General features: G+C 45.7%; 106 protein-coding genes, 8 tRNA genes and 1 rRNA gene (1 of these 115 running past the window's edge). 82 read left to right on the top strand and 33 right to left on the bottom strand.

Annotated features, from left to right (window positions below; translation table 11 throughout):
• A protein-coding gene (locus tag FKN08_RS17195) for a DHH family phosphoesterase (RefSeq protein ID WP_170892582.1) crosses the window boundary here: on the top strand, window positions 1-567 show its 3' portion. The gene continues 390 nt to the left of window position 1, outside the view; the window shows 567 of its 957 coding nt (coding positions 391-957); its start codon lies beyond the left edge, outside the window; it ends in the stop codon at window positions 565-567.
• 73 nt (window positions 568-640) lie between these two features.
• Here FKN08_RS17195 and FKN08_RS17190 read toward each other — a convergent pair whose 3' ends face one another.
• The 5 genes from FKN08_RS17190 to FKN08_RS17170 all read right to left on the bottom strand — a co-directional run bounded on the left by FKN08_RS17190 (window position 641) and on the right by FKN08_RS17170 (window position 5,091).
• Window positions 641-1,786 (bottom strand): murein hydrolase activator EnvC, encoded by a 1,146-nt coding sequence (locus tag FKN08_RS17190; protein WP_170892591.1) that lies wholly within the window; start codon window positions 1,784-1,786, stop codon window positions 641-643.
• A gap of 25 nt (window positions 1,787-1,811) precedes the next feature.
• Complete coding sequence (gene cysE / locus FKN08_RS17185; RefSeq protein WP_005395410.1) at window positions 1,812-2,633, bottom strand: serine O-acetyltransferase; 822 nt, start codon at window positions 2,631-2,633, stop codon at window positions 1,812-1,814.
• A 78-nt stretch (window positions 2,634-2,711) separates the two neighbouring features.
• Window positions 2,712-3,749, bottom strand: coding sequence for an NAD(P)H-dependent glycerol-3-phosphate dehydrogenase (gene gpsA, locus FKN08_RS17180; RefSeq protein ID WP_006743122.1), 1,038 nt, complete (start codon window positions 3,747-3,749; stop codon window positions 2,712-2,714).
• Window positions 3,750-3,944: 195 nt separating this feature from the next.
• Window positions 3,945-4,409 carry a protein-export chaperone SecB gene (gene secB, locus FKN08_RS17175; RefSeq protein WP_005395400.1) on the bottom strand — a complete coding sequence of 155 codons (465 nt, stop codon included), beginning with the start codon at window positions 4,407-4,409 and terminating at the stop codon, window positions 3,945-3,947.
• Between the two features lie 247 nt (window positions 4,410-4,656).
• Window positions 4,657-5,091: a rhodanese-like domain-containing protein gene (locus FKN08_RS17170; protein WP_005395399.1), complete on the bottom strand. Its 435-nt coding sequence runs from the start codon at window positions 5,089-5,091 to the stop codon at window positions 4,657-4,659.
• A 547-nt stretch (window positions 5,092-5,638) separates the two neighbouring features.
• Here FKN08_RS17170 and gpmM point away from each other — a divergent pair.
• Window positions 5,639-7,171 (top strand): 2,3-bisphosphoglycerate-independent phosphoglycerate mutase, encoded by a 1,533-nt coding sequence (gene gpmM, locus FKN08_RS17165; protein WP_046874648.1) that lies wholly within the window; start codon window positions 5,639-5,641, stop codon window positions 7,169-7,171.
• Window positions 7,172-7,253: 82 nt separating this feature from the next.
• Here gpmM and FKN08_RS17160 read toward each other — a convergent pair whose 3' ends face one another.
• The 4 genes from FKN08_RS17160 to rsgA form a co-directional block, all read right to left on the bottom strand.
• Window positions 7,254-8,141 (bottom strand): DMT family transporter, encoded by an 888-nt coding sequence (locus tag FKN08_RS17160; protein WP_065646957.1) that lies wholly within the window; start codon window positions 8,139-8,141, stop codon window positions 7,254-7,256.
• 132 nt (window positions 8,142-8,273) lie between these two features.
• On the bottom strand, window positions 8,274-9,689 hold the full coding sequence (locus tag FKN08_RS17155) for an SLC13 family permease (protein WP_170892581.1): 1,416 nt from the start codon (window positions 9,687-9,689) through the stop codon (window positions 8,274-8,276).
• Window positions 9,690-9,856: 167 nt separating this feature from the next.
• Complete coding sequence (gene asd, locus FKN08_RS17150) at window positions 9,857-10,714, bottom strand: archaetidylserine decarboxylase (RefSeq protein WP_005395389.1); 858 nt, start codon at window positions 10,712-10,714, stop codon at window positions 9,857-9,859.
• Window positions 10,715-10,830: 116 nt separating this feature from the next.
• Entirely contained in the window at window positions 10,831-11,895 is a 1,065-nt protein-coding gene (gene rsgA, locus FKN08_RS17145; RefSeq protein ID WP_065646956.1) for a small ribosomal subunit biogenesis GTPase RsgA, read from the bottom strand.
• 127 nt (window positions 11,896-12,022) lie between these two features.
• Here rsgA and orn point away from each other — a divergent pair, with 127 nt between their 5' ends.
• From orn to FKN08_RS17100, 9 genes are all read left to right on the top strand, one after another.
• Complete coding sequence (gene orn / locus FKN08_RS17140; protein ID WP_170892580.1) at window positions 12,023-12,568, top strand: oligoribonuclease; 546 nt, start codon at window positions 12,023-12,025, stop codon at window positions 12,566-12,568.
• A gap of 156 nt (window positions 12,569-12,724) precedes the next feature.
• Window positions 12,725-12,800 (top strand) — tRNA-Gly (locus tag FKN08_RS17135).
• A 42-nt stretch (window positions 12,801-12,842) separates the two neighbouring features.
• Window positions 12,843-12,919 (top strand) — tRNA-Met (locus tag FKN08_RS17130).
• Window positions 12,920-12,949: 30 nt separating this feature from the next.
• Window positions 12,950-13,025, top strand: a tRNA-Gly gene (locus FKN08_RS17125).
• A 42-nt stretch (window positions 13,026-13,067) separates the two neighbouring features.
• Window positions 13,068-13,144: transfer RNA gene (locus FKN08_RS17120), tRNA-Met, on the top strand.
• 30 nt (window positions 13,145-13,174) lie between these two features.
• A tRNA-Gly gene (locus FKN08_RS17115) sits at window positions 13,175-13,250 on the top strand.
• Window positions 13,251-13,286: 36 nt separating this feature from the next.
• Window positions 13,287-13,362: transfer RNA gene (locus tag FKN08_RS17110), tRNA-Gly, on the top strand.
• 35 nt (window positions 13,363-13,397) lie between these two features.
• A tRNA-Gly gene (locus FKN08_RS17105) sits at window positions 13,398-13,473 on the top strand.
• Window positions 13,474-13,532: 59 nt separating this feature from the next.
• A tRNA-Met gene (locus FKN08_RS17100) sits at window positions 13,533-13,609 on the top strand.
• A gap of 619 nt (window positions 13,610-14,228) precedes the next feature.
• On the opposite strand, the gene queG is transcribed toward FKN08_RS17100, so the two are convergent.
• Complete coding sequence (gene queG, locus FKN08_RS17095) at window positions 14,229-15,356, bottom strand: tRNA epoxyqueuosine(34) reductase QueG (RefSeq protein WP_085344839.1); 1,128 nt, start codon at window positions 15,354-15,356, stop codon at window positions 14,229-14,231.
• Between the two features lie 277 nt (window positions 15,357-15,633).
• Here queG and tsaE point away from each other — a divergent pair, with 277 nt between their 5' ends.
• From tsaE to hflC, 8 genes are all read left to right on the top strand, one after another.
• On the top strand, window positions 15,634-16,098 hold the full coding sequence (gene tsaE, locus FKN08_RS17090) for a tRNA (adenosine(37)-N6)-threonylcarbamoyltransferase complex ATPase subunit type 1 TsaE (protein WP_005395381.1): 465 nt from the start codon (window positions 15,634-15,636) through the stop codon (window positions 16,096-16,098).
• Window positions 16,092-17,807: a LysM peptidoglycan-binding domain-containing protein gene (locus tag FKN08_RS17085; protein ID WP_085344841.1), complete on the top strand. Its 1,716-nt coding sequence runs from the start codon at window positions 16,092-16,094 to the stop codon at window positions 17,805-17,807. The genes tsaE and FKN08_RS17085 overlap by 7 nt, the downstream gene beginning before the upstream one ends.
• Before the next feature lie 18 nt (window positions 17,808-17,825).
• Window positions 17,826-19,838, top strand: a complete 2,013-nt coding sequence (gene mutL / locus FKN08_RS17080) for a DNA mismatch repair endonuclease MutL (RefSeq protein WP_170892579.1) — start codon at window positions 17,826-17,828, stop codon at window positions 19,836-19,838.
• Window positions 19,835-20,767, top strand: a complete 933-nt coding sequence (miaA, locus tag FKN08_RS17075; RefSeq protein WP_005381378.1) for a tRNA (adenosine(37)-N6)-dimethylallyltransferase MiaA — start codon at window positions 19,835-19,837, stop codon at window positions 20,765-20,767. The genes mutL and miaA overlap by 4 nt, the downstream gene beginning before the upstream one ends.
• A 193-nt stretch (window positions 20,768-20,960) precedes the next feature.
• Window positions 20,961-21,224 (top strand): RNA chaperone Hfq, encoded by a 264-nt coding sequence (gene hfq / locus FKN08_RS17070; protein WP_005381379.1) that lies wholly within the window; start codon window positions 20,961-20,963, stop codon window positions 21,222-21,224.
• Between the two features lie 38 nt (window positions 21,225-21,262).
• Window positions 21,263-22,552 (top strand): ribosome rescue GTPase HflX, encoded by a 1,290-nt coding sequence (gene hflX / locus FKN08_RS17065; protein WP_005381380.1) that lies wholly within the window; start codon window positions 21,263-21,265, stop codon window positions 22,550-22,552.
• A 45-nt stretch (window positions 22,553-22,597) separates the two neighbouring features.
• The gene (gene hflK / locus FKN08_RS17060) at window positions 22,598-23,800 is read left to right on the top strand and encodes an FtsH protease activity modulator HflK (RefSeq protein WP_047010425.1); all 1,203 of its coding nucleotides are present in this window, start codon (window positions 22,598-22,600) and stop codon (window positions 23,798-23,800) included.
• Window positions 23,801-23,802: 2 nt separating this feature from the next.
• On the top strand, window positions 23,803-24,783 hold the full coding sequence (hflC, locus tag FKN08_RS17055; RefSeq protein ID WP_005395373.1) for a protease modulator HflC: 981 nt from the start codon (window positions 23,803-23,805) through the stop codon (window positions 24,781-24,783).
• Window positions 24,784-24,845: 62 nt separating this feature from the next.
• Here the strand turns inward: hflC and FKN08_RS17050 are convergent, their stop codons facing one another.
• On the bottom strand, window positions 24,846-25,031 hold the full coding sequence (locus FKN08_RS17050; RefSeq protein ID WP_005381383.1) for a DUF2065 domain-containing protein: 186 nt from the start codon (window positions 25,029-25,031) through the stop codon (window positions 24,846-24,848).
• 172 nt (window positions 25,032-25,203) lie between these two features.
• On the opposite strand from FKN08_RS17050, the gene FKN08_RS17045 reads away from it, so the two are divergent.
• Window positions 25,204-26,520, top strand: coding sequence for an adenylosuccinate synthase (locus FKN08_RS17045; protein ID WP_047010424.1), 1,317 nt, complete (start codon window positions 25,204-25,206; stop codon window positions 26,518-26,520).
• A 219-nt stretch (window positions 26,521-26,739) separates the two neighbouring features.
• Entirely contained in the window at window positions 26,740-27,375 is a 636-nt protein-coding gene (locus FKN08_RS17040) for a tetratricopeptide repeat protein (protein WP_005387944.1), read from the top strand.
• Between the two features lie 83 nt (window positions 27,376-27,458).
• On the opposite strand, the gene hmpA is transcribed toward FKN08_RS17040, so the two are convergent.
• Window positions 27,459-28,643 (bottom strand): NO-inducible flavohemoprotein, encoded by a 1,185-nt coding sequence (gene hmpA, locus FKN08_RS17035; RefSeq protein ID WP_047010423.1) that lies wholly within the window; start codon window positions 28,641-28,643, stop codon window positions 27,459-27,461.
• Window positions 28,644-28,800: 157 nt separating this feature from the next.
• Here hmpA and nsrR point away from each other — a divergent pair, with 157 nt between their 5' ends.
• The 5 genes from nsrR to trpS all read left to right on the top strand — a co-directional run bounded on the left by nsrR (window position 28,801) and on the right by trpS (window position 34,581).
• Window positions 28,801-29,226 carry a nitric oxide-sensing transcriptional repressor NsrR gene (gene nsrR, locus FKN08_RS17030; RefSeq protein WP_005387939.1) on the top strand — a complete coding sequence of 142 codons (426 nt, stop codon included), beginning with the start codon at window positions 28,801-28,803 and terminating at the stop codon, window positions 29,224-29,226.
• A 115-nt stretch (window positions 29,227-29,341) separates the two neighbouring features.
• Complete coding sequence (rnr, locus tag FKN08_RS17025; protein ID WP_047010422.1) at window positions 29,342-31,846, top strand: ribonuclease R; 2,505 nt, start codon at window positions 29,342-29,344, stop codon at window positions 31,844-31,846.
• Window positions 31,847-31,916: 70 nt separating this feature from the next.
• Window positions 31,917-32,663, top strand: a complete 747-nt coding sequence (gene rlmB, locus FKN08_RS17020) for a 23S rRNA (guanosine(2251)-2'-O)-methyltransferase RlmB (protein ID WP_005395369.1) — start codon at window positions 31,917-31,919, stop codon at window positions 32,661-32,663.
• Between the two features lie 99 nt (window positions 32,664-32,762).
• Complete coding sequence (locus tag FKN08_RS17015; protein WP_047010421.1) at window positions 32,763-33,449, top strand: phosphoglycolate phosphatase; 687 nt, start codon at window positions 32,763-32,765, stop codon at window positions 33,447-33,449.
• Window positions 33,450-33,564: 115 nt separating this feature from the next.
• Window positions 33,565-34,581 carry a tryptophan--tRNA ligase gene (trpS, locus tag FKN08_RS17010; RefSeq protein ID WP_005395367.1) on the top strand — a complete coding sequence of 339 codons (1,017 nt, stop codon included), beginning with the start codon at window positions 33,565-33,567 and terminating at the stop codon, window positions 34,579-34,581.
• Window positions 34,582-34,636: 55 nt separating this feature from the next.
• Here trpS and FKN08_RS17005 read toward each other — a convergent pair whose 3' ends face one another.
• Window positions 34,637-35,011, bottom strand: a complete 375-nt coding sequence (locus FKN08_RS17005; RefSeq protein ID WP_047010420.1) for a hypothetical protein — start codon at window positions 35,009-35,011, stop codon at window positions 34,637-34,639.
• Between the two features lie 546 nt (window positions 35,012-35,557).
• Here FKN08_RS17005 and FKN08_RS17000 point away from each other — a divergent pair.
• The 6 genes from FKN08_RS17000 (at window position 35,558) to FKN08_RS16975 (ending at window position 44,504) form a co-directional block, all read left to right on the top strand.
• Complete coding sequence (locus tag FKN08_RS17000) at window positions 35,558-38,512, top strand: ExeM/NucH family extracellular endonuclease (RefSeq protein ID WP_170892578.1); 2,955 nt, start codon at window positions 35,558-35,560, stop codon at window positions 38,510-38,512.
• A 175-nt stretch (window positions 38,513-38,687) separates the two neighbouring features.
• Window positions 38,688-39,275 carry an aminodeoxychorismate/anthranilate synthase component II gene (locus tag FKN08_RS16995; protein ID WP_005397690.1) on the top strand — a complete coding sequence of 196 codons (588 nt, stop codon included), beginning with the start codon at window positions 38,688-38,690 and terminating at the stop codon, window positions 39,273-39,275.
• 361 nt (window positions 39,276-39,636) lie between these two features.
• Entirely contained in the window at window positions 39,637-40,848 is a 1,212-nt protein-coding gene (locus tag FKN08_RS16990; RefSeq protein ID WP_170892577.1) for an aspartate aminotransferase family protein, read from the top strand.
• Between the two features lie 109 nt (window positions 40,849-40,957).
• Window positions 40,958-41,977 (top strand): arginine N-succinyltransferase, encoded by a 1,020-nt coding sequence (gene astA / locus FKN08_RS16985; RefSeq protein WP_005397686.1) that lies wholly within the window; start codon window positions 40,958-40,960, stop codon window positions 41,975-41,977.
• Window positions 41,978-42,005: 28 nt separating this feature from the next.
• Window positions 42,006-43,463 (top strand): succinylglutamate-semialdehyde dehydrogenase, encoded by a 1,458-nt coding sequence (gene astD / locus FKN08_RS16980; RefSeq protein ID WP_005397684.1) that lies wholly within the window; start codon window positions 42,006-42,008, stop codon window positions 43,461-43,463.
• A 249-nt stretch (window positions 43,464-43,712) separates the two neighbouring features.
• The gene (locus FKN08_RS16975) at window positions 43,713-44,504 is read left to right on the top strand and encodes a DUF1338 domain-containing protein (RefSeq protein WP_005397681.1); all 792 of its coding nucleotides are present in this window, start codon (window positions 43,713-43,715) and stop codon (window positions 44,502-44,504) included.
• Window positions 44,505-44,649: 145 nt separating this feature from the next.
• Here FKN08_RS16975 and crp read toward each other — a convergent pair whose 3' ends face one another.
• The 6 genes from crp to FKN08_RS16945 all read right to left on the bottom strand — a co-directional run bounded on the left by crp (window position 44,650) and on the right by FKN08_RS16945 (window position 50,262).
• The gene (gene crp, locus FKN08_RS16970) at window positions 44,650-45,282 is read right to left on the bottom strand and encodes a cAMP-activated global transcriptional regulator CRP (RefSeq protein ID WP_005381432.1); all 633 of its coding nucleotides are present in this window, start codon (window positions 45,280-45,282) and stop codon (window positions 44,650-44,652) included.
• 240 nt (window positions 45,283-45,522) lie between these two features.
• Window positions 45,523-46,392: a phosphoribulokinase gene (locus tag FKN08_RS16965; RefSeq protein WP_005397679.1), complete on the bottom strand. Its 870-nt coding sequence runs from the start codon at window positions 46,390-46,392 to the stop codon at window positions 45,523-45,525.
• 124 nt (window positions 46,393-46,516) lie between these two features.
• The gene (locus tag FKN08_RS16960) at window positions 46,517-46,729 is read right to left on the bottom strand and encodes a YheU family protein (RefSeq protein ID WP_005397677.1); all 213 of its coding nucleotides are present in this window, start codon (window positions 46,727-46,729) and stop codon (window positions 46,517-46,519) included.
• Window positions 46,730-46,762: 33 nt separating this feature from the next.
• Window positions 46,763-47,770, bottom strand: a complete 1,008-nt coding sequence (locus FKN08_RS16955; RefSeq protein WP_046874535.1) for a hydrolase — start codon at window positions 47,768-47,770, stop codon at window positions 46,763-46,765.
• A gap of 87 nt (window positions 47,771-47,857) precedes the next feature.
• Window positions 47,858-48,346, bottom strand: coding sequence for a TIGR02444 family protein (locus FKN08_RS16950; RefSeq protein WP_005397673.1), 489 nt, complete (start codon window positions 48,344-48,346; stop codon window positions 47,858-47,860).
• Complete coding sequence (locus FKN08_RS16945) at window positions 48,343-50,262, bottom strand: ABC transporter ATP-binding protein (RefSeq protein WP_170892576.1); 1,920 nt, start codon at window positions 50,260-50,262, stop codon at window positions 48,343-48,345. Before FKN08_RS16945 ends, FKN08_RS16950 begins: the two co-directional genes overlap by 4 nt.
• Window positions 50,263-50,471: 209 nt before the next feature.
• Here FKN08_RS16945 and kefG point away from each other — a divergent pair, with 209 nt between their 5' ends.
• From kefG to FKN08_RS16920, 5 genes are all read left to right on the top strand, one after another.
• Entirely contained in the window at window positions 50,472-51,065 is a 594-nt protein-coding gene (kefG, locus tag FKN08_RS16940) for a glutathione-regulated potassium-efflux system ancillary protein KefG (protein ID WP_170892575.1), read from the top strand.
• Window positions 51,049-52,845: a glutathione-regulated potassium-efflux system protein KefB gene (kefB, locus tag FKN08_RS16935; protein WP_170892574.1), complete on the top strand. Its 1,797-nt coding sequence runs from the start codon at window positions 51,049-51,051 to the stop codon at window positions 52,843-52,845. The genes kefG and kefB overlap by 17 nt, the downstream gene beginning before the upstream one ends.
• Before the next feature lie 33 nt (window positions 52,846-52,878).
• Window positions 52,879-53,079 carry a YheV family putative zinc ribbon protein gene (locus FKN08_RS16930; RefSeq protein ID WP_005381449.1) on the top strand — a complete coding sequence of 67 codons (201 nt, stop codon included), beginning with the start codon at window positions 52,879-52,881 and terminating at the stop codon, window positions 53,077-53,079.
• A 92-nt stretch (window positions 53,080-53,171) separates the two neighbouring features.
• Window positions 53,172-53,708, top strand: a complete 537-nt coding sequence (gene slyD, locus FKN08_RS16925; protein WP_005397664.1) for a peptidylprolyl isomerase — start codon at window positions 53,172-53,174, stop codon at window positions 53,706-53,708.
• 130 nt (window positions 53,709-53,838) lie between these two features.
• The gene (locus FKN08_RS16920; protein WP_170892573.1) at window positions 53,839-54,780 is read left to right on the top strand and encodes an isoaspartyl peptidase/L-asparaginase; all 942 of its coding nucleotides are present in this window, start codon (window positions 53,839-53,841) and stop codon (window positions 54,778-54,780) included.
• Window positions 54,781-54,864: 84 nt separating this feature from the next.
• Here the strand turns inward: FKN08_RS16920 and FKN08_RS16915 are convergent, their stop codons facing one another.
• Together FKN08_RS16915 and FKN08_RS16910 are read right to left on the bottom strand one after the other, a co-directional pair.
• Window positions 54,865-55,092 carry a SlyX family protein gene (locus FKN08_RS16915; RefSeq protein ID WP_170892572.1) on the bottom strand — a complete coding sequence of 76 codons (228 nt, stop codon included), beginning with the start codon at window positions 55,090-55,092 and terminating at the stop codon, window positions 54,865-54,867.
• Window positions 55,089-56,075, bottom strand: coding sequence for a PQQ-binding-like beta-propeller repeat protein (locus FKN08_RS16910; protein ID WP_170892590.1), 987 nt, complete (start codon window positions 56,073-56,075; stop codon window positions 55,089-55,091). Before FKN08_RS16910 ends, FKN08_RS16915 begins: the two co-directional genes overlap by 4 nt.
• Window positions 56,076-56,203: 128 nt before the next feature.
• Here FKN08_RS16910 and fkpA point away from each other — a divergent pair, with 128 nt between their 5' ends.
• The 12 genes from fkpA to FKN08_RS16850 all read left to right on the top strand — a co-directional run bounded on the left by fkpA (window position 56,204) and on the right by FKN08_RS16850 (window position 66,096).
• Window positions 56,204-56,986, top strand: coding sequence for an FKBP-type peptidyl-prolyl cis-trans isomerase (fkpA, locus tag FKN08_RS16905; protein WP_005397659.1), 783 nt, complete (start codon window positions 56,204-56,206; stop codon window positions 56,984-56,986).
• Between the two features lie 143 nt (window positions 56,987-57,129).
• Complete coding sequence (locus tag FKN08_RS16900) at window positions 57,130-57,852, top strand: transcriptional regulator (protein WP_031780643.1); 723 nt, start codon at window positions 57,130-57,132, stop codon at window positions 57,850-57,852.
• Window positions 57,849-58,244: a sulfurtransferase complex subunit TusD gene (tusD, locus tag FKN08_RS16895; protein WP_170892571.1), complete on the top strand. Its 396-nt coding sequence runs from the start codon at window positions 57,849-57,851 to the stop codon at window positions 58,242-58,244. The genes FKN08_RS16900 and tusD overlap by 4 nt, the downstream gene beginning before the upstream one ends.
• Complete coding sequence (gene tusC, locus FKN08_RS16890; protein ID WP_005397648.1) at window positions 58,241-58,597, top strand: sulfurtransferase complex subunit TusC; 357 nt, start codon at window positions 58,241-58,243, stop codon at window positions 58,595-58,597. The genes tusD and tusC overlap by 4 nt, the downstream gene beginning before the upstream one ends.
• A gap of 7 nt (window positions 58,598-58,604) precedes the next feature.
• The gene (tusB, locus tag FKN08_RS16885) at window positions 58,605-58,880 is read left to right on the top strand and encodes a sulfurtransferase complex subunit TusB (protein ID WP_047010412.1); all 276 of its coding nucleotides are present in this window, start codon (window positions 58,605-58,607) and stop codon (window positions 58,878-58,880) included.
• Between the two features lie 177 nt (window positions 58,881-59,057).
• On the top strand, window positions 59,058-59,432 hold the full coding sequence (gene rpsL / locus FKN08_RS16880; protein WP_004399892.1) for a 30S ribosomal protein S12: 375 nt from the start codon (window positions 59,058-59,060) through the stop codon (window positions 59,430-59,432).
• A 101-nt stretch (window positions 59,433-59,533) separates the two neighbouring features.
• Window positions 59,534-60,004 carry a 30S ribosomal protein S7 gene (gene rpsG / locus FKN08_RS16875; protein WP_005382796.1) on the top strand — a complete coding sequence of 157 codons (471 nt, stop codon included), beginning with the start codon at window positions 59,534-59,536 and terminating at the stop codon, window positions 60,002-60,004.
• A gap of 75 nt (window positions 60,005-60,079) precedes the next feature.
• Entirely contained in the window at window positions 60,080-62,179 is a 2,100-nt protein-coding gene (fusA, locus tag FKN08_RS16870) for an elongation factor G (RefSeq protein ID WP_170892570.1), read from the top strand.
• 153 nt (window positions 62,180-62,332) lie between these two features.
• Window positions 62,333-63,517, top strand: a complete 1,185-nt coding sequence (gene tuf / locus FKN08_RS16865) for an elongation factor Tu (RefSeq protein WP_012841343.1) — start codon at window positions 62,333-62,335, stop codon at window positions 63,515-63,517.
• A gap of 331 nt (window positions 63,518-63,848) precedes the next feature.
• Entirely contained in the window at window positions 63,849-64,037 is a 189-nt protein-coding gene (locus tag FKN08_RS16860) for a bacterioferritin-associated ferredoxin (protein ID WP_031780493.1), read from the top strand.
• Window positions 64,038-64,138: 101 nt separating this feature from the next.
• A complete protein-coding gene (gene bfr, locus FKN08_RS16855; RefSeq protein WP_005395745.1) occupies window positions 64,139-64,615 on the top strand; it encodes a bacterioferritin in 477 nt (158 codons plus the stop codon).
• A gap of 203 nt (window positions 64,616-64,818) precedes the next feature.
• A complete protein-coding gene (locus FKN08_RS16850; protein WP_006742766.1) occupies window positions 64,819-66,096 on the top strand; it encodes a malic enzyme-like NAD(P)-binding protein in 1,278 nt (425 codons plus the stop codon).
• A gap of 113 nt (window positions 66,097-66,209) precedes the next feature.
• Here the strand turns inward: FKN08_RS16850 and metJ are convergent, their stop codons facing one another.
• Complete coding sequence (metJ, locus tag FKN08_RS16845; RefSeq protein ID WP_005381353.1) at window positions 66,210-66,530, bottom strand: met regulon transcriptional regulator MetJ; 321 nt, start codon at window positions 66,528-66,530, stop codon at window positions 66,210-66,212.
• A 225-nt stretch (window positions 66,531-66,755) separates the two neighbouring features.
• On the opposite strand from metJ, the gene FKN08_RS16840 reads away from it, so the two are divergent.
• The 3 genes from FKN08_RS16840 (at window position 66,756) to metF (ending at window position 71,584) form a co-directional block, all read left to right on the top strand.
• The gene (locus FKN08_RS16840) at window positions 66,756-67,919 is read left to right on the top strand and encodes an O-succinylhomoserine (thiol)-lyase (RefSeq protein WP_170892569.1); all 1,164 of its coding nucleotides are present in this window, start codon (window positions 66,756-66,758) and stop codon (window positions 67,917-67,919) included.
• A 12-nt stretch (window positions 67,920-67,931) separates the two neighbouring features.
• Window positions 67,932-70,340: a bifunctional aspartate kinase/homoserine dehydrogenase II gene (locus tag FKN08_RS16835; RefSeq protein ID WP_170892568.1), complete on the top strand. Its 2,409-nt coding sequence runs from the start codon at window positions 67,932-67,934 to the stop codon at window positions 70,338-70,340.
• Between the two features lie 341 nt (window positions 70,341-70,681).
• Window positions 70,682-71,584, top strand: a complete 903-nt coding sequence (metF, locus tag FKN08_RS16830) for a methylenetetrahydrofolate reductase (RefSeq protein WP_012841345.1) — start codon at window positions 70,682-70,684, stop codon at window positions 71,582-71,584.
• 74 nt (window positions 71,585-71,658) lie between these two features.
• Here metF and FKN08_RS16825 read toward each other — a convergent pair whose 3' ends face one another.
• From FKN08_RS16825 to argE, 3 genes are all read right to left on the bottom strand, one after another.
• On the bottom strand, window positions 71,659-72,198 hold the full coding sequence (locus FKN08_RS16825) for a PadR family transcriptional regulator (protein WP_005395734.1): 540 nt from the start codon (window positions 72,196-72,198) through the stop codon (window positions 71,659-71,661).
• Between the two features lie 425 nt (window positions 72,199-72,623).
• Entirely contained in the window at window positions 72,624-75,257 is a 2,634-nt protein-coding gene (gene ppc / locus FKN08_RS16820; RefSeq protein ID WP_053807712.1) for a phosphoenolpyruvate carboxylase, read from the bottom strand.
• Between the two features lie 272 nt (window positions 75,258-75,529).
• Entirely contained in the window at window positions 75,530-76,666 is a 1,137-nt protein-coding gene (argE, locus tag FKN08_RS16815; RefSeq protein WP_170892567.1) for an acetylornithine deacetylase, read from the bottom strand.
• A gap of 144 nt (window positions 76,667-76,810) precedes the next feature.
• On the opposite strand from argE, the gene argC reads away from it, so the two are divergent.
• The 4 genes from argC to argH all read left to right on the top strand — a co-directional run bounded on the left by argC (window position 76,811) and on the right by argH (window position 82,055).
• Complete coding sequence (gene argC, locus FKN08_RS16810) at window positions 76,811-77,815, top strand: N-acetyl-gamma-glutamyl-phosphate reductase (protein ID WP_170892566.1); 1,005 nt, start codon at window positions 76,811-76,813, stop codon at window positions 77,813-77,815.
• A 21-nt stretch (window positions 77,816-77,836) separates the two neighbouring features.
• The gene (gene argB / locus FKN08_RS16805) at window positions 77,837-78,628 is read left to right on the top strand and encodes an acetylglutamate kinase (RefSeq protein WP_046874627.1); all 792 of its coding nucleotides are present in this window, start codon (window positions 77,837-77,839) and stop codon (window positions 78,626-78,628) included.
• 84 nt (window positions 78,629-78,712) lie between these two features.
• On the top strand, window positions 78,713-79,927 hold the full coding sequence (locus tag FKN08_RS16800) for an argininosuccinate synthase (protein WP_017821738.1): 1,215 nt from the start codon (window positions 78,713-78,715) through the stop codon (window positions 79,925-79,927).
• A 253-nt stretch (window positions 79,928-80,180) separates the two neighbouring features.
• A complete protein-coding gene (gene argH / locus FKN08_RS16795; RefSeq protein ID WP_170892565.1) occupies window positions 80,181-82,055 on the top strand; it encodes an argininosuccinate lyase in 1,875 nt (624 codons plus the stop codon).
• A 206-nt stretch (window positions 82,056-82,261) separates the two neighbouring features.
• Here the strand turns inward: argH and FKN08_RS16790 are convergent, their stop codons facing one another.
• From FKN08_RS16790 to FKN08_RS16780, 3 genes are all read right to left on the bottom strand, one after another.
• Window positions 82,262-82,531 (bottom strand): DUF3624 domain-containing protein, encoded by a 270-nt coding sequence (locus FKN08_RS16790; RefSeq protein WP_012841349.1) that lies wholly within the window; start codon window positions 82,529-82,531, stop codon window positions 82,262-82,264.
• Between the two features lie 390 nt (window positions 82,532-82,921).
• Entirely contained in the window at window positions 82,922-84,394 is a 1,473-nt protein-coding gene (locus tag FKN08_RS16785; protein ID WP_170892564.1) for a dihydrolipoyl dehydrogenase, read from the bottom strand.
• 192 nt (window positions 84,395-84,586) lie between these two features.
• Entirely contained in the window at window positions 84,587-85,315 is a 729-nt protein-coding gene (locus tag FKN08_RS16780) for a redoxin family protein (protein ID WP_005395721.1), read from the bottom strand.
• 170 nt (window positions 85,316-85,485) lie between these two features.
• Here FKN08_RS16780 and oxyR point away from each other — a divergent pair, with 170 nt between their 5' ends.
• Window positions 85,486-86,397 carry a DNA-binding transcriptional regulator OxyR gene (gene oxyR, locus FKN08_RS16775; RefSeq protein ID WP_005395720.1) on the top strand — a complete coding sequence of 304 codons (912 nt, stop codon included), beginning with the start codon at window positions 85,486-85,488 and terminating at the stop codon, window positions 86,395-86,397.
• Between the two features lie 51 nt (window positions 86,398-86,448).
• On the opposite strand, the gene FKN08_RS16770 is transcribed toward oxyR, so the two are convergent.
• Window positions 86,449-89,010, bottom strand: coding sequence for a PBP1A family penicillin-binding protein (locus tag FKN08_RS16770; protein ID WP_074191325.1), 2,562 nt, complete (start codon window positions 89,008-89,010; stop codon window positions 86,449-86,451).
• Window positions 89,011-89,153: 143 nt separating this feature from the next.
• Between FKN08_RS16770 and pilM the strand changes: the two genes are divergently transcribed.
• The 14 genes from pilM (at window position 89,154) to rplI (ending at window position 100,346) form a co-directional block, all read left to right on the top strand.
• Window positions 89,154-90,170 carry a type IV pilus assembly protein PilM gene (gene pilM / locus FKN08_RS16765; protein WP_139059626.1) on the top strand — a complete coding sequence of 339 codons (1,017 nt, stop codon included), beginning with the start codon at window positions 89,154-89,156 and terminating at the stop codon, window positions 90,168-90,170.
• Window positions 90,154-90,729 carry a PilN domain-containing protein gene (locus FKN08_RS16760; RefSeq protein ID WP_005395717.1) on the top strand — a complete coding sequence of 192 codons (576 nt, stop codon included), beginning with the start codon at window positions 90,154-90,156 and terminating at the stop codon, window positions 90,727-90,729. The genes pilM and FKN08_RS16760 overlap by 17 nt, the downstream gene beginning before the upstream one ends.
• The gene (gene pilO / locus FKN08_RS16755; protein WP_012841351.1) at window positions 90,722-91,315 is read left to right on the top strand and encodes a type 4a pilus biogenesis protein PilO; all 594 of its coding nucleotides are present in this window, start codon (window positions 90,722-90,724) and stop codon (window positions 91,313-91,315) included. The genes FKN08_RS16760 and pilO overlap by 8 nt, the downstream gene beginning before the upstream one ends.
• Window positions 91,305-91,820, top strand: coding sequence for a pilus assembly protein PilP (locus FKN08_RS16750; RefSeq protein WP_170892563.1), 516 nt, complete (start codon window positions 91,305-91,307; stop codon window positions 91,818-91,820). Before pilO ends, FKN08_RS16750 begins: the two co-directional genes overlap by 11 nt.
• A gap of 31 nt (window positions 91,821-91,851) precedes the next feature.
• Window positions 91,852-93,594: a type IV pilus secretin PilQ family protein gene (locus FKN08_RS16745; protein WP_170892562.1), complete on the top strand. Its 1,743-nt coding sequence runs from the start codon at window positions 91,852-91,854 to the stop codon at window positions 93,592-93,594.
• A 187-nt stretch (window positions 93,595-93,781) separates the two neighbouring features.
• Complete coding sequence (aroK, locus tag FKN08_RS16740) at window positions 93,782-94,300, top strand: shikimate kinase AroK (RefSeq protein ID WP_005381319.1); 519 nt, start codon at window positions 93,782-93,784, stop codon at window positions 94,298-94,300.
• A 32-nt stretch (window positions 94,301-94,332) separates the two neighbouring features.
• Window positions 94,333-95,433 carry a 3-dehydroquinate synthase gene (gene aroB, locus FKN08_RS16735; RefSeq protein WP_170892561.1) on the top strand — a complete coding sequence of 367 codons (1,101 nt, stop codon included), beginning with the start codon at window positions 94,333-94,335 and terminating at the stop codon, window positions 95,431-95,433.
• 52 nt (window positions 95,434-95,485) lie between these two features.
• A complete protein-coding gene (locus FKN08_RS16730; protein WP_170892560.1) occupies window positions 95,486-97,000 on the top strand; it encodes an AAA family ATPase in 1,515 nt (504 codons plus the stop codon).
• A gap of 69 nt (window positions 97,001-97,069) precedes the next feature.
• Window positions 97,070-97,909, top strand: a complete 840-nt coding sequence (locus FKN08_RS16725) for a Dam family site-specific DNA-(adenine-N6)-methyltransferase (protein WP_047009939.1) — start codon at window positions 97,070-97,072, stop codon at window positions 97,907-97,909.
• Between the two features lie 92 nt (window positions 97,910-98,001).
• Window positions 98,002-98,673 (top strand): ribulose-phosphate 3-epimerase, encoded by a 672-nt coding sequence (rpe, locus tag FKN08_RS16720; RefSeq protein WP_005395709.1) that lies wholly within the window; start codon window positions 98,002-98,004, stop codon window positions 98,671-98,673.
• 242 nt (window positions 98,674-98,915) lie between these two features.
• On the top strand, window positions 98,916-99,305 hold the full coding sequence (gene rpsF, locus FKN08_RS16715; RefSeq protein ID WP_005381299.1) for a 30S ribosomal protein S6: 390 nt from the start codon (window positions 98,916-98,918) through the stop codon (window positions 99,303-99,305).
• Window positions 99,306-99,313: 8 nt separating this feature from the next.
• Window positions 99,314-99,616 carry a primosomal replication protein N gene (priB, locus tag FKN08_RS16710; RefSeq protein ID WP_005381298.1) on the top strand — a complete coding sequence of 101 codons (303 nt, stop codon included), beginning with the start codon at window positions 99,314-99,316 and terminating at the stop codon, window positions 99,614-99,616.
• A gap of 16 nt (window positions 99,617-99,632) precedes the next feature.
• Window positions 99,633-99,860 (top strand): 30S ribosomal protein S18, encoded by a 228-nt coding sequence (gene rpsR, locus FKN08_RS16705; RefSeq protein ID WP_000090472.1) that lies wholly within the window; start codon window positions 99,633-99,635, stop codon window positions 99,858-99,860.
• Window positions 99,861-99,893: 33 nt separating this feature from the next.
• Window positions 99,894-100,346: a 50S ribosomal protein L9 gene (gene rplI / locus FKN08_RS16700; protein WP_005381278.1), complete on the top strand. Its 453-nt coding sequence runs from the start codon at window positions 99,894-99,896 to the stop codon at window positions 100,344-100,346.
• An 80-nt stretch (window positions 100,347-100,426) separates the two neighbouring features.
• Here the strand turns inward: rplI and FKN08_RS16695 are convergent, their stop codons facing one another.
• The gene (locus FKN08_RS16695) at window positions 100,427-101,191 is read right to left on the bottom strand and encodes a DUF481 domain-containing protein (protein ID WP_006743223.1); all 765 of its coding nucleotides are present in this window, start codon (window positions 101,189-101,191) and stop codon (window positions 100,427-100,429) included.
• 221 nt (window positions 101,192-101,412) lie between these two features.
• Between FKN08_RS16695 and FKN08_RS16690 the strand changes: the two genes are divergently transcribed.
• Window positions 101,413-102,813, top strand: coding sequence for a replicative DNA helicase (locus FKN08_RS16690; protein WP_005395704.1), 1,401 nt, complete (start codon window positions 101,413-101,415; stop codon window positions 102,811-102,813).
• A 13-nt stretch (window positions 102,814-102,826) separates the two neighbouring features.
• Window positions 102,827-103,903, top strand: a complete 1,077-nt coding sequence (gene alr / locus FKN08_RS16685; RefSeq protein ID WP_041853013.1) for an alanine racemase — start codon at window positions 102,827-102,829, stop codon at window positions 103,901-103,903.
• Between the two features lie 38 nt (window positions 103,904-103,941).
• On the opposite strand, the gene FKN08_RS16680 is transcribed toward alr, so the two are convergent.
• Complete coding sequence (locus tag FKN08_RS16680; RefSeq protein ID WP_170892559.1) at window positions 103,942-104,361, bottom strand: secondary thiamine-phosphate synthase enzyme YjbQ; 420 nt, start codon at window positions 104,359-104,361, stop codon at window positions 103,942-103,944.
• A gap of 306 nt (window positions 104,362-104,667) precedes the next feature.
• Here FKN08_RS16680 and pgi point away from each other — a divergent pair, with 306 nt between their 5' ends.
• Window positions 104,668-106,320 (top strand): glucose-6-phosphate isomerase, encoded by a 1,653-nt coding sequence (pgi, locus tag FKN08_RS16675; protein WP_053807699.1) that lies wholly within the window; start codon window positions 104,668-104,670, stop codon window positions 106,318-106,320.
• Window positions 106,321-106,419: 99 nt separating this feature from the next.
• Here the strand turns inward: pgi and FKN08_RS16670 are convergent, their stop codons facing one another.
• Window positions 106,420-106,881, bottom strand: a complete 462-nt coding sequence (locus FKN08_RS16670) for a chemotaxis protein CheX (RefSeq protein ID WP_005381269.1) — start codon at window positions 106,879-106,881, stop codon at window positions 106,420-106,422.
• 9 nt (window positions 106,882-106,890) lie between these two features.
• A complete protein-coding gene (zur, locus tag FKN08_RS16665; protein WP_005381268.1) occupies window positions 106,891-107,355 on the bottom strand; it encodes a zinc uptake transcriptional repressor Zur in 465 nt (154 codons plus the stop codon).
• A 321-nt stretch (window positions 107,356-107,676) separates the two neighbouring features.
• Between zur and dusA the strand changes: the two genes are divergently transcribed.
• The 8 genes from dusA to FKN08_RS16625 form a co-directional block, all read left to right on the top strand.
• A complete protein-coding gene (gene dusA / locus FKN08_RS16660) occupies window positions 107,677-108,657 on the top strand; it encodes a tRNA dihydrouridine(20/20a) synthase DusA (RefSeq protein ID WP_053807698.1) in 981 nt (326 codons plus the stop codon).
• Between the two features lie 164 nt (window positions 108,658-108,821).
• Window positions 108,822-109,037: an envelope stress response protein PspG gene (pspG, locus tag FKN08_RS16655; RefSeq protein ID WP_005381266.1), complete on the top strand. Its 216-nt coding sequence runs from the start codon at window positions 108,822-108,824 to the stop codon at window positions 109,035-109,037.
• Window positions 109,038-109,135: 98 nt separating this feature from the next.
• On the top strand, window positions 109,136-109,795 hold the full coding sequence (locus tag FKN08_RS16650; protein WP_170892558.1) for a TIGR04219 family outer membrane beta-barrel protein: 660 nt from the start codon (window positions 109,136-109,138) through the stop codon (window positions 109,793-109,795).
• A gap of 157 nt (window positions 109,796-109,952) precedes the next feature.
• Window positions 109,953-110,183 (top strand): hypothetical protein, encoded by a 231-nt coding sequence (locus FKN08_RS16645; protein WP_005381264.1) that lies wholly within the window; start codon window positions 109,953-109,955, stop codon window positions 110,181-110,183.
• A 117-nt stretch (window positions 110,184-110,300) separates the two neighbouring features.
• Window positions 110,301-112,172, top strand: a complete 1,872-nt coding sequence (locus FKN08_RS16640; RefSeq protein WP_005381262.1) for an assimilatory sulfite reductase (NADPH) flavoprotein subunit — start codon at window positions 110,301-110,303, stop codon at window positions 112,170-112,172.
• Window positions 112,172-113,908, top strand: coding sequence for an assimilatory sulfite reductase (NADPH) hemoprotein subunit (cysI, locus tag FKN08_RS16635; RefSeq protein WP_170892557.1), 1,737 nt, complete (start codon window positions 112,172-112,174; stop codon window positions 113,906-113,908). The genes FKN08_RS16640 and cysI overlap by 1 nt, the downstream gene beginning before the upstream one ends.
• Window positions 113,901-114,680 carry a phosphoadenylyl-sulfate reductase gene (locus tag FKN08_RS16630; RefSeq protein ID WP_170892556.1) on the top strand — a complete coding sequence of 260 codons (780 nt, stop codon included), beginning with the start codon at window positions 113,901-113,903 and terminating at the stop codon, window positions 114,678-114,680. Before cysI ends, FKN08_RS16630 begins: the two co-directional genes overlap by 8 nt.
• 576 nt (window positions 114,681-115,256) lie before the next feature.
• Window positions 115,257-115,343: ribosomal RNA gene (locus tag FKN08_RS16625) — 16S ribosomal RNA — on the top strand; the annotation flags it as partial.

Below are 115,343 nucleotides of genomic sequence, written 5' to 3'. Positions count from 1 at the left end.
GCGAAAGCAGATGAATTGGCTGACAAGGCAGGCTTGTCACACGATCAGAAAGCGCAGCTTAAAGAGCTGGGCACTTTGATTAATTACAACGGTTACGGTTCGAAAGTGGATGACTTACATTTCCATCCAGCGGATTTATACCAAGCCTTGCTGAAGTACACGTCGCCATTTGATGTAATTGAAGATAAAACTTCGCCTTACTACCAACTGCAGTCTGCTTACCAACAAGATATGGATGCCGCTCTGGCAGTACCTGCCACGCATGAGAGCGGTAAGCTAAAGCTGTTCGAGCTACCAAACACGGCCGCATCACGTCGAATCAGCGGTGTGTATGGCAACTGGCTGGCAAATCAAAACCCAGATTCTGCTCATGCAGTACTCACCGAAAATGCAGATGGCACTTACACGGTCTCTCTACGTGCCCCGTTGAACAACAAACAAGGCGCCGTTGCCGTGTGTGGACAGTTTCCAACTGGTGGCGGCCGAGAAGCGGCGGCAGGCATCAACGCATTAAACAAAGATGATGTAAGTGCTTTTATTGATGCGGTAGAAACGTACTACGCATAGCATTTGCCAAAATATGAATGCAAAAAAGGAGCCGAGTGGCTCCTTTTTTATTATAAGTCGATGAGTCAGATAATCAGCGCTTCAACCAAGATTTCGGGTTTTGCGCTTCACTGTTGCGGCGAATTTCGAAGTAGAGTGATGCGCGATCTTGCCCGCCAGTATCACCCGCAAGAGCGATCACTTCGCCAGCGGTCACTCGATCGCCTTCTTTTTTCGTCAACGCTTGGTTGTAGCCGTAGAGCGTCATGTCGCCTTTGCCGTGGTCAAGCAACACCACTAAGCCATACCCGCGTAAATACTCCGCAAATACGACAGTGCCCGGGTAAACGGCTTTCACTTGTTGACCATAATTGGCCGCAAGCACCATTCCCTTCCAGTTTACTTGCCCGGTTTGGCGAGTACCGAAGTTGTGTAATACACGACCTTTGAGTGGCCATGGCAGTTTACCGCGCTGTTTGCCCAGTCCGTCCATTGGCACAGCATTACGCTTAGCCGCTTTGGCGATCTCGGCTTTTAGGCGTGTTTCGTTGCGCTGCAGTTCAGCAAGGTAGCGTTTATCGTTCTTGATACTGCTCTGAATTTTATTCAGGGTTTGTTTACGTTTGGATTGTGTACTTGCCAGCGCTGTACGTTTCTCAGATTGCTGTTTGAGTAACGTCTCGATTTGCTCTTTTTCTAGCTCAAGCTGGTTTTTGTTGTGTGCCAATTCTTGAGTGGTTTTGGTGATTGCATCAATCACTTCAGTACGCGCTTTGGCTAAGTGCTGGAAGTATTGACTCATGCGGTCTTCTTCCACACCTTGATTCAACAAGTGTCCATTGGCTTTTGCTCGTTCGGTCACGTAATACGTTTGCAGCAACTGTTTGAGCTCTTCCTCTTGCTCTTGGCGCTGCGCTTCTTGCAAGGCAATTTTATCTTCTAGCTTGTCTATGTTTTTGTCTGCTTGTGCGAGCTCAGATTTGGTTTGTCTTATTTCGCGTTCAAGTTTAGAAATGCCAAGTTCTTGCTCTTTGAGCGATTTTTGTAGCTCATTGAGTTGCTTTTCTTGGGAAGAGAGAGATTTGCGTTGACGGCTTATCTCACTTGATACGCCTTTGAGCTCTTGTTGACTAGCGGCAGAAGAGGCGAGGGGATATGTGGCAGATAAAGCACAAGTTAATAAAATAGCCGAGCGTAGAACAGGGTGATTTTGTTTTCGCACTTGAGATTTACCTACCACGTTGTTGTCAAAGGTTTGTTGACGATTAAATACCATCTCCATGGATAAAGCTTTGTGATTTACCATTAAAGCCTTGATCCATATCGAGAGAAGGTTTGTCCGTTTTTGGACGACCGACGATTTTCGCAGGAACCCCCGCCACAGTTGTGTGTGGTGGCACTGCTTGCAATACCACAGAGCAAGAGCCGATTTTCGCGCCTTCGCCGACTTCGATATTGCCAAGAATTTTTGCACCTGCACCAATCATCACACCTTCACGGATTTTCGGGTGACGATCGCCGCACTCTTTACCCGTACCGCCTAAGGTAACGTCTTGTAGAATTGAGACGTCATTATCGATAACCGCAGTTTCACCGATGACGATCCCCGTTGCGTGGTCGAGCATGATGCCGCTACCAATGCGTGCTGCCGGGTGAATGTCTACCTGACACGCAACCGAAATTTGGTTTTGCAGGTAGGTTGCCAGTGCATGGCGCCCTTGTTTCCATAGCCAGTTTGCCACGCGGTAGCCTTGCAGAGCGTGGTAGCCCTTTAAGTACAGCAGCGGCATAGAGTACATCGAAACTGCAGGGTCGCGATTAACCGTGGCACAAATGTCACAAGCGGCACAATCGGTAATGGTTGGGTCGGCAGAGAACGCTTCTTCTACCACTTCACGTACTGCCATTGCTGGCATCGATGCCGTGTTTAACTTGTTTGCCAAAATGTAGCTGAGCGCGGCACAGAAACTTTCATGCTTGATGATGGTGGCATGGTAAAAGCTGGCCAGCATTGGCTCTTGCTCTGACATTTCGCGGGCTTCTGAGACAATTCTGTTCCAGACTTTTTGTTTTTCGCAGTGTTTCATTCTCAATATCCTGAGTGGTTCTTCCGTGACCCGACAACTTCTATTCTTCTCAGATGAGGTGCGAAGGGGCGTAGAGTGCTACTTTCCTTCGGCTTTTTTGTCACGAGCAAGTAAATCTTGCGCTGCCAGGCGTGCATCCTTCCCTTGATACAATACTTGATAAATTTGATCAACAATTGGCATCTCAACACCCATGCGTTGAGAGAGCATCCATACTTCTTTCGTGTTGCGGTAGCCTTCTACGACTTGGCCAATTTCTTCTTGTGCCGTGTCGACGTCTTTACCTTGACCTAGCGCTAAACCAAAGCGGCGGTTACGTGATTGGTTGTCGGTACACGTTAGGACAAGGTCGCCTAAACCAGCCATACCCATGAAGGTTTCTGGTTTTGCACCCAGCGCGGCACCAAGACGGCTCATTTCGGCCAAACCACGAGTAATCAATGCAGTACGCGCGTTGGCTCCAAAACCGATACCGTCAGACATACCCGCACCAATTGCGATAACGTTTTTCACCGCACCGCCCAATTGCATGCCGATAAAGTCACTATTGGCGTACACGCGGAAGGTTTTGCTGCAGTGGATTTTTTCTTGTAGGTCAGCGACAAATTCAGCATCTGGAGAAGCAACTGAAATTGCAGTAGGCATGCCCATCGCGAGCTCTTTGGCGAACGTTGGGCCAGACAATACAGCCAGTGAGTAGTTTTCACCGATAATGTCATAAGCGACGTCTTTCAGCAGACGACCCGTTTCTGGCTCAAGACCTTTGGTTGCCCAGCAGATGCGAGAGTCTTCACGTAAGAAAGGCTTACAGCTGTTCAGCACGATGCCAAAAACATGGCTTGGAACCACAACCAATAAATCTCGGCTTGCTTGTACGGCTTTTTCTAAATCCGATTCAATGATCAAGCTTTCAGGGAAATCAACACCAGGTAAGAAAGCGTGGTTCGCGCGATCCGCTTCTAAACGTGCCATGTGCTCAGGCTCGTGTCCCCAAAGGACTACGTTCGCGCCGTTACGAGCGAGTGAGATCGCCAGAGAGGTACCGTATGAACCTGCGCCAATCACCGTCATTGCGATGTCTTTACCGTAAGCATTGTTTGTATTTGCTTGTGTCATGCTACCGCCTAATTGTCTTTCTACTAGTAGAATCTAGTTCCTAATCGTCAAATTTTACGCCTTCTGGCGATTAGGAACTAGGAACTTTTGTCAGAAATAAAAAATGCACATTGCATCGGATGGTAGACGCTCTGTGCATTTTATTAGAGTCGGTGACGTCAGCACTCAGGCTATTCGTCACTTACAAAACGTGAATTACGCTTCAGCTTCGCCTTGTTGAGCTTGCTGTTGTAGGTAGTTCATGAATAGCGCGTCGAAGTTAACTGGCGCTAGGTTCAGTTGAGGGAACGTACCTTTAACCACTAGGCTTGAGATAGTTTCACGAGCGTATGGGAATAGGATGTTCGGGCAGAATGCGCCTAGGCAATGTGCAAGTTGGCCTGCTTCCATTTGCTCAGCAGTGAAGATACCACCTTGTTGAACTTCACATAGGAACGCTGTTTCTTCTTCGTTCTTCACAGTTACAGTTAGACGTAGAACCACTTCGTAAACGCCTTCACCAAGCTCACGGCTTTGAGTGTCTAGGTCTAGTTTAACGTCTGGGTTCCATTCTTTTTGGAAGATTACTGGAGAGTTTGGCGCTTCGAAAGAAACGTCTTTTAGGAAGATGCGTTGAATTGCGAAGTTTTGTTGTGCTTCTTGAGGTGCTGCTTCAGCCATTTTTTAATCCTTAAATAAATATTTGTAGAGCCTAGAAACGTCTAAACTCAGAAAACTGGTATGTCCCGAGACTAACTGAGCCAATCTACCTTGACTAGATGAAGCGTGTATTACGTGCAAAGCGTCACAACTTAATGCTTCAACTGCTTTCAATTTGCTCAGTTTATTATCCACGAAGCTTGGCAAAAACACGCTTGAATGCGTACCTTGTTTTTTGCCTCTGCCACGTTATCGAAGCTGCCGGGTATTACTTTTTACCACGTACTAAAGGCAGGTTCGCTTCGTTCCATGCAATCAAGCCGTTCTTCAGCAGGCTTACTTTTTCAAAGCCTGCTTTTACTAGTAGGTTCGCGCTTTCTTGAGCGTTTTGCCCTGTCTTGCATACCACAATGATTGGGTCTGATTTGTGGTTTTCAAGGCTACCAAAGTTACCCGCTTTGATATCTGACGGTAAAATGTGAAGTGAGTCGGTGATATGACCTTTTTTGAACTCGTCCTTTGTGCGGATATCCACTACAACGCCGTTTTCACGGTTCATAAGATGAGTCAGTTGGTTTACGTTGATTTCTTTGTATGCGGCCGTCGCTGACTTCACGATGTTCATGATAAAGGCGACAAGAAGACCTACCCAAACCAAAGATAGAATCATGTTCTGTTGGAAAAATTCAATGTACTCTTGCATGTCTTGAGCTCTTACGCTGTTGGCGGAAAAATAAAGCAGGAGTATAGCGGGGTTAAGCCTCTTAGGCGAGAGGGTTAAAATTTTCTAACGAATAATTGAGATCTCTATAAACCCTTTATGTTATTGCCATCCGTGCATTGGACTATGGTAGCTTGATTGTTTTTGCCTATTGGATTTATCGACTTAAGTGACTTTTGTTTTACCGAAAAAAGCGAACAATAGGTACTAACCAATCTTGTTCGATAATGCTTTAAATAAGTGCTGTTTCAGGTGCAAAAACAAGAATCAGAAGCGTAAGAAAACCGAACCTAGACTGGGGTGTACAAAGCGTATTAGGAATGACTATGCTTGTGGAACACGGTTGTCGGCACTGACTCGTTGTTCGCTTAACTTGTAAGATAGCAACAATAAATCGCAAACATTATTTGATCTTAACCTACAGTTTTGGTTAAAAAGTGTAGTAAAATTACGCTAGTTTTGTTTCAAGGTTAGATAGGGCAGCGAGGCCCTACGCCAAAAGTTACTTAAATTTGATGAGGTCATCACTATGTCAGCTAAGAAGCCACTGGCTCTAGTTATCCTTGACGGTTACGGTTACCGTGAAGACACAGCAAGTAACGCAATTGCGAATGCGAAAACACCAGTAATGGATGCTCTGATTGCGAATAACCCACACACTCTAATCTCTGCTTCAGGCATGGATGTTGGCCTTCCTGATGGTCAAATGGGTAACTCAGAAGTTGGTCACACTAACATTGGCGCAGGTCGCGTTGTATACCAAGATCTAACTCGTATCACTAAATCGATCGCTGACGGTGAGTTCGCTGAAACGCCAGCGCTTGTTGAAGCAGTTGATGCTGCTGTTAAAGCAGAGAAAGCGGTACACATCATGGGTCTGATGTCTCCAGGTGGCGTACACTCTCATGAAGACCATATCTACGCAGCGGTTGAAATGGCAGCGGCTCGTGGCGCTGAGAAAATCTACCTACACTGTTTCCTAGACGGTCGTGACACGCCACCACGTAGTGCTGAAAACTCGCTACAACGTTTCCAAGATCTATTCGCGAAACTAGGTAAAGGTCGTGTTGCTTCTCTAGTAGGTCGCTACTACGCTATGGACCGTGACAACAACTGGGATCGCGTTCAAGTGGCTTACGATCTTCTGACTCAAGCGAAAGCTGAGTTTACAGCAGAAACCGCCGTTGCTGGTCTAGAAGCCGCTTACGCTCGTGAAGAGAACGATGAGTTCGTGAAAGCGACAGCAATTAAAGCGGAAGGCGAAGAAGACGCAATCATGCAAGACGGTGATGCGGTTATCTTCATGAACTACCGTGCTGACCGTGCTCGTCAAATCACTCGCGCATTCGTGCCTGACTTTGATGGTTTTGAGCGTGCGGTATTCCCGGCAGTTAACTTCGTTATGTTGACTCAATACGCGGCAGATATCCCTCTAGCAATCGCATTCCCACCAGCGTCTCTAGAAAACACGTACGGTGAGTGGCTGTCTAAGCAAGGTCAAACTCAGCTACGTATCTCTGAAACAGAGAAATACGCACACGTGACTTTCTTCTTCAACGGCGGTGTTGAAAACGAATTTGAAGGCGAAGAGCGCCAGCTTGTTGCTTCTCCAAAAGTAGCCACTTACGACCTTCAGCCAGAAATGAGCTCCCCTGAGCTTACAGAGAAACTGGTTGCGGCGATCAAGTCTGGTAAGTTCGACACTATCATCTGTAACTACCCGAACGCAGATATGGTTGGTCACACTGGCGTTTACGAAGCAGCTGAGAAAGCAATCGAAGCGCTAGATGAAAGTGTTGGCAAAGTAGTTGAAGCAATCAAAGAAGTTGGCGGTCAGCTACTGATCACTGCGGACCACGGTAACGCAGAAATGATGGTTGACCCAGAAACGGGTGGTACTCACACAGCGCACACTAACCTACCGGTTCCTCTTATTTACGTAGGTGATAAAGCGGTTGAGTTCAAAGAAGGCGGCAAACTGTCTGACCTTGCACCAACCATGCTTTCTCTAGCGGGTCTAGATATCCCAGCAGAAATGACGGGTGAAGTGCTAGTTAAATAATTAACTAACTGCTCAGAATGACAAAAGCCCGAGTTTAAACTCGGGCTTTTTTGTATCTGGCAACAAGGGCTGGTCTGTAAGGTTATTGAACCAAAATGCCAGCACCAATCACAGCTAGGGCTGCGCCCAACCATGCAAATCGGTTTGGTCGGCGTTTAGTGTAAATCCAGAGTAGCGGTAGCAACATAATTGGCGTGGTTGAAGATAGCAGTGCAACCATACCTACATTTCCTTCTTGCAGTGCGTATAAGATCAGCGTCATGCCGACGGCCATCGCCAAGAAACCGTTAAGCGCAGTAATACCAAATACTCGCCAAGTAATGTGTTGTGTCGAGCGAGCGACTTTGACCCCTAGAACTAACAACATGCTGTGGGCGAAAAATGCACTGATCATTCGAATAGCAGAAGCCGCAACGGGGTCAATGCTGGTTTGCATTACTGGCTTGGCGATGATGCCGCCCAATGCTTGGCACATTGCTGCGGTTAAGCCAAGTCCAATGCCCACCCAGATGTTACCTTTAATGTCTTCCAAGACGTTATTCACTTGGCCTCTTCGACCAAAGAATATCGCCATCACTACGCCGCTAAATACCAAGGATGCGCCCAGTAGTTCTATTGTGGTCATGACTTCGCTAAATAAGAAGTAGCCCAAAATGGCAGAGAATACCGCATGGCAGGAAAACAGTAGTCCGGCTTGTCTTGGTCCCATACGATTCAAGCACGCGAACAGAGCGGTATCGCCAATAAAAATACCAATCAGTCCTGAGGCCATCATTGGCGTTACATGTCCCCAAGAAACCGTTAACCAGCCGCCAGTTATCCAGGCCATTGTTGATAAGATCACGGCCGTACAGCCCATGCGCCAGCGGCTGTAAGAAAAAGCGCCTAGGTGTTGTGCAGGAATGACAGAAATAAGGCTAGAAACTGCCCACAGAAAAGCGGCACATAAAGCAAGCCATTCGTAACCCATGATGTGTCGACGTCCTTGTAGATTTGAGGAGTCTTAATATGCACGAAATTTAATGGATGTAAAAGCTGCTCTGTGAGGGTAATAGCTGGCGAACAGCTCCATGACAACAAGCTCTGTCACGGAGCTTATCGATTAAAACAGCACCAGAACTGCGCCATACACGATAAATAGACCAATCAAACCAAGAATTAGCCCCACTTTCGCCATGTCTTTGCTCTCGATTAGGCCTGTTGAATAAGCCAAAGAGTTTGGTGGCGTGGAAACCGGTAAGATCATGCCAAGTGATGCGGAGAATGCGACGACAACCAGTAAACCTTGTAGGCCACCAACCGCAATAAGGCTTGGCATGGATGTACCAATAGCGGCAGCAATAGGCATTAATAAGTTTGCCGTTGCGGTATTAGACATAAAGTTCGCCATTAACCAACATACTACCGATAGGGCAAAGACAACGGCAAATGGTGATAGTAAGCTGTAATCAATGGCGTGTGCCAATGCTTCGGCTAAACCCGTTTTGTCTAAGGCAATACCAATTGCGATACCACCAGCAACCAGCCATAGCACGTCCCAGTTAATCAGCTTGAGTTCTTCTTTTCCCATAATGCCCGTTAAGGTGAACACCGCAAGCGGGATAATCGCAACAACATACGTGTTCATGCCGTGCACTTTTGTCGTCATCCAAAGCACAATGGTTAGTGCAAAAGTGATGTAGACGACGATCGCGCGCCAGCTCTTTTTGAACGTACCATCCAGCTTTAGTTTCATTTCTGGTTCGCTGGACGGAAACAGCTTCTGCAACAAAAACCAAGCAACAGTGAGTTGTATCAGCACAAATGGTAGGCCCATTGTCATCCAGGATAAGAAGTCTATGGCGTTTTCTCCGGTGAGGTATTGGAGCGCTATTGCGTTAGGTGGCGTACCTATCGGAGTTGCAATGCCGCCAGTATTCGCGGCAATTGGAATGCACAGCACCAGCGCTTTAATCCCTAAATCCCCTTTAGGTGCAGAAGCGACGATTGGACCGAGCAGCGCCAACATCATGACCGTCGTGGCAGTGTTGGACATGAACATTGAAAAAACGGCGGTAATGAGCATCAAACCCAGCATGATGAACTTAGGTTGTGTGCCGAATGGTTTTAGTAGTACTCGGGCGAGATTGTTGTCGAGTTCGTATTTGGAAGCCGCGATGGCGAGGGCAAACCCACCCATAAAAAGAATAATGATCGGTGAAGAGAAGGCAGAGAAAATATCGGTGTAAGCAATTAACTCTCCCAAATCATGCCCCGCTGGTGGATTGCGAAATAGATGCAAACCTTTATCCGATATCATGATCAGTTCAAGAGCGATAATAAGAATGGACGTAGCAAAAACGGGGACCGGCTCAAGAACCCAAAGTAGGGCAGCAAGAAGAAAAATAGCCAACAGGCGATGCTGAATTAAAGTGAGATCATCAATAGGAATAGCATCAATCGGCATCATCAAAACACCGAGCGAAATTAAAAAGCACACCAGCAATTTCGCCAGCGTGTTTACACTCATCTTTGGCATTGGCTGCCCCTCTAAATATTCATCCTAAGCGCAGGATAATTGATTGTGGAATGAAGGTCTTAGAGGCAGGTATGAGTTTGAGAAATAGAGGCTAAATTTTGAACGGAATTTTGCTTTTTATCAATAAAAAGAGCCCTTGAGAAAGGGCTCTCTTAACGGGGGTTTGCTTATTTTTTCAAGGCGTAAGGTGTGCCCATTACGGTTGGCTTACCGTTTTCCATACTTGCGTCAAACTCAATCGCGTCTTTGGCAAACAGGTTAATAACAGTAGAACCCAGTTTGAAGCGGCCCATCTCTTCGCCTTTTTTCAAGATCACGGCCTTGTCACCCTCAGCTGGGTAATCCCATTTGTAGACAGTATTGCCACGAGGCGGAGTGATCGTGCCAGCCCACACTTGCTCAATGCTGCCAACAATTGTCGCACCAACAAGCACTTGTGCCATTGGACCAAACTCAGTGTCAAAGATACACACCACACGCTCGTTACGTGCGAATAGATTTGGAACGTTTTCTGCCGTAAGTGGGTTTACCGAGAACAGGTCACCAGGCACGTAAATCATTTGGCGCAGTGTGCCGTCACAAGGCATGTGTACACGATGGTAATCGCGCGGAGACAGGTACAGCGTGGCAAAAGATCCATCTTTAAATTCGTTTGCTAAATTCGCGTCACCGCCCAGCAGTTCTTGCGCTGAGAAGTGATGACCTTTTGCTTGGATAAGTTGACCATCTTCAATAGGGCCAAATTGGCTAACACAAGCGTCGGCTGGGTGAGTGATGACGTTTTCGCCTTCAGAAATTGGGCGTGCGCCCTCTTTTAGCTCACGAACGAAAAACTCGTTGAACGTTTTAAAATGCTTAGGATCTGAGTGCTTCGCCTCATCCATGTTCACATTGTATTGTTTGATAAACCAACGAATAACTGCTGTTGTTAGACCGCCAGCTTTTGCTGAAGCCAGTTTACCCATTAGGCGAGTGAGGCCGTGTTGTGGGATCCAGTACTGCAGTCCAACTTTAAACTTGTCCATCTTTAATTCCGATACTTCTGTTAGATTCGCGCTTTAGGGCGCGTGATGTTACTGAAATTTAATTTGCTTGTCAGTATTAGGTGAAGACTTTTTACACAGTTACAGTCTTAACTTAATTACAGATCGGCTTTCTTATTGCGTGAATACTGACGGTTTGCTTTGTTTTCAACCATGCTTTCCAAAATGCGATGGTAGTTTTCAAAGCGAGTTTCGTTGATTTCCCCTTTCTCAACAGCTTCACGTAGAAGGCAGCCAGGGTCGTCATTGTGCTTACAATCTCTGAACTTACAACCGCCTAAGTATGGTCGGAATTCAACGAATGCTTTCGTTACTTCTTCTGCTTCCAAATGCCAAAGCCCAAATTCACGCACTCCAGGCGAGTCGATCAAGTCGCCACCCGTCGGAATATGATACAAGCGCGCTGCTGTCGTGGTGTGTTGGCCTAAACCTGAGTTCTCGGAAACTTCGCCTTCTTCAACTTCGCTCTCTAGTTCCGGCATTAACGCGTTGACTAAGCTGGATTTCCCTACGCCTGATTGACCAACAAAGATATTAATTCGGTCACGCAGCAGGGTTTCTAGTTCAGCAATGCCTTCTCCAGACTTCTTGCTGACCAGAAGCACTTTATAGCCAATGCGTTCATATTCTTTGAGCCATTCTTCATACATTACACGATCATCGGCTTCTAGAAGATCGACTTTGTTTAAGACCAGCAATGGTGCGATATTCAGTGTTTCTGATGCTACGAGGTAACGGTCAATAATATTCAGTGATAGCTCGGGCAGTACCGAGGAGACAATGACCATTTGATCAATATTGGCAGCTACGGGCTTTAGGCCATCGTAGTAATCTGGACGAGTGAGCACTGAAGAACGAGGTTCTACCGCTTCAACAACGCCAGAAATGCCAGCCATAGACTCCAAGCCTTCGCGCCATAAAACTCGATCGCCAGATACTAAAGATTCGATACCACGGCGAAGGTTACAGCGTTGAATCTCGCCTGTTTCAAGGTCTTCAATATCCGCGTGCTGGCCAAAACGAGTGATCACGAGACCTTGTTTGCTTGCGCCTAGCATGTTTTCATCCCACTGGATGGACTCTTCTTGCTTTTTTAAACGCTTTTGTTGGTTGCTGCGTACGCGTCGCACTTGACCTTTGGTTAACTTTTTCTTCTTTGCCACAATTCTGTACTTTATGTGAATTTACTCAAATGGTTGAGCCGTGATCTTGGCTCTGCGTGAGTATCGTGTTTCCCGTATTTTGAGGTATAGTACCTCTTTTATCGATAAACAAATAGGCGGCGTAACCATGTCCTTTAGCGATCAAAACCTAATTTGGGTTGATTTAGAGATGACAGGGCTTGATCCTGAAACGCACAAAATCATTGAAATTGCTTCTATTGTCACGGATAGCGAGCTAAATATTTTGGCTGAAGGTCCAGTATTAGCGATTCATCAGCCGGAAGAAGAGCTAGCAAAAATGGACGATTGGTGCACCAATACGCATACGGCAAGCGGCTTGGTGGAACGCGTTCGCAACAGTAAAATCTTAGAACAAGATGCGGTCGCACAAACCATTGAATTCTTAGAAAAATGGGTGCCGAAAGGGGCGTCGCCAATATGTGGTAACAGCATTGGGCAGGATCGTCGCTTCTTGTACAAGCACATGCCGGAATTAGAAGAGTTCTTTCATTACCGATATGTTGACGTCAGCACTCTTAAAGAATTGGCGCGTCGTTGGCAACCTGAAGTATTAAATGGGTTCACAAAACAGGGAACACATTTGGCCTTGGACGACATTCGCGAGTCGATTGCAGAACTTAAGTACTATCGTGGTACTATTTTCAAGATTTAACTGTTAAGGTTGCGATCCAAATTGTTGTAATTTATATCGCTTTTGATTGCTTTTTCATCGTTCAGTAAAAAAATAAAGTTTTTTTGAAGGAAGGACTTGCATCACAAAAAAATGCTCTTATAATTCGCAGCCCTAAACAGCGGAAACGTTGTTGATGCGACACTAGCTCAGTTGGTAGAGCGCAACCTTGCCAAGGTTGAGGTCACGAGTTCGAACCTCGTGTGTCGCTCCAGTTTTATAGTTCTCACGGTACTTAACGGTGACACAATACGGACGCGGGGTGGAGCAGCTTGGTAGCTCGTCGGGCTCATAACCCGAAGGTCGTCGGTTCAAATCCGGCCCCCGCAACCAAATTCTATCAATAGCGACTGCTGTTGATATGCGACACTAGCTCAGTTGGTAGAGCGCAACCTTGCCAAGGTTGAGGTCACGAGTTCGAACCTCGTGTGTCGCTCCAGTTTCATAGTTCTCACGGTACTTAACGGTGACACAATACGGACGCGGGGTGGAGCAGCTTGGTAGCTCGTCGGGCTCATAACCCGAAGGTCGTCGGTTCAAATCCGGCCCCCGCAACCAAATTCCATTAATAGCGACTGCTGTTAATATGCGACACTAGCTCAGTTGGTAGAGCGCAACCTTGCCAAGGTTGAGGTCACGAGTTCGAACCTCGTGTGTCGCTCCAATATATAGCCCTCATCGTGCTTAACGGTGACGAAATGCGACACTAGCTCAGTTGGTAGAGCGCAACCTTGCCAAGGTTGAGGTCACGAGTTCGAACCTCGTGTGTCGCTCCAATATATAGCCCTCATCGTGCTTAACGGTGACAAAAGCGACACTAGCTCAGTTGGTAGAGCGCAACCTTGCCAAGGTTGAGGTCACGAGTTCGAACCTCGTGTGTCGCTCCAGTTTCTTTTTTATAAATGAAAGCAAAGCCTTCATCATCAACAACGATGAAGCACTCGGACGCGGGGTGGAGCAGCTTGGTAGCTCGTCGGGCTCATAACCCGAAGGTCGTCGGTTCAAATCCGGCCCCCGCAACCAAATACAAGACGATAGATTGAATGCTTATTTATTAGCACAATCCTAAGTCGTCGACGGATGCGCCGCTTGATTCAATTCCTGCTTCTCGCAACCAATCACATCGCTCTTTTCATAATGCTGCGAAGCATGAATCCCCAAAAACTAAATTTTATCCGCATCATATGATGTCGGACGATTTCGTTTGTGTTTAAAACACGATATGAATCGGCTGGCGTACAAGCATGATGAGGTTCTGCATGTTTTATCTACTTTAATTAACAGAGTTATCCACATACGTCGTTCTGTGGATAAGTTGGTTGATAAAGTGTTTTTAGCTTGACTTTTTGCGGTGGAGAAGAAAGATCTTTTCGCTGAAGGAAAGTCGAAATAATAACAAAATATTGATTAAGTCTTTGTTGTGTAAGGGAAAAATAAGTTTTTTGTCGGATCGGATACGTTAAAATACGATCATTAACTGGTATTTTTTTGATCCTAGTCATTTCTCCAAGCTGTGTTTAACTTTTTTCTGCTAGCTTGTTTTTCTTGAATCTCAAATTTTTTTCCACATTACAAAATTGAGAACAAGGTCATGAATTGAACATGTAAAAGTGCTTTCAATCTCTTGCATATAGACTACGCACTATGCGTCTCTTGGTAGCCCCTTCTCGACGATTCTTATTAAGCGCTGCTTTTTCGTCTCTGTAGATGCTTTATTCTCAATGGGGAGTTGATTTAGTTGCTCGGCCAAAGCCCATTTTATGTGTTCATCAAGTAATTTATTTTCACCTTGTCGACTTTCTAACGCATCAATGACTCGTTGACTGTATTCTGCATTACCAAGTGCGACAGCAATATTACGCAGCCACTGTATATGACCAATGCGACGAATAGCGGAGCCTTCCATATTTTTTAGAAAAGTCGCTTCATCCCAGTTAAACATGTCAACGAGATCCGGGTTTTTGAAACTATCGCGACGATGGAAATCACTCTGCTCCGTTATGTCGGCGTAGCGATTCCATGGACAAACCAATTGGCAGTCGTCACAGCCATAAATGCGGTTACCCATTGGCTTGCGAAACTCTTCAGGGATCACGCCATCGAACTCGATGGTGAGGTAAGAGATGCAGCGTCTAGCATCGACAACTTTGTCTTCAACGATGGCTTGTGTTGGGCATGAGGTAATACATGCTTTGCATTTACCGCACTGGTCAACGCTTGGCTCGTCAACGGGAAGTGGCAAGTCGATAAGTAACTCGCCTAAAAAGAACCACGAGCCACAGTCCTGATCTAAAATCAGGGAATGTTTCCCTGTCCAGCCTAAGCCTGCTTTTTGGGCGAGTGGTCGCTCCAATATTGGTGCGGAGTCGACGAAAGGTCGGTAACCATACTGACCAACTTCTTGTTCAATAAGTTTGCCAAGTTTATTCAGTTGTTTTCTGACGAGCTTGTGATAATCACGCCCTAATGCATAGCGACTAATATAGGCATGATTTTTATTTGCTAGGTTCGAAGCGAATTGTGCTTCTGGTGGTAGGTAGTCCATCCGAACGCTGATCACACGAACGGTTCCCGGGAGTAGCTCATTGGGTCTAGCTCGCATCATACCGTGACGAGCCATCCAGTCCATTGAGCCGTGATAGCCTGCATCGAGCCATTTTTGCAGGGCGGCTTCATGCTCACTCAGATCAATGTCGCAGATCCCAACTTTTTGGAAGCCGAGCTCTTTTCCCCAAATTTTGATTTGCTGTGCGAGTTGTTCGTAGTTCATGCTAACCACCGGAATAAAGGGGGGGCGGATCTTAACGGATCTCTGGCTTTGGTGCTACCCAGTTAGGGACGTTTTTGATGCTGTGAATACTGCTTATTGAAGTCATTTGCATATATTCTAAATCTAGGTCGATACTAAGGTGATTAAGATACCGTTCCTTGGATACTTTTTTCGCACATATGACATTTGAAAGCTTGTCTCTCAAAACCAACACGGTTTACTATTCCTGTTCTTTTGATTTTTATATAGTCAACGATCATTAGTTAGAGAAGCATCAATGAGCACGAAACAATTCAATTTAAAAGATGAGCACGAAACGGTTGCACTAGGTACCGCTCTGGCTCACCTTTGTTCGCAACAAACCACAATTTATCTGCATGGTGATTTGGGTGCAGGTAAAACAACCTTTAGTCGTGGTTTTGTCCGTGCTCTTGGCCATCAAGGTAACGTGAAAAGCCCAACTTATACTCTAGTCGAACCGTATCAGTTGGATCAGTGGCAAGTGTACCATTTCGATCTTTATCGTCTTGCGGATCCTGAAGAGCTTGAGTTCATGGGGATTCGAGATTACTTCACAGATGATGCAATTTGCTTGGTTGAATGGCCTGAAAAAGGGCATGGTTTGTTGCCACAACCGGATCTTGATGTGAACATTCGCTACCAAGGTGAGCAGCGTGTAGCCGAACTAACAGCTAATAATGATTATGGTGTGCAGTTACTCAGTCGATTGGAGCTATGTTGAGTTTTTCAAATTTTAGAGTAGTGGCGACGTTTGTCGCCACTTTTCTCCTTCTCATCCCCAATTTAGCATTTGCTAACGTCGTTAAGAGTTTTCGAGTTTGGCCTTCTCCTGATGAAACGCGTGTTGTCATCGATTTAGGCTCGGAAGCTGACTATTCCTATTTCTCTTTATCCGGACCGGATCGTCTTGTCGTGGATTTAAAAAGCACGACCATGCAGGCCAAACTGCCTGTTACTGTTACGGACAGCCCGGTTTTAAAGCTAGTTCGAAAAAGCTCTCCGCCAGAGAAGGGCACCTATCGTTTGGTGTTTGAACTGAAAAAGAGCGTTCAAGCGGAATTGTTTAAATTAAGCCCAACACCTGGCGGGCAATATGGTCACCGTTTAGTGATTGACCTGCCGCACGGTAAGAAAGCATCGACTTCAGCCTCTAAACCGAGCAAGCCAGCGGCGACCAGTAAAGACATGAGTTCAGTACAACGAGCTCAAGAAGTCTTGATCGTTATCGACCCTGGTCACGGTGGTGAAGATCCTGGCTCTATTGGCCCTTCACGCCGTAAGTACGAGAAAGACGCGGTATTGAGTATCTCAAGAAAAATTGCTGCTCAGCTCGATGCTACGCCTGGGATTAAAACGCGTATGACACGTACCGGAGATTACTTTGTGAATCTAAACCGTCGTGTAGCCATTGCCCGTGAAAATGATGCGCACTTACTGATTTCCATTCACGCTGATGCGTTTACCTCACCGAAGCCTCGCGGAGGTTCGGTTTTCGTACTGAATACCCGTCGTGCAAATACTGAAATTGCTCGCTGGGTTGAGAACCATGAGAAACAATCTGAAATATTAGGTGGTTCGGGTAATGCGTTCTTCACTAAGACCAAAGATCGTAACGTGAACCAAACTTTGTTGGACTTGCAGTTTAGTCATTCACAAAAAGAAGGGTATAAGCTGGCAACAGAAATCCTTGGTGAGATGGGGCGTGTTGCGCACCTGCATAACACCAAGCCGATTAATACTAGCCTTGCTGTTTTACGCTCTCCGCAGATTCCGTCTGTATTAGTGGAAACGGGCTTTATTTCTAACCCAACAGAAGAGCGGTTGCTGTTTCAACGAGCGCACCAAGATAAGTTAGCTCAGGCGATCACCAAGGCGGTCGTTAAGTACTTAAAAGATAATCCACCAGAGGGTACGGTATTCTCGCCTTCAGCGAAGCCAATGGTGCATACCGTAAAACGTGGCGAGTCGTTATCGGTGATTGCGAATAAATATGGGCTTAGCTCTAAAGCGCTGATGTCGGCAAACAACTTGAAGTCGACTGGGTTGGCAATTGGTCAGAAGCTCAAAATCCCTTCTGCTGGCACGATTAAAGTGCCAAGTAAACCGATTACTGTTGAGACAGAAACCATTATTCACAAGGTTAAGTCAGGTGAGTTCTTAGGTAAGATCGCGAGTCACTATAAAGTGAAGGTTTCAGATATCCGCCGTGAGAACAACTTGAAGTCAGATACCTTGTGGGTAGGACAAAAGTTGAAGATAACCGTCGCTGTCAAAGATAAGCCGATCCGTAAGCACAAAGTTTCTCGAGGTGAATACCTTGGTAAAATAGCGTCCAAATACGGAGTCAGCGTTTCGAGCATTCGTAAAGCGAACAACTTACGCTCTGATCAGCTGGCGGTTGGGCAAGTTCTTATCATTCCAAACAAGTAGGTGAGCTTTTAACTCATTATGACGATTAAAATTTTGCCAGCTAGACTTGCAAACCAAATCGCCGCAGGGGAAGTGGTCGAAAGACCCGCCTCTGTGATTAAAGAACTGGTTGAAAATAGTCTTGATTCTGGCGCAACTCGAATCGATATCGATATCGAGAAAGGAGGCGCAAAGCTGATTCGTGTTCGTGATAACGGCAAAGGTATCGCGAAAGATGAACTCGGCTTAGCGCTCAGTCGTCATGCGACATCTAAGATACATACCTTAGATGATCTCGAAGCCATTATGAGTCTAGGTTTTCGCGGTGAAGCGTTAGCCAGTATTAGCTCAGTCTCGCGTTTGACGCTCACGTCGCGTCCTGCGGCACAAGAAGAAGCCTGGAGTGCCTACTCCGAAGGGCGTGATATGCAGGTGAAGCTTAAGCCAGCAGCGCACCCGATTGGCACAACTGTTGAGGTGTTGGATTTATTTTTTAATACTCCAGCGCGTCGCAAATTTCTTCGTACGGAGAAAACCGAATTTGCTCATATTGATGAGTTATTGAAACGCATTGCGTTAAGTCGCTTTGATGTCACCATTAGTGTGCGTCATAACGGCAAGATCATCCGTCAATATCGCGCGGCGAAAAATCAGCTTCAAACCGAAAAACGTATTGCAGCTATCTGCGGTAATGCGTTTGTGCGGCATATGCTTAGAATCGAGCTTGAGCATCAAGGGTTAAAGCTACATGGGTGGATTACCACACCAGAGGGAGCAAGGCAGCAAAGCGATTTACAATATTGCTATGTGAATGGCCGAATGATGCGTGACAAATTAATCAATCACGCGATTCGTCAAAGCTATGAAATGAGCTTAAAGCCAGATCAGTTCGCTGCCTATGTGCTCTTTATTGAGTTAGACCCACACCAAGTGGATGTGAATGTCCACCCTGCTAAGCATGAAGTGCGCTTTCACCAAGCTCGCTTAGTGCATGATTTCATCTATCAAGCTTTGGCGGATGCACTTGCGCAAAGCGCCGTGATTGATAAACCACAGGTTAATGAATCGGCATTTCATCGTGTCGAACCGACTGAGTCCGGAGAGGTTGAGCATTCGCCTGAGCCTGAAAAAGTGCAAAGGCCAGCATCTTCAGCAGTTCCAGAGCGTGTTTATCAAGCGATAGAAAGTGCACCGGCTTATCCTGGACGCAGTGATTATGAAGTGAAGCCTCGTAATAGCGGTCCTAGTGAAACCTCCGTGCGAGAGGCGCGCGTAGTTGAGTCATTCAAACGTAATGATTGGGTGGAATCCAAACCCGCACCAAAGCCGAATCACAATAAAGAGCGCCATGTTGAGCCAGCACCAAGCAAGCAAGAAGTGCGCGCTTATCACGAGTTGTTAAAAACGCCAGAGTTTGAGTCTCAACCCGTAACGCCGATAGAGCCCCAAAAGGCAACTTCGAATGCATCACTTCCATCGATTAATGCATTAGGCAAAGCGCTAGTGATGGTCGATGAGCAATTTGTTTTGATGAGCAGTGACAGTGGGGCGGCGTTAGTCTCGTTACCTAGAGCGGAATTTTATCGTGTAAAAGGGCAGCTCACTCCAAGCGATGGCGCGCTTAAAGCACAGCCTCTACTCGTTCCTCTATCTATTAAGTTAGAGGCCGAGTTAGTGAAGCTGGCTCAAGATTATCAACAAGATTTGGCGTTACTTGGCATTCAATTGAAAGCGAGAAATGAGCAAGCCTTAATGGTGATGGGCGTTCCCGCGCCGCTACGTCAACAAAACTTACAAAATCTAGTACCAGATCTGTTATCTTACGCGCAATCTTGTGTGAAGGAAGGTATAGCAACGGCTCAGATGCTGTCTGAGTTGATAGATTGGCTCGCATTGCAGGTCACGACAGTGAAGAGTCATTATACTTTTTCTGAAGCAATTCAAATTATTGCGGAACTTGAACAGCTAAGAGATGGTCAATTGCCATTAGAAGATACAAAATTTGTATCCGCTGTTGATTTCTCTGCCACGATAGCCAAATTAAAACCATGACAGATAAACTACCTTTGGCGCTATTTTTAATGGGGCCAACTGCATCAGGCAAAACTGAGTTGGCGATTCGTCTTCGTCAAAAGTTCCCGATTGAGATCATCAGTGTTGATTCTGCTTTGATCTATAAAGGGATGGATATCGGTACGGCGAAACCGGATGAAAAAGAGTTAAGTTTAGCGCCTCATCGCTTGATTGATATTTTGGATCCGAGCGAATCTTACTCTGTAGCCGACTTTCGTCGTGATGCATTGAAAGCGATGGATGATATTGTTGCAGAAGGAAAAATTCCACTCTTAGTGGGTGGGACAATGCTGTATTATAAGGCGCTACTTGAAGGTTTATCCCCACTTCCTGCTGCAAATCCTGAAATTCGTCAGCAAATTGAACAAGAAGCATTGACTAAAGGTTGGTCAGTGTTGCACGATGAACTCAAAGAGGTTGATCCTGTGTCAGCAGCGAGAATCCATCCCAATGATCCCCAACGTTTATCTCGGGCATTGGAAGTTTTTCGTATTTCAGGTAAAACTTTGACTGAATTGACTCAAACGAAAGGTGAAAGCCTGCCATACCGAGTCAAGCAGTTTGCAATAGCTCCCAAGGATAGGGCAGAACTTCACCGTCGAATTGAACTTCGTTTCGAAAAGATGATGGAAGCGGGCTTTGAAGAAGAAATGAAAGCGCTACATTCGCGAAAAGATCTTCACCCCGATCTTCCTTCCATACGATGCGTCGGTTACCGACAGATGTGGGAGTATTTAGATGGGGAGTGTACACGTGACGAAGCAGTATTTCGTGGCGTATGCGCGACTCGTCAATTGGCCAAGCGTCAAATCACCTGGTTACGCAGCTGGGATGACTTAACTTGGTTGGATAGCGAGAACATTGAACAGGCATTAGAAACGATGTCGGAAGCAATAGCATCTGATTGACATAGCTGTGTATAATGTGATCGTTTTTGCGTGAACGCACTCTCAAAGGATCTGTTGTTGGCGGTTTTTATACTATGCTGCTAATTACTTAGAGTGCATTTTTGATTCGTTTAGCTCAGATGCAAAAGCAGTATCTTTTGCATTGCACCACTAGCTAAATAATTACAACTACAAATTAAATAAGGAAAATAAAATGGCTAAGGGGCAATCTCTACAAGACCCATTTCTAAACGCTCTACGTCGTGAGCGTATCCCGGTATCTATCTACCTTGTGAATGGTATTAAACTACAAGGTCAGATCGAATCGTTCGATCAATTTGTGATCCTGCTGAAGAATACTGTTAACCAAATGGTGTACAAGCACGCGATCTCAACAGTTGTGCCGGCTCGTCCAGTGAGCCATCACAGCGGTGAACGTCCACAAGGTGAGCGTCCACAAGAGAAATCAGAAGATTAATTCTTCATCGAGTATTTTTAAAATAAGGAGTTGATTGCTTGTTTGACCGTTATGAATCCGGTGAGCGAGCCGTACTTGTTCATATCAACTTCACGCAAGAAGGTGAATGGGAAGATCTGGCTGAGTTCGAAATGCTGGTTTCTTCTGCTGGGGTAGAGGCGCTACAAGTGGTAACTGGTAGTCGTCAATCCCCACACCCGAAATACTATGTCGGAGAGGGTAAGGCCCAAGAGATTGCTACTGCGGTACAGTCGACAGGTGCCGAAATTGTGATTTTTAATCACGCCCTCTCTCCTGCCCAAGAACGTAACCTCGAAGCACTGTGCCAATGTCGAGTTCTCGACCGCACTGGTCTTATTCTCGATATCTTTGCTCAACGAGCTCGAACACACGAAGGTAAGCTACAGGTAGAGCTGGCCCAACTTCGTCATATCTCTACTCGTTTGATTCGTGGTTGGACGCACCTTGAAAGGCAGAAAGGGGGGATCGGTTTACGTGGCCCGGGTGAAACCCAGCTGGAAACCGACCGTCGCTTATTGCGTGACAGAATCAAAGCCATCCTGCGACGCTTAGACAAAGTAGCGAAGCAGCGTGAACAAGGGCGCCGCGCCCGAAATCGAGCTGAAATCCCAACGGTTTCACTCGTGGGTTACACCAACGCGGGTAAGTCGACACTCTTCAACCGTATTACAGAAGCTGGCGTGTATGCCGCTGATCAACTATTTGCTACTTTGGACCCGACTTTACGTAAGATAGAGTTAGCAGATGTTGGGCCTGCCATTTTGGCTGACACGGTTGGTTTTATTCGACATTTGCCTCATGACTTGGTTGCGGCCTTCAAGGCAACCTTGCAGGAAACGCAAGAAGCTGACATTTTGTTACATGTTGTTGATGCCAGTGATGAGCGTTTTCGTGAGAATATTCAAGCTGTTCATGAAGTACTAGAAGAGATCGACGCACATGAAGTGCCGACTCTGGTTGTCATGAACAAAATCGACAATCTAGATTCGCAGAAACCACGTATAGAACGAGACGAGGAAGGCGTACCTCGCGCAGTTTGGGTTTCAGCAATGGATGGGTTGGGCATTGATGTCCTGTTTGAGGCACTGACGGAACGTCTGGCGTCACAAATGGTCGAGCATCAGTTGCGAATTCCTCCACAGTATCAAGGACGATTCCGTAGTACCTTCTTCCAAATGAAGTGTATTCAACGTGAGGAATATGACCAGGATGGTAACTTGTTGATCGATATTCGAATGCAGCAAGTAGATTGGTCTAGACTTGAAAAAAGAGAAGGGGCAGTTTTGACTGGCTTTATAGTCACTTAAAGGACTGCTACAGTATAACGTCATATCAAATGATGGAGCTTTCTAATGGCGTGGAATGAGCCTGGAAATAACAACGGCAACAATGGCCGCGATAATGACCCTTGGGGTAATAATAATCGTGGTGGCCAGCGTCCTGGTGGCCGAGATCAAGGTCCGCCAGATTTAGATGAAGTGTTCAATAAACTGAGTCAAAAACTGGGTGGCAAGTTTGGTAAAAAAGGCGGCGGTGGTTCTCCAATCGGCGGTGGTGGTAGTGCAATTGGCTTTGGCGTGATTGCTCTTATTGCTGTTGCAGTTTGGTTCTTCGCTGGTTTTTACACCATCGGTGAAGCAGAGCGTGGTGTTGTGCTGCGTTTAGGTAAATACGATCGTATCGTAGACCCAGGCCTTAACTGGCGCCCTCGTTTTATTGATGAATACGAAGCGGTAAACGTACAAGCAATTCGTTCACTACGTGCATCTGGTCTAATGCTGACTAAAGATGAAAACGTTGTAACAGTTGCGATGGATGTTCAGTACCGAGTGACTGACCCGTACAAATACTTGTACCGTGTAACCAATGCGGACGATAGCTTGCGTCAAGCAACGGATTCTGCACTACGTGCGGTAATTGGTGACTCATTGATGGATAGCATTCTAACCAGTGGTCGTCAGCAAATTCGTCAAACTACGCAAGAAACACTGAACCAAATCATTGATAGCTATGATATGGGCCTGGTACTTGTTGACGTAAACTTCCAGTCTGCGCGTCCACCAGAGCAAGTGAAAGATGCGTTTGATGATGCAATCGCAGCTCGTGAGGATGAAGAGCGTTTCATCCGTGAAGCTGAAGCATACAAGAACGAAATCTTGCCGAAGGCAACGGGTCGTGCTGAACGTTTGAAGAAAGAAGCACAAGGTTACAATGAACGTGTCACTAACGAGGCTCTTGGTCAGGTAGCACAGTTCGAAAAACTACTACCAGAATACCAAGCGGCACCAGGTGTAACGCGTGACCGTCTGTACATTGACGCAATGGAAGAAGTGTACTCAAGCACTTCGAAAGTGTTGATTGACTCGGAATCAAGCGGCAATCTTCTGTACCTTCCAATCGATAAGTTGGCGGGCCAAGAAGGTCAGGCAGACACAAAACGTAAATCGAAGTCATCTTCAACCTACGATCAAATTCAACTGGAGTCTGAGCGTACACAAGAAGACACTTCGAACACGCAGTCTCGTTCAACAGGTTCACGTCAAGGGAGATACTAAGAATGCGTAAGTTAATGATCCCTGTATTGGTAATCGCATTGGCATTAATGTTGATGTCTTTGTTTGTGATTCCTGAAGGTGAGCGCGGTATCGTGGTTCGATTTGGTCGTGTTCTTAAAGACAACAACGACATCACTCGAATTTACGAGCCTGGTTTGCATTTCAAGATGCCTCTGTTTGACCGTGTGAAACAACTTGATGCACGTATCCAAACGATGGATGGCCGTGCAGACCGTTTCGTAACGTCTGAGAAAAAAGACGTTATTATTGATACCTACGTGAAGTGGCGTATTGAAGACTTTGGTCGTTACTACCTAGCGACAGGCGGTGGTAATTCGCTAACGGCGGAGGCACTACTTGAGCGTAAAGTAACAGATGTGCTTCGTTCTGAAATCGGTGCTCGTGAAATCAAACAGATTGTATCTGGTCCACGTAACGATGATGTACTACCAGAAGATGCAAGTGCAGATGTTGTCGCAACTGAAGCGGCGCGTGAAGCGCTTGAGATTGATGGTGAACGTGACCTAATTATGTCTGAAGTATTGAAAGACACGCGTGAAAGCGCGATGAAAGACTTGGGTGTTCGTGTTGTTGATTTCCGCATGAAGAAAATCAACCTGCCTGATGAAATCAGTGAGTCTATCTACCGTCGTATGCGTGCAGAGCGTGAGTCTGTAGCTCGTAAGCACCGTTCTCAAGGTCGTGAGAAAGCGGAAGTTATTCGTGCTCAAGCTGAACTAGAAGTGGCAACCATTCTAGCTGAAGCTGATAAGACTGCTCGTGTAACACGAGGTGAAGCGGATGCAGAAGCAGCGAAGATTTATGCTGAAGCATACAACAAAGACCCTGAATTCTTTAGCTTCCTACGTTCGCTACGTGCGTATGAGAAGTCCTTCAGCTCTAAGAGCGATATCCTGGTACTTGATCCGAAGAGTGAGTTCTTCCAATACATGAACCAGTCGAAGGGTGGCATGGAGAAATAATCTCAGCGTCAAATGAAACAAAAGGCTCCTTAGGGAGCCTTTTTTGTATCTGATGCGAAGTGCTAGCTCATCATTATGGCGATTACGGCTCCAGCAACTACTAGGCAGCCACCGATGCGTCGTAGCTGATTGTTGGGCTGTTCACTTAATTGAGCCACCATATTCCGCCAACCGTTTGGAGCAATGAGTGGTCCAATGCCTTCCACGATCAAGACGAGCCCAATCGCCAACCATATGGATTCAGACATACCGCTTTCCAGTCGAATAAAGAAAACTAAATACTATCAGTGATATGCTGATTTCAAAATGAGCAAAGCAGCAAGATGACATTCTGGTAGCAACTCTGTGAACAAAAAATGACTGCAAGAAGCGTGATTCGGTGCTAGAATCCATTTTTAACTAGCAATCAGACTTGGAAAGATGGGAAATAACGTAGTCGTTCTAGGCACCCAATGGGGTGACGAAGGTAAAGGTAAAATCGTAGACCTTTTAACTGAAGATGCAAAATACGTGGTACGCTACCAAGGCGGTCACAACGCAGGTCATACTCTCGTAATTGACGGTGAAAAAACCGTTCTTCACTTAATTCCATCAGGTATCCTTCGCGATAACGTAAAATGTGTTATCGGTAACGGTGTTGTACTATCACCTGAAGCTCTACTTAAAGAAATGAAACCTCTTGAAGAGCGCGGTATTCCAGTACGCGAGCGTCTTTTCATTTCTGAAGCATGTCCGCTAATTCTTCCTTACCACGTTGCAATGGACCAAGCTCGCGAAATCGCTCGCGGTAAAAAAGCTATCGGTACAACAGGTCGTGGTATCGGTCCAGCATACGAAGATAAAGTTGCTCGTCGCGGTCTACGCGTTGGCGACCTATTCGATATGGAATCGTTCGCTGAGAAGCTAAAAGAAGTCATGGAGTTCCATAACTTCCAACTCGTTAACTTCTACAAAGCTGAACCAGTAAGCTACGAAGCTGTGCTTGAAGAAGCAAAAGGCTACGCAGATCTACTTACTTCAATGGTTATCGACGTAACTGACGAACTAGACGCAGCACGTAAGCGCGGCGATAAGATCATGTTCGAAGGTGCACAAGGTACGCTACTTGATATCGACCACGGTACTTACCCATACGTAACGTCTTCTAACACGACTGCTGGTGGTGTTGCTGCAGGTTCAGGTTTTGGTCCTCGTCACATCGGTTACATCTTGGGTATCGCGAAAGCGTACTGTACTCGCGTTGGTGCAGGTCCATTCCCGACTGAACTATACGACGGTCTAGATAAGCAAGATCCAATTGGTAAGCATTTAGGTGAAGTTGGCCACGAGTTCGGTGCGACAACTGGTCGTCTACGTCGTACTGGTTGGTTCGATGCTGTTGCTATGCGTCGTGCAATCCAAATCAACTCTGTATCTGGTTTCTGTCTAACTAAACTAGACGTACTAGATGGTCTAGAAGAGCTAAAAATCTGTACTGGTTACAAGATGGAAGATGGCTCTGTGCTAGAAGTTTCTCCGATGGCTGCTGAAGCATTCGAAAAAGCGACGCCAATCTACGAAACTATGCCTGGTTGGTCTGAGAACACATTCGGTGCTAAAGCGCTAGAAGATCTACCACAAGCGGCTCTTAACTACATCAAGCGTATTGAAGAGCTAACAGGTGTGCCTGTAGATATCATTTCAACAGGTCCTGACCGTAACGAAACTATCATCAAGGTTCATCCATTCGAAGCTTAATTGATAGTCGTTAAAGATTGCAAAAGCCGACCTTCTGGTCGGCTTTTTTGTATCTGAACAAAAAACGGCAGTGATTCTCATATGGCAAATTTTTGCCGTTGAGTCTAAATCAGAGGCAAAAATTGTCTAAAGCTTAGCTGGTTTTTGCCGATAAGGTTATCAAGCAGAGGAGATCCTTCATCGATCTTTGGTTTCTTAGATACCTTAAAGAGTACGTTTATGAAGTTACGAACAGTGGCTGCTTCACTGTTATTGACCTTGGTAGCTACCACAGCGAAAGCCAATGTTGCTGATGTGGGGGCGCCAGTTCCTATCTACACCGAAGCAGAGCTGATAAAGCTTATTGAGCAAAATAAGCACTTACAACGTGTGCGCGCTGATAACTGCCAGCTGGTGGAGGATATCGTTGCTCGTGCGACTCGAATTAACTTACCCGCTTATGAATTTCTATACGGAGATATGTTGGCTTGGGGTGTGTGTGTTGAGCAAGATGTCGAACTGGGTCTTTACTACATCGAAAATGCAGCACATCAAGGATTACCTGCTGCGCTAGAGCAGATTGGTCGATACTATTCGCGTGGCACTTTAGTGCAGCAAGATAAAGAGCGAGCGATTCCTTACTTGCGAGAAGCCGCCTCAATGGGAAACCTAAATGCGCGTATTCATTTAGCCGAATTACTCCTGCGTGATTACGGCAGCCCACTTGATTACGAAGATGCGTATCGTTGGCTATATAACTCTGTCACAGCAGATAAGCGGCAGCATAAGCGCATCACTGTATTGAGAAATGGCCTCGAGCAGCGCATGCCACAAAACGTTATTGCTCGAGCTAAACGGCGAGATACCTTTTGGTAACGTCTTATCAAGGCAAACAACTTCATACAACAAAGCCCACATAATGTGGGCTTTGTTGTTTCCCGAAGAGTAATCTTGAGCGATTAAACGACTTTGTGTGGACCGAAGCATTCGTAATGGAATTGCTCTTGTGGTACGCCAAGTTCTAATAGTTGTTTCGCTACGTGCTGCATGAACCCGACAGGGCCACAGAAGTACACCTGCACGTTATCTTGCTTTAATGCGGCTTCAATTTCATACAGATTGACAAAACCCGTGAAGTGGAAGTCTTCACCTAGCTTGTCTTCTGCCGTTGGGTGGTTATACCAAACGAGCGCGTTCATGTTTTCTTTTTCTGCAACGAGCTGGTTCACGTGTTGCTTGAAAGCATGCTGTTGACCATTTTCTGTTGCATGAACCCAAGTTACAGGTGCTTGATGTGCTGAGAGACTTTCTAGCATGGACAGCGTTGGCGTAAGTCCTACACCTGCAGAAATTAGAACAACGGGTGTTTGTGGTTCGGCATCCATAAAGAAATCACCGGCAGGGGCGGCAAGCTGCACTTTTTCGCCAATGTTCAGGCTATCGTGCAGGAAGTTCGATACTTTTCCGCCTTCTTCACGTTTTACCGAGATACGGTAAGTGTTCTCTTGGACCGCAGAAGATAGGCTATATTGGCGAATTTCTTGGTTTTCTAACTGGTCACTGTTGATATAGATGCCAAGATATTGTCCCGGTTTATACGGTGCCACTTTTTGGCCATCGGTTGGCTTGAACACAAAGCTGCAAATGTGTTCGCTCTCAATCTTTTTATCGACTAATGCAAATTCGCGTAGACCGCGCCAGCCGCCTTCCAAAGCTTCATTTTGTTGGTAAATTTGTTCTTCGCGCTGAATAAATACATTCGCAAGTACGCCGTAAGCCTCAGCCCAAGCATCCAACACTTCCAGACCTGGATTAAACAACTCATCAATCGTCGCAAGTAGATGTTTACCAACGATTTGGTACTGATCTTCCGTGATCAAAAAGCTCGTGTGTTTATGCGCAATTTTTTCTACTGCGCCAAGTAGAGCTGGCAAATTTTCAATATTGGCAGCATAGGCGCAGATGGCGTTGAATAGCGCTTCACGCTGATCGCCGTTACGCTGGTTACTCATATTAAAAATATCTTTCAACTCTGGGTTATGAGTAAACATACGTTCATAAAAGTGCGCGGTCAGTTTTGGTCCCGTTTCGGCGATAAGTGGTGCGGTCGCTTTGACGATCTCGATGGTTTGATTGCTGAGCATATGGGCTTCCTACTTTAAGTTGTATTTATAATGCATGTTTAAAGTTGTATCTCAAATGTATCTTTCGATCAAGAAAAGATTTACACTTTTATCGATAGCTCAAGTTTGGCGTTTTAGTGTCACCAGCGAGTTATTGAGTCGCACTTTGGGAGAGAATATGCAGTTAACGAGCTTTACTGATTATGCGTTGAGAACCTTAATTTTCTTGGCTTCGTTGCCGGAAGATGAGTTAACTAATATCACTGAAGTGACGGATTTATTTGGTGTGTCACGTAACCATATGGTCAAAGTTATCAACCGTTTAGGGCAACTAGGTTATGTCCACACCGTGCGTGGAAAAAACGGTGGTATTCGGCTGATGAAACCTGCTTCTGAAATCACAGTAGGTGGTGTGGTGCGAGATTTAGAGCCGTTAGATTTGGTCAATTGCGGCGTAGATTTTTGCCATATTACTCCTGCCTGTCGTCTCAAAGATAAATTGGCAAAAGCAAAAAGTGCCTTTTTGGCGGAGCTGGATGATTGCACGATCGAATCCTTGCTGAGCGACAATTCTGAGTTGTTGATCTTACTGGCTCGTCCTTAACTCATTTGCACGTCTAGAGTCGATCTCGATCATTCTTTTTTCAAAGCAATTCTGTAGCTTATCGAGAGACTCAGATATACTAGCCATATACCTTCCTTGCTAGATAGGCGTGCCTATGTCAGACAATATTCCAAACGATCCTTTTGCAGATCGTGAATCCAAAAATTACGAAAATCCAATTCCAAGCCGAGAGTTTATCATCGAGTTTCTAGAGCAAGCGGGCGTTCCAATGAATCGCAATGACTTGTTTGAGGCACTAAAGCTTGAGGGCGAAGAGCAATACGAAGGGTTGCGTCGTCGGCTACGTGCGATGGAGCGAGATGGTCAACTGGTGTTTACCCGCCGTCAGTGCTACGCATTGCCTGAAAAACTTGAAATGGTGAAAGGTTACGTGATTGGTCATCGTGATGGCCACGGTTGGGTGCGTCCAGAAGGCAGCGTCGGCAAGGATGATGATATTCTGTTACCGCACCATCAAATGAAGAACATCATCCACGGTGACTTTGTTTTAGTGCAACCTACAGACAACAGCAAGCGCGGTCGTCGTGAAGGGCGCTTGGTTCGAGTGTTAGAGGAGCGTAATGATCAAATCGTCGGTCGTTTCTTCCTCGAATATGGTTATTCCTATGTTGTCCCTGATGACTCGCGTATCAGCCAAGATATTCTGATCCCAAATGAGCACAAAGCGGGTGCACGCATGGGTAACGTGGTCGTGATTGAAATTACTGATCGTGGCTCACGCTCACGTGGCATGATGGGTAAAGTTGTTGAAGTACTTGGTGAAAATATGGCACCAGGTATGGAAACGCAAATTGCGATTCGTACACACCAAATTCCTCACGAGTGGCCAGAGGCCGTCGATAAACAAATCGAAAACTTAGGCGAAGAAGTACCAGAAGAAGCCAAAGTTGGTCGTGTGGATCTACGTGAGTTACCACTTGTGACCATTGACGGCGAAGACGCACGAGACTTTGATGATGCTGTTTACTGTGAGAAGAACAAAGAAGGTGGTTGGCGTTTATGGGTAGCGATTGCTGACGTCAGTTACTACGTTCGCCCTGACTCTGCGCTGGATAAAGAAGCCATCAACCGTGGTAACTCGGTGTACTTCCCATCGCAAGTAGTGCCAATGCTACCGGAAGTGCTATCAAATGGTTTGTGTTCACTTAACCCACAAGTTGATCGCTTGTGTATGGTGTGCGAAATGACCATCTCAGAGACGGGTAAACTATCGGGCTACAAGCACTACGAAGCCGTGATGAACTCGCACGCTCGTCTCACATATAGCAAAGTGAGCGCGATTCTAGAAGGGGATGAGGAACTACGTGAGCGTTACCAGCCGCTTGTTTCTCATCTAGAAGAGCTGCATAAGATGTACAAAGTGCTGAAAGAGGCACGAGATCAACGCGGTGCAATCGAATTTGAAACCGTTGAAACCAAATTTATCTTCAATGCGGAACGTAAAATCGAAAGTATTGAGCCAGTTATTCGTAATGACGCGCACAAGATCATCGAAGAATGTATGATTTTAGCCAACATTGCTTCGGCATCGCTGGTAGAAAAAGCGAAAGAGCCTGCGCTCTATCGTATCCACGAATCTCCAGGTGAATTACGCCTGCAAGGTTTCCGTGACTTCTTAAGTGAACTTGGTCTTGAGCTAAAAGGTGGTTTAGAGCCTTCACCAACGGACTATGCTGATCTCGCACGTCAAATCTCTGGGCGTCAAGATCAAGAGTTGATTCAAACCATGCTGCTGCGCTCAATGAAGCAAGCGGTATACAACGCAGATAACGCGGGGCACTTTGGATTGGCACTGAAACGCTATGCGCACTTTACGTCGCCAATTCGTCGTTACCCTGACTTGTTACTTCACCGTGCAATCAAGTATCTGATTGCGAAAGAAGAAGGTCGTAATCAAGATCGCTGGACACCAACGGGTGGCTATCATTACTCGTTCGATGATATGGACTTTTACGGTGAACAATGTTCGATGACAGAGCGCCGTGCGGACGATGCAACACGTGATGTTGCGGATTGGTTGAAGTGTGAATACATGCAAGATCACGTCGGTGACGAACTAGACGGCGTGATTGCTAATGTCACTAGCTTTGGCTTCTTTGTACGTTTAACGGATTTGCACATCGATGGTTTGGTGCATATTTCTACCCTTGCGAACGACTACTATCAATTTGACCCGATTGGTCAACGACTTATTGGTGAAAGTTTCGGTAACATCTATCGCTTAGGTGATGCAGTAAAAGTAAAAGTACTGGCTGTTAACCTCGATGATAAGCAAATTGACTTTGAATTGGTCGAAACAAGTCGTAAGCTACGCGGTGAAGGTAAGACTGCGAAGAAACGCGCAGCGGAAGCAAAACGCAAAGCGAAAGATAAAAAACGCGCTGCGACTCGCTCTTCATCGAAAGAAGGTGGCGCGCCTCGCGCAGTTCCTGCGATAGAGCCAACTAAGCGTCCAGAAGAAACGGGCGCAGCGAGTAAGCGCAATGGCCCAAAACGTGATGACGCCGAAGGCAAAAAGAAGCCTAAAGTGAAAAAAGCACGTAAAAAAAAGCCACACAGTAAGCCGAAGAAAACCAAGCGCACTAAAAAAGAAGCGTAGTAGGCTGAAGCGCCAGCTCAGTTCAAACTCGGCTGGCGCAGGCAATACGACCCGAACAACAGGTTAAACAATGAGTAACGAATTTATCTACGGCATTCACGCAGTGAAAGCGGTATTGGAGCGCGAACCAGAGCGTTTTATCGAGGCATACGTTTTAAAAGGTCGTCAAGATGATCGCCTAATGCCAATCCTAAATGATCTTCAGGTTTGTGGTGTCTCTATTCAACAAATGACGCGTAAAACTCTGGATGATAAAGCGCGTGGTGCAAATCACCAAGGCATCATTGCTCGCGTAAAACCAGCAAAACAGCTGAACGAGAACGACATTGATGACATCTTAGCTCAGCATGAATCACCGCTACTGTTAGTGTTAGATGGTGTGACGGACCCGCACAACCTTGGTGCGTGTTTGCGTAACGCAGATGCGGCAGGCGCTGCGGCGATCATCGTACCGAAAGATCGTTCTGCACCAATGAATGCAACGGTAAGTAAAGTAGCATGTGGCGCTGCAGAGGTTGTGCCTTTGATTCGTGTAACCAACCTTGCACGTACAATGCGTACGCTACAGGAAAAAGGGATTTGGTTTGTGGGTACGGCTGGTGAAGCTACGCACGACATTTATCAAGCTAAGCTCACTGGTCCTCTTGCTATCGTGATGGGTGCTGAAGGTGATGGTATGCGTCGTCTTACTCGCGAAACCTGCGATGATTTAATTAAGATCCCTATGGCGGGCAGTGTATCAAGCTTGAACGTATCAGTGGCTTCTGGTATCTGTTTGTTTGAAGCGGTTCGTCAGCGTTTGGCTGCCCAAAAATAAGGCGAGCACACTAAGCGTCGCTGAGTGTGACACTGAGTGACATCAAGATTAAGCACACAGGATGGGGAACCATCCTGTGTTATTTTAGCTAGGGAATTTATGACCCAACAAGACATTAAATTGATTGCTTTTGATCTGGATGGAACACTGCTTGATAGCGTGCCAGATCTTGCCGTAGCGGCCGATCAAGCAGTGCAGGCGTTAGGCTATCCTTCTGTATCAGAAGAGCAGGTGCGTGATTACGTTGGTAATGGTGCTGATATATTGATTGGACGTGCATTAAGCCAAAGCATGACCATCAGCAGTGATTTGAGTGATGGGCTGCGTGCTAAAGCGCGTGAGCTGTTTGATGAATACTACAAGCAAAGCGGCCATAAGCTAAGTCACCTTTACCCAACAGTAAAAGAGACGCTTGAAGAGCTACACCAAGCTGGTTTTACGATGGCGATTGTGACGAACAAGCCCTCGAAATTCGTACCAGAAATTCTAGAGCAGCATGACATCGCCAAGTACTTCGTAGACGTATTAGGTGGTGACGCGTTTCCAGAGAAAAAACCAAACCCGGTGGCGCTGAACTGGCTAATGGAAAAGCACCAGGTAAAACCAGCAGAGATGCTGATGGTTGGGGATTCGAAAAACGATATCTTGGCGGCGAAAAATGCGGGTTGCGCTTCATTTGGTTTAACTTACGGTTATAACCACGGCGAGCCCATTTCAGCTTCGAACCCTGACGTAGTGGCGAACCGCCTCGCGGAATTACTGGAAGTCGTCGCTGTTTCTGCATAACGGCAACAAAAGATCTTCCAAAATACTTGTTAATGAGTACACTGAGTAAACCGTGCGCTAAAAGCCGCACGGTTTTTCATTTTAATTAGATTAAGAAGTCAAAGGAATCATTCTAATGAGCAAACCCATTGTATTGAGTGGTGTTCAACCGTCAGGTGAACTAAGTATCGGTAACTACTTGGGTGCTCTACGTCAATGGCAGCAGATGCAAGACGATTATGATTGCCAATACTGTGTAGTAGACCTTCATGCGATTACGGTTCGTCAGGATCCTAAAGCACTGCATGAAGCGACATTAGATGCACTGGCAATTTGTCTGGCAGTTGGTGTTGATCCGAAGAAGAGCACGCTATTTGTTCAGTCACACGTACCAGAGCATGCTCAACTTGGTTGGCTTCTTAACTGTTACACGCAAATGGGTGAGCTGAGCCGTATGACTCAGTTTAAAGACAAATCGGCACGTTACGCGAATGACGTAAACGTGGGTCTGTTTGATTACCCTGTGTTGATGGCAGCAGATATTTTGCTTTACGGCGCACACCAAGTACCAGTTGGTAGCGACCAGAAACAGCACCTTGAGTTAGCGCGTGATATCGCAACGCGTTTTAACAACATCTACTCACCAGAGAGTCCGATTTTTACCGTTCCTGAGCCGTACATTCCAACAGTCAATGCACGTGTGATGAGTCTTCAAGACGCGACGAAGAAAATGTCGAAGTCAGATGACAACCGTAAGAACGTGATTACTCTGCTTGAAGAGCCAAAGTCGATCATCAAGAAGATCAACAAGGCGCAAACAGACACCGAAACCCCACCAAGCATTCGCCATGATATCGAGAACAAAGCGGGTATCGCGAACCTAATGGGACTTTACTCTGCGGCGACAGGAATGAGCTTTGAAGATATCGAAGCCAAGTACAAAGGCGTAGAAATGTATGGTCCATTTAAGAAAGATGTTGGCGAGGCGGTTGTAGCAATGCTGGAGCCAATTCAAGCAGAATACCATCGTATTCGCGCTGATCGTGCTTACATGGATGAGGTAATGCAGCAAGGTGCAGAAAAAGCATCGGCTCGCGCCGCTGAAACGCTGAAGAAAGCATACAAAGCGGTAGGCTTTGTCGCTCGCCCATAGTTGCTAAGAATAGATTACAAAAAGCTCCACGTTAGTGGAGCTTTTTTTATGCTTTTTACTGGAATGGCGTGTCTTTCATGCAACGTTCCATATCGTAATATTCAACACGTCCTCGAGCACCTAAAAAGGCGGACTTCACCACCATGCCTCTATCAATGAAGTAACTGAGCTGCACGCATGATATATCGTAGCTAAGTTCTTTAATTCTTGCTGGGATCCAGTAGGTTCCTGGTGTTCTTAGACGCTGGGTAAAAGTAATAACCCCCTCGTCACTGACCTCTAACTCTTCAATTCCATCCAGCTCATTTTTGGCTGATTCGATGATGTTTTGATTCGCAGTAGGTTGAAGTGGCTCACTGGCGGTCAATTGACATCCCGTTATCAAGCCAAGTAAGGAGAGAGCTAGCGCACTGCGTTGAATTTTTTTCATTTATCGTTCCTGGGTTTACAGCTAATGAGATCTTAATGTCTCGCGCAGGTTTTATATCTTTTGTATATGAATTTGGCTAGTGAATAAGGAGAAGTTATTGAGCAAATGATGAAAATTTTGAAGTATGAGGGTCATGCGTAAGAAAAAGCCGAGCGAATAATAGGTGACTTAAGTTTAGATATGGCTATAAAAATTAAAATCAAAGCTTTCTAAATTAGTGATTAATTATATTTTCATTTATAACAAAGTGAGCTTGGTTAATAAGCCACTTCACGAGCGATGTATTTTCTACTCCTTAACATGAAGTGAAAAAATAAACTGAGTAATTAATCTAAATTTTGACTTGTTTATCAATAGCGTTCTGTATTTATTACAAAAAATGTTTGAATGGGATGTTCTGGCATATTTTCTTACATTCACATGTGATTCATTTCACGGCTTTAATTGCTCATTCTTATTTATTTCATAAATAAACCTGATAGTAGACGCAAATGGTAGGCTCTGATCAGAGCTAAGTTTGCATTTACATAAATATCAGGTATGACAATGGACACGTTAATCAAACCCTCAATACTCGCACTAACCATCGCCAGTGCACTTAGCGCAAACGCGAACGCAGAGATTATTATTTCCCAGTATGTGGAAGGCGGCGCTTATAATAAAGCGGTCGAGATCGCCAATACAGGTGATACTGCGGTGACACTCACAGGCTATGAATTAGCAAAATCTTCGAATGGTGGCGGCTCGTGGGGCAGCACTCTTGATCTTAGTGACGTAACGTTACAAGCGAAGCAAGTGTATGTGCTTGCTCATGGCGATGCGAGCGAAGCAATAAAGGCGGTTGCGGATTACACTGATAAAAATGTAGCGAACTTTAACGGCGACGATCCGTTGGCACTTCTTAAAGATGGGGAAGTGCACGATATATTAGGTGTGATGGGGGACGTGGATTTCGCTAAAGACACCACGTTAGTTCGTAACAGTGATGCGCTTACACCTTCAACTACCTACCAATCCACTCAGTGGACAGCCTTACCTAAAGATAATATTGATGGTTTAGGAGAATTAAATACAACTGAGCCACCTGCGCCATTTGTTTGTGAAGTAGATGGACAAGAACCAGCCTTTACCACCATCCAAGAGATTCAAGGTGAAGGTGCTTCTTCTCCATTTATTGATGGCTACCCTTACATCACGACCGAAGATCACTTCGTAACTGGTGTGGTCAGTGCTGTAACAACAGGCTTAACTAAAGGCTTCTACCTGCAAGCACTTGAGAATGATGGCAACGACAAGACATCTGAAGGTTTGTTTATTCACACCGATGTTGCCGATACAGAGCTGAAAGCTGGTGATGTTGTTTGTGTGAAAGGGAAAGTACAAGAGTACTACAGCAACACTCAGCTTTCTTCTGATGCAAACAGTTATGTAAAAACAGGAACATCAAACGCCTCTTTGGTTACTCCGTTAACGATTAAGGAAGGGGAAACACTACGTGATGCACTAGAGCGTCATGAAGGTATGCAAGTTGAGCTGAGCTCGGCTAGCGAACTTTTCGTTACTCGTAACTTTTCTTACGATTATGACTCTCGACGCAACAACATGATGTTGTCTCATGAAGCACCGTTGTTTAAGCCGACTCAATTGCATGCAGCAGAGAGTGACGCTGCGGTTGCCCTTGCCAAAGAGAATGCGGCCAACCGTATTTACTTGGAATCGGATAGCAAAGCGCCAAATGGTCAAATCCCATATTTCCCAACGTTTGCACAAGATCTTGACCAAAATGGCTCTTCAGAGCAGCACATTCGCCTAGGCTCTCGCGTCGAAGGCCTGCAAGGTGTAGTGAATTACAGCTACAACGAGTACCGCCTAATTGCGACCAATGAAGTCGATAGCAGAAACTTTGTCACGTCAGGTGATGACTTTGACGTTGCGCGTAAAGCGGCGCCAGCCATAGCCGATTCTGATTTACGAGTAGCGAGCTTCAACGTTCTTAACTACTTCACTTCGGTTGCTGACAGCGGGCACGACAACCCAACCGGGCAAAATCGTGGCGCGACAAATCTTGATGAGTTCTTGATCCAGCAAGCGAAAATCGTTTCAGCAATGAATAAGATGGACGCGGACATCATTGGCTTGATGGAAGTGGAAAACAACGGCTTTGGTGATGGCAGTGCTATCCAAAACTTGGTTGATGCTTTAAACGCTGAGATTGATGACGTGGAAGATCATTACACGTATGTCGAAATCGAAGAGCAAGATAAATACCAAGAGGAATACTTTGGCAGTGATGCGATCATGGTGGCGATCTTATATCGTGCTAACGCAGTAACACCAAAAGAAGCAGCAAAAGTCATTGTGACGCCAGAGCAACACATTGCAGAGAACACCATTACTCGTAAAGAGGGCACAGAAAGTAACCCTGCTTACGACAAGTACCAACGCCATAGCTTATTACAGACCTTTACAGTGAAAGAGACTGGCGAAGATCTTTCAGTGGTCGTGAACCACTTTAAATCGAAAGGCTCTGAATGTATTGAAGAGTGGATTGCTGGTGTAGAAGACTCAGAACCCGCGGATCTGCAAGGTAACTGTAACAACTTCCGTGTTTCTGCTGCGAAAGTCGTTGGTGAAGCGCTGAAAGATATTGATGGCGATGTGCTCGTCATGGGCGATTTGAACGCTTACGGCAAAGAAGATCCGTTACTTACCCTCACTGATTACTCACAAGAGAAATACGGCCGTGATATCTACACTGCCGCTTACACAACCATTGGTGGCGGTGAGCTTCAAGTAGAGAAAACCAAGATTGAAAAAGGCTACGGTCTGCACAATTTAAACACCTTGCTGCATGGCGCTGATACGTTCTCGTACACCTATTCAGGTGAGTTGGGGAACTTGGACCATGCATTGGCAAGCAGCGGTTTAGCGCAAAAAGTGGTGGCGATTGAAGATTGGCACATCAACTCTCTAGAAAGTAACTTGTTTGAATACAGCAGCAAATACACGGGTGACATGCCGAAGTACAAAGATGCGTTCTCAGCGTCTGATCATGATCCAGTGATTATTGCTATTGATTTGCCAGATGATGATATCGATTTACCGAAAGCGGGTGAAAACTTAGCTATTGATGTACGTCTACCACCAACTGCGGTTGCGGGCGATATTGTGACAGTGAACTTAACAGCATCCACACAAGCGGCCGCGACAAGCAGTGATGCAAAAGTTTACTCGGCTAGCCAAACCTTGACTCAAACTGACATTGACGCACGCAGCGTGAATATTGAGTTTGAACAAGCGCCAGAACAAGGTAATTACCAGTTAGAAGAGAAAGTGACAGACTCGACAGGCAACGTCGTTAAGTTTAGCTCTGTTCGTGATGTTTCAATGACGCAAGCCGAAACGGGTGCAGAAGGTTCGAAGGATTCAGATGGTGGTTCGTTTGGTTTTGGCGCGCTACTCGCGATGCTTGGACTTGGCTTACTACGTCGCCGCAACTAAGCCTTTATCTCCTAAAATACAGCTGTAAAGACCAAAGGCCAGCCGATGCTGGCCTTTTTATTGCACAAAGACTTGCCTTTCTAGTTTGGTGTTGCAAAATACCGCCCTTAATTGTCGCAAACCAGACAATCATCTCTTAAGTCTTGCCTAAACGGATTGGAGCAGCTGACACTCTATGTTGTTGATCATCGATAACTACGATTCTTTCACTTACAACCTCTACCAATACTTTTGCGAGCTTGGCGCTAGTGTAAAAGTCGTGCGTAACGATGAAATCGACATTCAAGGGATTGAAGCGTTGAACCCAACTCACTTGGTGATCTCACCTGGACCGTGTACGCCAAACGAGGCAGGTATCTCTCTACAAGCTATAGAATACTTCGCTGGTAAGCTTCCAATATTGGGTGTTTGCCTTGGTCATCAAGCGATAGCGCAAGTGTTTGGTGGGGAAGTCGTGCGCGCTCGACAAGTAATGCATGGGAAAACGTCACCTATTCGTCACAATGGTCGCAGTGTGTTTAAAAACCTGAATAACCCACTCACCGTAACCCGTTATCACTCTCTCGTGGTGAAAAACGGTACGTTACCCGATGTGTTTGAACTGACCGCATGGACTGAGCTGCCGGATGGAAGTATGGACGAAATCATGGGTTACCAACATAAAACTCTGCCAATTGACGCAGTGCAGTTTCACCCAGAATCGATCAAAACAGAGCAAGGTCACGAGTTGCTCGCGAACTTTTTAGCACGTAAAGCGATCTGATCGCGATCACTTTTCTTAACAAATCATTCATCTTTTTGCCGAGGTGAGTGGATTGCAAAACTATGCGGTTCATTCTGGCCTCTTTGTCTATTCATGTCTTTTTAAACCTTCTATCCCCTGTATTACATAACATTTATAAAAAATCGCTTCTCTATTTTACTTTCTTGATGCATAAATAGTCATAAGCAGTGATTAATGGAAGTTGCTTTCGAGAACGAAAAGAATAAATCACTATTGAAATGGTTAATTAAATGTAAATACAATGCCGCAATAGCTTAAATGCAAAACATTATTTGCTGGCAAAGAGAGCCGGTTAAATTCGCTTATCTGCTACGCATGCGGTATCAAGAAGGAATGTGCAATGACAACGGAAATTAAAGTAGAGCGCGGTTTATTCGATGAGGTAATGGTACCTTGCTATAACCCGATGGAAATGATCCCTGTTAAAGGTGAAGGTTCACGTGTTTGGGATCAGAAAGGTAATGAATACATCGACTTTGCTGGTGGTATTGCAGTGAGCTGTCTTGGCCATTGTCATCCAGTAATGGTAAACGCATTAACAGAGCAAGCTAACAAGCTGTGGCACTTAAGTAACGTGATGACGAACGAACCAGCACTTCGTCTGGCGAAAAAGCTAACAGAAGTGAGCTTTGCTGAGCGCGTATTCTTTGCTAACTCTGGCGCAGAAGCGAACGAAGCTGCACTTAAGCTGGCACGTCGTTACGCTGCTGACGTACATGGCGCTGAGAAATCAGAAATCATTGCATTCAAACAAGGTTTCCACGGTCGTACGTTCTTCACCGTAACGGTTGGTGGTCAAGCGGCTTACTCTGACGGTTTTGGTCCTAAGCCTGGTGACGTTACCCACTTACCTTACAATGATATCGAAGCACTACAGGCACACATGTCTGATCGCACATGTGCGGTGATGATGGAGCCGCTACAAGGTGAAGGCGGTATCGTGCCACCAACGCCTGAGTTTGCTCAAGCAGTACGTGAGCTGTGTGACAAACACAACGCGCTACTGATCTTCGATGAAGTGCAAACCGGTAATGGTCGTACAGGTAACTTCTACGCTTACCAAGGTTTAGGTATTACACCTGATATTCTAAGCACCGCGAAATCACTCGGTGGCGGTTTCCCAATCGGTGCAATGCTGACTACTGCAAAATTAGCAGAGCACATGAAAGTCGGTACGCACGGTTCAACATACGGCGGTAACCCACTCGCGTGTGCTGTAGCAGAAGCAGTTGTGAACGAAGTTACTAAGCCTGAAGTGTTGGCTGGTGTGCTAGAACGCGAAGCGATGTTCCGCGAAGGTCTAGAGAAGATCAATGCTAAGTACAACATCTTCTCAGAAGTTCGTGGTCAAGGCCTATTGCTTGGCGCTGCACTGAATGAAGAATGGCAAGGCCGCGCACGTGATGTTCTCGTCGCTGCAGGCAAACAAGGTCTCATGGTATTGGTTGCGGGTGCCAATGTCGTACGTTTCACACCATCACTCGTTATCACACAACAAGAAATTGAAGAAGGCTTGGCGAAACTGGATAAAGCGATCGCGACTTTAGTTTAAGCGCGATATCAGTTTCAACGTCAACGCAGACACCCCCGTCAAGGATCTCTGATGGGGGAATTGTTCCTACAATATAGTTAGGATCTTCTTGCATCTGGAGGGAGTATTGATGCTAGTAGTTCGCCCTATCGCGATGTCGGATTATGACGCGCTGCACACTTGTGCGGTGGAGTCTGGTCACGGATTTACATCTCTACCGGTTAACGAAGAACTGTTAACCAATCGAATCAAACACTCAGAGTACAGCTTTGGTAAGCCAGATGTGGCAGAACCAGGTGATGAAGGCTACCTGATGGTCGGCTTTGACTCTGAAACGGGTGAGGTTGCGGGTACCACCGGAATCGAAGCATCTATCGGCTGGGATGTCCCATTTTACTCGTATCACATTAGTAAAGTGGTGCACTCGTCACCAAAGCTTGGCGTCAATAATGTCGTCAAACTGCTTACTTTTGGTAATAACTACACGGGTAACAGCGAAATTTGTACCTTGTTCTTGCGTGAGAAATTCCGCCAAGGTCTGAATGGTCGTCTAATGTCGAAGTGTCGTTTCCTCATGATGGCTGAGCACCCAGAGCGTTTCTCTGAAACGATCTTTGCGGAGATGCGTGGTGTTTCAGACGACGCAGGCAACTCGCCGTTCTGGCAATGGTTACAAGAGCATTTCTTCTCCATCGATTTCACGCTTGCGGATTACCTCACAGGTATCGGCAAGAAAGGCTTTATTGCTGACTTAATGCCGAAGCTGCCTATTTACATCAACCTGTTGAGTCCAGAAGCGCAAGCCGTGATTGGTCAAGTACATGACAATACTCGCCCAGCATTAAAGCTGCTTGAGCGTGAAGGCTTCACTAACCGTGGCTACGTGGATATTTTCGATGCGGGTCCAACCGTTGAATGTGACTTACGCAATATTGAATCGGTACGTCACTCGTTCCGTGCGCAAGTGAAAATTGCACAACATAGCAGTACGCAAGACTTCTTGATGTGCAACTCATCGTTCGAAAACTTCCGCGCAGCAGTCACCAAAGCGGCGTATGACGCTGAAACACAAAGCGTCATGATCGCACCAGACGTTGCGGATGCACTTTTGGTTGAGGAAGGGGACTTTGTTCGCCTTCTTCCGCAGTAACAGACGACAGAATTTAAGGATAGAAACAATGACACATTGGATTGCAGGTGAATGGGTACAAGGTCAGGGTGAAGCATTTACGTCTCTGTCGCCTTACAACCAAGAAGTGATCTGGCAAGGCAACGGTGCAACGGCAGAGCAGGTGAATCAAGCGGTATCTGCAGCGCGTGAAGCGTTTATTGACTGGAAAAAACGCCCATTTGCAGAGCGTGAAGCGATCGTGTTGGCTTTTGCTGAGAAAGTAAAAGAGAACAGCGAAAAAATCGCCGAAGTCATTGCCAAAGAAACTGGTAAGCCAATTTGGGAAACGCGCACTGAAGCAGCAGCAATGGCAGGTAAAATTGCAATCTCTATTCGTGCTTACCATGACCGCACCGGTGAAGCGAGCCGTGAAGCGGCGGGCAACCAAATTGTGTTGCGTCATCGCCCACTCGGCGTGATGGCGGTATTTGGGCCATATAACTTCCCTGGTCACTTACCAAATGGTCACATTGTGCCTGCGTTACTAGCGGGTAACACCGTTGTGTTCAAGCCATCCGAGCAAACGCCTTGGACTGGCGAGCTAGCTATGAAACTTTGGGAAGAAGCAGGTCTGCCGAAAGGCGTGATCAACCTTGTCCAAGGTGCGAAAGAAACCGGTATTGCGCTTGCTGATGCGAAAGGCATTGATGGCGTACTGTTCACGGGCAGCGCAAACACAGGGCATGTATTGCACCGTCAATTTGCGGGTCAACCAGGCAAGATGTTAGCACTAGAAATGGGTGGTAATAACCCGATGGTGATCTCTGATAAATACGGTGATTTGGATGCCACGGTGTACACCATCATCCAGTCAGCGTTTATCAGTGCTGGTCAACGTTGTACGTGTGCTCGTCGTTTGTACGTGCCATTGGGTGAGAAAGGCGATGCGCTCATCACGAAACTGGTTGAAGCGACGAAGAATATTCGCGTAGACCAGCCATTTGCTGAGCCTGCGCCATTTATGGGACCGCAAATCTCCGTTGCCGCAGCCAAGTTCATTCTCGATGCACAAGCGAACCTACAATCACTTGGTGGTGAAAGCTTGATTGAAGCTAAAGCAGGAGAGGCGGCGTTTGTTTCTCCGGGCATTATTGATGTAACGAACATTGCTGAGCTACCAGATGAAGAGTACTTCGGTCCACTTCTGCAAGTGGTGCGTTACGAAGGGCTAGAAAAAGCCGTAGAACTGGCGAACGACACGCGCTTTGGTCTCTCAGCTGGTTTAGTTTCAACTGACGACCAAGAATGGGAATACTTCGTTGACCATATTCGTGCAGGGATCGTGAACCGTAACCGCCAGCTCACAGGTGCAAGTGGTGATGCGCCATTTGGTGGTCCTGGTGCGTCAGGTAACCTACGTCCAAGCGCTTATTACGCAGCAGACTACTGTGCGTACCCGATGGCATCAATGGAAGGTCAAGAGACTATCTTGCCTGCAACATTAAGCCCAGGTGTGGCGCTATAAGTTTTAATAACAGAGTCGCAACCATGTATTGCGGCTCACCTTGCCGGCGAATCATTTAGGTATGGGTTGTAGTGATCGTTGGCAGAACACGGAAAGTGAGCAAAGACTCGGAAAAGCGTGTTGACTGACTGGCATTTACCGTCACAGGTTGATGGCTGCTCGTTCATTATTCTGGACAACTTTTCGTTGTGAACGAGCAGTCAACTTCCGCTTACCTTTTAACTCTACATCTCGTAACAAGGAGTCGTTATGACGCCCGATGTGTTATTTGAATCGCTATGGCAAGATTACATTCAACGTCTTTGCCCCTCTGCTGCGAAAGTACATCAGCTGCTTCAAGAAGATGAGCCTCTGATTAATGATCATATAGCTTTACGTACCTTCAATATTGCGCCTCTTGGTATCGAAACCTTAGCTAAACCATTTGTAGCCATTGGCTACCAGGCATGTGGTGACTACGTTTTCGAAAGTAAAAAGCTGGTTGCTAAGCACTATGAGCACCCTGATCCGAAGCAACCGAAAGTCTTTATTAGTGAGCTAAAAGTTGAGGAGTGTTCACCTGAGCTGCAAGAGATTGTGAAAAAGCTGGTGGCACAAGTCGATGCAGGCAAGCTGAACGATAGCGCATTCTTACATGGTGGACGCTTGTGGGATTTAAGCTTTGCTGACTACCAAACGTTGGCTAAAGAAAGTGAGTATGCATCTTGGTTGGCTGCGCATGGTTACGGCGCAAACCACTTCACGGTGAGCGTTAACCAGCTCAATGAATACGAAGAAGTGAAGCAAGTAAACGATCACTTACGTACGGCCGGATTTACCATTAATGAAAACGGCGGGGAAGTGAAGGGCACTCCTGAGGTGCTGCTAGAACAATCATCGACCATGGCGGATAAAGTGGCGGTTCGCTTTAGCGAAGGCACTGAAATTATCCCTGGTGGCTTTTACGAGTTTGCTAAGCGCTACCCGATGGAAAACGGTGAGCTGTACCCAGGTTTTGTGGCGGCTTCAGCGGACAAAATCTTTGAAAGTACGAATGGCTAACTTTTAGGGTTAACCTTTCGGCTAACCAACTTGCTCATTAGTCTTTTGTTGCTCTGAGCTTAATGTGGTTACAAGACAAATAAAAAGCCACCAATGTCGCCATTGGTGGCTTTTATAATTTTGTTCGCGTCACTCTAGTTTGAGATTAACGAGTACCGTAAACCACGATAGTTTTACCGTGCGCAGAGATTAGGTTCTGCTCTTCTAGCATCTTCAAGATACGACCTACTGTCTCACGAGAACAGCCAACGATTTGACCGATTTCTTGACGAGTGATCTTGATTTGCATGCCGTCTGGGTGAGTCATTGCGTCTGGTTGTTTTGCAAGGTTCAGAAGCGTCTGAGCGATACGACCAGTTACGTCTAGGAACGCCAGGTCACCCACTTTTTGGCTAGTTACTTGAAGACGACGAGCCATCTGCGCAGAAAGGCGCATTAGGATGTCTGGGTTTACTTGGATAAGCTGACGGAATTTCTTGAAAGAAATTTCAGCAACTTCACAAGGAGATTTAGCACGAACCCAAGCTGTGCGCTCTTGGTCTTCCTCGAATAGACCAAGTTCACCAATAAAGTCTCCTTGGTTTAGGTAAGAAAGGATCATCTCCTTACCTTCTTCGTCTTTGATAAGAACCGCAACAGAACCTTTAACGATGTAGTACAAAGTTTCTGCCTTTTCGCCCGCGTGAATTAGCGTGCTCTTTGAAGGGTACTTATGAATATGACAGTGTGAAAGAAACCACTCTAATGTTGGGTCGGTTTGAGGTTTACCTAGAACCATAATATCTCACTTCCTCTGCAGGGTACGCTTGCGCTATCCATATTTTAGCTAAGCCTGAATTAGGCCTACTAGAATAAGAGCACTTTTTATATGCTGCAAGCTCTCTTGTGTTTCGGTAAGAAATAGTATCCTTTTTCGAAAACGATTTCTTGATTTTAATCGTGCCATGATTGAGATTTTGTAAGCAAAACTGTGCACATGATCACGGTATGAAAAGTAAACATCTTCGCAGGCAGGTTTTTAGCCAATTTTCCCTGTTTCGATGAGCTGTTGTAGGATAGGCCGAACTATGAGCTCCATTGCAAAGCTCATCTTACCGCCTGGCACGACAATCGTGTTGTGGCGTGACATGAATGAGCCATCAATCATAGCCAGGAGATATGGGAAGTCGACTTTCTTTATCCCACGCAAGCGAATTACGACAAAGCTCTCATCCAGGCTTGGGATACCCTTCGCATTAAGGGGGTTGGAGGTATCGACCGTTGGGACGCGCTGAAAGTTAATATGAGTGCGAGAAAATTGCGGAGTGATGTAGTTAAGATAATCGTCCATCGAGCGCACGATAGAATCCATTACTGCTTCTCGTGAATGACCGCGGTCACGAGTATCACGCACAAACTTTTGGATCCACTCTAAGTTTACGATTGGTACCATACCAATCAAGAAATCCACATGCTGCGCAACATTAACATCGCCATCCACAACACCGCCGTGCAAGCCTTCATAGAAGAGAACGTCACTGTTCTCCGGTAAGTCCTGCCACGGTGTGAAGGTACCAGGCATTTGATTATAAGGTACGGCCTCGTCAAAGGTGTGTAGGTAGCGACGTACGCTGCCTGCGCCATCGTGACCATATTTACGGAAAAACTCTTCCAATCCTGGAAAGTCATTAGCTTGAGGGCCAAAGTAGCTAATGTGTCGACCTTGCTCGCGCGCTTTACGGATTTCTATATCCATTTCAGGGCGAGTAAAGCGATGGAAGCTGTCGCCTTCAACCCATGCGGGTTTAACGTTCATCATATTGAACATCTTACGGAAGGCTTCAGATGTAGTGGTCGTGCCGGCACCGGATGAACCAGTAACCGCAATAATTGGGTGTTTAGCTGACATGACAAACCTTGTCGAAAATTACTTACCTGTAATGTGCAGTAGGCTGCTACTGCACGGTCGATAACCCACTATAGCACGTAACAATGCCTTGTCATTGAGTGGGGTACGGTAAAATGTGAAGGGTCTAAAATTTTGTTTTTACCTGAATATCGACGGTTTCGTGCAGTTCAGAGAATACGATAACCGCTTCGCCTTTTTCTAATTGAGTTTTTACTTGATCCACTTTGTCTTGCAAAGAAACCTCGACGGTTCCGTAATCCGTGCCTTCACGTAAGACGAATTCACGAATTAAGTTTTCCAATGTTTCTGGCGCAATGTCTTGCCATGGAATGATCATAAATACCTCGAACTTTTATGATGAGCGGCTAGTTTACTGCTTTCGCTGCTTGGATACAGCAGAAAGGTAATCTGCGGCAATACTTTCGTAATACGCTGGCAGCGCTTCTTCCAACCAAAATTTCGGCTTGAGCGCTGAACCTGTAAGGAAACCAACATGCCCACCGTGCTCAAAGAGACGGTAATCAATATTATCTGGCAGAACAAATTTCGGGATCACATCGTCGGTCATGAATGGATCGTCTTTGGCGTGAATGATCAGTGTCGGTAGCGTGATCTGTTGTAATTTACTTAAGCCAGAACATTGATCGTAATAATCTTGTGCGTCTTTAAAACCGTGCAGTGGTGCCGTGATCAAATCATCGAATTCATACAATCGTGTGACACGTTTTATTGAGTTGTAGGACAAAGCGAGCTCGCCATGCAACAAGTGATGTTTTTGCAACGCGTTGCGTTTGAGCGAAGAGAGCAGGTAACGGCGATACACTTTCGAAAAGCCTTGTTCAATACGGTTTGCACACGCTGCTAGGTCTAAAGGCGCTGAGATAATGGTCGCCGCATTCAAAATGGGGTGGTCTTTGTATTGGGCTAAATAATTCGCCAACATGTTACCGCCAAGAGAAATACCAACCGCAACTTTGGGGTTATCAGGAAAGCGTTGCTCAAGGTGCTCTAAGAAGTGGCGGGCGTCAGTCACTTCACCAGAATGATAGGCGCGAGCTTTCTTGTTTGGCTTACCGCTACAACCGCGGAAATGCATCATCACCGACAGCCATCCGGATTGAGCAAATGCATTCATTAGGCCATTGGCGTAAGGGCTATAGAAGCAGCCTTCTAGTCCATGAAATAAAACAAAAATCGGCTTTTTTTGCGCAGGTTCTTGGGTTGGGTCCTCGCTCCATGCGAGATCGAGAAAGTCGCCATCGGATGTATCGAGGGTTTGCCAAATCGGCGTAAACAACGCTTTTTTGCGAATAAAACGCGGTAAAAGCGTTTGAAGGTGCGGGTTTTTGATCCCGGCGGCTGCGAAAAATTGTGTCATACCTAACTGCTCTTATGCGGTTCTTCGGTGTCAGTTGAAGAACTTATTAATATAATCCTTTATAAAGATTATAGGTATTCTACAGATTTATGGGCGTTTTGGTGGGTGAATGTTTGGCACCGGAATAGCAAAGGCCTGTTGCAAATGCTCACCACCAAGTTGACGACAGTATCTCAGCGTGAGTGGGGCGCCATCATTTTTGACCAGCGTGAGCGAGTTAATGCAGTTCACCAAATCCGCTTGTTGCTGCTTTTCTAGTTGCAGCTCAAACTGTAAGGTTTCACGATATAAAGCGTCATTGACTTGAGACTTAAGATGGCGACGTAAGTCGCGAAAAGAGTGCAATAAGGTTTCGCTTCGGCCCAGACAGCTTTGTACCAGAGGCCAGTCTTTTTCTTGGAAAATGAGTTGCTGCTCATCGAGCCATCTGAGCAGCAGGAGTAGGTTCACGTTGCCGTGATAATTGTTCTGTAATGATAAACACGCTTCTTTCACTTCTCGCACACCATAAAATTGCAGACTGAACTGCCAAAGGTGTTCTAGGGTGAGTGTGTATTCAGCGTGTTGATTACTCATTGATTAAACTCTAGCTCCATCTGCTCCAGTTCTTCCTGAGCAGACATCCATTCCATTTCAATTTCTTCGAGCTCTGCCTTACTAGAAGCTTGAAGAGCCAGCACTTGGTTAAGTTTAGCTTTATTTTCGGCTTCATACAGTGAGTTATCTGCCAATTGTTCTTCAGCTTCGGCCAGTGCAGCACCTAACTTATCCATTTTATTTTCTAATTGTGTCAGCGTTTTGCGAATTGGCGCCGTCTGCTTACGAAATTCTGCATCGCGACGTTTCTGCTCTTTTTTCGCTGCGGCGCTGTTGGCGCTATCTTTGGCTGGCTGTGCTGCTTGTGCTTCTTTGCGTTCCGCTCTTTGTTGCTCAGTTAACCATTTGTAGTAGTCGTTTAAGTCACCATCGAACGGCGCAACTTGACGATCATGCACCAAGTACAAGTCATCGGTTGTAGCACGCAGTAAGTAGCGATCGTGCGAAACAATCACCATTGCACCTTCGAACGTTTGCAGTGCCATCGTCAATGCCTGACGCATGTCCAAATCCAAGTGGTTGGTTGGTTCATCAAGTAGCAACAGGTTTGGCTTTTGCCACACAATTAAGGCCAGCACTAAACGGGCTTTTTCACCACCCGAAAACGGTGCGACTTTCTCCAGTGCTTTGTCGCCTTGGAAGCCAAAGCTGCCTAGGTAATCACGTAGCTGTTGTTCGGTTTGATCCGGCGCGATCTGCATCATGTGTTGCAGCGGCGTTTCCTCTGGGTGCAGCGTTTCTAATTGATGCTGAGCAAAGTAACCTATTTTCACGCCTTGTGAGTAAGTCAGATCGCCACCTTGCGCGTTAAGCTCGCCAGAGAGCAATTTGATCAAGGTCGATTTACCCGCGCCATTACGGCCGAGTAGACCAATGCGACTGCCAGGAACCAAGTTCAAGCGGATCTTCTCTAAGATCTGGTTGTCACCGTAGCCTGCCGATACTTCATCCATCATCATGATTGGGTTTGGCAGCGCCGCGGGCTCACGGAATTGGAAGCTAAATGGGTTATCGAATTGAGCGGGTAACACTTTTTCCATGCGCTCCAAAGCTTTAATACGGCTTTGAGCCTGGCGTGCTTTAGAGGCTTTATAACGGAAACGGTCGATGTAGCTTTGCATGTGCGACATCTGTTTCTGTTGCTTCTCGAACATCGCTTGCTGCAGCACCATTTTTTGCGCTCGTTGGTTTTCGAACGACGAATAGTTACCCGTGTATTCGTTCAATTGTTGGTTTTCGATGTGAATAATACGGCCAACAATTGGGTCAAGGAAGTCACGGTCGTGCGAGATCAGGATCAGTGTGCCTGGGTAGTTTTGTAGCCAACGTTCAAGCCACATCACCGCGTCTAAGTCCAAGTGGTTGGTTGGCTCATCGAGTAGCAATAAGTCAGAACGGCACAATAGCGCTTGAGCTAAGTTAAGGCGCATACGCCAACCACCAGAGAATTGAGTCAAACTCCAACTCATTTGCTCTTGACTGAAACCTAAACCGTCGAGCAATTCTGCCGCGCGAGCGCGAATGCTATAACCGCCGATGGTTTCAATTTTACCGTGGATCTCGGCAACCAAGGTGCCGTTGTCTTGTGCTTCCGCTTCAGCCAACTGCTTTTCGAGCGCTCGGTACTCGCGATCACCATCAATGACGTATTCCAGTGCAGTGCGCTCTAGCGCAGGCGTTTCCTGTGCGACCCAGGCCAACTCCCAATGTTGAGGTTGGCTAAATGAGCCTGCATCAATCGACAGTTCATCTTTCAGCAATGCAAATAGCGTTGATTTACCGCAGCCGTTTTTACCCACAAGGCCGACTTTATCGCCAGGATGGATAGTCGCTGAAGCTTGATCTAAAAGAGGTTTACCGCCACGCAGTAACTGAATATCAGAGAAGGTAATCATAAAGTTTTCATTCACTTTGCGCAGTGCGCGTTGCTTGGTTACATAGCGAAGTGGTTTCAATCGTTTTTAAAGCCACTTGGGTATATATCTAGCGGTGAATAGTAGGGGTATTGGCCGGAAAAGTCGATTGATTCGCTTTAATTGCATTATGCTGTACAAAAAAGTATAACAATTTGATAACGGATAAAAATAACCACAAGGACGACCATTTGGCTGTTGCACCGTCTATTCTCCCAAGAGTTCTGATCATTTATGCTCATCCAGAGCCACATAACTCGATTGCTAATCAAGTGATGATTAAAAAAGCTCAGTCGCTTGATCACGTCACTGTGCACGATCTTTACGGTGTTTACCCTGACTTCTTTATTGATGTGAATTATGAACATGAGTTGTTGCTCACGCATGATGTGATCGTGTTTCATCACCCGCTTTATATGTATTCATGCCCAGCCCTGTTAAAAGAGTGGTTGGACCGAGTGCTGGGCAAAGGTTTTGCTTTTGGCGGAGGTTCGGCGCTAGAGGGAAAATACTGGCGCAGTGTGATTACAACGGGGGGGAAAGAAGAGGCCTTTAGCGCGAAGGGGTACAACAAATATCCATTAGAGCAAATCTTACAACCGTTTGAACTGACGGCTGCCCTGTGTCAAATGCACTGGATTGAACCTTTGGTGTTGTATTGGTCGCGTAATGTCTCGGATATTGAGCGGTATGAGCACGCCGAATTGTATCGTCGGTGGTTGAACAACCCACTTGAAAACTGGGAAGCAGCAGACCAAGGAGGTCAGTATGGCGATAACCAGTGAGTTTCTTCAAAGTAGCGTGGTCTTTCTCTCAGCCGCGGTTATTGCGGTACCGATTGCTCAGCGTCTCGGACTTGGCTCGGTTTTAGGTTATTTACTTGCCGGTGTGTTGATTGGCCCTTGGGGCCTTGGCTTAATCAGTGATGTTGATGCTATTTTGCACTTTGCTGAACTTGGGGTCGTGTTGTTACTGTTCTTGATCGGCCTTGAACTAAATCCTAAAAAACTGTGGCAAATGCGAGGACCGATTCTAGGTTTAGGCGGCGCGCAGGTGGTGGTTACGACCGCCGTGATCGGCAGTGTCGTCAGTATGTTCGGCGTAAGCATGCAAGTGAGTTTGGTGATTGGGATGGGGTTGGCGCTGTCCTCGACGGCAATTGCTCTTAAAGTGATTGAAGAGCAAGGGCTCAATGGCACCGAAACGGGTCAGTCTGGTTTTGCGGTATTGCTCTTTCAAGATATTGCCGTGATCCCAATGTTGGCAATGTTGCCCTTGCTTGCTGGCGGGCAGAGTGGCGGTAGTTGGTTAGATGTCTTCACGGTATTAGGTAGTGTGGTGGCCCTGTTGATTGGTGGTCATTTCTTATTGCGTCCACTATTTCGTTTTGTTGTGATGAGCGGCGTTCGTGAGCTCTTTACCGTCGCCGCATTGTTGGTTGTGCTTGGGATTTCTGTCGTGATGCAAAAGCTCGGGCTTTCTATGGCTCTAGGGACTTTCTTAGCCGGCGTTCTGCTGGCTGAGAGTGAGTATCGACATGAATTGGAAATCGCTATCGAGCCGTTTAAAGGTTTGTTGTTGGGGTTGTTCTTCATCGCGGTTGGCATGGCGGTAAATTTGGGGTTATTGGCATTACACCCTTTAGAGATTCTGGGCGCGGTGGTGGCTTTGGTCGTGGTTAAGGGCTTGGTTTTGTATGCATTGGCGAGAGCTGCCCATGTCGGAGCCAAAGCGAGAAGCCGTATGGCCGCGATTTTAAGCCAAGGTGGTGAGTTTGCCTTTGTCATATTTACCGCAGCGAGCCAAGAGGGCATTTTATCCAAAGAGCAAGTAGCGTTTTTGTTGGTGGTGGTCAGTTTATCCATGGTGACGACACCACTTTTGCTGATGGGACAAAAAAAATGGTTTGCTCATACCCTGAATCAAGAAGAAGAGGGCATGACCACGAAAGTAGTGGATCGCCGGCCACGCGTGATCATTGCAGGCTTTGGACGTTTCGGTCAGATCGTCGGACGTTTAATGTATGCCAATAAAATCAAAGTGACGGTATTAGAAAGTGATGCCAGCCAAATCCACCTACTGCGCAAGTATGGTTACAAAGTGTTTTATGGTGATGCTACCCAAATTGATCTTTTACGGGCTGCTGGCGCAGATAAAGCAGAAGCATTGGTCATTTGTACCGATTCACCTGATGAGGTGATGGCCATCGTTGATATCTGCCGCGTGCACTTCCCGAAACTTAAGTTGCTAGCCCGAGCAAGAAGCCGTGTCGAGGCGTATCAGTTAATGAGCCACGGTGTCGAGAATTACTCTCGTGAAACATTTTTAGGGGCATTGGATCTCGGTCGCCAAGCGCTCGTAGAACTTGGTATGCACCCATATCAAGCAAAGCGGGCAGAAGCACATTTTCGTAAGTTAGATAATGCTATGCTTAAGGACTTATTGCCTCAGCACAATGAAGATAAGAAATTGGCTCAGAGAGCGAAAGAGGCACGCAAAGAGCTAGAAGAAATTTTTGGTCGTGAGATGGAGAGCGACCATCAGTCACCTAATCATTGGAAGTAGTACTTGAGCCAAGACTCAAGCTAAGGAAATAGCGTGAAAATCAAGAAACGTTTTATTGCCGGCGCTAGCTGCCCAAATTGCAGCCAGCAAGATACCCTGCGCTGGTGGATTGAAAATAATATCGAGTTAGTTGAGTGTGTCGAGTGTGAGTTTACTGAGCAGCGTAAACCGCAATCTGTAGAGAAAAATAAACACTCAGATCAGGAAATGATCGGAATTTTTAAGCCGGAATAATTGAACTTCGATAATTGATCCCCATAATACACCCAGATATCTCAGTACTTAACCCCATTCAGGTTAAGTCAATTAATCTCCCTGGAGTTAGTATGAAAATTGAAAAGAACGTTGTTGCAAGCCTTGCATACAAAGTAATGATGGAAGACGGTGTCGTTGTTGATCAATCAACAGCAGAAGCGCCTCTAGATTACCTTCACGGTCACAACAACCTAATCACTGGTCTTGAAAAAGAGCTTGAAGGTAAAGTGGCTGGCGACAAGTTCTCAGTAACGGTAGCTCCTGAAGAAGCTTACGGCGAGCACAACGATGCGCTAGTACAACGCGTTCCTGCGGACGTATTCCAAGGCGTTGACCAAATCGAAGTGGGCATGCGCTTCCTGGCTGACACTGACCAAGGTCCAATCCCTGTAGAAGTAACAGAAGTTGATGGCAACGAAGTGGTTGTTGACGGTAACCATATGCTAGCTGGTCAAACACTAACTTTCGAAGTAGAAGTTATGTCTACACGTGAAGCAACAGCAGAAGAGATCGAACACGGTCATATCCATCAAGCTGGTGGTTGTGGTCATGACCATGATCACGACGATGAAGGCTGCTGTGGCGGCGGTAGCTGTGGTTCTCACTAATCACAAGCTCCTTCACTAGATAGTTTTATCTAGTAAAGCTTTGCAAAGCGCAAGTTGAGGTTTCAACTTGCGCTTTTTGTTTATCTAAGGTGAAGTGCATAGAAGAAAAGAACAACTCATGGAAAAAGCGATGACAAAACCTTTCTCGATTGCGATTCATGGTGGCGCAGGCACCATTTTACGTGTTCAGATGAGCAATGAACTTCAGCAATCCATCTTGGCTGATTTGGAAGCGTCGGTAAAAGCTGGCTATCAAATTCTAGAGAAAGGCGGCGACGCTTTGGATGCGGTTGTTGCTGCAGTAAAAGTGTTGGAAGACTCGCCTAACTTTAATGCTGGTAAAGGCTCGGTGCTGACCAATAACGAAATGGTCGAAATGGACGCCTCTGTCATGGATGGTCGAAACCAAGCCGCAGGCGCGGTCGCTGGTGTTCGTCATATCAAGAATCCAATTGAGCTCGCTCGTGACGTGATGCGAAACAGCAATCACGTGTTGTTGGTGGGTGAGGGCGCAGAGAAGTTTGCTTTTGAACAAGGCCATGAGTATACCGAACAGGATTACTTCTTTACTGATCGCCGTTATGAGCAGTTGCTGTCTATGCGTGAGAAAGGGCTGTTTGCTTTGTCGGAGTCTCGTTACCCAGATGACCGTAAGCACGGTACGGTTGGTGCGGTGGCATTGGACCAACAAGGCAACTTAGCCGCTGCCACCAGTACGGGTGGCGTGACGAATAAGAAATACAACCGAGTTGGGGATTCGGCTTTGATAGGCTGTGGCACGGTGGCCGAAAATGGCGTTGTCGCGGTTTCAACTACGGGTGTCGGTGAGTTTTTTATCCGTAAACGTGTCGCAGAAGACGTCGCCGCGCGGATGCGTTACTTACAAGAAGATATTCATACTGCTTGTGAGCATATTATTCAGGGGGAACTGAAAGAGATGGGCGGCGAAGGCGGTTTAATCGCAATTGACGCGCAAGGTGAGCTGCACTTTGCGATGAACAGCTCTGGCATGTACCGAGCTGGCATTAATACGCAAGGCGAGCTGAGCGTCAAAATTTACGCCGACGAATAGCTTCCTCTTGAGCAACCTTCTTAAGTAATCAATACAATAAAGCCCAGAATATTTTCTGGGCTTTATGCTATTTGAGCCTGCATTTTAATAATGCGGTGGTGGGGTTTCTTCTGACGGATCGGCTAAATTCGACGAGTCCATATTTTTTACTTTACCTACCACATATTTCATCTGATCGAGCATCTTGGTAATTTGCAGTTGCTGCTGCGATAAGGCGCCGTTCAGATCTTCAATAGTCTGTTCTTGGAACGCAAGCTGACATTCTAAGTCATTGATGCGTGACTCTAATTGCTGAATAAGTTTTTCTGTCATGATCCGTTCTCTAACTGCCAAGCTTGGGCAATACCTGCTGAAGTAGCAGTAATTACGCGTTGTTTTGAATCAAAGGCTGCATCATACACGACCGCACGGGGAGGGCGAGTATCTTTTTTCGGCTCAACCTCAAATCCGTCAATCCGTTTTCCGGTTTGAGTATCCCATATTGAAACGCGGCCAGAAGGCGTTCCTGTCACTAACTGAGTTCCGTCGTCAGAAAATCGCGCAGTAGAGAAGATCAATTGGCGCGACCAACTGCTCAACCGTGTGACCTCTTGTCCAGTTTTTAAATCCCAAATTACCGCTTGGTTTCCGCCATCGGATGTCATTGCTAACTTGCCATCTCGTTGCAGGGCAACACGAACAACCCGTTGTTCATGTTCGAAGGTCCGCAGCACTTGTCCGGTTTCGGTGTCCCACAAATACGCTTTGTAGTCATTACCACCAGTCAGTGCGAAGCGGCCATTAGGAGAAATGGCGACGGAATTGACTTTTTCACGATGCGCAAGGAACTCCAAGCGACGTCCGGTGACTAAGTTGACGTAAATTGCTTTACCGTTGGATAACCCGAGCAGAACTTGCTCACCGTTACTGGTGATATCAACGTCGCGAATGAGCGCATCAGAAATAGACCAAAGGCCTTCGGATTGCGTCCAACCTAAGTCCCAAACTGCGAAGTTCATTTGGCTTGCTGTGACTGCATAGCGACCATTGTCTGAGATACGAATATGGGATACCACGTTGGCATCGGCATCGAGCTCACCCAGGTTGGCTAGTTGTTCATTTTGCTCTAGGTCCCACAACATCAAATGGTGTTGCTGAGAATAGAGCAGAGCAAATCGTCCATCTCTGCTAAGTGCGAAGCTCGTCGCACCCTGAGGCTCTATCGGCCAACGCTGCACTTCACGTTCGGCGAAAAAGCAACCATTTAACGTGGTGATGACAATTAAATATAGGAATAAATGAGAAATTCTTTGCATCACATCTAATAATCCGGTTTGTGTCTTAAGACATATAGCTAGTATATTGGTATAACGATTGTCTTCACTAGTCTCATAGAAGATTTGTGCACAACAACCAATGGCAAAGCCATTATTGGGAGAATTTAATGAAATCAGTTTTAAAAGTGTCGCTACTTGCTGCAACAGTTATGCTAGCGGTAGGTTGTCAGAAAGAAGAAACTAAAACAGAAGCCGCACCTCAAGCAGAACAAGTTCAAGCAGAAACCGGTAAAGCGGTTCACTTTAAAACCGACGACGATAAAGCGGCATACGCAATCGGTGTTTCATTTGCTAACTACCTAAGCACAAGCATCGACAAGCCAAGCGAAATCGGCATTAATCTTAACAAAGACTTGGTACTAAAAGGTATCGAAGACGTTTTCAAAGGCAATGCTGAATTGAATGAAGAAGAAACACGTGCAGCACTAGAATCTCTAGATAAGCGTGTTGCTGAAAAGATGCAAGCACAAGCGGCTGAGAAAGCAGCTGAAGCGAAAAAAGCTGGCGATGATTTCCGTGCTGAGTTCGAGAAGCAAGAAGGCGTAGTGAAGACAGATACAGGTCTTCTATACCAAGTTATTACTCCAGCTGAAGGCGAGAAGCCAAAAGACACTGATACGGTTCAAGTACACTACAAAGGTACGCTAATCGATGGTACGCAATTTGATAGCTCTTACGATCGTGGTGAACCTGCAACCTTCCCACTTAACCGTGTAATCCCAGGTTGGACAGAAGGTGTTCAGCTAATGCCTGTGGGTTCTAAATTCAAATTCGTTATCCCGCCAGAGCTAGCATACGGTGATCAAGACACACCAAGCATTCCTGCTAACTCAACGCTAGTATTTGAAGTTGAGCTGCTAAAAGTCGAGAACGACAACGCAGAGCAATAACAATAAGCAGCGATAAGTTATTGAAAAAGGTCCGTTTAACGGGCCTTTTTTGTTCTAGGTCACTAGTTGGTGAGTTTGCTAGGTTGATTTTCAAATTTTCTGATAAACTTACACCAATTTGTTGATTTTTCGCTCGAAGGCTTATGACAACTACAGAAACAATAAACGCGGAGATGTTGCTCGAAATGGAATCCGTTAACGTGATGCCGTTTACCGAGCACGACAAAATCATTTTAAGATCTTATGAGGCGGTCGTTGATGGTATCGCCAGCCTGATAGGTCCCTTTTGTGAAATCGTTCTTCACTCGCTAGAAGACTTAAATACCTCTGCAATTAAAATCGCTAACGGTGAAAACACGGGTCGCCAAGTCGGCTCACCGATCACTGACTTAGCGCTTAAAATGCTAAAAGACATCGAAGGCTCGGAGCGCAACTTCTCACGTTCGTACTTTACCCGTGCAAAAGGTGGCGTGTTGATGAAGTCGATCACTGTTGCCATTCGTAATGGTGAAAATCGCGTGATTGGTTTGTTGTGTATCAACGTCAACTTGGACGCGCCTTTCTCGCAAGTCCTTCAATCTTTCATGCCAACGCAAGAAGCAAAAGAAGCGGCTTCCTCAGTTAACTTTGCTAGTGACGTAGAAGAGTTGGTGGACCAAACTGTTGAACGCACCATCGAAGAGATCAATGCGGATAAATCCGTATCGAACAACACCAAGAATCGCCAAATCGTGATGGAATTGTACGACAAAGGCATCTTCGATATTAAAGATGCCATCAACCGCGTTGCAGATCGTCTTAACATTTCAAAACACACCGTCTACTTATACATTCGTCAACGTAAAACCGAGGACGATGAAAAGTGAGTAAACTGACTTACACGTTGGTGGTGAACGGTCCTGTTTACGGTAGCCAGTCAGCGCGCAGTGCTTATCAGTTCGCCAAGGCGGTGATTGAGCAAGGCCATCAGTTAGTGAGCGTTTTCTTTTATCAAGAGGGCGTGACCAATGGTAATGCTTTGAGTGTGCCTGCCAACGACGAATTTGATCTCAATAAGGCATGGCAATCTTTGGCAAAAGAGCATGGTGTTTGTCTAGAAACTTGTGTTGCTGCGGCTTTGCGTCGCGGGATCGTAAGTGAAGAAGAAGCGAATCAACATGGTTTGGTCCAGAGCAATCTAGCGGAAGGTTTTGAGCAAGCCGGCTTAGGTAGCTTAGCCGAAGCGATGTTAACCCAAGACAGAGTGGTACAGTTTTGAGTCAGCTAACTTATCTATTTCGTAGCGCACCGCATGGCAGTGCGGCTGGTCGTGAAGGTGTGGATGCACTATTAGCCGCGTCGGCTTACTGTGAAGATATCAGCGTCATTTTCATGGGCGATGGGGTTTACCAGCTTCTACTAGGACAAGAACCGAGTAAGATCTTGAGCAAAGATTATGCGCCGATGCTGAAGCTTTTCGATTTATACGATATTGAACAAGTCTTTGTGTGCTCAGAGTCATTAGCTCAGCGAGGTTTGGCTCAAGCGGATTTAGTCATTGAAGCTCAAGCGTTAAGCTCAGAGCAGCTCAAAGATAAGTTGCAACACGCTGGCAAGCTACTGTCGTTCTGAGGAAGTTATGCTACATATTATAAAAACGGTCTCCGCCCTAGAAGACGCCATGCCCTTATGTAATGTACAGGATGACATCTTACTTATAGAAGATGCCGTGTACGCTGCTAACTCGCAGCATAAAGCGTTTTCCCACCTAAAAAACCGCAGTGTATTTGTGCTAGAGAGCGATATTCACGCTCGCGGTATTGCGAATCGTATCAGTCCATCACTGACGATCGTGAATTACTCAGGCTTCGTTGAGCTCACAGTTAAACAGGATAAATCGCTTACTTGGGATTGAACGTGATTTACTGTCGCTAAAGCTTTACGGATGAATTGTCCTAATTGAACAAAAAAGATCCGTATATTTCTTGACACACCTCTCACTGCTGCATAGAATTTTGCGTCCCTAACTGCAATGGTAGTTGGGGATAGATTTTTCACAAAGCTTACTTTCAAGTAAATCAGGAGCTAGTTAATGGCAACTATTAACCAGTTGGTACGTAAGCCTCGTGCAAAGCAAGTTGTTAAAAGCAACGTGCCTGCACTAGAAGCGTGCCCACAAAAACGTGGTGTATGTACTCGTGTTTACACTACTACACCTAAAAAACCTAACTCAGCACTTCGTAAAGTTTGTCGTGTACGTCTGACAAACGGCTTCGAAGTTACATCGTACATCGGCGGTGAAGGTCACAACCTTCAAGAGCACAGTGTTGTACTAATCCGTGGCGGTCGTGTAAAAGACCTTCCGGGTGTACGTTACCACACTGTTCGCGGTGCACTTGACTGTGCTGGCGTTAACGACCGTAAACAAGGTCGTTCTAAGTACGGTGTGAAGCGTCCTAAGTCTTAATGGATTCCGTTAAGTAAGGCCAAACACTAAATTATTTTTAATTTTTTGAAAAAACTGAAAAGTTTTGGATAAAACCTGAAGAAGACAACGGAGATAAATCCATGCCACGTCGTCGCGTCATTGGTCAGCGTAAGATCCTTCCAGATCCAAAATTCAAATCTGAATTGCTGGCAAAATTCGTTAACATCCTAATGGTTGACGGTAAAAAATCTACTGCAGAGAAAATCGTTTACACTGCACTAGATGCTATGGCTGAAAAGTCTGGTAAAGACCACTTAGCTATTTTTGAAGAAGCTCTTGAAAACGTACGCCCTGCGGTAGAGGTTAAATCTCGCCGTGTTGGTGGTTCAACTTACCAAGTACCTGTAGAAGTACGTCCGGTTCGCCGTAACGCACTTGCTATGCGTTGGTTGGTTGAAGCTGCGCGCAAGCGTGGTGAAAAATCTATGGCTCAACGCCTAGCAGCTGAAATGCTAGACGCGTCTGAGAACAAAGGTACTGCGGTTAAGAAACGTGAAGACGTTCACCGCATGGCTGACGCAAACAAAGCGTTCGCTCATTACCGCTGGTAATACCTTCTGTGCTGCGAGGTTCTCTCGCAGCACTTTTCTATACTCTAAGGTACACCTTAGTAAGAGGATACAATCGTGGCTCGTAAAACTCCTATTGAGCGCTACCGTAATATCGGTATCTGTGCTCACGTAGATGCAGGAAAAACAACCACAACTGAGCGTATTCTGTTCTACACTGGCCTTTCTCACAAAATCGGCGAAGTTCACGATGGTGCAGCAACCATGGACTGGATGGAGCAGGAGCAGGAACGTGGTATCACTATCACATCCGCTGCGACTACTACATTCTGGCGTGGTATGGAAGCACAGTTCCCTGAGCATCGCGTAAACATCATTGATACCCCTGGACACGTTGACTTTACTATCGAAGTAGAGCGTTCTCTTCGTGTACTTGATGGTGCTGTGGTTGTGTTCTGTGGCTCATCTGGTGTTGAACCTCAGTCTGAAACTGTATGGCGTCAAGCAGACAAATACCACGTTCCACGTTTGGTATTTGTAAACAAGATGGACCGTGCGGGCGCAGACTTCCTACGCGTTGTGGACCAAATTAAAAATCGTCTTGGTGCGAACCCTGTTCCAATCCAACTGAACGTTGGTGCAGAAGATGAGTTCAGAGGTGTCATCGACCTTATCAAGATGAAGATGATCAACTGGAATGAAGCCGATCAAGGCACTTCGTTTACTTACGAAGACATCCCAGCTGACATGATCGAACTTGCTGAAGAGTGGCGCAACCACATGGTTGAATCTGCTGCTGAAGCTAGCGAAGAGCTGATGGACAAGTACCTTGAAGAAGGTGAATTGACTGAAGCTGAGCTCAAACAAGCTCTACGTACTCGTACACTAAACAACGAAATCGTACTGGCCACTTGTGGTAGTGCGTTTAAGAACAAAGGTGTTCAAGCGGTACTAGATGCTGTGATCGAGTTCTTGCCATCGCCAGTTGACGTACCTGCAATTAAAGGTGTTGACGAAAGAGAAAATGAAGTTGAGCGTCATGCTGACGACAACGAACCATTCTCTGCGCTAGCATTTAAGATCGCGACTGACCCATTCGTGGGTACGCTAACGTTCATGCGTGTTTACTCTGGTGTAGTAAACTCCGGCGACGCTGTTTACAACTCTGTAAAAGAGAAGAAAGAGCGTTTCGGTCGTATCGTTCAGATGCATGCGAATAAGCGTGAAGAAGTAAAAGAAGTTCGCGCTGGTGATATCGCTGCTGCTATCGGTCTGAAAGACGTAACAACAGGTGACACACTGTGTGATCAGAGCCACAAAGTGATTCTAGAGCGCATGGAGTTCCCTGAACCAGTTATTCAGATTGCTGTAGAACCTCGTTCTAAGGCAGACCAAGAGAAAATGGCTATCGCGCTAGGTAAACTGGCTGCGGAAGATCCATCATTCCGCGTGGAAACGGACGACGAATCAGGTCAGACTCTGATCTCAGGTATGGGTGAACTTCACCTAGACATTATCGTTGATCGTATGAAGCGTGAATTCAGCGTTGATTGTAACGTTGGTAAACCTCAGGTTGCTTACCGTGAAACCATTCGTGGTAAAGCGGAAGTTGAAGGTAAGTTTGTTCGTCAATCAGGTGGTCGTGGTCAATACGGTCATGTGTGGGTCAAACTTGAGCCTTCTGAACCTGGCGAAGGTTTCGTATTCGTAGACGAAATCGTGGGTGGTGTGATTCCTAAGGAATACATCAGTTCGGTATCGAAAGGTATCGAGGAACAAATGAATAGTGGTGTTCTAGCGGGTTACCCTGTACTAGATATTAAAGCTACACTATTTGATGGTTCTTACCACGATGTAGACTCAAGCGAGATGGCGTTTAAGATCGCTGGCTCGATGGCATTCAAGAAAGGTGCACTAGAAGCACAACCTGTGATTCTAGAACCAATGATGAATGTCGAAGTAACCACTCCGGAAGACTGGATGGGTGACGTTGTTGGTGACCTAAACCGTCGTCGCGGTATCATTGAAGGCATGGACGAAGGTGTGGCTGGTCTTAAGATCATCCGTGCTCAAGTACCACTATCTGAAATGTTCGGTTACGCAACTGATCTACGTTCTGCAACTCAAGGCCGTGCGTCTTACTCTATGGAGTTTCACGAGTACGCTGAAGTGCCGAAAAACTTCGCAGATAAAATTATTGCAGAGCGTGGTTACTAATTGACGATTGAACTACAAAAAGTTTACGACTTTTTGCGAGATCAGGGCGTCCAAATATTGCGCTAACGGGCGTTGGCGCATAAAATAACAATTTCTGGCGCGTCGTCGATCAATAATGATCACGACGAATCATAACTAGGAAGGAACACGATCGTGTCTAAAGAAAAATTTGAACGTACGAAACCGCACGTTAACGTTGGTACTATCGGCCACGTTGACCACGGTAAAACAACTCTAACTGCAGCTATCTGTACTACTCTTGCTAAAGTTTACGGCGGTGTAGCTAAAGACTTCGCATCTATCGATAACGCTCCAGAAGAGCGTGAGCGCGGTATCACAATCGCAACTTCTCACGTTGAGTACGACACTCCAACTCGTCACTACGCACACGTTGACTGTCCAGGACACGCGGACTACGTTAAAAACATGATCACTGGTGCTGCACAGATGGACGGTGGTATCCTAGTTGTTGCTGCGACAGATGGCCCAATGCCACAAACTCGTGAGCACATCCTACTAGGCCGTCAGGTTGGTATCCCATACATCATCGTATTCATGAACAAATGTGACATGGTTGACGATGAAGAGCTACTAGAACTAGTAGAAATGGAAGTTCGTGAACTTCTATCTGAATACGATTTCCCAGGTGATGACCTACCAGTTATCCAAGGTTCTGCACTAGGCGCACTAAACGGCGAAGAGCAGTGGGAAGCGAAAATCGTTGAACTAGCTGAAGCTCTAGATACTTACATCCCTGAGCCAGAGCGTGCGGTAGATCAGCCATTCCTAATGCCTATCGAAGACGTATTCTCAATCCAAGGTCGTGGTACAGTAGTAACTGGCCGTATCGAGCGTGGTATCCTAACTGTAGGTGACGAAGTTGCTATCGTAGGTATCAAAGACACTACTACTACTACATGTACTGGTGTTGAGATGTTCCGTAAGCTTCTAGACGAAGGCCGTGCAGGTGAGAACGTTGGTGCACTTCTACGTGGTACTAAGCGTGACGAAGTTGAACGTGGTCAAGTACTAGCTAAGCCTGGTTCAATCACTCCACACACTAAGTTCGAATCAGAAGTATACGTACTGTCTAAAGATGAAGGTGGTCGTCACACTCCATTCTTCAAAGGCTACCGTCCACAGTTCTACTTCCGTACAACTGACGTAACTGGTGACATCCAGCTACCAGAAGGCGTAGAAATGGTAATGCCAGGTGACAACGTACAGATGACTGTTGAGCTAATCGCACCAATCGCAATGGACGAAGGTCTACGTTTCGCGATCCGTGAAGGTGGCCGTACAGTAGGTGCTGGTGTTGTTGCTAAGATCTTCGACTAATTCATAACGAATTAAACGAAATCTTGCACTCTTCTTCTTTATGAAGAAAGCGCATCGAGAAAGGGAAGCTTAGGCTTCCCTTTTTTATATCTAAATTATATTTGGTTATAAGTGTTCGTAGGAAATACGTTAATTTTTTAATTTAAAAACAGAATATTACCGGCTCTATTTTTCAACACCTTTAGTCGTAACACCTAACCCTCTGATCTTTGCCTACTGTCACCAAATCTATATAACAAAATATTCTGAACAGGCCTATCAATGCGACTGGTAACAAGAACTATTCTTGTTTATATTGGTTGCCACAGGTTAATTTAATAGGTTTTTGAGTATGTACGTTTGTCTTTGCCATGGGGTCTCCGACAAGAAAATTAGGAAGTTGGCGATAGATGAAGGCGTAACGGATATTAAAGGAATCAAAAAATGTACAGCATTGGGTAGCCAATGTGGTAAGTGCATCAGACAGGCCAAGGATATTTTAGCGGAAACCAGTTACACGGTATTCAAACAAGCTAGCTAATTACTGTGAGCATGCGGTAATTAAGTAATTATTTGCCTAGCGTTTTGACACCTTCTCATTTGCTTCTACATTTAAATGAAGCTAAAGAGGAGGTTTTTGTCATGAAAGGCGATCCAATCATCATCCAACATCTCAATAAAGTGCTCGGAAATGAGCTCATCGCTATTAATCAGTATTTTCTTCATGCTCGAATGTATAAGGACTGGGGGTTAAAGCACCTAGCAGATAAGGAATATCACGAATCTATCGATGAGATGAAACATGCCGATCATCTGATTGAGCGTATTTTGTTTCTTGAGGGCTTACCGAATCTACAAGATTTAGGCAAGTTGATGATAGGTGAAGACACTAAAGAAATGCTCGAGTGTGACTTAAAGCTTGAAATGGCCGCCATTCCAGATTTAAAAGATGCGATTGCCTATGCTGAAGACATTCGAGACTATGTGTCTCGCGATCTGTTTCAAGATATTCTTGAAGATGAAGAAGAGCATGTTGATTGGCTAGAGACGCAACTTGGCTTGATTGAAATGTCTGGCATTGAGAACTACCTCCAAGCGCAATACGTAGACGAAGAGTAATAACGTCCAGGATTTTGCGCACTTCAATTGTAAGAAGAAAAGAGCACCTGACTCGAAAATCAGGTGCTTATCCCCGCTATCTGGTCTAATCTCTTTTATTATCGGCTTTTTAAGGATATTGCTCGCAATCTTGCCTATGAAGTTTGATTTCTATCCGATAGAATTTATGCCCCCTTACCTAAAAATAAAAAAGAGAAACGTCCATGTCTGAAGACAATCGCCAAGCAGCCACTCCAGAAGAAGAACATCGCCAAAAAGCATTGGATTACCATGCTTATCCAACCCCAGGGAAGATTGCTGTCGAATTGACAAAGCCTGCGGAAACGGCGGGTGATCTTGCCCTTGCTTACAGCCCTGGTGTTGCAGAACCAGTGCGTGAAATCGCACAAAACCCTGATAACGTGTACAAGTACACAGCGAAAGGCAACATGGTTGCTGTTATTTCTAACGGTACCGCTATCCTGGGTCTAGGTAACCTAGGTCCACTTGCATCTAAGCCAGTAATGGAAGGTAAAGCGTTACTGTTTAAACGTTTTGCAGGTCTTGACTCGATTGATATTGAAGTTAAGCACCGCACGATCGATGAATTTGTTGATACTGTTGCAAGCATTGCAGACACCTTTGGTGGTATCAACCTTGAAGATATTAAAGCACCAGATTGCTTTGAGATTGAAAAGCGTTTAATTGAGCGTTGTGATGTACCAGTATTCCACGATGATCAGCACGGTACTGCGATTGTAACGGCGGCAGGCATGCTGAACGCGATCGAACTTCAAGGTAAGAAGCTTGAAGACTCAACGATCGTTTGTCTTGGCGCTGGCGCTGCAGCCGTTGCGTGTATGGAGCTGCTGATTAAATGTGGTGCAATGCGCGAAAAAATTTACATGCTGGATCGTAAAGGTGTGATCCACACTCGTCGTGATGATCTTAATGAATACAAGCAGCTATTCGCAAACAACACGGACAAACGCACATTAGAAGACGTGATTGAAGGCGCGGATCTGTTCCTAGGTGTATCTGGTCCAAACCTATTGCCAGCGGAAGCGTTGAAGCTGATGGCAGATAAGCCAATCGTATTTGCATGTTCGAATCCAGATCCTGAAATTAAGCCGGAACTTGCCCACGCTGTTCGTGATGATTTAATAATGGGAACTGGCCGTAGTGATTACCCGAACCAAGTAAACAACGTATTGTGTTTCCCATTCATCTTCCGTGGTGCTCTTGATGTGCGCGCAAGTGAAATCAATGATGAAATGAAACTTGCAGCCGTTGAGGCGATTCGTGAGCTAGCAAAAGAGCCTGTACCTGAAACTGTATTGAAGGCCGCAGGTGTCGATAAGCTTGAGTTTGGTGCAGACTACATCATTCCAAAACCAATGGACTCACGTTTACTGCCACGTGTTGCAAAAGCTGTGGCTCAGGCGGCAGTTGATTCAGGTGTTGCTCGTATCGAGATGCCTGAAAACTACATGGCAGAGTAATATATCTATTAGATGTGATGTACAAAAAATGGGACGCAATCGCGTCCCATTTTTTATGTCATCCTTTTGGCTCGAGATAAGAATTGCTATCTGAAGCCTCCAGCCTCGCTTTTTTACTCTTCGTCAAACGACTCAAATTCGATGCCCATTTCCGTCATCAGTGCTTTTACTTCTGTTGGAATATCATCCGGACGGTCTTTACGAAGGTCTTCATCTGTTGGAAGTGGCTGACCTGTATACGCGTGCAAAAATGCTTCGCATAGTAATTCACTATTGGTTGCATGGCGTAAGTTATTGATCTGACGGCGAGTACGCTCATCAGTTAGCACTTTTAAAACTTTTAGCGGGATAGAGACGGTAATTTTTTTTACTTGTTCGCTTTTTTTGCCGTGCTCTGCATATGGGCTAATGTATTCGCCATTCCAGTCAGCCATTGCACACCTTCATTTATGTAATCGGTTAAAAATAATTTAGGTGCTGATTTTAGCTGCATTTACCGCCATAAGCAAAGACATATAGACGTCTAGAAGTGTTGACGTCTCATTTTTTGACGAGTAAAGTGAACAGAACAGCAAAGGAAGCGTGTTGATCACTTTATTTTACTCATTAGATATAGCGCATTCCTATTTAGAAGTCATTACCCGTGAAAGGATACACCCATGAGCTCTCGCAAACCTGCGACCATTGCAGTACGCACTGGTATTGAATCAGACAGCCAATATCACGCTGTCGTTCCACCTATTTATCTTTCCACTAACTATGGTTTTCCTGCTTTTGGTGAAGTACCTAAGTATGATTACACGCGATCTGGAAATCCAAACCGCGGACTGTTGGAAAGTGCGTTATCTGAACTCGAGTCTGGAAAAGGAGCGGTTGTCACGAACTGCGGTACGTCGGCATTAAATTTATGGGTGTCCGCTTTGCTTGGCCCTGATGATCTCATTATTGCTCCTCACGATTGTTATGGCGGCACCTATCGTCTTTTTAATACCCGAGCCAACAAAGGCGATTTTAAGGTTCAGTTTGTCGATCAATCAGACGAGCAAGCTTTGGATGCAGCATTAGCACAAAAACCAAAACTCATTTTGCTAGAAACTCCGTCAAACCCTCTGGTTCGCGTGGTGGATATTGCAACTGCCTGTGAAAAAGCGAAACAAGTCGGTGCGTTAGTTGCGGTGGACAATACCTTTTTGACACCCGTGTACCAAAAACCTTTAGAGCTAGGTGCGGATTTTGTTATCCACTCCACAACGAAGTACATCAACGGTCATTCAGACGTGATTGGTGGCGTGATCATCACCAAAACAGAAGCGCATGCAGAAGAGCTTGCATGGTGGGGCAATTGCATTGGTGCGACTGGCACACCTTTCGATAGTTATATGACGTTGCGAGGCATTCGTACACTTGGTGCTCGCATGCGAGTGCATGAAGAGAGTTCACAGCAGGTACTGGCTTATCTCCAGAAGCAAGCGTTAGTTAAAACTATCTATCATCCAAGCCTGCCGGAGCACCCAGGTCATGACATTGCTAAAAAGCAGCAAACTGGTTTTGGCTCTATGCTGAGCTTTGAGTTTGCCGGTTCGTTTGAGCAGTTAAAAGTGTTTGTTAAAGAGCTCCAACTGTTTTCATTGGCTGAGTCATTAGGTGGAGTAGAAAGCTTGATTTGTCATCCGGCATCCATGACGCATCGCGCTATGGGAGAGGAAGCACTGGCAGAAGCGGGGGTGTCACATCAACTATTGCGTTTGTCTGTTGGCTTGGAAGATGCGCAAGATCTCATCACGGATTTAGAGCAAGCATTCGCTAAAGCTGCCCAACAATAGGAGACGAGAATAATGACTGTACAACGTCAGCTGCATAAGTTTGGTGGCAGTAGCTTAGCAAATCCAGAATGCTATTTACGCGTTGTGGATATTCTTAAGGAGTATTCGACGGAAAATGATCTTGTGGTCGTTTCGGCGGCAGGAAAAACCACTAACCGCTTGATTGAGTTCCTGGAAGGGTTAGACAAAGATGGCCGAATCGCGCATGAAGCACTTCAAAGCCTAAGGCAGTTCCAAACGGAGCTAATAGAAAATTTGTTGGAAAATGAAGTACAAGAAGAGCTATTAGCGTTACTGCATGATGAGTTCAGTACCTTATCTGAGCTGACAGCACCACTCACTGGCGCGCAAAAAGCCGCGGTACTAGGACACGGAGAAGTTTGGTCTGCTCGCCTATTGGCCGCGTTATTATCTCAACGTTCTATCCCCGCTGTCGCACAAGATGCACGAGCGTTTTTACGTGCGGAAGCTGGGACTCAACCTGAAGTTGATCGCGCTCGTTCATATCCTTTGATAAAAGACGTTCTCGCGCAACACAATCATAAACGTGTGGTAATTACTGGCTTTATGGCTCAGAACGAGGCGGGCGAAACCATTTTACTTGGTCGTAATGGCTCTGACTATTCTGCAACTGTCATTGGTGCTCTGGCTGAAGTGAGCACAGTCACCATTTGGAGTGACGTTGCCGGTGTCTATAGTGCCGATCCGCGTTTGGTGGCAGATGCGTGTCTATTACCGTTACTTCGATTGGATGAAGCCAGCGAACTCGCCCGTTTAGCTGCCCCAGTCCTACACAGTCGTACACTTCAGCCTGTGGCGCAAAGTACTATGGATCTCAACCTCAAATGTAGCTATCTGCCGGAATCGGGCTCTACTCGTATTGAGCGTGTCTTAGCGTCTGGCCGTGGCGCTAAAATTATTACCTCGCTGGATGATGTTTTATTGGTGCAGCTGTCTTTCATGCATGGGCACGACTTCGAAAAAACACAGAATGATGTATTACAAGCGTTGCAGCGAGCGCAATTGGAGCCATTGGCATTTGAGGCACAGCCCGATCAACACACGTTGCGCTTGGCGTATACCGCAGAAATTGCCGGTGGCGCACTGAAACACTTACAAGAGCTTGCGGTTGAAGCGGAGATTAAGCTCAAAGAAGGCTACTCGCTCTTAGCGGCAGTAGGCGCTGGCGTTACGAAAAACGCCAACCATTGTTTTGGTTTTTATCAGAAGTTAAAACACTCTCCGGTTGAATTTATTTCTGAAACTGAGTCGGGGCTGAGTTTAGTCGCCGTTTTGCGTCGTACTGATACCGAAGTGTTGGTTCAAACGATTCATAGCCAGTTGTTCCAAGCGCAAAAGCGCGTGGCGGTGGCTTTATGTGGCAAGGGCAACATTGGTTCTAGTTGGTTAAATCTATTTGCAACTCAAAAAGGTGAGCTCGAAAAACGTCATGGCATGAGCTTCGACCTTGTCGCGGTCGTGGATAGTCAAACCTACTGGTTCGATGAGCAAGGTATTGATGCAGCAAGTGTTGCTGAACGATTTGATGATGAAAGCCTAGCAAACGATGGGTCTTGGTTGACTCAATTAGGAGCGCTAAAAAATTACGATGAAGCCGTAGTGCTTGATGTGACAGCGAGTAAAGACTTAGCTCAGCGCTATGTAGAAATTGCGCAGCAGGGCATTCATTTGATTTCCGCTAACAAAGTGGCGGGTTCGGCAGATAGCCAGTATTACCATCAGGTTCAAGATGCATTCGCTAAAATTGGTCGTTATTGGCTGTACAACGCGACGGTTGGTGCAGGGTTACCAATAAACCATACCGTGCGAGATCTACGTGAAAGTGGGGATGAGATCGTTGCTCTATCGGGTATTTTCTCAGGGACGTTATCATGGTTATTCCAACAATTTGACGGCTCAGTACCATTTAATGATTTAGTCGACCTCGCTTGGCAGCAAGGTTTAACAGAGCCTGATCCTCGTTCTGATTTAGATGGTTCAGATGTGATGCGTAAGCTGGTTATCTTAGCTCGAGAGTCTGGTCTCGATATTGAGCCGGGCAGCGTTAAGGTTGAATCTCTGGTACCAGAAGAATTAAGAAAACTTAGCATTGATGACTTCTTCGATAACGGAGGGCTGTTGAGTGAAATACTGCAAGAGCGCCTGACAAAAGCACAGAGAAACGACCAAGTGCTTCGCTACGTTGCTCGTTTAGAAAAAAATGGTAAAGCGACGGTGGGAGTAGAAGCGTTATCTCGTGAACATGCGCTCGCCAACCTACTGCCGTGCGACAACATTTTTGCCATTGAAAGTAAGTGGTACAAAGATAACCCACTCGTTATTCGAGGGCCTGGCGCAGGAAGAGAAGTGACAGCCGGCGCGATTCAATCCGACCTCAACCGATTAGCCGGTTTATTCTAAAGTTGCGAGATACCTAAAACCCTGGAACCCGACCAGGGTTTTTTATTTTGCCTTCAGTGCCATACTGAAGTATCGGCTTGTGATAAGTAGTGAAATAACGTTCAAGTAATAACTTGAACTATCCTCATTATTAACTTGAGAAAAATTCATAATTACAAGGTTGACATTAAATCGTATTCAATACATTCTGTAGACATATAGACATATAGACATATAGACATATAGACATATAGACATATAGACATATAGACATATAGACATATAGACATATAGACATATAGACGTCTAAACGTCGATTTAAGGAATTTGTTTTCGTGGCGGAGTGCCACAGGGAGAGTAAGATGGGATACACGCACGCAGGCCATATTGACGCCTTGAACCAGAATATTGCTGAGTTGTCAGACAACATCAATGTATCATTTGAGTTTTTTCCACCAAGCAGCGCTAAGATGGAAGAGACACTCTGGAATTCAGTGCACCGTCTTAAAACGCTCCAACCTAAATTTGTTTCTGTGACTTACGGCGCTAACTCTGGCGAGCGTGACAGAACGCACTCCATCATTAAAGAAATCAAAGCAACAACCGGATTGGTTGCTGCTCCTCACCTCACTTGTATTGATGCGACTCGCGAAGAGTTGATTAATATTGCCGATGATTACTGGAATAATGGCATTGAAAATATCGTTGCTCTGCGTGGTGATATTCCTCCTGGTGGCGGTGCGCCTGACATGTATGCCTCGGATCTGGTTGAGCTGCTGAAATCACGTCACGATTTTGATATCTCAGTAGCCGCATTTCCTGAGGTTCACCCTGAAGCTAAAAGTGCGCAGTCTGACTTATTGAACCTAAAACGTAAGGTAGATGCAGGTGCAAACCGTGCAATTACTCAGTTCTTTTTTGATGTTGAGTCTTATCTGCGATTCCGTGACCGTTGTGTAGCGGCAGGAATTGACGTAGAAATTGTGCCAGGAATTTTGCCTGTATCGAACTTTAAGCAAGCGTCTCGCTTTGCTGCGCAGAACAATGTGAAAGTACCAGGCTGGATGAGTAAACAGTTCGAAGGCTTGGATGATGATCCGGTGACTCGTCAGCTTGTAGGAGCTAGCCAAGCTATTGATATGGTGCGCGTACTTAGTCGTGAAGGCGTTAAGGATTTCCACTTCTACACCCTAAACCGTGCAGAGATGACTTACGCTTTATGTCATACGCTAGGCGTTCGTCCTCGCGTTGCAGTAGGTGCATAAATCGACCGGGTTTCAAAAAGACAAAAGGCTTGCCGAGTGGCAAGCCTTTTTCGTTGTATCAAAGTAAAAGGAAATTAACCAATCACTTCAAGTTCTGTTAGGACTTCTTCAGCCCAAGTGATCCACGTTTCACGTAACAGTAGGTTACGACGAAGCGTTAAACGCTCTAGGCGAGCTTGTTTGTCTAAAGTTGACGGCGTTGCGTAGTAAGCCGCTTCAATTTCTTTGTAGTGAGAAACCAGTTTGCGAGACTCTTCAACCAGTTCGGCGAGTTGATCACGGAAAGGTGTTGATGGTTGAACGGCACATGCCATCAATTTCGCTGAAAATTCATCACGAACAGTCGGGTGTGCAGTTGGTTGATCAAACCATTCTCCTAAAGCGCTGCGACCAGCATCTGTGATGGAGTAAACCTTACGGTCTGGTTTGCCTTCTTGGGGTTCTAATACGCAAGTAACCAGCTCTTTCTCGGCCATTTTATTGAGTTCACGGTACACTTGTTGGTGGCTTGCTTTCCAGAAGTAACCGATGCTAGCAGAGAATTCTTTAGTGATATCGTAACCGGTTGCGTCGCGAGTGCTAAGAACAGTTAAGATTACGTGTGGTAATGACATGTCTTCAATCCAAATGGTCAATAAACTTGTAAACAAGCTACTTATACTTTCAGCTGTGCTCTTTCTGGCACTTGAGTTTTTTAATGTATAAGTAGCACCAACAATGTTGGTCCTGTCACCTTAAAGCCGTTTATCACCTAGAGAGATGGGGAGTCCCATCATGGCTGGAGCAGGTATGATTGGATTTATGAGCTCTCAGCAGGCAAGTAGTATATAAATAATAAGCATGAAGTGGAATAGTAGGACAAAATTACCCTAAAAAACTAACATAATAATCAATAGTGTTAACTTGTGGTTTTTTGTTCTTTTTGCGTGGTAATTTTTGGGCTTTTTATAGTTTATTAAACTGCCTTTTGGTTGCGCAATTATCCAGCGCCAAAAAAAAGCTGAGCACTTGCTCAGCTTTTTTATTACAAATGAAGCGATTAGCCTGTGTTGCGCATGCCAGCTGCAATACCAGCAATTGTCACCATTAGCGCTTCTTCTAGGTTTGCAGATGCTTCTTCGGTTTGGCGTGTACGGTATAGCAACTCGGCTTGTAGCATGTTCAATGGCTCAACGTAGATGTTGCGCAAGCGAATCGATTCGAGTCCCCAAGGGTCATGCTGCATCAAGTTTTCGTTGTTCTCTACATTCAGTACTGCTTTGATATCTTCTTGAAGCTGAGCGCGAAGCTTTTCACCGAGTGGACGGAGTGATTCATCCACCAATCGCTCATCGTAATAGCGAGAAATATCGATATTACACTTCGAGTACACCATTTCTAACATGCCAAGGCGAGTCGAGAAGAACGGCCATTCACGACACATCTCTTCGAGCAGCGCTTGGTGACCTTTATCGATCGAGTATTGAATTGCTTCACCCGCACCTAACCATGCTGGAAGTACCAAACGATTTTGGCTCCACGAGAAGATCCACGGGATTGCACGTAAGCTTTCTACTCCGCCCTTAGGGTTGCGTTTTGCAGGACGAGAGCCAAGTGGCAACTTGCCGAGTTCGAGTTCTGGTGTTGCTTGGCGGAAGTAAGGCACGAAATCTGGCTCGCCGCGAACTACGTTGCGATAAGACTCGCAGCTAACTTCTGATAGCACTTCCATTAAGTCGCGCCATTCTTGTTTTGGCTCTGGTGGTGGCAATAGGTTGGCTTCTAGAATCGCGCTCGCGTAAAGGTTAAAACTGTTTACGGCGACATCTGGAAGGCCCAGTTTAAAGCGGATCATCTCGCCTTGTTCTGTTACGCGCAAACCACCTTTCAAGCTTTTTGGTGGTTGAGACAGAAGTGCTGCGTGTGCTGGCGCGCCGCCGCGGCCTACTGTACCGCCACGACCGTGGAATAGAGTCAGTTCAACACCTTCTTCTTCCGCCACTTTAACTAACGATTCCATCGCATGGTACTGAGCCCAGCCTGCAGACATGACACCCGCATCTTTCGCTGAGTCAGAGTAACCAATCATGACCATTTGGTGGTTTTGGATAAAGCCACGGTATAGGTCGATACCCATCAGCTGTTTGATGACCGATTCTGCATTGTTCAAGTCGTCTAGCGTCTCGAATAACGGGCAAACATCCATACGATATGGGCAGCCAGCTTCTTGCAGAAGTAGGTGGACTGCTAACACATCTGATGCAGTGCGTGCCATAGAAATAACGTAGGCACCGAATGCTTCACGCGGTTGTGCTGCAATAATCTTACAGGTGTCCAAAACCTCTTTGACAGGTTCTGATGGTTCCCAATCACGAGGCAGAAGAGGACGCTTAGATGCGAGTTCGTTGGTTAGGAAAGCAATCTTATCTTGCTCGCTCCATTGTTCGTAATCACCAATGCCTAAGTAGCGGGTTAATTCAGACAATACGTCTGAATGACGCGTGCTCTCTTGGCGGATATCAAGGCGAACAAGATGAATACCAAATGCTTTTACGCGGCGCAATGTATCTAGTAGAGAGCCATTTGCGATCACACCCATGCCACATTCATTTAGCGACTGGTAACAGGCATACAGAGGTTCCCAAAGTTGCTCGACTTTTTGCAACGGAGCTTTAACGGCCAGTTTTTGACCATGGATCTTAGCATCGAGAATATCTTTGGTTTCGTTCAATAGTGAGCGAAGTTGTTTCAGGATCGCACGATATGGTTCGTGCTGATCTTCACCAGCAAGTTCACGAACTTGATCGTTTGAAACCGTCATAGACAGTTCACTGATCAACTCGTTGATGTCATTGAGATAAAGATCTGCGGCTTTCCAACGAGACAGAAGCAATACTTCACGCGTCACGCTATGAGTGACGAACGGGTTACCGTCGCGGTCACCCCCCATCCAAGAAGAGAAGTGCACAGGGCGCGCATCAATTGGTAAACCTTCACCCAAGTAAGACTTCAGACGATCATTCATTTCACGTAAGAAGTCTGGCACCGCTTCCCATAGTGAGTTTTCAACGACCGCAAAACCCCATTTTGCTTCATCCAGCGGAGTAGGGCGCTGTTGTCGAATTACGTCTGAATGCCAGCTTTGCGCGATCAGTTGCTCTAAACGACGCTCGGTTTTCTTGCGCTCTTTAGAAGAAAGATCACTCAGTTCCAACTTTGATAAGCACTCGTTGATCTTGACCAACTTGTTGATCATCGTGCGACGCGTGATTTCCGTTGGGTGAGCCGTCAATACCAATTCAATATTCAGATCACGAACCGCTTGCGCAGTGTCCAGTTTGCTCACATCGTTTTGTACCAGTTTAGAAAACAGCGAGTTAATCGCGTCTGGTTCACAAATGTGCTCTTCACAATGGCGTGAAATCGTGTGGTATTGCTCAGCAATATTGGTGAGATTTAGAAATTGGTTAAACGCACGGGTAACGGGCGTTAGCTGCTCATCGGGTAGGTGTTTGATTTCTTCTATCAAGCTTTCCCTGTCTGCTTGATTACCTGCTTGAGCCGATTTGGATAATTTACGAATGGTTTCCACTTTCTCGAAGATTTCTTCGCCATGGGCATCGCGAATGGTGTTACCCAATAAGTGGCCTAACATGCGCACATTACTTTTGAGTGCGGCGTATTTCTCGTTCATTGTCGTCCTGCCTCGTAAAAAAACTACATCCATTGTCCTTGTTAAGACTCCAATCTAGCGAAAAGCACCAGTTATAGTCAAATAAAGCAGACTAAGTTTGCAATTATTCCGCTGTCTCCTGATTTAGAGCAAATTTACGGCAGCTGTAGAATAAGAAGTGAAAATTAATTACAAAATAACAAGTTAAAGAAGTGTTAAGGCTAGCGCTAAATTGTGAAGATAAAAAGATGCAGCTCAATCGAGCTGCACTGACTTTTGAGTTTATTCGCGTATTAACAGCAATACTTGACCATTGCCTTTGAAAGCACATCAATTGTGGGATCGATAAAATCAAATGAGAGAAACTCATCCGGTTGGTGCGCTTGGTCAATTGAACCCGGGCCAAGAACTAAGGTTGGACAGAGCTGTTGTAAGAAGGGCGCCTCAGTACAGTAGTTCACGGTTTCTGAACTGGTTTGGCAGATCTCTTCAACACCACCGATAAATGGGTGGTCATGTTGGCATTCGTAACCCGGAATTGGTTCATGTAACGGAATTATCTCCAAGCGTCCAGGCCACTTTGCTTCGACTTCTTTTAATGCTCCGCGCAGCATATTTTCTAGGCCATCCAGGCTGATCCCTGGTAGTGGGCGAACATCATAGTGCAGCTCACAGCAACCACAAATACGGTTAGCGCTGTCACCGCCGTGAATGTGTCCAAGGTTTAGGGTAGGGCTTGGAATGGCAAAACCCGGATGGTGGTATTCTTTCACCAATTTATCGCGCAGTTGCATCATGGCAAACATCACTTCATGCATGATCTCAATCGCGTTAACGCCTAAGGCAGGATCGGATGAATGGCCTGACTTACCCGTGACCCGAATTGCATTCGCCACATGACCTTTGTGGCCGCGAATAGGAACGAGGCTGGTAGGCTCACCAATAATGCAGTAATCCGGCTTAAAAGGGGCGTTTACGGTGAAATGTCGTGCACCCAACATGGTGGTTTCTTCGTCACAAGTGGCTAATACGTATAGCGGCTTGGTTTGCTTACTCCAGTCGACTTTTTTGACGGCTTCGTAAATAAAGGCAAAAAAGCCCTTCATGTCTGCCGTGCCTAAACCGTAAAAGCGGTTGTCTTTTTCAGTCAGCTTATGTGGATCAAAGCTCCAGCGTCCTTCATCAAATGGCACGGTATCACTATGGCCAGCAAGTAAAAGGCCGCCTTCACCCTCTCCCATACGTGCGACCATATTGTGCTTGCCTGGCTCGACTTCGATCACTTCAACGCTAAAACCCAGATCTTTAAACCAAGATGCGAGTTTTTCGATGACTTTTGCATTGCCCTGATCCCAGCTCGGATCCGTGGAGCTGATAGAAGAGGTGCTGATGAGTCCTTCATAGACCTCTAGAAAAGTTGGTAATTGCATGGATTCTTCAAATCTCCTGTTGACAGACAGACCACAAAAATGTAAAACACATATTAAATCATATTTAATGAATAAAAAATCAAAATAAAGCAAAAATTAAATATGAATAGTCATTTGAGCCTTTAAGTATATGGATGTCACACAATGCTAAAAACCACGATTATTGGAGCCAGCGGTTACACCGGCGCAGAGTTAGCGTTAATGGTTAATAAACACCCACAACTCACGCTATCAGGTTTATATGTTTCCGCCAACAGTGTTGATGCAGGAAAGAATATTGCGCAGCTGCACGGTAAGTTAGCAGGCATCATTGATATGCCGGTCTCGTCACTAACGGATCCACTGCAAATCGCTCAAGAATCGGATGTGGTGTTTTTAGCAACGGCTCATGAGGTGAGCCACGATCTAGCCCCAACTTTCTTGGAGGCAGGCTGTCAGGTATTCGATTTATCGGGGGCATTCCGCGTCCAAAGTGAAGGTTTTTACAACACTTTTTATGGCTTCGAGCATCAACATAATAACTGGCTAGATAAAGCTGCATACGGCTTAGCAGAGTGGAACCAGGAATCAATTAAAACTGCTCCCTTAGTTGCTGTAGCAGGTTGCTACCCGACTGCTTCGCAGTTAGCCATCAAACCTCTACTCGAAAATGCATTAGTGGATACCAATCAATGGCCTGTCATTAACGCGACCAGCGGTGTGTCCGGAGCTGGGCGTAAAGCTTCTATGGTGAACAGTTTCTGTGAAGTGAGCTTGCAACCTTATGGTGTATTTACTCATCGTCACCAACCAGAAATTGCTCAGCACTTAGGTTGCGATGTGATTTTTACTCCGCACCTAGGCAACTTTAAACGCGGCATTCTTGCCACGATCACGATGAAGCTAGCATCAGGCGTTACAGAGCAACAAGTCGCTCAAGCATTTGAACAAGCTTATCTAGGAAAGCCAGCCGTGCGTTTAAAAGGCGGTGGCATTCCACGTATTCAGGATGTCGAAAATACCCCTTTCTGCGATATCGGCTGGAAGGTACAAGGCGAACACATCATTGTGATTTCAGCCATCGACAATCTACTCAAAGGTGCATCAAGTCAAGCGATGCAATGTCTCAATATTCATTATGGTTACCCAGAACTGACAGCGTTGCTGTAGTCGTTGAAAGAGGGAAATGCGATGACGCAAACCAATCAAGCTCCTTTAGTCATTAAGCTAGGCGGTGCAGCTCTATCTTGCACTCAAACCTTAAGCCAACTTTTTGGTGCCATTGCGGCTTACCAAAAATCGGCACAGCGACAAATCGCCATCGTTCATGGCGGTGGCTACCTAGTTGATGAGTTGATGGCAAAGCTTCAGCTTGAAACCGTAAAGAAAAACGGTTTACGCGTAACGCCTTACGATCAAATTCCGGTGATTGCAGGCGCGCTTGCAGGTACCGCAAACAAGCTGCTTCAAGGTCAAGCGATTGCGGACGGTCTTAACGCTGTGGGTCTTAGCCTTGCGGATGGTGGTTTGTGTCTTGTTGAAGAACTTGACCCAGAACTCGGCGCGGTAGGTAAAGCATCACCGGGTGATTCAACGCTATTACAAGCGGTACTAAACACAGGCGCACTGCCGATCATCAGTTCAATTGGCTTAACCACAGATGGCCAGATGATGAATGTGAATGCTGACCAAGCCGCAGTCGCGGTGGCAGGTGCTCTCGATGCTGAATTAGTCCTGTTGTCAGATGTGAGTGGCGTACTCGATGGCAAAGGGCATTTGATCAAAACGCTATCTGAGCAAGAAGCCGATGCATTGATCAAAGGGCAAGTGATCACAGACGGCATGATCGTCAAAGTTAAAGCTGCTTTGGAGGCGGCCAATGATCTTGGTCGCCCTATCGAAGTCGCGACCTGGCGTTACCCAGAAAAATTAGTACAGCTATTCGCTGGTGAAAGTATTGGAACGCAATTTTTGCCTCAATAAGCATCAGCAAAAGAATTCAATATTAGGAAGTAGTAGTTGGCACTGACCGCCGAGCGCAGCGCCAGTTAAGTTTGGAGAAGAAAGATGAGCAAAGTGAACGTAAATAAAGTGGTAGTCGCATACTCAGGCGGTCTAGATACCTCAGTAATTATCCCGTGGCTAAAAGAGAACTACGATTGTGAAGTCGTTGCTTTCGTTGCCGATGTTGGTCAAGGCGCAGAAGAGCTAGAAGGTATTGAAGCGAAAGCAAAAGCTTCAGGTGCTTCTGAGTGTTACATCGCTGACTTGAAAGAAGAAATGGTCGCAGACTACATTTACCCAACGCTAAAAACCGGCGCGTACTATGAAGGTAAGTACCTGCTGGGTACATCAATGGCGCGTCCAATTATTGCTAAAGCACAGGTTGAAGTCGCACGTAAAGTGGGCGCGGACGCATTGTGTCACGGCTGTACAGGTAAAGGTAATGACCAAGTTCGTTTCGAAGGCGCATTCGCAGCACTAGCACCAGATCTACAAGTGATTGCCCCTTGGCGTGAATGGGACCTAGTGAGCCGTGAAGAATGTTTAGATTACCTAGCTGAGCGTAACATTCCTTGTTCAGCGTCTCTTACTAAGATCTATTCACGTGATGCAAATGCATGGCATATTTCCACTGAAGGTGGCGTCCTAGAAGATACGTGGAACGCACCAAACGAAGATTGCTGGGTATGGACTGTAGACCCAGAGCAAGCACCAAACGAAGCGGAATACGTCACGCTGAAAGTAGAAAAAGGTGAGGTGGTCGAAGTTGATGGCGAAGCTATGACACCATACAACGCGTTGGTTTATCTAAACGAAAAAGGTGCGAAGCACGGTGTTGGTCGTATCGATATCGTTGAAAACCGTCTAGTAGGAATGAAATCTCGTGGCTGCTACGAAACACCGGGAGGCACCATCATGATGGAAGCGCTGCGTGCCGTTGAACAGCTCGTGCTAGACAAATCATCATTCGAATTCCGTGAAGAACTGGGTCTAAAAGCGTCTCACCTTGTGTACGATGGCCGTTGGTTTACGCCACTATGTAAGTCGATCCTTGCCGCTTCAGAAGAGCTAGCGCAAGACGTGAATGGCGAAGTGGTTGTTAAGCTCTACAAAGGCCAAGCCACGGTAACGCAAAAACGTTCTGACAACAGCTTGTACTCAGAAGAGTTCGCGACTTTTGGTGAAGATGAGGTTTACGACCAAAGCCATGCGGGTGGTTTCATCCGTCTTTACTCGCTATCAAGCCGTATCCGTGCGTTGAACAGCCAGAAGAAATAACCTCTCCACATCTTGGATTGAGTAAAGACCTGCTATTGGATAGCAGGTCTTTTTTGTTGGCTTACGTCTATGAGCACAAAGATGCAAATGCATTCCGTTTGAATATATATGTAAAAATATTGAATTTATACTTTATTTTTTGTCGAAATTGCCGTAACGTTGACCCATAAGAAAAAGTGAGCAAATGACCATCAAATTGGTTACTACTCATTCGAGAACGTTAGAGTAAGCAATAGTCATCAGGAGAAACGCAATGGCATTATGGGGCGGAAGATTTACCCAAGCGGCAGACACTAGATTTAAAGAGTTTAACGATTCGTTGCGTTTTGACTACCGATTGGCTGAGCAAGACATCGTAGGTTCAATCGCATGGTCTAAAGCTCTGCTTTCTGTAGATGTTCTATCGGCAGAAGAACAGCAAAAGCTGGAACTTGCTTTAAACGAGCTGAAGTTAGAAGTGATGGAAGATCCTCATCAAATTCTTCGCTCAGATGCAGAAGATATCCACTCGTGGGTTGAACAGCAGCTGATTAGTAAAGTGGGAGATTTAGGTAAAAAACTCCACACTGGGCGTTCTCGTAATGACCAAGTAGCGACAGACCTAAAACTTTGGTGTCGTCAGCAAGGCCAGCAACTGTTGATTGCTTTAGATCGTCTGCAATCGCAAATGGTTCATGTTGCTAAGCAGCACCAAGGCACTGTATTGCCTGGCTATACTCATCTTCAGCGCGCTCAACCTGTCACCTTTGCTCACTGGTGTTTGGCTTATGTTGAAATGTTCGAGCGTGACTACTCTCGTCTGAATGATGCCTTACAGCGTCTCGACACTTGTCCACTTGGCTCGGGTGCTTTAGCTGGCACGGCTTATCCGATTGATCGTGAACAATTAGCTCATAACCTTGGTTTCCACCGCGCTACGCGTAATTCACTCGATTCGGTTTCGGATCGTGATCATGTTATGGAACTGATGTCGGTGGCCTCGATTTCTATGTTGCACCTTTCTCGTCTTGCAGAAGATATGATCTTCTACAACTCAGGGGAGTCTAACTTCATTGAGTTAGCGGATACGGTGACGTCTGGTTCGTCATTGATGCCACAGAAGAAAAACCCAGATGCACTTGAGTTGATCCGTGGTAAGACAGGGCGTGTCTATGGCGCATTATCGAGCATGATGATGACAGTGAAAGCCTTACCATTGGCGTACAACAAAGACATGCAAGAAGATAAAGAAGGGTTGTTTGATGCGTTAGACACATGGAATGATTGCATGGAAATGGCAGCGCTGTGTTTTGATGGCATTAAAGTAAATGGTGAGCGTACGCTTGAAGCTGCGAAGCAAGGGTATGCGAACGCGACTGAGTTAGCTGATTACTTAGTGGTGAAAGGCATCCCATTCCGTGAGGCGCACCATATTGTGGGCGTAGCGGTGGTAGGGGCAATTGATAAAGGTTGTGCGCTGGAAGAATTGTCTCTGCAAGAGCTAAAAGCCTTCTCTGAGGTGATTGAAGATGATGTGTATGACATTCTGACAATAGAGTCTTGTTTGGAAAAACGTTGTGCGCTGGGTGGCGTTTCGCCTCACCAAGTCGCTTATGCGGTAGAGCAAGCGGATAAACGTCTGAGCCAGCGTGACAGCTCGGCAGTGAAAGTGCGTCCTGCACGTTTGACGGACATTGAAACACTAGAGGGCATGGTGGCTTATTGGGCGAACCTCGGTGAGAATCTACCCCGCTCTCGTAATGAGCTCGTGAGAGATATTGGCTCCTTCGCGGTGGCTGAGCATCATGGTGAAGTGACAGGTTGCGCTTCTCTATATGTGTATGACTCAGGGTTGGCTGAAATACGCTCTCTTGGTATCGAAGCGGGCTGGCAAGGCCAAGGGCAGGGCAGTGCAATCGTAAATCACTTGGTTGAGAAAGCACGTCAAATGGCGATAAAGAAGGTCTTTGTCCTCACTCGAACGCCAGAGTTCTTTATGAAGCAGAGCTTCTTACCAACATCGAAGTCGCTGTTGCCAGAAAAAGTCTTGAAAGATTGCGATCAGTGTCCACGTCAGCACGCGTGTGATGAAGTGGCGCTAGAGATCAATTTAATGGAGCAAGTGATCCAAAAATCGCATGTGGCATGAGCTGAAATTTCGGAGTGATTTTATTAGCATTCAATGACATAGTTATTTTCTGATTCACTTACATCAGTATTTGCTAAAAAAATCGAAAAAATTTGGAACCTTTGAGAGGAAGCTCGGTCTATTAAAGTACCACTGCTTTTTCTTAGAAGAATCTAAGAGAGCCCCAGAACTGATATTGGTTTTGGGGCTTTTTTCTATCTGCCACTTTACTCTTTTTTATCCGTCTCTTTTCGTCCTCGCCGACGTTGCCACGGCAAGATGACAAAACGCATCCATAAGTGCAAAAACAATAAAATATTGAAAGCGAAACCAGCAAAGATCAAAGCGATCGACTCGATGCTTTGTGGATCATCTTTGAACGCAAACCACCACACAATCCAGCACAGTACCGAAAGCACCGTTAACTGATCCAAGCATCGTTGGCAACGCCCAAGCTTTTTCCAAAACCAATGTTCCTCGCAACGGCGACAAGTCATAGTGTTTTCCAAGGCATCAGTGTTGCTTCAGATTATATACCCAACACAAAGAGAGAAAGCGTTTTTTGTCGCAGCTTAGAGCGCAGGAACACAACCAAAAATGGAAAGTTAGCTTTGTAGAGCTTATGTGGCACGTGATTGATGTATGGTGCGCTGTCAGTCTTTAATAGGAAAAATAATCATGTCGACAGAATTGAAATTTGCGCTGAGTATCGCTGGTGGCTTTTTTACGATCGGTGTAGTCGCGATCATCATGGTAAGTCGTTACGCAATGATGGCAGTGTAGTACTTATGTAATCGCCTCAAAGTAGTCAACAGAAAGCCTCGTTAATCACGAGGCTTTCTGTTTTGTTTGGTATGTAAAGACTGGCTCGATTGAGCATGAAAGCGTTAGCAACCAGGCCCACAGTCAAGGCAATGTTTCACCATTTCTGGCCCTAAGTGTAGTTTTGCATTCAAATCACGTAGAGCGGTGCGGACACCCTCTTCGATCACTGGATGATAGAAGGGCATATCTAGCATCTCAGAAACCGTCATTCTATTTTGGTGTGCCCAAGCCAAAAGATGCGCGAGGTGTTCTGCGTTCGGCCCCATCATCTCTGCTCCTAAAAAGCGTCCAGTACCTTGCTCGCCATAGACATGTAACATCCCTTTGTTTCGTAGCATGACGCGTGAACGTCCTTGATTCTCAAACGAGACTTCGCCAGTAACAAAACAACCACAGCTTCCTAAGCGAGTTTCCAGTTGTTTGAAAGTTTCACCGACCATAGCTATTTGCGGATCGGAGAATACAGCTGAAATTGGCGAACGACGCAGACCTGCACGAATATCCGGGAAACGACCAGCATTATCACCAGCAATGCGACCTTGGTCAGCGGCCTCGTGCAGCAATGGAACTTGGTTACTTGCATCACCCGCAATAAAAATACTCTCTACGGAGGTTTGCAATGTGTAGTGATCTGCGGTTGGTACACCGCGTTCATCTAATGCCACATTGGTGTTCTCGATCGCCAGCTTATCTACGTTTGGACGTCGTCCAGTGGCTGCTAAAACGTAATCAACAATAAAGGTTTCTAATTCACCGTCGTGGTTAATGAATTGGATCTCAACTTTGTCAGCGCCTGCTGCATTCGATGATGGTATGCGCTTCATGCTTTCTACTTTTACATCGGCATCAAGATAGAACTCTTCTTTAAAAGTTTTATTTGCATAAGCCATCACCTCTGGATCTGTCAGTGGACCAACTTGACCACCAAGACCAAAGAGCTTCACTTTCACCCCTAGGCGGTGCAATGCTTGACCGAGTTCAAGTCCGATCACTCCAGGGCCAAATACCGCAACGGACTCAGGCAAATCATCCCAATCAAAGACATCATCATTAATTACGAGACGGTCACCCAACTCATTCCAAGCTGCTGGATAGGCAGGACGAGAGCCCGTCGCGATCACAATCCGTTTTGCGGTGACCTGAGTATGGTCATCTATGATAAGTGTATGATCATCGGCAAACTTCGCGTAGCCCGATAGTTTGTCTTCAGCGGGAATATCATCGACACTTTCAAGCACGAAGCCAACAAAACGATCACGTTCGCGTTTTACACGATCCATGACTTCTTGTCCGTTAATGCGTATTTCACCTTGCGGATGGATCCCAAATCCAGGCGCTTTTTCGATTTGGTGGACACTTTCTGCGGCCGCAATCAACAGCTTAGAGGGCATGCAACCGACGCGAGCACAGGTTGTTCCGTAAGGGCCGCCTTCAATCATTACTACGCTATTAGTATGAGCTTTTGCTGCTCGATAAGCGCCAAGACCAGCAGTACCACCACCAATAATCGCTACGTCGACATTAACTTGTTTCATCGTGAACTCTCGCTTTTCGTTTTTAAGCCAAGCTAGCTACATTGAGCTTGGAGAGTGAATTGGGTCGTTGAATCTGTATAAGGAGTCACCGTATCGGTAGACGACTACTTATCTAGACTAGTAGAAGAAGTGAGTTAGGGTTGGCCTCCGAGCCAAAGGCACCGGAGACCGAGGGTGTAGGCTATGGACAGCTTAGCCTAGATACGCTTCTAGCTCTTCGCTACCGCCGATGTGCTTGCCACCGATAAAGACTTGTGGAACAGTCGTGCGACCAGATATAGCTCGTAGACTAACTGTCGTTGCGTCTTTACCCAGAATCACTTCTTCATATTGAAGACCGTGGTCAATCAGGTTTTGTTTCGCTTTCATACAGAAAGGGCAGCCTGGCTTAGTGAATACCGTGATGGACTCTTGCGTTTTGTAGTCTGGCGCAATGTAGTTCAGCATGGTGTCTGCGTCTGACACTTTGAATGGGTCGCCTGGTTCGTTTGGCTCAATGAACATTTTTTCCACTACGCCATCTTTTACTAGCATGCTGTAACGCCATGAACGTTTGCCAAAGCCGATGTCGTTTTTATCCACTAACATACCCATGCCATCGGTGAATTCACCATTACCATCCGGGATGAAGGTAATGTTTTCTGCTTCTTGGTCTTGTTTCCATGCATTCATCACGAACGTATCATTGACCGAGACACAAATAATCTCATCCACTCCGTGCTCTTTAAATACAGGGAACAATTCGTTGTAACGAGGTAGATGGCTTGATGAACAGGTTGGAGTAAATGCACCCGGTAAGCTAAATACGATAACGGTCTTACCTTTAAATAGCTCATCAGTCGTTACATTCATCCAAGAGTCACCTTGACGAACTGGAAAAGTAACTTGAGGGACTTGTTGACCTTCTTTAGATACAAACATAATGATTTCCTTTAACTATTTTAAATTATGCGTATAGAGCTTAGCGTTTTTCTTTGCTCTGTTTCGTTCTGTTGAGCCCATTATTGTAAAAATCCTTTGATAGCTCTAATCGTTTGGTGTTATGGTTTTGATAGGTATTAGCTATTGTTAAAAGAAGCGAATTGTGAGTTATGAATATTCGAGATTTTGAGTACTTAGTTGCACTTGCGGAACATAAGCACTTTCGCAAAGCGGCAGAAGCATGTTTTGTTAGCCAACCAACATTGAGTGGACAAATTCGTAAGCTAGAGGATGAACTCGGTACCACGCTTTTAGAGCGAAGCAGCCGTCGCGTTTTGTTTACCGATTCAGGGTTGCAGTTGGTGGAGCAAGCTAAGCGTATCTTAAGTGAAGTGAAAACTTTTAAAGATATGGCGAGTGGTCAGAGCGGAGCAATGACTGGGCCTATGCATATCGGTTTCATCCCGACGGTAGGTCCGTATCTACTACCCAAAATTCTGCCGCAGATAAAAGAAGCATTTCCTGAACTGGAGCTGTTCCTGCACGAAGCTCAAACACATCAGTTGGTGCGTCAATTAGAAGAAGGTAAATTGGACTGCTTGGTCTTGGCTTCGGTTGATGAAACGGCACCTTTTAAAGAAATCGAAGTGTATAACGAGCCGTTAAGCGTTGCGGTGCCATGTGATCATGAGTGGGCCTCTCTCGACCATGTTGATATGTTGGAGTTGAATGGTAAAACCGTTTTAGCGCTAGGAGACGGTCACTGTCTGCGTGATCAAGCGTTAGGTTTCTGTTTTGCTGCCGGAGCGAAAGACGACGAACGCTTTAAGGCAACCAGTTTGGAGACACTGCGGAATATGGTCGCTGCTGGTGCAGGGATTACGTTATTGCCTCAGCTTTCTATCCCTAATGAGAAGCAAAAAGATGGCGTGTGCTATGTACCAGCCGTTAACCCTACGCCTTCGCGCAATATAGTGCTTGTATATCGCCCAGGCTCACCACTGCGTGCAAGGTTTGAAGCTTTGGCGGCGAAGATTAAAGAAGTATTGGCTTCCTATCCTTCATTGAACGCCGCGGCGTAAAAGCCGACATAAAAAAGGGAGAGCGAATGCTCTCCCTTTTGCTTTAGTGATTTAGAACAGCTCTTCTGCGCCAGAGCCGGAAGAATAAATACTGTCTTCCAAACGGTCTCCAGCGTATTCGGTAGGCTCAGTGCCTTTTTCAAAGTATTCGAACATCGATGTGCTGTCTACTTTGTGCGTTAGCATGCCAGTGTTGCGATCAATACGAACACGAATGATGTTATCTGGAATATTTTTACCTTGCTCAGGTGTTTCTTCTAGTGCAACGCGCATAAAGTCAATCCAAGCGGGTTCTGCGGTTTTCGCACCCGATTCAGCACCGGAAATTTGGCCTTTGCCTAGGTTGCTATTAACCGTTGTGCGACCAAGGGCGCGTGAGTGATCATCAAAACCAACCCAAGCAATGGCAACAACACCAGGACCATAGCCGTTGTACCAAGCATCTTTGGAGTCATTCGTTGTACCCGTTTTACCACCGATATCACGACGCCCCAGTTTTTGTGCACGCCAGCCAGTACCGTTCCACCCCGTACCTTCACGCCAGTTACCACCACCCCAAATGTTGCTGTACATCATCTCACGCATCAAGAATGCGTTTTGCTCAGAGATAACTTGTGGAGCATATTGAGGTTCATCATTTTCCAGTGCGTTGTCTGTTGCCAAACCATCAATCGCGACGTCTTGTTCGCCAAACTCATCGGCATAGCGATTGTCTGGCTCATCGCTCATTTGTGGGCAATCCTTATGACAAACGCTCTTTGGATTCGCTTTAAACAGCACTTCACCGAATGCATCTTCCACGCGTTCTACGTAGAACGGTTCGACGTAATAACCTCCGTTCGCAAATACAGAGTAGCCTTGTGCCACTTTCATTGGTGTTAAGCTACCAGCACCGAGCGCGATGGTCTCTGAACGTGGTACTTGGTTAATATCAAAACCAAAACGAGTAAGGTACTGACGTGTTTCATCAAGGCCTACTTCACGCAGCGTACGCACTGCCATCACGTTCTTTGACTGAGCTAAGCCGAGGCGAAGGCGAGTTGGACCGCCATAGGTTGGTGGTGAGTTTTTAGGTCGCCAAGCCGAACCAGAACCTGCGTCCCATTTGTTAATCGGCGCATCGTTGATCAGAGTGGCTAAGGTAAGTCCCTTGTCAATTGCAGCTGAGTAGATAAATGGTTTGATACTTGAGCCAACCTGACGCACTGACATAGTGGCACGGTTAAACTTACTATGAACAAAGTTAAAACCACCCACTAACGATAATATCGCACCATTTTCCGGGTTCATCGCGACAAACGCGGTGTTCGCTGTTGGCACTTGGCTCAGTTTCCAGCTTTGTGTCGTGTTGTCATCTTCATTGGTTTCGCTCACTTCGCGAACCCAAACTTGTTGACCCGTCGCTAGCACATCATGCGCTGATTTTGGTGTTGAACCTTGGCGGTTTTCGGTGATGTATTTACGTGCCCAATGCATTCCAGTCCAAGGAATGGTCTGCTCTTCATGGTTTTTAACCCAAACTTGCGCAGTTTTATCATCGACTTTTGTCACGACGGCAGGGTAAAGGTCACCATAAGTTGGTTGCTTCTTAAGGTGCTTTTCTATTTGCTCGCTGTTCCAAGCGGTTTCACCTTCTTTCCAAAGCACTTTCTCCGCACCGCGGTAGCCGTGACGTTCATCGTATGACAGCAGATTATTTACCACGGATGTATTCGCGGCATCTTGCAGTTTAGAGTCCACCGTCATGTAGATATTCAAGCCAGAGGTATAGGCTTCTTCTTCACCGTACTCTTTCACGGCCCATGCACGAGCTAGTTCTGCCACATAAGGAGCTGAAAGTTCAATTTCAGCACTGTGGTAACGCGCCACGATAGGTTCGTTGCGTGCTTCGTCATACTGTTCTTGCGTGATGTATTTTTCATCAAGCATTCGCATTAACACGACGTTACGGCGTTTTGTCGCACGCTCAAGAGAGTAAATTGGGTTCATCGTTGATGGCGCTTTTGGCATCCCTGCGAGTGTCGCAAGTTCGCTTAACGTCAATTCATCAAGGCTCTTACCAAAGTAAACTTGAGCGGCCGCACCAAAACCATATGAGCGGTAACCAAGGAAGATTTTATTGACATAAAGTTCCATGATTTCTTGCTTACTCAGAAGCTGCTCAATGTGGATAGCAATGAAAATCTCTTTAATCTTACGCATGATCTTCTTCTCATTAGATAAGAAGAAGTTACGCGCTAGCTGTTGCGTAATGGTACTTGCGCCCTGCTTAGCGGAACCTGAAATCGCAACTACAACGGCTGCACGAGTGATGCCGATAGGATCGATACCTGGGTGTTCGTAAAAACGGCTATCTTCGGTTGCGATTAGCGCATGAATTAAGTCTTGAGGAATTTCATCATAAGTAACAGGAATACGACGCTTTTCACCGAACTGTGCGATCAGCTTCCCGTCTTGACTAAACACCTGCATAGGTGTTTGTAATTCAACGTCTTTTAGAGTTGCAACATCTGGCAATTCAGGCTTCACGTACTGATAGAAGCCAAATATTGTGGTGACTCCAAGAATTATGCAAATCAATGTTAAAAATAATAAACGCTTTATGAACTTCACCGGAGAATCCCTGATTGGTTGAGGCTGTGTAACGGCAAACCCTTGTACTCTTAGGTCAAAAATTTAGCACATAGAGATATTAACTCTTATTTGGGTGCTAATAACAACCTTTGCACGAAGAAATTTCGGAGCGAGAGTAAGAGATGGATAAGCTAATCGTTACCGGCATCGATATAGGCCATAACAGCCTCAAAGCCGTAGTACTTAAACCCACAGGCAACAATTACGCTCTGTTGGGTTACAAAGAAATATTACTAAAGGAAGGTATTGTCGCTGAAAATAACACTATAAATCATCAAGAAATTGTAAAGACCCTAAAGCTGATTAAAAAAGAACTGCCTTTTGGTGCTAAAAAGGTCGCAATTTCAGTGCCTGATAATTCGGTGATCAGTAAAAAACTGCAAATAGAACAAAACCTTGAAGATAGCGAAGTTGAGTTTGCTGTGATTCAGGCATTTTCTCATCAATCGCCATTCCCTGTCGAAGAGCTGAGTTTAGACTTTGTCCGTCTTCGTGCCGAAGATGGGTTGCGTGGGACTGATAACTATCAAGTGTTTGCGACAAGAAAAGGTGTGGTCGATAGTCGCGTGGATGCATTACAAAAATCCGGACTAAAACCCGTTTTAGTGGACGTGCATTCACAAAGTCTTGGTCATATCTGGAAGCTCACCGCCGATCGCTTTCCTGACAAAAATAAGTACTGCTTACTCGATATTGGCACCTCATCGAGCTCCTTTACCATGTTTACCGAACAAGGTGAGCTGTTTCACAAAGAGTTTGCTTGCGGCACTCGAGGAGCAAACAGCCCTGTTCAAGATGATTTGATGTCCGATGATGCTCAGGAGAAAACAGAACTGTTTAATCGCCAAATCGTGGAACGGGTGAAACGTCAGATGCAGCTCTACACCTCCATTAATGGCTCGCAAAATATCAAAGGTATCTGGTTATCAGGGGAAGGAGCTTCGACACCAATGCTCGCGGAAGAGTTATCTCAGCAACTGTCACTAGAGTGTGAATTGCTAAACCCGCTAGGGCTATTTGAAATGAAGGTGTCCAAACGTAAACGTCGTGCCGCGGATTGGCAGCATTTCTCTACAGCCGCAGGACTCGCGATTCGTGGCATTCATTGGCTAGGAGGTGCGCGTGCTTTATCGCATTAATTTACTTCCTTGGCGAGAGAACCAAAGAGAAGAGCACCGACGTCGTTTCATTAGCTTGGTCGCGTTAGGCATGTTGGTCGCCATTGGTATTCAATGGGGTATTGGAAAGTTTTTTGAGTACCAACAAGATCAGCAGCAGGAGCGGCTTGATTACCTTACTCACTACATTGCTGAGCTCGACCAGCGTATTGAAGCAATGAAAATCGCCGAGCAAGAGCACAGCAAAATCCTCGAACGTTTAAAAGTGGTTGAAGGATTACAAAACGGTAGAAACAAAACGACCGAGTTTATGAACTTGATGCCAGCCGTCATTCCTGAAGGTGTATATGTCGACAAGATCAAAATGAATGATCTGGAAATTGAGATCTCAGGGATCTCTGATAGCACTCCAAAACTTGCCACGATGCTGGACAACATGGAGCGTTCGGCCAAGTTGAATGATGTAGAAATGCACTCCATCGTTCACGGAAAAGCGCGTTTTGGAAAAGAGTTCCAAACGTTCAAAGTGTCTTTCATGTTCAAAGTGCCGGAGAAGAAAGCGGAGGCCCAGCATGGTTGATTGGCAGGATCTCGAAATAGATGAAATGGCAGAGTGGCCACTGTTGCCTCAGCTTGTGGTTATCGCGCTGCTGATTTTCCTCATTCAAGGTTTTGGCTATTGGTTTTACCTTAAGCCAAAAGAAGAGCAATTGAATAACTTGGTCCAGCAGGAGCAGACGCTCAAGGTAGCACTGAAGATCAAAGCGAACAAAGTAGCTGCATTGCCTCAGCTTCAATCTCAATTGGATGAACTCACCACGCGTTACGAGTTATTGCTACAACAACTGCCCGCGCAAAAAGAGTTGGCTACGATGCTCGCTTCGGTGAATGAACTCGGTATCGACAATAAGTTGACCTTTACCCGTATCGACTGGGGTGAAAAGCAATCAGAGCATTTCCTCTATCGTCTTCCTTTAAACATTGAGTTAACGGGAGATTTTCATGACATCGGACATTTTTCTCAGGCGATAGCAACGCTACCTCGAATCATCACGTTTAAAGATGTGACTTGGCAGCGTGTCAGCCAAGAAAGTGAAACTCTGCACTTTAGGGTACGAGCCAATACCTATCAGTTTAAGCCAGAGGAGACGAACAATGACAAGTAAGCATTTGTTACTGGTACTGATGGGGTCTCTGCTACTTGGATGTCAGGCGAATGATGAGTCATTAACGGATTTTATTCGAGGGGTGGAGAGTCAGGCGCGTCGAGATGTCGAGAAACTTAAGCCTGCAGATAAGTATGTTGCCGTCACGTACGCACCTGAAGTACAGCGTGCGCCCTTTGAGTTACCAAAAGAAGCCACGATCGCCACTCAGCCCGTTGCAAGAAAAGATTGCTGGCAACCGCCTTCAAGAAGGCGCACTGGCAAATTAGAAAAATTCCCATTAAGCCAATTACGTTTGAAAGGAGTTATGGGCATGGGTAATACGGTTTCTGGTCTCGTTCAGGCACCCAATGGCACCGTTTATAAAGTGAAGCCGGGGCAATACCTCGGACGCAACAATGGCAAAGTGACCCAAGTCAGCCATTCCTATTTGTTAATTAATGAAACGTTGCCCGACGGCTTAGGGTGTTGGCAGAAGCGTAAAGTTAAGTTGGCTTTGAGATAGCCCCATTTATTTTTGATATTGAGTAATGAAAATGAGACAAGGATTAACACGTACAACAAGGATACTAACTGGGCTCTTCTCCTTATGGTTGTTTGTATTTTTAGCCCCTTTAGTGGCAGCAGAAGAAGTATCGTCTAATGCCTTAAAGAGTATCGACTTTCGCACTAATAAAGATAAAGACGCCGTTATAGTCGTTGAACTGGCGTCACCTGCCGCGATTGTTGATGTCAAACGCGTACAGGAAGGGTTAAGTATCGATTTGCTTAATACTTCGGTAAAAGACGAGCAACTGTATCTCCTAGACGTAAATGATTTCTCGACTGTGGTTGAAAGCGTAGAGGTGTTTCGCGATACCTCAACTACGCGCTTGGTTGCGCACATCAATGAAGAATATACGCATGATTACCGTTTAACGGGGCGATTCTTGGAAATCAAAGTGGCTAAGATCAAACCCAATGAGAAAGCTCCGGATAAAAGCATTCTAGAAAAAGAAGGCAAGCTCATTTCGATTAACTTCCAAGATATTCCTGTACGTAACGTGTTACAGCTGATTGCCGACTACAACCAGTTCAACTTGGTTGTTTCAGACTCCGTAGAAGGTAACCTCACACTTCGTCTTGATGGTGTTCCGTGGCAGCAAGTGCTGGATATTATTTTGCAAGTTAAGGGGTTAGATAAGCGTGTTGATGGCAACGTGATTCTGGTTGCTCCAACAGATGAGCTTGATCTGCGCGAAAAACAGCAACTCGAAAAGCAGCAGCTAGAACAAACGATGGGAGAGCTTTCGTCTGAAATCATCAAGGTAAACTTCGCTAAAGCATCAGATATTGCAGAAATGATCAACGGAGAAGGGAACATCAGTATGTTGTCTGAGCGAGGCAGTATGACCATTGATGAGCGGACTAACTCGTTATTGATTCGTGAGCTACCTGAAAACATTGAAGTGATTCGAGAAATTATTGAATCTTTGGATATCCCGGTGAAGCAGGTTCAAATTGAAGCGCGTATTGTGACCATCAATGAAGGCAACATGGACGAGTTGGGAATTCGCTGGGGCTTTACCTCTATTAATGGCAATAACACGGTTGGTGGCTCTATCGAAAACAACCTTGCCACGATCGGTTTATATAACGGTGGTGGTGAAGGAGAAGACGGTGGTGACGGTGATGGAGTAGGTATCGATGACTTCCTAAACGTAAACTTAGCTGCAACCAGTCCAAACGCGACCAGCATTGCTTTTCAGGTTGCAAAATTAGGCTCAGACACCTTGTTAGACCTCGAGCTTTCTGCGCTGCAACAAGAGTCCAAAGCTGAGATTATCTCAAGCCCACGTTTGATCACTACCAATAAGAAGCCTGCCTATATTGAGCAGGGTACCGAGATACCTTATCTAGAGTCCTCATCAAGTGGTGCTACGACGGTAACGTTCAAAAAAGCAGTATTGAGTTTGAAGGTGACGCCACAAATTACACCGGATAACCGTCTTGTGTTGGACTTAAGCGTTACGCAAGATAGACCTGGACAAGTCGTGAAAACAGGCACTGGTGAAGCCGTTGCGATTGATACTCAGCGTATCGGGACGCAAGTGTTAGTAAATAACGGTGAAACCGTCGTTCTTGGTGGTATTTTCCAGCACAGCATTACTAACTCGGTGGATAAAGTGCCTTTGTTAGGCGATCTGCCACTATTAGGTGCGCTTTTCCGTCGAAGTTATGAAAATGTTGGCAAAAGTGAGCTGTTAATTTTCGTCACCCCTAAGGTGGTGATTCAGTAGTTCTACCTCGTGAAAAACTGATTAAATCAAAAATAAAGTTGCAATAGTGGCACCATGCTTGGATAATTTCGGGTCTTATCACGAATTATCTGTGAGGAACTGGTGCCACAAGCCTTGTAGAACAGCGATTTAGCTGTGTTTTCTTGTGGCGATCTTATTGAATCAATGTTGTAAATTACTGCTAAACATGGCTGAGAAACGTAATATTTTCCTTGTTGGCCCAATGGGCGCCGGCAAAAGTACAATTGGTAGACATCTAGCACAGCAACTGCATATGGAGTTTGTTGACTCCGATACAGTGATCGAAGAACGCACTGGTGCAGACATCTCTTGGGTTTTTGATGTAGAAGGTGAAGAAGGCTTCCGCAAGCGTGAAGAAGCGGTACTTGAAGACCTAACACAAGAGCAAGGCATCGTGCTTGCGACTGGCGGTGGCTCTGTTAAGAGCAAAGAAAACCGTAATCGTCTTTCGGCACGTGGTGTTGTTGTTTACTTAGAAACGACGATTGAAAAGCAACTTGCGCGCACAAACCGTGACAAGAAGCGTCCTCTACTTCAAACGGACAACCCTCGCGAAGTATTGGAGCAATTAGCTGAAGAACGTAATCCTCTGTATGAAGAAGTAGCGGATTACACTGTTCGCACTGACGATCAGAGTGCAAAAGTGGTAGCCAACCAGATCGTAAAAATGCTAGAAGAGAGATAAGTTTTTATCTTTTTTTTAATTGGAGCAAACCGATGGAACGGATTACGGTCAACCTAGCTGAGCGTAGCTACCCAATCTCTATTGGCGCCGGGTTATTTGAGGACCCGGCGTACCTCTCTCAAGTTCTCTCAAACAAAAATGCAAAACAAAAAGTTGTTGTGATCAGTAATGTCACAGTGGCGCCTTTGTATGCTGACAAAATTTTAAAGCAACTCGAGCAGCTCGGTTGTAGTGCATCCTTGTTAGAATTGCCTGACGGCGAACAGTACAAAAACTTGGATGTGTTTAACCAAGTGATGAATTTCCTTCTCGAGGGGAGTTACGCTCGTGATGTTGTGATCATCGCGTTAGGTGGTGGCGTTATTGGCGACCTTGTGGGTTTTACTTCTGCCTGTTACCAGCGTGGGGTCGACTTTATTCAAATACCAACGACATTACTATCTCAAGTGGACTCTTCGGTGGGTGGAAAAACCGCGGTTAACCATCCGTTGGGTAAGAACATGATAGGTGCGTTTTACCAACCTAAGGCCGTGATCATCGATACCAACTGTTTATCGACGTTGCCTGAGAGTGAATTCGCAGCAGGTATCGCAGAAGTCATTAAGTACGGCATCATTTACGATGCAGACTTTTTTGTATGGTTGGAAGAAAACCTTGAACGCTTGTACGCGTTGGATGAAGAAGCGCTAACTTATGCCATTGCACGTTGCTGTGAAATAAAAGCGGAAGTGGTGGCTCAGGATGAGAAAGAATCGGGCATTCGCGCTCTGCTCAACTTAGGTCACACCTTTGGTCATGCGATTGAAGCTGAGCTTGGCTACGGCAATTGGCTGCATGGTGAAGCGGTTTCTGCTGGCACGGTTATGGCGGCCAAAACTTCTCATCTGCGCGGTCTTATCTCAGCAGAGCAATTTGAGCGTATTGTTGCTATTTTGCGTCGTGCCAAACTGCCTGTTCATACTCCAGACAGTATGAGCTTCGATGACTTCCTCAAACATATGATGCGAGATAAAAAAGTCCTCTCTGGTCAATTAAGATTAGTTCTACCTACAGGCATTGGTAGTGCCGAGGTCATTGCTGATACGACACAAGATGTACTCAAACAGGCGATAGACTTCGGTCGCGATATTTAACCTTGTAATGGCGCCTTTGGGCGTCATTCTTGTAGTGTATTAAGGTTATTAGATGAGTGTTGCTCACGTTCTGGAATTAGATTCTCAAATCGAGTTGCTTGATAGGTTGGGATTGCTGACTAATTTTGGGTCCAATTTCATTGCGATTAATGGTCATGATGGTTATGGAAAATCTTGGTTAGCGCAGCGATACCTTGAAGTGGGTGCCAGTAACAAGAATCAATGTTTGTTACTTTGTCATTCTAATCAAGATGATGTGCAGCGCCGCATCCTAATTTTGAGTCAACTGGTTTCTAACGCATTGTTTAATCAGCAAGAGCCTTTACTTGATAGCCTCGAAAGACTATTGGGTGATGAGCCTTGTGATATCGCGATTGTGGTTGATGATGCGCATTTATTAAGTGAGACGCTCGTTTCTGAGCTTTGGATGCTGGTTTTAGAGGCGCATCATAAGCCGAATTGGACCATCAATGTCTTATTATTTACGCAGTCTGGGCGCTTAGAAGGATTGCTGTCACGTCTCAGTTACGGACAAGAGATAAAGTCTGTTGAGCTTGATATTGATATGTTGTCCGAAGTGGAAGCCCGTCGTTTCTTTGAATCACTTGTTGCGCGCTATGTTGATGATGAGGCGGAGAAGCGGGTTCGAGATGCATTTAAAAAAGTTGACCCAGTACCGGGTGACATCATGGCGTTAGGAGAGATGAAAGTGGAAAAAAGGATCATTATCCGCTCGATTGTCGGTTCACCGCTGAATATTGCGTTAGTGGTATTAGCATTACTGTTGCTTGCTGCTGGTGGCTATTGGTGGATGTATAATCAACCAAGCCCTGATGATAAAGCGCAGCAAATTGCTGGTAGTTTAGAGCAAACGGCTATTCCAACTTTTGAAGATTCAGGAATCAGTGCTGCGCAGTCTTCACTACAATCTGTGACTGATGACACTAGCAGTGGCCTTGATGGCTCTGGCGCGATTGATGATTCTGATTCATTACCGCCAGCAGTAACGGAAGAAGTGGCGAGCGTTGGCAGTGATGACAATCAACAGAGAGTGGTGATTGAGTCGAATGTGGTCGATGCATTGCTTGAAGGTAAAGCTGATTCAGCAGACACAAAAGCGATTGATGATGTCGTGGGCGTTGAGAAGCAAGACGCCACTGATGAAACCAGCTCACCCCTAATAAAAGTCGTAAAACCAAATCAAGGTATGACGCAAACTTCTGCTCAGCCAGAAGAAGACGGTGCGAAGCAGCCTGTGGTTAAGTTTTCATTTGCTCGCGAAGAATTAAAAGCACTATCACCAAGAGCCTATACACTGCAGCTTGCTGCTATGACGTCAATGGAGGATGTACAAGCCTTCCTCGATGAGCATCAGCTGAATAATCAAGTACGAATTTATCCTACCGTTCGCAATGACACCGAGTGGTATATCATCACATACCAAGATTATCCGACAATTCAAATGGCTCGCGATGCCGTTGCAAGCTTGCCTGATTCGGTTAAGTCGGTGAGTCCTTGGGCAAAATCACTCCGTCAGGTTCATCGCGAAATTGATCGCGTGAAATAAACCTGAGCTTCGCTGAAAAATATGTTACATTCCGCAGCCTTAATTTTTGGTCGATAGATAGAGCAGTAGATGAAAAAGCAACGAGCCTTTCTTAAATGGGCAGGAGGAAAATACGGACTGGTTGAAGACATCCAACGTCATTTACCGCCGGCTCGAAAGCTAGTTGAACCTTTTGTTGGCGCGGGCTCAGTGTTTCTGAATACCGACTATGACCATTACCTACTGGCAGATATAAATCCAGATCTGATCAATCTGTACAACCTACTGAAAGAACGCCCTGAAGAGTATATCTCTGAAGCGAAGCGTTGGTTTGTCGCTGAGAACAACCGTAAAGAAGCTTACTTACACATTCGCGCTGAGTTTAATAAAACCGATGACGTGATGTACCGCTCTTTAGCGTTTTTGTACATGAACCGCTTTGGTTTTAATGGTCTATGCCGTTACAACAAAAAAGGCGGTTTTAACGTTCCGTTCGGTTCATATAAAAAGCCTTACTTCCCAGAGGCGGAATTGGAGTTTTTTGCCGAAAAAGCCAAGAAAGCCACGTTCGTTTGTGAAGGTTATCCAGAAACTTTTCGTCGAGCACGTAAGGGGAGTGTGGTGTATTGCGACCCTCCTTATGCACCGCTTTCAAATACGGCAAATTTCACCTCATACGCAGGTAATGGTTTCACGTTGGATGATCAGGCTGCATTAGCCGACATTGCTGAAAGAACCGCGACTGAGCGTGGTATTCCGGTTCTAATTTCCAACCACGACACTACGCTGACGCGTCGGTTGTATCACGGTGCGGATCTCAATGTAGTAAAAGTGAAGCGCACCATTAGCCGCAATGGCAGTGGTCGTAATAAAGTCGATGAGCTGCTTGCGCTTTTTCATGCCCCTGAGATGGACAAACCAAGCTCTTAGTTCTCACACTATTAAATCTAAATAGTGGATCTCCCCACTGGCTTCGGTAGAATTGCGCGCAGATTGTTTGCTCATTACTACTGAGGTCAGGTATGAAAGATTTTCTTATTGCTCCATCCATTTTATCGGCAGATTTTGCTCGTCTCGGTGAAGATGTCGAGAAAGTACTCGCAGCGGGTGCGGATGTGGTGCATTTCGACGTTATGGATAACCACTATGTACCAAACCTGACTTTTGGTGCGCCTGTGTGTAAAGCACTACGCGATTACGGCATCACAGCGCCAATCGATGTTCACCTAATGGTGAAACCGGTTGACCGCATTATTCCTGATTTCGCAAAAGCGGGTGCGTCGATGATTACATTCCATGTGGAAGCTTCTGATCATGTAGACCGTACACTCCAGTTAATTAAAGAGCACGGCTGTCAGGCTGGTGTGGTACTAAATCCAGCAACGCCACTTGCGAGCCTTGAGTTCATCATGGACAAAGTCGACATGATTCTACTGATGTCGGTAAACCCTGGTTTTGGTGGTCAATCATTCATCCCTCACACGCTAGATAAACTGCGTGCAGTTCGTAAGATGATCGATGAGTCTGGTCGTGATATCCGTTTAGAAATTGATGGCGGTGTGAAGGTTGACAACATTCGTGAAATCGCAGAAGCGGGCGCAGACATGTTCGTTGCAGGCTCGGCGATTTTCGGTCAGCCAGATTACAAACAAGTGATCGACCAAATGCGCACGGAGCTGGCTGAAGTAAAATAAGCCCCGATATACGCGCGATAATGCCCTGATTTTAAAGGCTGTCACTTTATTGGCAGCCTTTGTTATTTCTAGCTTTGGATGAAATAAAATATCCCCTGCGTTGAGCAAATAATCACTTGCCTATTTTGCGCCCTTTCTGTACTATTCGTGCTCCTTAAACTCAGTCAATTATCTTTAGTTCCTTGCTTCCTCTGGACGACTGAGCCATTTGTGGAAGCTGAATAATCCGTAAGGAGCAACCAATGCGTCATTACGAAATCGTATTCATGGTGCACCCAGATCAAAGCGAGCAAGTTGCTGGCATGATCGAGCGTTACACTGGTTCAATCACTGAAGCTGGCGGTAAAATCCACCGTCTAGAAGACTGGGGCCGTCGTCAACTGGCTTACCCAATCAACAAGCTTCACAAAGCTCACTACGTTCTTATGAACGTTGAAGCTGACCAAGCTGTAATTGATGAGCTAGAAACTGCTTTCCGTTTCAACGATGCAGTTCTACGTAACATGATCATGCGTACTAAAGCAGCGATCACTGAGCAATCTATCATGCTTAAGCAAAAAGAAGAGCGTGCTCCACGTCGTGAAGAGCGTTCTGAAGCTAAGCCTGAAGCTAAGTCAGAAGCTGCTGAGTAAGTTTTCTTATGGCCAATCGAATGGAGCTGAGCGGCACCATTGCCAAACCGCCCATTCGTAGTAAAAGCCCTGGTGGCATTGAACACTGTCGGTTTTGGCTGGAGCATCGCTCTACTATTATCGAAGCTGACTTACCTCGACAAGTTTATTGTCGTATGCCGGTAGTCGTCAGCGGGCTTGGGTCACAAGCACTAACTCAGAATTTAGTTCAAGGCAGTAACATTAAGGTAAGTGGTTTTGTCACTTATCAAACCGGCCGAAATGGCGTGGGGAAATTAGTGTTACACGCCGACAACATTACTCAAATTTAAGATCAGGAGATAGCCCATGGCTCGTTTCTTCCGTCGTCGTAAATTCTGCCGTTTCACTGCAGAAGGCGTACAAGAGATTGATTACAAAGACGTAGCAACTCTTAAAAACTACATCACTGAAGCTGGTAAAATCGTACCTAGCCGTATCACTGGTACAAGCGCTAAGTACCAGCGTCAACTAGCACGTGCTATCAAGCGTTCACGCTACCTAGCTCTACTACCGTACACTGACAAGCATCAGTAATCGGTTCATTTTATTAAGAAAGAGGATTAAGCAATGCAAGTTATTCTACTTGATAAAATTGGTAACCTAGGTGGTCTTGGCGATACTGCAAACGTTAAATCTGGCTACGCTCGTAACTTCCTTATCCCACAAGGTAAAGCAGTTATGGCAACTAAAGCTAACGTTGAAATGTTTGAAGCTCGTCGTGCTGAACTAGAAGCTAAAGTTGCTGAGCAACTAGCTGCTGCAGAAGCTCGCGCAGAGAAAGTTAACGCTCTAGAAGCTGTAGTTATCGCTTCTAAAGCTGGTGACGAAGGCAAACTATTCGGTTCTATCGGTACTCGTGACATCGCTGATGCTATCACAGCTGCAGGCGTTGAAGTTGCTAAGAGCGAAGTTCGCCTTCCTGAAGGTGCTCTACGTACAACTGGTGAGTTCGAGATCAGCGTTCAACTTCACTCTGAAGTTTTCGCAACTGTGAACCTACAAGTTGTTGCTGCTGAGTAATTCAGTATCAAGACGAAATACTAAAAAGCACCTCTTCGGAGGTGCTTTTTTTATTTCTAAAACTGGGAGAAAAAAACGGGTTAAAAAGCGAAGAGTAAATTAACGGAAAATACGCTATCCGCTTTGCTTAAGCCTTCAGGCACTTTATCGTGATACTGACGAGAGTGTGCCAGTTTCAGTGCAATATCTTCAGTAATATCATTGGTCACGCTGAGTTCACTATCGGCCCGAGTGTTACTTTTACCTGTTACCAACGTAATATCAGCCGCGAAACTCAGATTATCTAGTGCGTGCCAAGTCGTATTGATATTCCCTCGAAAAATGCCTTCTCGAACGATATCGGGAAAGACAATGTCGTCATCATCTATCTCATCTAAATTTGGTTCTTGATAACGAAAACCAGGACCGACTTCTACCTCTAAAATGAAGTTTTCAGTGTAGGAAAACTGGTAACCCAAACCACCTGATAAGGTGTAGTCTTTAAAATAGGCACTGTAACGAGAATCCACCCCTTTAAAGCTGCCATACAAATACGTTTTAGGGCCTAACTTGTAGTCACTCTGTAGGGCGTAGGTGGATGAGCGTTTGTCTTCTTCACCGTCTTTGTACAAGTTGTAGTACTTCCATTCACCATTAGAACGGTGTCGACCTGACGTATATTCAGCACTCAAACGAGCATTCAGGGAACGAGAGTCCGTGTTACCTGTGTGAGCTTGATAGCCGAACTCCACCTCGGTTTTTAATGGGTCAGGCACATCAATATTTTGCTCTGGCTGTACTGATTCGTCAGCATACGATGCACTAGCGCATAGTAAGCTAAAGCTAAGTAACCAGTATCGGGACACATCAACCTCGAACGTAATTAAAAAGGAGGGGCATGATACTGATACAGATATTTTGTTGGGTCAATGGTAGGTTAATTTTTATTAGAGCTGGGCGGAAGAACCAGGCTATTACTTGTGCGGTTCGCATGTTGATTTCTTAACAAGTAATTGTCGCTTCGGGGAAGCATCTCAGTTAGGTTAAGGTTATAATCGTGGGTCAATAGTAGTTATCGAGCAAAGTCATGGCGGAAAACAGAAATCGCAAACCTTCAGACAGTCAGGTCGACGCAATCAAAGTGCCACCTCACTCACTAGAAGCCGAGCAATCAGTAATTGGTGGTCTCTTACTGGACAATGAACGTTGGGACACCGTTGCCGAACGTGTTGTAAGCAGTGATTTCTATAGTCGTCCGCATCGCCTAATTTTTGAAGGTGTAAAAACCATTCTTGAAGCGGGCAAGCCTCTCGATCTTATTACTTTATCGGAATACCTGGAACGTCACGAGCAATTAGAAGATGTGGGCGGTTTTGCTTACCTTGCAGATTTGGCGAAAAATACGCCAAGTGCCGCTAACATTAATGCGTACGCTGATATTGTTGCCGAACGTGCGATCGTCCGTGGTTTGATCGGTGTCGCGAATGAGATTGCGGATGCGGGTTACGATCCTCAAGGTCGAAGTTCGGAAGATCTGATTGATATGGCGGAGAGTAAAGTTTTCGCCATCGCTGAGTCACGAACCAGTGAAAACGAAGGGCCACAAAATGTTGATAACATCCTCGAAAAGACGTTAGAACGTATCGAGTTGTTATATAAAACGCCGCAAGATGGTGTAACGGGTGTCGACACAGGTTTCACTGACCTCAATAAGAAAACCGCAGGTTTGCAAGGTTCTGATTTGGTGATTGTCGCGGCGCGTCCATCGATGGGTAAAACGACCTTTGCGATGAACTTGTGTGAAAATGCTGCCATGCAACAAGAGAAGCCTGTGCTTATTTTCTCGCTAGAGATGCCAGCCGAGCAGTTGATGATGCGTATGTTGGCCTCTTTGTCTCGCGTTGACCAAACCAAGATCCGTACGGGTCAGCTGGATGACGAAGACTGGGCGCGTATTTCTTCTACTATGGGTATCTTGATGCAGAAGAAAAACATGTACATTGATGACAGCTCCGGTCTAACTCCGACCGAAGTGCGTTCACGCGCTCGCCGTATCGCACGTGAACATGGCGGTCTGTCGATGATCATGGTCGACTACCTTCAGCTTATGCGCGTGCCTGCACTCTCTGATAACCGTACGCTGGAAATCGCGGAGATTTCGCGCTCTCTGAAAGCGCTGGCAAAAGAGCTGAATGTGCCCGTCGTGGCGCTGTCTCAGCTTAACCGTTCCCTAGAGCAACGTTCAGATAAACGCCCAGTAAACTCGGACTTGCGTGAGTCGGGCTCTATCGAGCAGGATGCCGACTTGATCATGTTCATCTACCGTGACGAGGTATATCACCCAGATAGCCCATACAAAGGTACGGCAGAAATCATCATTGGTAAGCAACGTAACGGCCCTATCGGCTCTGTACGTCTCACCTTCCAAGGTCAACACTCGCGCTTTGACAACTACGCGGGTCCTGCATTCGATATTGATGATGAGTAACCCCATGAGCTATATGAAAGCGGCCAAGGCGTGCATTGATTTGTCTGCGTTGCAGCACAACTTACAGCGCGTGAAAGCGCAAGCGCCCCAAAGTAAAGTGATGGCTGTAGTGAAGGCCAATGGCTATGGTCACGGATTACGTCACGTTGCAAAACATGCCAACCATGCGGATGCGTTTGGTGTGGCTCGTATTGAAGAAGCATTGCAACTGCGCGCTTGTGGCGTGGTAAAGCCAATTCTATTGCTAGAAGGTTTTTACTCTCCTGGTGACTTACCAGTTCTTGTGACGAACAACATTCAAACCGTGGTGCACTGTGAAGAGCAGCTTATCGCCTTGGAGCAAGCCGACCTTGAAACTCCGGTTGTCGTGTGGCTGAAGATTGACAGTGGCATGCACCGCCTTGGGGTTCGTCCTGAACAATATGATGAGTTTGTCACGCGGCTGAAGGAGTGCCCAAATGTAGCGAAACCGCTGCGTTACATGAGTCACTTTGGCTGTGCAGATGAGCTGGATAGCCATATCACTCCCCAACAGATTGAGCTGTTTAAGTCGTTGACCTCTGGTTGTCAGGGGGAGCGTTCACTTGCTGCATCTGCGGGGTTGTTGGCATGGCCTCAAAGCCATTTGGATTGGGTTCGTCCGGGCATCATCATGTATGGTGTATCGCCATTTGATGACAAGACCGCACAAGATCTGGGGTATCAACCCGTGATGACACTTAAATCCCATCTTATTGCGGTACGTGAAGTTAAGAAGGGCGAAAGTGTTGGCTACGGCGGTATGTGGACCAGTAAGCGAGATACAAAAGTCGGTGTCATCGCTGTAGGGTATGGCGACGGTTACCCAAGAAGTGCCCCGAATGGCACTCCGGTTTGGGTAAATGGTCGTAAAGTACCTATCGCAGGTCGAGTTTCCATGGATATGCTGACGGTCGATTTGGGACCAGATGCAACGGATAAAGTCAGCGACGAAGCGATTCTTTGGGGGAAAGAGCTCCCAGTAGAAGAAGTGGCGGGTCACATTGGTACCATTGCGTATGAACTCGTGACTAAGCTAACGCCTCGCGTCGAGATGGAGTACTCAAAATAAACAGCGAAAGGCTAACCTAAGGTTAGCCTTTGTTTTATCTACTCACCGTTAATCGTAGCAATAACGCGGCGGCCGCCGCCATAGTCTCGGTGCTCACCCAAGTAAATGCCCTGCCATGTTCCTAAAGCTAATCGACCATTTTGGATTGGTATCGTCACACTACTGCCAAGTAGGGATGCTTTAATGTGTGCTGGCATGTCGTCATCCCCCTCATAGGTGTGCTGATAATAAGAAGCACGCTCTGGCACAAACTTATTGAAGTGCGCTTCCATATCCATACGCACGGTTGGATCAGCATTCTCATTTAAGGTCAAACTGGCGGAGGTATGTTGAATAAATAGGTGTAATAAACCTACTGAAAGCTCGTTTATTTGTGGTAATTGTTGTTCAATTTCATCAGTTATTAGGTGAAAACCGCGGCTTCTCGCTTTTAATTGCAGTGTTTTTTGTGCCCACATACGTGTTCCTTTGGAAATTTATAAATTGGCGTCTATCCTATTCCAATTAGAGCCTGTCATTAGTAAGTGATATGATTCTTGTCATCGTAAATGAATTGTTCATTTTCAGGGCAGGGAACGTGACCTAACTCAATGTGAGTGTAAAATCTCTCAGTCATAATTGGCACCTGAAAAAAAATTACAAAGACTTGTTTTGTGGCAATTCGCCCAAACATCTAATTAATATTCTATTTGCTAAATCGGGGATTCCACAGTTTTCGCTAGACTGTAAGGAATGGAACCTACTGTAACATCGGGATAAAGACCATGTTGAAAAATATCAATCCAACGCAAACACAAGCTTGGAAAGCGCTAACTGCGCATTTCGAATCTGCACAAGATATGGATCTTAAAGAGTTATTTGCTCAAGACGCAGCGCGTTTCGACAAATACTCTGCACGTTTCGGCTCAGACATCCTAGTCGATTACTCAAAGAACCTCATCAATGAGGAAACTCTGAAGCACCTGTTCGCTCTTGCGAACGAGACTGAGCTGAAATCTGCAATTGAAGCGATGTTCAGTGGCGAAGCGATCAACCAAACAGAAGGTCGCGCTGTTCTTCACACTGCACTACGTAACCGCGCGAATACACCAGTAATGGTAGACGGCGAAGACGTAATGCCAGCAGTGAACGCGGTTCTAGAAAAAATGAAATCATTCACTGAACGCGTTATCGGCGGTGAGTGGAAAGGTTACACAGGTAAAGCAATTACAGATATCGTGAACATCGGTATCGGTGGTTCTGACCTTGGTCCTTACATGGTGACGGAAGCTCTAGCACCATACAAAAATCATCTAAACCTTCACTTCGTATCTAACGTTGATGGTACTCACATCGTTGAAACGTTGAAGAAAGTTAACCCAGAAACGACGCTATTCTTGATCGCGTCTAAGACGTTCACAACGCAAGAAACCATGACTAACGCGCACACTGCTCGTGATTGGTTCTTAGAGTCAGCGGGTGATCAAGCTCACGTGGCTAAGCATTTTGCTGCGCTTTCAACGAACGCGACAGCCGTGTCTGAGTTCGGTATTGATACCGCGAACATGTTCGAATTCTGGGACTGGGTTGGTGGTCGTTACTCACTATGGTCTGCAATCGGTCTATCAATCGCATTAGCGGTAGGTTACGACAACTTCGTTGAGCTGCTTGAAGGTGCTCACGAGATGGACAAGCACTTCGTATCAACAGACCTAGAAAGCAACATCCCTGTGATCCTTGCGCTTATCGGTATTTGGTACAACAACTTCCACGGTGCGGAATCAGAAGCTATCTTACCTTACGATCAGTACATGCACCGTTTCGCGGCGTACTTCCAACAAGGTAACATGGAATCAAACGGTAAATACGTTGACCGTGAAGGCAATGCTGTGACTTACCAAACGGGCCCTATTATTTGGGGTGAACCAGGTACCAACGGTCAGCACGCGTTCTACCAACTGATTCACCAAGGCACTAAGCTGATCCCATGTGACTTCATTGCACCTGCAATCAGCCACAACCCAGCTAGCGATCATCACCAAAAACTGATGTCCAACTTCTTTGCGCAAACTGAAGCACTGGCGTTTGGTAAGAGTGAAGAAACCGTGAAAGAAGAGTTGGTGAAAGCAGGTAAGAACGCTGAAGAAGTGGCAGCGATTGCGCCATTCAAAGTGTTTGAAGGTAACCGTCCAACAAACTCTATTCTAGTGAAGCAAATCACGCCTCGTACGCTAGGTAACTTGATCGCAATGTACGAACACAAAATTTTCGTACAAGGTGTTATCTGGAATATCTTCAGCTTTGACCAATGGGGCGTGGAGCTAGGTAAACAACTGGCTAACCAAATCCTACCTGAGCTTGCAGACGAGTCTCAAATCAGCTCGCATGACAGCTCAACAAACGGTCTAATCAACGCATTTAAAGCGTTCAAAGCTTAATGTTTGAATAGATAAAGAAAAGGTCAGCAAATGCTGACCTTTTTATTGTCTGAGGCAAAAACAAAATAGGTTGGCCAGTGCCAACCTATTTTTTCTCTTTTATTCGAAGCAAATTTCGATAAAGGCATTTCCCCATTGGGAAGAGAAAGGCATGATAATAATTGAGCCTTCACACTTGTGGCGAATCGTATGACCTCGGCCCGAAACCACAACCGGTGTTGCCATATCAAAGTCAAAACCACTTTCCGCCAGAATGCGTTTCGCACCACCAGTAACCATGTTGGTGATCTCACCCACCATATCGGTGACCTCTTCATTGAGTCCATTTGGACGCTCACCAAGCATGTTCTGCATGATTTCTAGAGCTAGCGCTTCATCAAAGGTAATCGACATTGAACCACGAGTTTGTGGACCTACCATGCCAATCAGACCAGAAACGTCACCTCGTGCGATCTCATCTTTTTTGATTCGCGGTTTTTGTGGCTTCAGCTCAAGAGAAGCCATGGTTTTTAGCACGTTCATTAAAGAAGCTAAAAACGGGTTTACAAATTCAGCGCGCATAACGTTCTTCTATACTTTTTCTTTCGTCTCGGAGGAACAGGCCTGGCATTCACCATGAGTTTCAATAACTTGGTTGGTCAGTTTGAATCCATGCTTCTCGGCGTTTTCGGCTAACAAGGATATCAGCGTCTCATCTTCGAGTTCAACGACATCACCACATTTATCGCAAATTAGTAATTGGAAAAAGTGCTGCTGAGTATTGAAAGAACAACAAGTAATAAAGCTATTTGTCGATTCCACTCGGTGGATGAAGCCTTGCTCTAGGAGAAAATCTAATGCTCGATAAACAGTGGGAGGCTTAGCCTGAGGCTCACTCTCTTTTAGTTGCTCCAATAGCTCATACGCACTTGAGGCGCGGCGATTAGAACAAATGAGTTCAAATACGCGTCGGCGTTGCGGAGTCAATCGTACTCCACGCTCTGCGCAGATACTTTCAATTTGTTCAATGATTGTTGGGTTCAAACCTTTCACCATAACTATCGGACGTGCTCTATGATAAATCATTTCTATACGAAGTTCGTTTAGAAATGCTTCATTTTACCCACTATCAGAACGAAAATCATGAATTAAAGCAAGTCGGTGGTGGTGTGAAGTCGGAATAGTCATCACAGAATGAATCAACGAGTGACGAATTCGTATTACTGCTGCATATTCTTAAGCATTTGGCTAGCCAGCCAACCAAATCATTCTCGCTGAAACTAGCACCTAGAGGTGCTTGGGTATACAATACCCGACTTATTTTTTGAGCGTACTGCTGCGCTCGACCTTGGCAACATAAAAACGGGTGTTTATATCATGACTCATTCTTGCAGGCTCTCCGTAGCACCAATGCTCGATTGGACCGATCGTCATTGTCGCTACTTCCATCGCTTAATGACCAAAGAAACCCTGCTGTACACTGAAATGGTGACGACAGGTGCGATCATTCATGGAAAAGGGGATTTCCTAGCTTACAACGAAGAAGAGCATCCGTTGGCGCTTCAGTTGGGTGGTTCAAACCCAGAAGACTTGGCAAAGTGTGCCAAACTGGCTCAAGAGCGTGGCTACGATGAGGTTAACCTCAATGTGGGTTGCCCGTCTGACCGTGTACAAAACGGTCGCTTTGGTGCTTGCCTAATGGCGGAACCACAGTTGGTTGCGGATTGTGTCGCTGCAATGAAGGACGTGGTTGATATTCCTGTGACAGTCAAGACTCGTATTGGTATTGATGATCAAGATTCTTACGAGTTCCTAACGGATTTTGTTTCTATTGTCTCAGAAAAGGGGGGCTGTGAGCAGTTCACTATCCACGCGCGTAAAGCTTGGTTAAGTGGTCTTAGTCCGAAAGAAAACCGTGAGATCCCACCATTGGATTACCCACGAGCTTACCAATTGAAGCAAGATTTTTCTCACTTAACCATTGCTATTAACGGTGGTGTAAAGTCACTAGAAGAAGCTAAAGAACATCTTCAGCATCTTGACGGTGTGATGATTGGTCGTGAAGCATACCAAAGCCCATATTTACTGGCATCGGTAGACCAAGAGTTGTTTGGCTCTAACGCTCCAGTGAAGAAACGCAGCGAAATTGTTGAAGAGATGTATCCATACATTGAAGCGCAATTAGCGAAAGGTGCGTACCTTGGTCATATTACCCGCCACATGTTAGGTTTGTTTCAAAGCATGCCCGGTGCACGTCAATGGCGTCGTCATATCAGTGAAAATGCGCACAAACCAGGTTCTGGTCTAGAAGTATTGCAAGACGCGCTAGCTAAGATTCCAAAAGAATTGAATGTGTAAAATTCGCCAGTGAATGGCTAAAATTACCAACTAAAGAATGATAAAGCCAGAGTGCAGAAATGCCTCTGTCTTTGTTTTTTTATTAAAAATCATAATCTTAACTTCGTTTCTGTAAGTTGGTATGGAAACTGCTCTGTTTATTGAAAACAAATGGAGAAGTGATTATGTTGGAGCTAATCTTTATTTTAGTCTTTGCGGCGACCTTGTTGGTTACGGGTATCACAATGATGACCGTATTCGCAGCAACTGGTATTGCGTTAGTTGTGATGTTTTTACTGGGAATGGTTGGAGCGGTACTCAAACTATTACCATGGTTAATCGTGATTGCATTGGGTATTTGGTTCTTCAAGAATTACGTTGCTCAGCCCCGCTATAAATAATGAGTAACATCATTTAGTTGATGGAGAGGCGTGAGAATATGGTATATTTCCTCTCACGTCCTCTACGTGAATATCAGCTATCTCGGAGTAAATACTACATGACAAATAAAGCGAACATCGCTTTAACGGCATTATCGTTGGCAGTATCTTTTCCTGTTTTTGCAGAGTACTCTGTATCGACAAAAGTCGGTGCAGAGGTATGGGCTGCCGACACTAAAGTTAATGAAGTGGGACGAGATAGCAGTACCGCAGGCACTTTTTACGCGGCGATTGAACATGATGTAAAATACGTCCCTAATGCGCGCCTTCGTTACTCAAGTGTTGATGCGGATTACATGGGGTTCGATAAGCTCGATTTAACCTTGTATTACCACGTTCTAGAGCATGATTTATTGCACTTTGATGCGGGTCTCACGTTCAGTAATTTAAGTGACACTAAATACATTGATGCTGGCTCAAGCAGGCGTGTAGAAGAATTTGATGAGCTGATTTGGGCTTGGTATGGTTACGCAGAAATTCAAGTTCCGGATACAAACTTTGATGTGATTGGTGAGATAAACTTTGGTGACAACAAAGGTATCAAAAGCACCGATTTCATGGCAGGTGTTCAATACAATGTACCGCTCGAAAAAGCTCGACTGGCTTTTCGTGGAGGTTACCGTGTGATTGATTTAGAGTCCGATAAATTCATGTCGGATCTAGGGAAAGAGTTTATTTTTGCTAACGGCTTCTTTGTGAGTGCGGAATACGCGTTCTAAATTCAGCCATGTTAGATATTCGATTTACTTAAAACGTCGCTTTATAAGCGGCGTTTTTTTATATCACTTCATTATATCTAATCGAAATTTCTCCCTATTTGGCTGACTTAGACCATGCTTACCTAGGAGCAATGTGAAAGTTAAAGCAGGGATAGCGATGACAATAAATGAACTAAGACATCTATTCCGTGAAAATCAGCTTATCGAAGCGATTATTGAGCCAGCAATCCAAGAGGGTGGTTGGGTTGTAGAGTTCAGACATGCGCGCGGTGGTTTTGTTTTTCTAACGGACAGTCACGGCGAAGAATGTCTTTATGAAGATTTGGATACTGCGTCAAAATCGGCAATGGCAGTAGGCTTTCAACAAGTCCGCATTGAAGATCGATGAGCAAAAAGTAAGCCGTTCTTACTTCCAAAAAGTTATAAAACATTCACTTCTATTCTTTCTTGTTATTAAGGAGAGTGGGTACTCTATCGTCACGCAATGAATAGGGATGTCGTGATAATGTCTTTTCAAAAGAATGAGTATTCTCACAAGAATGTGTCTGAAGATAATAATGGGCAAGGAGGAAATCCTCCAATCGCAAGCCCTCTGAATGACCAACAAATTAGCTCACTCCAACAAACTGTCTCTGAGTTGTCTTCACAGCAACTTGCTTGGGTCAGTGGGTATTTTTGGGGATTAGCTCAAAATCAACCAAACACAGCGGTAACGCCAATTGCACAAGCAACGGCAGCCGTATCAGCGAAGCCAGCAGGTAAGTTGAGTATTATTTTTGCTTCCCAAACGGGCAATGCTAAAGGTGTTGCTGAAGCTCTGGAACAGGAAGCAAAAGCAGAAGGAATTGCAGTCGAACTTTTTGATGCAAGCGATTACAAAGGTAAAAACTTAGCCAAAGAAACGCATGTCATTATTGTGGCATCGACTAACGGCGAAGGCGAAGCGCCAGACAATGCCATTGAGCTACATGAGTTTTTGCAATCGAAGAAGGCTCCTAAGCTGCCAAACCTGCAATATGGTGTTATTGCATTGGGAGATTCTAGCTACGAGTTCTTCTGTCAGACCGGTAAAGACTTCGACACTTACCTATCAAAGCTAGGCGCGACTCCATTTATCGAGCGTCTTGATTGCGATGTGGATTATGAAGCCCCCGCAACTGAATGGCGTAAGAATGCGTTAGACAAGGTAAAAGATACACTGTCTTCTGGCTCTGAAGCGGATGTGGTTCAACTTCCAGTGGGTCAAGCTGCGACTGCGCACTCTCCTTACAATAAACAAAATCCGTACACTGCGACGTTACTGACCAGTCAAAAAATCACGGGCCGTGACTCTGGAAAAGACGTTCGTCATATAGAAATCGACTTAGAAGGCTCGGGCTTAACGTATCAGCCAGGTGATGCACTAGGTGTGTGGTTTGAAAATAGCTCGGAACTTGCAAATGCCATTCTTGGTAAGGTCGGTTTGTCTGGGGTTGAGACTGTTGACGTTGATGGTGAAAGCTTGTCAATCCACAGTGCTCTCGTGAGTAAATATGAAATCACAACATCTAACCCGCAGCTCATCACAAAGTTTGCCGAGTTATCCGGTAGCAAGAAGCTACAAAAGTTAGTTGAAGATAAAGATAAGCTTCGCGAGTACTCTGCAAATACTCAAATCGTTGATGTACTGGCAGAAAAGAAAACCAAGTTAACCGCAGATGAATTGATTGGTTTGCTTCGTCGTCTTACTCCACGCCTTTACTCTATTGCATCAAGCCAAGAAGAGGTCGATGAAGAAGTACACCTAACGGTTGCTTTGGTTGAGTACGAACAAAACGACGAAAAACGATATGGTGGAGCGTCTAGTTTCTTAGCACAGCGTCTCGAAGAGGGAGATGAAGTTAAAGTATTTGTTGAGCATAACAACAACTTTAAACTGCCGGAAGATGATAGCACTCCAATTATCATGGTTGGTCCTGGCACAGGGATCGCACCATTCCGAAGCTTTATTCAGGAACGTGAAAACCGTGATGCTGAAGGCAAAAACTGGTTGTTCTTTGGTGATCGCACGTTCACTCAAGACTTCTTATACCAAGTGGAATGGCAAAAGTATCTCAAGTCAGGAGTACTAAGCCGATTGGATGTTGCCTTTAGTCGTGACCAAGTAGAAAAGGTTTACGTACAACATCGCATCTTAGAAAACGCAGCTCAAGTGTGGCAGTGGATCCAAGAAGGCGCTTATATCTATGTCTGCGGTGATGCAACGCGTATGGCAAAAGATGTGCACGACGCATTGGTTATCGTTGCTGAACAAGAAGGCAAGATGCCGCGTGACGATGCAGAACAATTTATTAATGACCTACGTAAAGCGAAACGTTATCAGAGGGATGTTTACTAATGACTTTTTCTACGGACAATAATAAGCAGGTTGTATTAGGTGAAGAGTTAGGGCCGCTATCTGATAACGAGCGCCTGAAGCGAGAAAGCAACTTATTACGTGGCACCATTGAGCAAGATTTACAGGACCGTATTACTGGTGGCTTTACTGCCGACAACTTCCAGTTAATTCGTTTCCACGGTATGTATCAACAAGACGATCGTGATATCCGTAATGAACGCACAAAGCAAAAACTGGAACCATTACATAATGTGATGCTTCGTGCTCGTATGCCTGGAGGCATCATCACGCCAACGCAATGGTTAGCGATCGACAAGTTCGCAACGGAGCACTCTTTATATGGAAGTATTCGTCTGACGACTCGCCAAACGTTCCAGTTTCATGGGGTATTAAAACCGAATATTAAGTTGATGCATCAAACGCTCAACAGTATTGGCATTGATTCGATTGCAACCGCGGGTGATGTAAACCGTAACGTGTTGTGTACCACTAACCCAGTGGAGTCAGAGTTACACCAAGAAGCTTACGAATGGGCGAAGAAGATCAGTGAGCATCTATTACCAAAGACGCGCGCTTATGCAGAGATTTGGCTAGACGGTGAAAAAGTAGAAAGCACGGAAGAAGACGAACCGATTCTAGGCAAGAACTACTTACCACGTAAGTTTAAAACTACAGTGGTTATCCCACCGCAAAATGACGTAGATGTACACGCTAACGATCTCAACTTCGTAGCGATTGCAGATAACGGCAAGCTGGTTGGTTTTAACGTCCTGGTCGGCGGCGGCTTAGCGATGACGCATGGCGATACATCAACTTATCCGCGCCGCGCTGACGACTTTGGCTTTATTCCGCTGGACAAGACACTTGATGTTGCCGCAGCTGTAGTAACAACTCAGCGTGATTGGGGTAACCGTTCAAACCGCAAAAATGCGAAAACGAAGTACACGTTAGATCGTGTAGGTAGCGATGTGTTTAAAGCGGAAGTCGAGAAACGTGCTGGTGTTAAGTTTGAGCAAAGCCGTCCATATGAATTCACAGAACGTGGTGACCGTATTGGCTGGGTAGAAGGAATTGATGGTAAATATCATTTAGCGCTTTTCATCGAAAACGGTCGCTTATTAGACTTTCCAGGTAAACCACTTAAGACGGGTGTTGCTGAAATTGCCAAAATCCATAAAGGCGATTTCCGTATGACTGCCAACCAGAACTTAATTGTTGCGGGGGTACCTAAAAGCGAAAAAGCGAAGATCGAAAAGATCGCTCGTGAACATGGCTTGATGGATGACAATATCAGTGAGCAGCGCAAAAATTCAATGGCGTGTGTTGCCTTTCCAACGTGTCCGTTAGCAATGGCAGAGGCAGAGCGTTTTCTTCCTCAGTTTGTTACTGATGTGGAGGGGATTTTGGAAAAGCACAACCTACCAGAAAATGACAACATCATTTTGCGTGTAACTGGATGTCCAAACGGTTGTGGTCGCGCCATGTTGGCTGAAATTGGTTTAGTTGGTAAAGCGCCAGGTCGTTACAACCTACATTTAGGTGGTAACCGTGCTGGTACTCGAGTACCAAAAATGTACAAAGAGAACATCACGGATAAGCAAATCTTAGAAGAGATTGATCTGCTGGTGGCTCGATGGTCGAAAGAGCGTGAAGAAGGCGAAGCCTTCGGCGATTTCACAATTCGTGCTGGTATTATCCAAGAAGTGCTCGTATCAAAGAGGGACTTTCATGCTTGATTCTGTAGCATCCAGGCTTGAGCTTACAGAGTTATTGACATTAACAAAGACGGAGCAAATCCTCCGTCTTGCTCAAATTAATGTCGAGCTCGAAAAGCTTTCGGCACAAGATAGAGTAAAGTGGGCTTTAGAAAATCTAGAGGGCGAGTTTGCGGTTTCTTCTAGTTTTGGTATTCAAGCCGCGGTTATGCTTCATTTAGTGACTCAAGTCAAAGCGGATATCCCCGTCATTCTAACCGATACAGGATACCTGTTTGCTGAAACCTATCAATTCATTGATGAGCTGACAGATGGTCTCAACCTAAACTTAAAAGTTTATCGAGCGAAAGAAAGTGCGAATTGGCAAGAGGCTCGATATGGAAAGTTATGGGAGCAGGGTGTAGAGGGAATTGAAAAATACAACAAGCTCAATAAAGTGGAGCCAATGCGTCGAGCGCTAAAAGAGCTTAATGTTGGAACGTGGTTCTCTGGACTACGTCGAGAGCAAAGTAAATCACGAGCAGGTTTACCGATACTATCAATTCAGAACGGTGTGTTTAAGTTTTTGCCAGTAATTGACTGGACTAATAAAGACGTTCATTACTACTTAGAACAACACGGCCTTAAATACCACCCATTGTGGGATGAAGGTTACCTTTCAGTTGGTGATACTCATACCACTCGTAAATGGGAGCCGGGAATGTCAGAGGAAGAAACTCGATTCTTTGGTTTAAAACGAGAGTGTGGTTTACATGAAGATGATGGTTCAGAACAAGATGGGTCCGGCATATAACCATAGTGACCTTTAAATCGAGTTTAGAGTAAATAAAGAAAGCTGCAATAAAGCAGCTTTCTTTATTTATAGCACCTGAAAAACACGCTTTATAGAATAACTCTGTGGATAAGTTGTGCGAGTTCTTGGGGTAAAGTTGAATAAATAAAGCTTTGATCGAAAACTCATCGCTTAACCATTATTTTTGCAATTTTTGAAAAATAACGCTTGCCAATGTGAGCGCGATCTCTATAATGCCTCCTCGTCGACAGGGCAAGGGCTCACAAGGGTTTAAGCAAAGTCGGCAAGGCTGAAAAGAAAAACGAAATAATTTGAAGAAAGTGTTTGACACAATAAATTATCTCGCTAGAATGGCCGCCTCTTCCGAAGTGATGTCAATCACAAAGAAGAGTTGCTCTTTAACAATATAAACCTATCAATCTGTGTGGGCACTCGTTGATGATAATCCAAATAGTTTCTTCGGAAACAATTTAGGTTTCAATGATACGAAGTGACCATTGAATCTTCGGATTCAGCACAGTCAATTCAAACATTACTTATGTAATGTTCAGTATTCATTGAGCCGAACAAAATCTTAAATTGAAGAGTTTGATCATGGCTCAGATTGAACGCTGGCGGCAGGCCTAACACATGCAAGTCGAGCGGAAACGAGTTATCTGAACC

It is taken from the genome of Vibrio sp. 1-2 (7-a) (assembly GCF_013048515.1).
Taxonomy (GTDB): domain Bacteria; phylum Pseudomonadota; class Gammaproteobacteria; order Enterobacterales; family Vibrionaceae; genus Vibrio; species Vibrio diabolicus.
This window is presented reverse-complemented; position numbering and strand designations above follow the sequence as displayed.

Coding starts and splice junctions, on each gene's coding strand:
- FKN08_RS16730 (WP_170892560.1), top strand. CDS start 95,486: ATGAGTGTTGCTCACGTTCTGGAATTAGATTCTCAAATCGAGTTGCTT.
- dusA (WP_053807698.1), top strand. CDS start 107,677: ATGACTCATTCTTGCAGGCTCTCCGTAGCACCAATGCTCGATTGGACC.
- hfq (WP_005381379.1), top strand. CDS start 20,961: ATGGCTAAGGGGCAATCTCTACAAGACCCATTTCTAAACGCTCTACGT.
- FKN08_RS16955 (WP_046874535.1), bottom strand. CDS start 47,770: ATGACACAATTTTTCGCAGCCGCCGGGATCAAAAACCCGCACCTTCAA.
- FKN08_RS16670 (WP_005381269.1), bottom strand. CDS start 106,881: ATGCGCGCTGAATTTGTAAACCCGTTTTTAGCTTCTTTAATGAACGTG.
- bfr (WP_005395745.1), top strand. CDS start 64,139: ATGAAAGGCGATCCAATCATCATCCAACATCTCAATAAAGTGCTCGGA.
- FKN08_RS16750 (WP_170892563.1), top strand. CDS start 91,305: ATGACAAGTAAGCATTTGTTACTGGTACTGATGGGGTCTCTGCTACTT.
- nsrR (WP_005387939.1), top strand. CDS start 28,801: ATGCAGTTAACGAGCTTTACTGATTATGCGTTGAGAACCTTAATTTTC.
- FKN08_RS17015 (WP_047010421.1), top strand. CDS start 32,763: ATGACCCAACAAGACATTAAATTGATTGCTTTTGATCTGGATGGAACA.
- oxyR (WP_005395720.1), top strand. CDS start 85,486: ATGAATATTCGAGATTTTGAGTACTTAGTTGCACTTGCGGAACATAAG.
- FKN08_RS16645 (WP_005381264.1), top strand. CDS start 109,953: ATGACAATAAATGAACTAAGACATCTATTCCGTGAAAATCAGCTTATC.
- pilO (WP_012841351.1), top strand. CDS start 90,722: ATGGTTGATTGGCAGGATCTCGAAATAGATGAAATGGCAGAGTGGCCA.
- asd (WP_005395389.1), bottom strand. CDS start 10,714: ATGGACAAGTTTAAAGTTGGACTGCAGTACTGGATCCCACAACACGGC.
- queG (WP_085344839.1), bottom strand. CDS start 15,356: ATGAACTACGAACAACTCGCACAGCAAATCAAAATTTGGGGAAAAGAG.
- FKN08_RS16920 (WP_170892573.1), top strand. CDS start 53,839: ATGACAAAACCTTTCTCGATTGCGATTCATGGTGGCGCAGGCACCATT.
- rpsG (WP_005382796.1), top strand. CDS start 59,534: ATGCCACGTCGTCGCGTCATTGGTCAGCGTAAGATCCTTCCAGATCCA.
- priB (WP_005381298.1), top strand. CDS start 99,314: ATGGCCAATCGAATGGAGCTGAGCGGCACCATTGCCAAACCGCCCATT.
- trpS (WP_005395367.1), top strand. CDS start 33,565: ATGAGCAAACCCATTGTATTGAGTGGTGTTCAACCGTCAGGTGAACTA.
- metJ (WP_005381353.1), bottom strand. CDS start 66,530: ATGGCTGACTGGAATGGCGAATACATTAGCCCATATGCAGAGCACGGC.
- gpsA (WP_006743122.1), bottom strand. CDS start 3,749: ATGACACAAGCAAATACAAACAATGCTTACGGTAAAGACATCGCAATG.
- kefB (WP_170892574.1), top strand. CDS start 51,049: ATGGCGATAACCAGTGAGTTTCTTCAAAGTAGCGTGGTCTTTCTCTCA.
- gpmM (WP_046874648.1), top strand. CDS start 5,639: ATGTCAGCTAAGAAGCCACTGGCTCTAGTTATCCTTGACGGTTACGGT.
- ppc (WP_053807712.1), bottom strand. CDS start 75,257: ATGAACGAGAAATACGCCGCACTCAAAAGTAATGTGCGCATGTTAGGC.
- FKN08_RS17045 (WP_047010424.1), top strand. CDS start 25,204: ATGGGAAATAACGTAGTCGTTCTAGGCACCCAATGGGGTGACGAAGGT.
- FKN08_RS16915 (WP_170892572.1), bottom strand. CDS start 55,092: ATGACAGAAAAACTTATTCAGCAATTAGAGTCACGCATCAATGACTTA.
- astD (WP_005397684.1), top strand. CDS start 42,006: ATGACACATTGGATTGCAGGTGAATGGGTACAAGGTCAGGGTGAAGCA.
- FKN08_RS16900 (WP_031780643.1), top strand. CDS start 57,130: ATGACAACTACAGAAACAATAAACGCGGAGATGTTGCTCGAAATGGAA.
- FKN08_RS16960 (WP_005397677.1), bottom strand. CDS start 46,729: ATGATCATTCCATGGCAAGACATTGCGCCAGAAACATTGGAAAACTTA.
- FKN08_RS16945 (WP_170892576.1), bottom strand. CDS start 50,262: ATGATTACCTTCTCTGATATTCAGTTACTGCGTGGCGGTAAACCTCTT.
- FKN08_RS17005 (WP_047010420.1), bottom strand. CDS start 35,011: ATGAAAAAAATTCAACGCAGTGCGCTAGCTCTCTCCTTACTTGGCTTG.
- hflC (WP_005395373.1), top strand. CDS start 23,803: ATGCGTAAGTTAATGATCCCTGTATTGGTAATCGCATTGGCATTAATG.
- FKN08_RS16785 (WP_170892564.1), bottom strand. CDS start 84,394: ATGAAACAAGTTAATGTCGACGTAGCGATTATTGGTGGTGGTACTGCT.
- FKN08_RS17170 (WP_005395399.1), bottom strand. CDS start 5,091: ATGCAAGAGTACATTGAATTTTTCCAACAGAACATGATTCTATCTTTG.
- cysE (WP_005395410.1), bottom strand. CDS start 2,633: ATGAAACACTGCGAAAAACAAAAAGTCTGGAACAGAATTGTCTCAGAA.
- pilM (WP_139059626.1), top strand. CDS start 89,154: ATGGATAAGCTAATCGTTACCGGCATCGATATAGGCCATAACAGCCTC.
- miaA (WP_005381378.1), top strand. CDS start 19,835: ATGACAGATAAACTACCTTTGGCGCTATTTTTAATGGGGCCAACTGCA.
- pspG (WP_005381266.1), top strand. CDS start 108,822: ATGTTGGAGCTAATCTTTATTTTAGTCTTTGCGGCGACCTTGTTGGTT.
- secB (WP_005395400.1), bottom strand. CDS start 4,409: ATGGCTGAAGCAGCACCTCAAGAAGCACAACAAAACTTCGCAATTCAA.
- rpsL (WP_004399892.1), top strand. CDS start 59,058: ATGGCAACTATTAACCAGTTGGTACGTAAGCCTCGTGCAAAGCAAGTT.
- FKN08_RS17000 (WP_170892578.1), top strand. CDS start 35,558: ATGGACACGTTAATCAAACCCTCAATACTCGCACTAACCATCGCCAGT.
- FKN08_RS16835 (WP_170892568.1), top strand. CDS start 67,932: ATGACTGTACAACGTCAGCTGCATAAGTTTGGTGGCAGTAGCTTAGCA.
- aroK (WP_005381319.1), top strand. CDS start 93,782: ATGGCTGAGAAACGTAATATTTTCCTTGTTGGCCCAATGGGCGCCGGC.
- FKN08_RS17040 (WP_005387944.1), top strand. CDS start 26,740: ATGAAGTTACGAACAGTGGCTGCTTCACTGTTATTGACCTTGGTAGCT.
- zur (WP_005381268.1), bottom strand. CDS start 107,355: ATGGTGAAAGGTTTGAACCCAACAATCATTGAACAAATTGAAAGTATC.
- rpsR (WP_000090472.1), top strand. CDS start 99,633: ATGGCTCGTTTCTTCCGTCGTCGTAAATTCTGCCGTTTCACTGCAGAA.
- FKN08_RS16840 (WP_170892569.1), top strand. CDS start 66,756: ATGAGCTCTCGCAAACCTGCGACCATTGCAGTACGCACTGGTATTGAA.
- hmpA (WP_047010423.1), bottom strand. CDS start 28,643: ATGCTCAGCAATCAAACCATCGAGATCGTCAAAGCGACCGCACCACTT.
- FKN08_RS16860 (WP_031780493.1), top strand. CDS start 63,849: ATGTACGTTTGTCTTTGCCATGGGGTCTCCGACAAGAAAATTAGGAAG.
- FKN08_RS16640 (WP_005381262.1), top strand. CDS start 110,301: ATGTCTTTTCAAAAGAATGAGTATTCTCACAAGAATGTGTCTGAAGAT.
- FKN08_RS16780 (WP_005395721.1), bottom strand. CDS start 85,315: ATGTTTGTATCTAAAGAAGGTCAACAAGTCCCTCAAGTTACTTTTCCA.
- FKN08_RS16950 (WP_005397673.1), bottom strand. CDS start 48,346: ATGAGTAATCAACACGCTGAATACACACTCACCCTAGAACACCTTTGG.
- FKN08_RS16975 (WP_005397681.1), top strand. CDS start 43,713: ATGACGCCCGATGTGTTATTTGAATCGCTATGGCAAGATTACATTCAA.
- slyD (WP_005397664.1), top strand. CDS start 53,172: ATGAAAATTGAAAAGAACGTTGTTGCAAGCCTTGCATACAAAGTAATG.
- FKN08_RS17160 (WP_065646957.1), bottom strand. CDS start 8,141: ATGGGTTACGAATGGCTTGCTTTATGTGCCGCTTTTCTGTGGGCAGTT.
- FKN08_RS16690 (WP_005395704.1), top strand. CDS start 101,413: ATGGCGGAAAACAGAAATCGCAAACCTTCAGACAGTCAGGTCGACGCA.
- cysI (WP_170892557.1), top strand. CDS start 112,172: ATGACTTTTTCTACGGACAATAATAAGCAGGTTGTATTAGGTGAAGAG.
- argH (WP_170892565.1), top strand. CDS start 80,181: ATGGCATTATGGGGCGGAAGATTTACCCAAGCGGCAGACACTAGATTT.
- rnr (WP_047010422.1), top strand. CDS start 29,342: ATGTCAGACAATATTCCAAACGATCCTTTTGCAGATCGTGAATCCAAA.
- FKN08_RS17050 (WP_005381383.1), bottom strand. CDS start 25,031: ATGTCTGAATCCATATGGTTGGCGATTGGGCTCGTCTTGATCGTGGAA.
- FKN08_RS16630 (WP_170892556.1), top strand. CDS start 113,901: ATGCTTGATTCTGTAGCATCCAGGCTTGAGCTTACAGAGTTATTGACA.
- FKN08_RS16965 (WP_005397679.1), bottom strand. CDS start 46,392: ATGTCAGCTAAACACCCAATTATTGCGGTTACTGGTTCATCCGGTGCC.
- argE (WP_170892567.1), bottom strand. CDS start 76,666: ATGCAATTACCAACTTTTCTAGAGGTCTATGAAGGACTCATCAGCACC.
- tsaE (WP_005395381.1), top strand. CDS start 15,634: ATGAGCACGAAACAATTCAATTTAAAAGATGAGCACGAAACGGTTGCA.
- FKN08_RS16800 (WP_017821738.1), top strand. CDS start 78,713: ATGAGCAAAGTGAACGTAAATAAAGTGGTAGTCGCATACTCAGGCGGT.
- crp (WP_005381432.1), bottom strand. CDS start 45,282: ATGGTTCTAGGTAAACCTCAAACCGACCCAACATTAGAGTGGTTTCTT.
- metF (WP_012841345.1), top strand. CDS start 70,682: ATGGGATACACGCACGCAGGCCATATTGACGCCTTGAACCAGAATATT.
- mutL (WP_170892579.1), top strand. CDS start 17,826: ATGACGATTAAAATTTTGCCAGCTAGACTTGCAAACCAAATCGCCGCA.
- FKN08_RS16910 (WP_170892590.1), bottom strand. CDS start 56,075: ATGCAAAGAATTTCTCATTTATTCCTATATTTAATTGTCATCACCACG.
- FKN08_RS17085 (WP_085344841.1), top strand. CDS start 16,092: ATGTTGAGTTTTTCAAATTTTAGAGTAGTGGCGACGTTTGTCGCCACT.
- FKN08_RS16790 (WP_012841349.1), bottom strand. CDS start 82,531: ATGACTTGTCGCCGTTGCGAGGAACATTGGTTTTGGAAAAAGCTTGGG.
- rlmB (WP_005395369.1), top strand. CDS start 31,917: ATGAGTAACGAATTTATCTACGGCATTCACGCAGTGAAAGCGGTATTG.
- FKN08_RS16990 (WP_170892577.1), top strand. CDS start 39,637: ATGACAACGGAAATTAAAGTAGAGCGCGGTTTATTCGATGAGGTAATG.
- astA (WP_005397686.1), top strand. CDS start 40,958: ATGCTAGTAGTTCGCCCTATCGCGATGTCGGATTATGACGCGCTGCAC.
- hflK (WP_047010425.1), top strand. CDS start 22,598: ATGGCGTGGAATGAGCCTGGAAATAACAACGGCAACAATGGCCGCGAT.
- rplI (WP_005381278.1), top strand. CDS start 99,894: ATGCAAGTTATTCTACTTGATAAAATTGGTAACCTAGGTGGTCTTGGC.
- FKN08_RS16725 (WP_047009939.1), top strand. CDS start 97,070: ATGAAAAAGCAACGAGCCTTTCTTAAATGGGCAGGAGGAAAATACGGA.
- rpsF (WP_005381299.1), top strand. CDS start 98,916: ATGCGTCATTACGAAATCGTATTCATGGTGCACCCAGATCAAAGCGAG.
- FKN08_RS16850 (WP_006742766.1), top strand. CDS start 64,819: ATGTCTGAAGACAATCGCCAAGCAGCCACTCCAGAAGAAGAACATCGC.
- rpe (WP_005395709.1), top strand. CDS start 98,002: ATGAAAGATTTTCTTATTGCTCCATCCATTTTATCGGCAGATTTTGCT.
- FKN08_RS16825 (WP_005395734.1), bottom strand. CDS start 72,198: ATGTCATTACCACACGTAATCTTAACTGTTCTTAGCACTCGCGACGCA.
- FKN08_RS17155 (WP_170892581.1), bottom strand. CDS start 9,689: ATGCCAAAGATGAGTGTAAACACGCTGGCGAAATTGCTGGTGTGCTTT.
- argC (WP_170892566.1), top strand. CDS start 76,811: ATGCTAAAAACCACGATTATTGGAGCCAGCGGTTACACCGGCGCAGAG.
- FKN08_RS16650 (WP_170892558.1), top strand. CDS start 109,136: ATGACAAATAAAGCGAACATCGCTTTAACGGCATTATCGTTGGCAGTA.
- orn (WP_170892580.1), top strand. CDS start 12,023: ATGTCCTTTAGCGATCAAAACCTAATTTGGGTTGATTTAGAGATGACA.
- tusB (WP_047010412.1), top strand. CDS start 58,605: ATGCTACATATTATAAAAACGGTCTCCGCCCTAGAAGACGCCATGCCC.
- FKN08_RS16680 (WP_170892559.1), bottom strand. CDS start 104,361: ATGTGGGCACAAAAAACACTGCAATTAAAAGCGAGAAGCCGCGGTTTT.
- fkpA (WP_005397659.1), top strand. CDS start 56,204: ATGAAATCAGTTTTAAAAGTGTCGCTACTTGCTGCAACAGTTATGCTA.
- FKN08_RS16995 (WP_005397690.1), top strand. CDS start 38,688: ATGTTGTTGATCATCGATAACTACGATTCTTTCACTTACAACCTCTAC.
- pgi (WP_053807699.1), top strand. CDS start 104,668: ATGTTGAAAAATATCAATCCAACGCAAACACAAGCTTGGAAAGCGCTA.
- aroB (WP_170892561.1), top strand. CDS start 94,333: ATGGAACGGATTACGGTCAACCTAGCTGAGCGTAGCTACCCAATCTCT.
- argB (WP_046874627.1), top strand. CDS start 77,837: ATGACGCAAACCAATCAAGCTCCTTTAGTCATTAAGCTAGGCGGTGCA.
- FKN08_RS16745 (WP_170892562.1), top strand. CDS start 91,852: ATGAGACAAGGATTAACACGTACAACAAGGATACTAACTGGGCTCTTC.
- alr (WP_041853013.1), top strand. CDS start 102,827: ATGAAAGCGGCCAAGGCGTGCATTGATTTGTCTGCGTTGCAGCACAAC.